Genomic DNA, 112,915 nt, shown 5'->3' on the forward strand with positions numbered 1-112,915 from the left:
CATCACCGGCGCAGCTGCACTGCCGGAAGGCGTCGAAATGGTGATGCCGGGTGACAACGTCAAGATGGTCGTCACCCTGATCAACCCGGTGGCGATGGACGAAGGCCTGCGCTTCGCCATCCGCGAAGGCGGCCGCACCGTGGGCGCCGGCGTGGTCTCGAAGATCATCGAGTAATCTGGTAGTATCTGCGCCCCGATGTTGCCTGGGTAGGGCATCGGGGCGTATCAAATGGGAAAGCAGGCACAGGATGTGCCTTGTGTTCCCCGGACCAGGAAGGGTCAATGCCATTCAGGCGGCGTCAACAGGCGACTGTTGACAGCTGCCTTGTGTGCCATTATGCTTCTACGTCTGGGCAGGCCGGGAAACTGGTCTGCCTACGTTTTTGAGGTCTATGGAGTGACCTTGTCGGCCTGCAGGAGTGTGGGCCGTCCGTATTCAGGAATTTCATGGGGCAAAGCAACCCAGAGGCTTTGTCTGTCGCTCTTTTAACGAAGGAACCTACCGCCATGGCGGACCAAAAGATCCGGATCCGGCTGAAAGCGTTCGATCATCGTCTGATCGACCGTTCGGCCAGCGAGATCGTTGAAACGGCAAAGCGGACCGGCGCGCAAGTGCGTGGCCCGATCCCGCTGCCGACCAAGATCGAGCGCTACACCGTTCTCGTCTCCCCGCACGTCGACAAGGACGCGCGTGACCAGTACGAGACCCGCACGCACAAGCGCGTGCTCGATATCGTTGACCCGAATGACAAGACCGTGGACGCGCTGATGAAGCTCGAACTGGCTGCCGGCGTCGACGTTCAGATCAAGCTGACCTGAGGACTACGACCATGACGAAGAAGTATTCGTTGGGCTTCGTGGGCCGCAAGGCCGGCATGAGCCGCGTGTTCACTGAAGATGGCCGCTCCATCCCGGTGACCCTGATCGAAGCAACCCCGAACCGCATCGCGCAGATCAAGACCGTCGAAACCGACGGCTACAGCGCCGTGCAGGTGACCGTCGGCGCGCGTCGCGCTGCCCTGGTCAACAAGCCGGAAGCCGGCCACTTCGCCAAGGCGAAGGTGGAGGCGGGTCGTGGCCTGTGGGAATTCCGCGTTGAAGACGCGCAGCTCGGCGATTTCGCCGTTGGCGGCGAAGTCAAGGCGGACATCTTCGAAGTCGGCCAGATCGTCGACGTCCAGGGTGTCACCAAGGGTAAGGGCTTCCAGGGCACCATCAAGCGCCACAACTTCCGTATGGGCGATGCAACCCACGGTAACTCGCTGTCGCATCGCGCGCCGGGTTCGCTGGGTCAGCGCCAGACCCCGGGTCGCGTTTTCCCGGGCAAGAAGATGTCGGGCCACATGGGCGCGGTGCAGCAGAGCACCCAGAACCTGGAAGTGGTCAAGGTCGACGTCGAGCGCGGTCTGATCGCCGTTCGCGGCGCCGTTCCGGGCGCGGCCGGTGGCGATGTGATCGTCCGTCCGGCGAGCAAGGCATAAGGAGAGATGACGATGGAACTCGTTATCACGGGTAGCAACAACAAGGTCTCGGTCTCCGAAGCCGTGTTCGGTCGCGATTTCAGCGAAGATCTGGTCCACCAGGTCGTCGTTGCTTACCGCAACGCCGGTCGCGCCGGCACCAAGGCACAGAAGACTCGCTCCGAAGTGGCTGGTACCACCAAGAAGTCGAAGAAGCAGAAGGGCGGCGGCGCGCGTCATGGCGCACTGACGGCTCCGATCTTCGTCGGCGGCGGTGTCACCTTCGCGGCCAAGCCGCGCAGCTTCGAGCAGAAGGTCAATCGTAAGCAGTACCGTGCCGCCATGTGCGCGATCCTGTCCGAGCTGAACCGTCAGGGCCGTCTGACCATCGTGGAGTCCTTCGACGTCGAAGTGACCAACACGAAGGGTCTGGTCGCCAAGCTGGCCGGCCTGGAAGTGGGCAAGCGCCCGCTGATCGTCACCGAAGAAGCGTCCGAGCACCTGTACCTGTCCGCCCGCAATCTGCCGTACGTGCAGGTGCGTGACGTCCAGGGCCTGGATCCGGTCTCGCTGGTGGGTGCCGACACGGTCGTCATCACCGCTGACGCGGTCAAGAAGGTCGAGGAGTGGCTGGCATGAACAGCAACGAAAAAATCTTCAGCGTGCTGCGTGCCCCGCGTGTCTCCGAAAAGACCGCGCGCCTGCAGGAACTCTCCAACCAGTATGTCTTCGAAGTTTCGAACGAAGCCACCAAGGCCGATGTAAAGGCCGCGGTTGAGCAGCTGTTCGACGTCAAGGTCGAAGCTGTCAACGTGGTCAACGTCAAGGGCAAGAACAAGTCCTTCCGTAACCGTGCTGGCCGCCGCGGCGATTGGCGCAAGGCGTACGTTCGCCTGGCCGATGGCCAGTCGATCGATGTAACGGCCAAGGCCTGAGGTACATCCCATGCCATTGATGAAATTCAAGCCCACTTCCCCCGGCCGCCGTTCGGCCGTGCGCGTGGTCACTCCCGACCTGCACAAGGGTGCTCCGCACGCTGCCCTGGTCGAGTCGCAGAGCCGCTCGGGTGGTCGTAACCACCATGGCCGCATCACCGTGCGTCACGTCGGTGGTGGTGCCAAGCAGCACTACCGCATCATCGACTTCAAGCGCAACAAGCTGGGCATCCCGGCGCGCGTGGAACGCATCGAATACGATCCGAACCGCACCGCCCACATCGCCCTGCTGTGCTACGTCGACGGTGAGCGCCGCTACATCATCGCCCCGAAGGGCCTGAAGGCCGGTGATCAGGTGATCGCTGGTTCGGATGCCCCGATCAAGGCTGGCAACACCCTGCCGCTGCGCAACATCCCGGTCGGTACCACCATCCACTGCATCGAACTGAAGCCCGGCAAGGGCGCTCAGATCGCCCGCGCCGCCGGTGCGGCCGTGCAGCTGGTGGCCCGCGAAGGCATCTACGCCACCCTGCGCCTGCGCTCGGGTGAAATGCGCAAGGTGCCGGTCGAGTGCTGCGCCACCATCGGCGAAGTCGGCAACGACGAGCACAGCCTGGAAAAGCTGGGCAAGGCCGGTGCCAAGCGTTGGCGCGGCGTCCGCCCGACCGTTCGTGGTGCTGCCATGAACCCGGTTGACCACCCGCACGGTGGTGGTGAGGCCAAGGCCGGCCAGGGTAACCCGCATCCGGTCACCCCGTGGGGTGTCCCGACCAAGGGTTACAAGACGCGCCATAACAAGCGCACTCAGCAGTTCATCGTCCGCGATCGTAGGGGCTAATCGACCATGGCACGTTCACTCAAGAAGGGCCCGTTCGTCGATCACCACCTCGTCAAGAAGGTGGAGGCCGCTGCGGGCAGCAAGAAGCCGATCAAGACCTGGTCGCGCCGTTCGATGATCCTGCCTGACATGGTAGGCATCACCATTGCCGTGCATAACGGCAAGAACCACATCCCGGTTCTCGTCAACGAGAACATGGTCGGCCACAAGCTCGGCGAATTTGCCATCACCCGGACCTTCAAGGGTCACGGTGGTGACAAGAAGTCGGGCAAGTAAGGAGAGATGACAATGGAAGCGAAAGCCATCCTGCGCACTGCGCGCATCTCCCCGCAGAAGGCTCGTCTGGTCGCTGACCAGGTGCGCGGTCTGCCGGCCGAACGTGCGGTCAACCTGCTGAAGTTCTCGGACAAGAAGGCTGCCCACCTGATCAAGAAGGTGGTGGAGTCGGCTATTGCCAATGCCGAGAACAACCAGGGCGCCGACGTCGACGAGCTGAAGGTTCAGACCATCATGGTTGATGAAGGTCCGACCCTGAAGCGTTTCATGGCGCGGGCGAAAGGCCGCGGTACCCGCATCCTCAAGCGCACCAGCCACATCACTGTGGTTGTGGGCGCCGCCAAGTAAGCGGATAAGGAAAAGACCATGGGTCATAAAGTTCATCCGATTGGTATCCGCCTCGGCATTTCCAAGGACTGGAACTCCAAGTGGTACGCCAACAAGGCCGAGTTCGCCGGTTACCTGGCAGCCGACCTGAAAGTGCGCGACATGCTGCGCAAGAAGCTGGCCCAGGCCGGCATCAGCAAGATCCTGATCGAGCGTCCGGCCAAGACCGCTCGCGTGACGATCCACACCGCCCGTCCGGGCGTGGTGATCGGCAAGCGCGGTGAGGACATCGAGAAGCTGCGCAAGGAAGTGAGCGAGATGATGGGCGTCCCGGCGCACATCAACGTCACCGAAGTGCGCAAGCCGGAACTGGACGCGCAGCTCGTTGCCGAGTCGATCGCCCAGCAGCTGGAGCGTCGCATCATGTTCCGCCGTGCAATGAAGCGCTCGGTCGGCAACGCGATGCGCCTGGGTGCCCTGGGCATCAAGGTCAACGTCGGTGGCCGCCTCAACGGTGCAGAAATCGCCCGTTCGGAGTGGTACCGCGAAGGCCGCGTGCCGCTGCACACCCTGCGTGCCGACATCGACTATGGCTTCGCTGAAGCCAAGACGACCTACGGCATCATCGGCATCAAGGTCTGGATCTACAAGGGCGAGGTCTTCGATTTCTCCCAGGTTGGCCAGGAAAAGCAGGACGACACCCCGTCGCGCAACGATCGTCACGATCGCGGCGACCGTGGTGACCGTCAGCGCCCGGCCCGTGAAGCGAGGTAACGACAATGTTGCAACCCAAGCGAACCAAGTACCGCAAGGTACACAAGGGCCGTAACGATGGCCTGAGCTGGAGCGCCAACGCTGTCAGCTTCGGCGAATACGGCCTGAAGGCAACCGCACACGGTCAGCTGACCGCGCGCCAGATCGAAGCGGCCCGCCGCTCGATCAGCCGCTACGTCAAGCGCGGCGGCAAGATGTGGATCCGCGTGTTCCCCGACAAGCCCATCACCAAGAAGCCCATCGAAGTCCGAATGGGTTCGGGTAAGGGTAACGTGGAATACTGGGTGGCCCAGATCCAGCCCGGCCGCATGATCTATGAAATCGAGGGTGTTTCCGAGGAAGTGGCTCGCGAGGCGTTCCGCCTGGCCGCCGCCAAGCTCTCGGTCACCACCACTTTCGTGACCCGTACGGTGCGCTGATGGATATCAAAACTCTCCGTGAAAAGTCGGCTGACGAACTCAAGGCCCACCTGATCGACCTGCGTAAGGAACAGTTCTCTGTCCGTATGCAGCAGGTCACCGGCCAGCTGCCGAAGACCCACGACATTCGCCGGGTCCGTCGCGAGATTGCTCGCGTCAAGACCCTGCTCGGCAGCACGAAGTAAGGATGGCCGCTATGAGCGACAATACTGAAAAGAAGACGCTGCGCACGGTCGAAGGCCGTGTCGTCAGCAACAAGATGGACAAGACGGTTACCGTCCTGGTTGAGCGTCAGGTCAAGCACGCGCTGTACGGCAAGTACATCAAGCGCTCGACCAAGCTGCACGCCCACGATGCCGACAACGCCTGCAAGGAAGGCGATGTCGTCCGCGTGACCGAGATTGCTCCGATGTCCAAGACCAAGAACTGGCGCGTGGTGGAAGTCATCACGCGTGCGGCTGAATAAGGAGTCTGAATCATGATCCAGATGCAGAGCTACCTTGACGTCGCGGACAATTCGGGTGCCAAGCAGGTGATGTGCTTCAAGGTGCTGGGTGGTTCCAAGCGCCGTTACGCCGGCATCGGCGACATCATCAAGGTCACCGTGAAGGATGCGATTCCGCGCGGCAAGGTCAAGAAGGGTGAAGTGTATGACGCCGTCGTGGTGCGTACCCGCAAGGGTGTGCGTCGCGCCGACGGTTCGCTGATCCGCTTCGACGGCAACGCGGCCGTCCTGCTGAACAACAAGCAGGAGCCGATCGGTACCCGTATCTTCGGGCCGGTGACCCGTGAACTTCGTTCGGAGAAGTTCATGAAGATCGTCTCGCTCGCTCCCGAAGTGCTGTGAGCGACAGGAGATAATCATGGCTAACCGTATCAAGAAGGGCGACCAGGTTGTCGTCAACGCTGGCAAGGACAAGGGCAAGCAGGGCGAAGTCGTCCGCGTCGACGGCGACCGTGTGGTCGTCGCCAACGTGAACATCGTCAAGCGCCACACCAAGCCGAACCCGCAGGCAGGTGTTGCCGGCGGCGTGGTCGAGCGCGAAGCTTCGATCCATATCTCCAACGTGAACGTGCTGAACCCGGCTTCGGGCAAGGGCGAACGCGTTGGCTTCAAGGTGCTGGAGGATGGACGCAAACTGCGTGTGTTCCGCTCCAGCGGTGAGGCGCTCGACGCCTGAGGAATGTGAAGATGACTTCCCGTCTCGAAAAGATCTACAAGGAAGAAGTGGTGCCGGCGCTGATGAAGCAGTTCGGCTACACCAATCCGATGGAAGTACCGAAGCTCGTCAAGGTCACCCTGAACATGGGTGTCGGCGAGGCTGCCACCAACAAGAAGATCCTGGAAAACGCCGTCGCGGACATGACCAAGATTTCCGGCCAGAAGCCGGTTGTCACCAAGTCGCGTATCTCGGTCGCGTCGTTCAAGATCCGTGATGGTTGGCCGATCGGCTGCAAGACCACGCTGCGTCGCCACAAGATGTACGAGTTCCTGGACCGCCTGATCAACATCTCGCTGCCGCGCGTGCGCGACTTCCGTGGTGTTTCCGGCCGTTCCTTCGACGGCCGCGGCAACTTCAACATGGGTGTGAAGGAACAGATCATCTTCCCGGAAATCGACTTCGACGCCGTCGATGCGATCCGCGGCATGGATATCGCCATCACCACCACTGCGAAGACCGATGCGGAAGCGAAGGCGCTGCTGGCAGCGTTCAAGTTCCCGTTCCGTAACTGATCTGTCGAGGAAACCGAAATGGCAAAGACCTCCATGGTCAACCGCGACATCAAGCGGGAAAAGCTGGCCAAGAAGTACGCTGAAAAGCGTGCGGCTCTGAAGAAGATCGTGTCCTCCGTGGACGCGACCTACGAAGAGAAGATCGAGGCCGCAACCAAGCTGGCCAAGCTGCCGCGCGATTCGTCGCCGAGCCGCCAGCGTAATCGTTGCGAGCTGTCGGGTCGTCCGCGTGGCGTCTACAGCAAGTTCGGCCTGGGCCGTAACAAGCTGCGTGAAGCCACCATGCGTGGCGACGTGCCGGGTCTGCGCAAGGCCAGCTGGTAACCCCAGCCGGCCCTGCGATCAGGAGCCCCTTCGGGGGTTCCTGAACCGGGCAGGGGAGGCATTCAGCTTTCCCGACGCAAAAAAACCGAGGAGCCCGGCGCAAGCCGGGCTCTTTTGGCGTATACTCCCGCGTCTTGCCCTGCGCAAACGGGGTCGTAGGAGTGGGCTTCCGGCCCGCTGCATCAAGGGACCTGGCCCGTTTCCAGGAGACAACAGATTTTCGCGAAAGCGGATATCGGTGCACTCAAAGGTACTCATATGAGCATGACTGATCCCATCGCCGACCTGCTGGTCCGCATCAAGAATGCGGCCGCGGTGGGCAAGCAGACGGTGAAAGCCCCGTCGTCCAAGATCAAGGTTGCGATCGCCCAGGTCCTGAAGGACGAGGGTTACATCACCGACCTGCGCGTGACCCAGCTGGAAAACAACAAGTCCGAGCTGGAAATCGTGCTGAAGTATTTCGAAGGCAAGCCGGTCATCGCGACCCTGAAGCGCTTCTCGCGTTCGGGCCTGCGCCAGTACCGCGGCAAGAGCGAGCTGCCGAAGGTCATGAACGGCCTGGGTATCTCCATCATTTCCACCTCCAAGGGCATCATGACTGATGCGCAGGCGCGCCAGCTGGGCGTCGGCGGCGAAGTCCTGTGCTTCGTGGCCTAAGGCGAAAGGAGTAGAACTATGTCCCGCGTAGCCAAGAAGCCGATTACCCTGGGTAAGGTTGAACTGAACGTCCAGTCGGACAGCGTCACCGCCAAGGGCCCGAAGGGCACCCTGTCGCTGGCCAAGCCGGCCGGTATTGCCATCAACGTCGACAACGGCGTTGCCACCCTGAGCACCGAAAGCGCCGACCTGGTCGCACTGACCGGTACCGTGCGTGCGATCCTGTCCAACATGGTCAAGGGCGTGTCCGAAGGCTTCGAGCGCAAGCTGGAGCTGGTGGGCGTGGGTTACCGCGCTGCCATGCAGGGCAAGGACCTGAACCTGTCGCTGGGCTTCTCGCACCCGGTCGTGTTCGTGGCGCCGGAAGGCATCACGCTGTCGACCCCGACCCAGACCGAGATCCTGGTCCAGGGCGCTGACAAGCAGGTCGTCGGTGAAGTTGCCGCCAAGATCCGTGCGTTCCGCAAGCCGGAACCGTACAAGGGCAAGGGCGTGAAGTACTCCGACGAAGTCATCATCCGTAAGGAAGCCAAGAAGGCATAAGCGCGAGTCCCTCGCAAGAGCCCGCACATCCCTGTGCGGACTTCTCAGGGAAAAGCTCTTCCTTCAGCTTTCAAGGAATAATCAAAATGAACAAGAACATCGCCCGCCTGCGTCGCGCCAAGTCGACCCGTGCCCACATCCGTGAGCTCGGCGTCGCCCGCCTGTCGGTGCTGCGCACCGGCCAGCACCTGTACGCCCAGGTCTTCACCGCCGACGGCTCCAAGGTGCTGGCTGCTGCCAACACCACCCAGGCCGACGTCATCGAAGGCCTGAAGAACGGCAAGAACGCCGATGCTGCTGCCAAGGTTGGCCGCATCGTTGCCGAGCGCGCCAAGGCCGCCGGCATCGAGAAGGTTGCCTTCGATCGTTCGGGCTACCGCTACCACGGCCGCATCAAGGCCCTGGCAGAAGCCGCCCGCGAAGCCGGCCTGCAGTTCTAAGGGACAAGGGCAGGGGGCCATTGGCCTCCTGCCCACCTGCTCGCCAGCCTGAGTGAGGCTGGACGGCGCCGCTCTTCTGCAGCGGCCCACCGGAACAACGCGTCACGCCACAACCATAAGCGGCTTCGAGCCGTACATACCCAAACAACCAAGGAATCAACATGGCAGAAGAGCGTCAGCAGCGGGGTCGCGATCGCGACCGTAACCGCGAAGAGAAGATCGACGACGGCATGATCGAAAAGCTGGTCGCGGTCAACCGCGTCAGCAAGACCGTCAAGGGTGGCCGCCAGTTCACCTTCACCGCCCTGACCGTCGTCGGCGACGGCGAAGGCAAGGTCGGTTTCGGCTATGGCAAGGCCCGCGAAGTGCCGGTTGCCATCCAGAAGTCGATGGAACAGGCCCGCAAGAACCTGGTCAGCGTTGACCTGAACAACGGCACCCTGTGGCACACCATCAAGGATGGTCACGGCGCAGCCCGCGTGTTCATGCAGCCGGCTTCGGAAGGTACCGGCGTGATCGCCGGCGGTGCCATGCGCGCCGTGCTGGAAGCCGTTGGCGTGAAGAACGTGCTGGCCAAGGCCACCGGTTCGCGCAACCCGATCAACCTGGTGCGTGCCACCGTGAAGGGCCTGGCTGCTGCACAGTCGCCGGCTCGCATCGCGGCCAAGCGCGGCAAGAAGGTGGAGGAACTCAACCATGGCTAATGAGTCCAACAAGACTGTCAAGGTCCGCCTGGTGCGTGGCCTGCGTGGCACCCAGTCGCGTCACCGCCTGTCGGTGCGTGCGCTGGGCCTGAACAAGCTCAACGATGTGCGTGAACTGAAGGACAGCCCGCAGGTGCGCGGCCTGATCAACAAGGTTCAGTACCTCGTCCAGGTTGAGGAGTAATCGACCATGACTCTGCGTCTCAATGAACTGAGCCCGGCACCGGGCGCCCGCACCGAGCGTACCCGCGTCGGTCGCGGTATCGGCTCGGGCCTGGGCAAGACTGCCGGCCGCGGCCACAAGGGTTCGTTCGCCCGCAAGGGTGGCGGCAAGATCAAGGCTGGCTTCGAAGGCGGCCAGACCCCCATGCAGCGTCGTCTGCCGAAGATCGGCTTCCGTTCGCCGATCGCCAAGGACACCGCTGAAGTGCTGCTGTACGCACTGGACAAGCTGCCGGCCGGTGAGATCGACTTCGCCGCCCTGCGTGCTGCCAAGCTGGTTCCGAGCACTGCCAAGAAGGCCAAGGTCGTCGTCAAGGGCGAAGTGACCAAGGCGTTCACCCTGAAGGGTATTGCTGCCACGGCGGGTGCCAAGGCCGCGATCGAAGCTGCCGGCGGCAGCGTAACGGAGTAAGAAAATCATGGCGCAAGCTGGCATCGGTAACCTCGCGGGCGGAATGGGCAAGTTCACTGAACTTCGCCAACGTTTGCTGTTCGTCGTCGGGGCTTTGATCGTCTATCGCATCGGCTGCTACGTGCCGGTGCCGGGCGTCAATCCCGATGCCATGCTTGCCATGATGCAACAGCAGGGCGGCGGCATCGTGGACATGTTCAACATGTTCTCGGGCGGCGCCCTGCACCGTTTCAGCATCTTCGCGCTGAACGTGATGCCGTACATCTCGGCATCGATCGTGATGCAGCTGGCCGTGCACATCTTCCCCGCCCTGAAGGCGATGCAGAAGGAAGGTGAGTCCGGCCGCCGCAAGATCACCCAGTATTCGCGCATCGGCGCCGTGCTGCTGGCAGTGGTGCAGGGCGGTTCGATCGCACTGGCCCTGCAGGGCCAGGTCTCGCCGTCGGGCGCTCCGGTCGTGTATGCGCCGGGCATGGGCTTCGTGCTCACCGCCGTGGTCGCGCTGACCGCCGGCACCATGTTCCTGATGTGGGTCGGTGAGCAGGTCACCGAGCGCGGCATCGGCAACGGCGTGTCGCTGATCATCTTCGCCGGTATCGTCGCTGGCCTGCCGGGTGCGATCATCCACACCTTCGACGCCTACCGCGACGGCAATATCCAGTTCATCCAGCTGCTGCTGATCGCCATTGTCGTGCTCGCGTTCACCTTCTTCGTGGTGTTCGTCGAGCGTGGCCAGCGCCGGATCACGGTCAACTACGCACGCCGCCAGGGCGGTCGCAACGCGTACATGAACCAGACCTCGTTCCTGCCGCTGAAGCTCAACATGGCCGGCGTCATTCCGGCAATCTTCGCCTCGAGCCTGCTGGCCTTCCCGGCCACCCTGGCCATGTGGTCCGGCCAGGCGGCCAACCAGAGCAGCTTCGGCCAGGTCCTGCAGAAGGTCGCCAATGCCCTGGGCCCGGGCGAGCCGCTGCACATGATCGTGTTCGCTGCGCTGATCACCGGTTTCGCGTTCTTCTATACCGCGCTGGTGTTCAACTCCCAGGAAACCGCTGACAACCTGAAGAAGTCGGGCGCGCTGATTCCGGGCATCCGTCCGGGCAAGGCCACCGCCGATTACATCGACGGTGTACTGACCCGCCTGACCGCAGCCGGCTCGGCCTATCTGGTGATCGTCTGCCTGCTGCCGGAACTGATGCGCACGCAGCTGAACGCCTCGTTCTACTTCGGCGGTACTTCGCTGCTGATCGTGGTGGTGGTGGTGATGGACTTCATTGCCCAGGTGCAGGCGCACCTGATGTCCCACCAGTACGAGAGCCTGCTGAAGAAGGCCAACCTGAAGGGCGGCAACCGCGGCGGTTTTGCCCGCGGCTGATTGGCCTGTTATACTTTCGTCTTCCTGACGTGATGGTCCCTCCGCTTCGCGGACTCCGGCCACACAAACGAAGGGCGGCCCCCGCAGCGGTTCCGGGTGGGGGTGTGATGAGGTGGTCCCGCGCTGGAGTAGCGCGGGCGGCCCCGGAGGATACCCCGGGTCCAACCCCATCCGGCGCCGGAGCCTGGGCACACTCCCCAGGCCGGGTTCATGAAACCAATGGTTTCACGGGCTTCCATGTAAACCGGAACCTTGTTAGTATCGCTAGTTCACTTTTTTGATCCATCCTGCCGGATTGGCGTGCCCGAGGCGCGCTGTCGGCCATCACTCAGCTGGAGAACCGCGTCATGGCGCGTATTGCAGGCGTCAACCTGCCAGCCCAGAAGCACGTCTGGGTCGGGTTGCAAAGCATTTACGGCATCGGCCGTACCCGTTCGAAGAAGGTCTGCGAAGTCGCAGGCGTTGCTTCGACCACCAAGATCCGCGATCTGTCGGAGCCGGAAATCGAGCGCCTGCGCGCCGAAGTCGGCAAGTACATCGTGGAAGGCGATCTGCGCCGTGAGATCGGCATCGCGATCAAGCGCCTGATGGACCTGGGCTGCTACCGCGGCCTGCGTCACCGTCGTGGCCTCCCGCTGCGTGGCCAGCGCACCCGTACCAACGCCCGCACCCGCAAGGGTCCGCGCAAGGCGATCAAGAAGTAAGGGACTGAGAAATGGCTAAGCCCGCTGCTAAGACCAAGAAGAAGATCAAGCGCGTCGTCACCGACGGCGTTGCCCACGTCCACGCTTCGTTCAACAACACCATCGTCACCATCACCGACCGCCAGGGCAATGCTCTGTCGTGGGCGACCTCCGGTGGCGCTGGCTTCCGCGGTTCGCGCAAGTCGACCCCGTTCGCTGCCCAGGTGGCTGCTGAAAAGGCCGGTCGTGCTGCGCTGGACTACGGCGTGAAGTCGCTGGAAGTCCGCATCAAGGGCCCGGGTCCGGGCCGTGAGTCGGCCGTGCGTTCGCTGAACAACGTCGGCTACAAGATCACCAACATCATCGACGTGACGCCTATCCCGCACAACGGGTGCCGTCCGCCGAAGAAGCGTCGCGTCTAAAGGGAGCGATAAGAAATGGCTCGTTATATCGGTCCTACCTGTAAGCTCGCCCGTCGCGAAGGCGCCGACCTGTCCCTGAAGAGCCCGGCGCGTGCGCTGGACTCCAAGTGCAAGCTGGAGCAGAAGCCCGGCCAGCACGGCGCCACTGCCCGCAAGGGCAAGCTGTCCGACTACGCCACCCAGCTGCGTGAAAAGCAGAAGGTCAAGCGTATCTACGGCCTGCTGGAGCGTCAGTTCCGCAACTACTACAAGAAGGCCTCGACCAAGAAGGGCAACACCGGCGAGAACCTGCTGCAGCTGCTGGAAACCCGCCTGGACAACGTCGTCTACCGCATGGGCTTCGCCGTGACCCGTCCGGCTGCTCGTCAGCTGGTGTCGCACCGCGGCGTCACCGTGAATGGCAAGTCGGTCAACCTGGCTTCGTACCAGGTCAAGGCTGGCGACGCCATCGCCCTGTCTGAAAAGGCTGCCAAGCAGCTGCGCGTCCAGGAAGCCCTGACCGTCGCCGCCCAGCATGACCTGAGCCCGTCGTGGGTTGAAGTGGATTCCGGCAAGTTCACCGGCATCTTCAAGGCCGTTCCGGATCGTTCGGATCTGCCTGCGGACATCAACGAAGCGCTGATCGTCGAGCTGTATTCGAAGTAATTCACATTGGAGAGCCCCCGGCGACGGCCGGGGGTTCACTAGGAGAACCCGCAACATGACGGTTACCGCCAACCAGGTTCTGCGTCCTCGCGGTCCGCAGATCGAACGCCTTACCGACACCCGTGCAAAGGTCGTTATCGAACCTTTGGAGCGGGGTTACGGGCATACGCTGGGCAACGCCCTGCGTCGCGTGCTGCTGTCGTCCATCCCGGGCTTCGCCATCACGGAAGTCGAAATCGACGGCGTGTTGCATGAGTACACCACGGTCGAAGGTCTGCAGGAGGACGTGCTCGAAGTCCTGCTGAACCTGAAGGACGTGGCCATCCGTATGCACTCCGGCGACAGCGCCACCCTGTCCCTGTCCAAGCAGGGCCCGGGCGTTGTCACCGCTGCCGACATCAAGGTCGACCACAATGTGGAGATCCTGAACGGCGACCATGTGATCTGCCACCTGACCAAGGACACGGCGATCAACATGCGTCTGAAGATCGAACGTGGTTTCGGCTACCAGCCGGCTGCCGCGCGTCGTCGTCCGGACGAAGAAACCCGTGCCATCGGCCGCCTGGTCCTGGATGCCTCGTTCTCGCCGGTCCGCCGCGTCGCCTATGCCGTGGAGGCGGCCCGCGTCGAACAGCGTACCGACCTGGACAAGCTGGTCATCGATATCGAGACCAACGGCACCATCGATGCCGAGGAAGCCGTGCGCACCGCCGCCGACATCCTCAGCGACCAGCTGTCGGTGTTCGGTGACTTCACCCACCGCGACCGCGGTGCGGCCAAGCCGGCCAACAACGGCGTGGATCCGGTGCTGCTGCGCCCGATCGACGATCTGGAGCTGACCGTGCGTTCGGCCAACTGCCTGAAGGCTGAAAGCATCTACTACATCGGCGATCTGATCCAGAAGACCGAAGTGGAGCTGCTGAAGACCCCGAACCTGGGCAAGAAGTCGCTCACCGAGATCAAGGAAGTGCTGGCTCAGCGCGGCCTGTCGCTCGGCATGAAGCTGGAGAACTGGCCGCCGGCCGGCGTCGCCAGCCACGGCATGCTGGGCTGATATCGGTAATGCCTGAAGGCTCCACCGTTCGCGGTGGAGCCTTCAACGCAACACAACACGCCACGACGAACCGCAGGTTCGCGGGCAGGCCGTCCAGGACGGAGGGCCAGGACCAACCGCAGTCCGCGCAGCAACGCCAGGATGGCGACAACGATCCGCACAGCCTCATCATTAACCAAGGAATATCACCATGCGTCACCAGAAGTCTGGCCGTAAGTTCAGCCGCACCAGCGCCCACCGCGAAGCGATGTTCAAGAACATGGCCGCCTCGCTGTTCAAGCACGAGCTGATCAAGACCACCCTGCCGAAGGCCAAGGAACTGCGCCGCGTTGCCGAGCCGCTGATCACCCTGGCCAAGGTCGACTCCGTCGCCAACCGCCGTCTGGCCTTCGCCCGCCTGCGCGACAACGAAGCGGTGGGCAACCTGTTCACCATCCTGGGCCCGCGCTACGCGAACCGTCCGGGCGGCTACCTGCGCCTGCTGAAGTGCGGTTTCCGCGCCGGCGACAACGCGCCGATGGCCTACGTCGAGCTGGTCGACCGTCCGGTCGTGGCCGAGGAAGTGGCCGAGTAATCGGACCGCTCCAACGCGACACAGCGAAAGCCCGGCCTCTGCCGGGCTTTTGCGTTCTGGTAGCGCCGGGCCATGCCCGGCGTTTCCGTATCCGCTACGCTCGCCGGGCATGGCCCGGCGCTACCTGCGGCACAATGCGACCCGCACCGTTCCGACAGGCGTCACCTGTGGCGGTTCGAATGGCGCGCGCTCTCGGTTACGCTTGGCGCCCTGATCCATTCGAGCGTTGACGATGAATCCACTGCGCTGGCCCTTCCGCGCCCAGTTCTTCCTGGGCTTCCTGATCTGCGCGGGCCTGCTCGGCTACGCGATCTTCCTGCAGCTGAAGATGGGCCTGGAGCCGTGTCCGCTGTGCATCTTCCAGCGGCTGGCCTTCGCCGCGCTGGGCCTGCTGTTCCTGATCGGTGCGCTGCACGGGCCGTCCAACCGCCCGGGACTCGCGACCTACGGCATTCTCGCCTTCATTGCCGCCGCTGTAGGCGTCGGCATTGCCGCGCGCCACGTCTACGTGCAGATGCTGCCGCCGGAGATGGGCGCGACCTGCGGCCCGCCGCTGAGCTTCCTGCGCGAGACCATGGGGCCGCTGGAAGTGTTCCGCACGGTGCTCACCGGTACCGGCAACTGCGGCAACATCGACTGGACCTTCCTGGGCCTGACCATGCCGATGTGGTCGGGCGTGTGGTTCGTGCTGCTGGCGCTGTGGGCGCTGGTGGCGTCGCTGCGCAGGGTCAAGCGCTGAACGCAGGGTAGTGCCGGCCGCTGGCCGGCACACCGTGGGAATACCGGCCAGCGGCCGGCGCTACCTCAGAAATCCTGCTGCAGGCTCAGGTAAGCACCTCGGCGCGGTCCCCACTGCGGGGCGAAGACGCCGACACCGCCACCGTCGCGCAGCTGGTAGCTGCGATCCAGTGCGTTGATCACGGCCAGTTGGACGTGCAACGGATGGCCGCTGTCGGCATTGAAGTCGTGCCCGGCGCTGAGGTTCACCTGCAGGTACGACGGCAGCTCGCCGCCGTTGGGTACGCCCTCGATGTCCGAACGCAGGCCGCTGCCGAACACGTAGTTGGCACCGATCCGGTTGTGTCCGGCAAAGGCGTAGCTGAAGCCACCCGATGAGGTCAGTTTCTGGTCGTGGTCGAGGTGGATCCAGTGGTCGGCCACATAGGCCAGCGCGTCCGGATCGAGGTTGTACTGGCTGGTGATCACCTGGGTGCCGATGGCCTTGTTGTACGCCGCGTTGAAGTAGGCGCTGAACGGGCCGTTGCTGTAGTCGGCACTGAACTCCAGCCCACGGATGTGGCCACGGCGATAGTTGAACGTCGAGTAGATGTAGGCGGCGCCGAACTGGCCTTCGTCCTGCAGGCGCGCAACGCGGCGATCGTAGGCGTCCAAGCCCAGGGTGAGGTGGTCGCCCACCTGCTGCGACACGCCGATGTCGTAGTAGTCGCTGCGTTCGGCCAGTGGCGTGTTGTTGCCGCCGCTGGGCTGCTGGTTGGTGGTGCCGTCGTATAGGGCGATATCGCTGCTGGCGATCAGCTCACTGGCCGGTGGCGTGAAGTAACGCGAATAGCCGGCATGCACGGTGGTGCTGTCGCTGGCATTCCAGACCACTCCCACGCGGGGGCTGAGCTGGCCCTCGGTGTGGCCAAAGGCCTTGTAGCGATCTCCGCGCAGGCCGTAGTTGACGGTCCAGTCGTCGCCGATCTTCCATTCATCCTGCACGTACAGCGCCAGCGTGCTGGCATGGAAGGCACTGCGGTCAGGTATCAGCAGCGGTGTGGTGCTGGACTGCTGGCCGGCGTCATCGACCGGAAACACCCAGCTGCTGTTGCTGGCCCGCGCATTCTCGTAGTTGCCGTACAGGCCATAGCGCAGCGTGTGGTCGTTGCCCAGTGGGGTGGAGAAATCGGCCTGCAGCGTGTTGGCGCGGTTGCTGCGTTGCACCTGCGAGGCGACGCCACTGAACACCAGGTCGCCGACGACATCCGGATGGAATGCCACATCGCTGTAGCGCTGCCCGGCCGAGAGCTGATATGCGGTGCTGCCCAACGTGCCCTGCAGCACCAGCATGCCGAAGCGGGTGGCCTCGCGCTGGGTTTCATCCAGCTGGCTGGAGTCGAAGGTGGTGGTATCGAGGTAACCGAACTGCGGCGTCTGCCCGGGGTTGACCGGGATCTGGAAGCGATTGTTGGCAAAGCCGGCGAACACGCTCAGGCGGGTGTTCTCGTTGACGAGGTAGGTAAGGTCAGCGAACGCTTTGCCCTGGTGGGTGTCGTCGTGCAGCGGCTTGCGCGAGCGGGTCGGGTTCTCCAGGCCAACCTCGTTCTGGTCGTAGTTGCCAGTCAGGAACCAGCTCCAGCGCCCCTGGTTGCCCCACCACGAGGCGTTGGGATTGATCTTGCCGAACGAGCCTGCGGTCAGCCCGGCGCTGCCGCCGTTGCCGAGCTCGGCGCCGCTGCGGGTGGTGATGTCGACCACTGCAGCGGTGCGCTCGCCGAACTGCGCCGGCAGCGCGCCATCCATCAGGCGGATGCTCTTGACGGTGCGTGCATCCAGCGTCTGGCCGAAGCCCGAGATCGATTCGGGCAGCAGCACGCCGTTGATGCGGTACTGCAGATTGGCGTGGTCGCCGCGCACGTGCACGCCGCCGTAGGAATCCTGGACCACGCCGGGCGCCTGCAGCAGCACCTGGCTGAGCGGCGCGGAGGCGCCCAGCGGCTGCTTCTGGATGTCCTCGGCGGTGATCTGGTACTGGCTGCTGCCGATGTCCGGCGACAGCGTGTTGCGGGCCTGGTCGAGCTGGGCGTGGACGGTGACCGCGTCGAGGTCCTTCACGGGAGCGGCGGCATCGGCGGCCACGGCGAGGGAAGGCAGGCTGGCCAGGGTCAGGGCGGAGGTGATGCCGGTAGCAAGCAGGGAGGGCTTCATGGCGGATAGGCTGTGGAAGGGGCCATTGGGGATTGAGTGTTACTTCGTAACAGTGCGTGGCGAATCATGCGCCTGACCGGCTGGCCGTGGGCATGCCGCTTTTGGCCAATCGCGATGCCCTTTCCCCGGCGTTCAGTCATGTGCAGACGCCGTTCGGCCCTTTGCGACAGCGGTCGGCTCTGCGACCATGAACGTCCCCCACCTCCGGAAGCCTGCAATGAGCCTGTCCGCCGTTTCGCCTGTCCCCGATCCCGTCGCAGCCGCCACCGGCGCTGCCTGGTCGCCGGAGAGCTGGCGTGGCAAGACCGCGCTGCAGATGCCGACCTACCCGGACCCGGTGGCGCTGGACGCTGCCCTGCACGAGCTGAAGCGGCTGCCGCCGCTGGTCACCTCGTGGGAGATCCTGGCCCTGAAGCAGCAGTTGGCGGAGGCCCAGGAGGGCAAGCGCTTCCTGCTGCAGGGCGGCGACTGCGCCGAGAACTTCAGCGACTGCGAATCGGGCACCATCTCCAACCGCCTGAAGGTGCTGCTGCAGATGAGCCTGGTGCTGGTGCATGGGCTGCGCCAGCCGGTGATCCGCGTGGGTCGTTTCGCCGGCCAGTACGCCAAGCCGCGTTCGGCCGATACCGAGACGCGCGACGGTGTGACCCTGCCGAGCTACCGCGGCGATGTCATCAATGCGCCGGCCTTCACTGAAGCAGCGCGCCTGCCGGACCCGAAGCGGATGCTGCAGGCGCACGCGCATTCGGCGATGACGATGAACTTCGTACGGGCGCTGATCGATGGTGGTTTCGCCGACCTGCACCACCCCGAGTACTGGAACCTGGAATGGGTGAGCCATTCGCCGCTGGCCGCCGAGTACCAGAAGATGGTGGCCTCGATCGGCGATGCCGTGCATTTCATGGAGACGTTGGCCGGGGCCCGCGTGCACAACCTCAACCGCATCGACTTCTACACCTCGCATGAAGCGCTGCTGTTGCCGTACGAGCAGGCACTGACCCGCCAGGTGCCCCGCCAGCAGGGCTGGTTGAACCTGAGCACGCATTACCCCTGGATCGGCATGCGCACGGCTGCGCTGGATGGCGCGCACGTGGAATACCTGCGTGGCGTGCGCAATCCGATTGCGATCAAGGTGGGCCCGTCGGTGACGCCGGACCAGCTGCTGCGCCTGATCGATGTGCTCAACCCGCATGACGAGCCGGGCCGCCTGAGCTTCATCCACCGCATGGGTGCCGCGCAGATCGCCGAGAAACTGCCGCCGCTGCTGGACGCGGTCAAGCGTGATGGTCGCCGCGTGCTGTGGGTGTGCGATGCGATGCATGGCAATACCGAAAGCACCGCCAACGGTTTCAAGACACGTCGCTTCGACAACGTGCGTGGCGAGGTGGAAATGTCGTTCGACCTGCATGCGGCCGCCGGTACGCGCCTGGGCGGTGTGCATCTGGAACTGACCGGCGAGGACGTGACCGAGTGCATCGGCGGCGCGCGCGAACTGACCGAGCGCGACCTGGAGCGCGCGTATCGTTCAACGGTGGACCCGCGGTTGAACTACGAGCAGTCGCTGGAGATCGCGATGGCGATCGTACGCAAGCAGGAGCAAGTGCGGTAAGGGTTTTTCGGCAGGGCTTGCAGCCCTGCACCTGCTACGAGCCAGAGCAACGTCAACGTCAACGTCAAAAGCGGGCTATCCGTGGGTTGGCGGGACGGTGTCGGAGTGCGGGGACGCCACAAGTACGTCCTTGAAGGCTTGGCAGCCGCATCCATGCCGCTGACACCCCGCACTCCGACACCGCCCCACCTTCGACAGGTTCAGGTCGCTATTGGTGGGTGCCGACCGTTGGTCGGCACATCTGTCAGATGTCGAATGAATCATCCACGCATGGCGTGGATCTACTGGTAACTGCGGCGATTGGCATGCGCGGCTGTTGGTAGGTGTCGACCGTTGGTCGACACGATTTTTCTTTCAGATAGCAGTATTCAAAATGGGCTCCGACCCCGTGCCGACCAACGGTCGGCACCCACCATCAGCAGCAGGTTCCGACAGATCGCAGAAAACTGTCGAAGGCGGGGTGGGTCCGGTTGCGGGAGTGTCCGCGGCATGGATGCCGCGGACAAGCCTCCATGGATGGGTTCACGGCGTCTCCGCGACCGGACCCATCCCGCCATCCCACAGGAAACCCGCTTCTGCTTCGGCTGTTGCTGTTGCTGTTGCTTCGGCTCGCAGCAGGTGCAGGGCTGCAAGCCCTGCCGATCAACACCCTCCTTACGAACGACTGACGTGACGCTCATGCGCCATGCGCGAGGCTGTCCGTTCACGCTTTCACGTGGAGGTGGCAAGAGTGCCTTGGGAGCACATGCAGGCCTATGCATGGCCATTGGGTTTGGCCGCCTTGGTGGGTGGCATCGGCGCGTGGCTGATCCTGTGGATCTATCACCGGCTGAAAGGGCGTGATCGACGGCGCGCACGCATCGGGCGCGTGCTCGGCCTGCCGATGGCCACCGCGTGGCCGTTGCTGCTGTTGATTCCTGCCCTGCAGGCCACGCCGCTGCAGGATCCGTTGCTGGGCCATCTGCAGCATGTGCTGCACATCGCGTTGACTGCCTGCTTCATCTGGTTGCTGGTACGTGCGGTGGCGGCGGGCGAGCGCGCAATCCTGCGCAGCCATCCCATTGATGTCTCCGACAATCTGGAAGCGCGCCGCATCCAGACCCAGACGCGCGTGCTCAGCCGGGTGCTGATGGGCGGCATCATCGTGCTGGGCGCATCGCTGGTGCTGCTGACGTTTCCGATGGTGCAGAAGATCGGTACCGCGCTGCTGGCCTCGGCCGGCCTGATCGGCCTGGTGGCCGGTATCGCGGCCAAGCCGGTGTTCGGCAATCTGATCGCCGGCCTGCAGATCGCGTTGACGCAGCCGATCCGCCTGGATGACGTGGTGATCGTGGAAGGCGAGTGGGGACGCATCGAGGAGATCGGAAGCAGTTACGTGGTGGTGCGTATCTGGGATGAGCGGCGGATGGTGGTGCCGTTGACCTGGTTCATCGAGAACCCGTTCCAGAACTGGACGCGGCGTAGTGCCGACCTGCTCGGCACAGCCTTCCTGTGGCTGGATTATCGTGCCCCGATTGCGGCGATCCGTGCTGAACTGGAGCGCATCTGCCGGGGCGAAGCGTTGTGGGATGGCCGAGTCTGCGTGACCCAGGTGACTGAAACCAGTGAGCGTGCAATCCAAGTCCGCCTGCTGGTCAGTGCGCGCAGCTCCGGCGACGCGTTCGACCTGCGTTGCCTGGTGCGCGAGCGCATGCTCGATTTCCTCGCGCGTGAGCATCCGCAGTCGCTGCCGCAGGTGCGTGCGCGGCTGCAGCATGCAGACGAGCTGGACATGCCGCGTGGTCCTCGTGCACGCACTGCAGATGTGCGTTCGCCGGGGGCTGAAGACGGTGAGGCGGCGATCGTGCCAGCGGAGCCCGACCAGCCGCTGTAGAGCCGAGCCATGCTCGGCTGCTTTCGATTTTCCGTTGAAGCCGAGCGTGGGCTCGGCTCTACAGAAACACGATCACGGCTCGCCAGCGTCGATCAGCGCGTCGGTATCGAAGTGCGGCGGGCGCCGTGCGCGCGTGCGCTGCTCGTAGGCGTAGGCCATCTCGATCAGCTTCGGCTCGCTCCAGGCGGTGCCCATGAACAGCAGGCCGACGGGAAGGCCGTTGATCTGGCCCATCGGCACAGTCAGGCTGGGATAGCCAGCCACAGCGGCAGCGCTGTAGCTCTCGCCGGGGAAATCGTCGCCTTCGCTGCGGATCGGCCACGCCACGCCGGTGGTGGGGGCCACCAGCGCATCAAGCTGGTGGGCGGCGAGGGCAGCGTCAATGCCTTCCGGGCCCGCCAACCGGCGTGCATCGCTGCGCGCGCGGATATAGGCCGGGTCGGCCAGGCCGGCAGTGGCGTCGGCCGCCACCAGCAGTTCCTGGCCGAACAGGCCCAGCTCCTGCTTGCTGTGCGCCTGGTTGAAGGCGATCAGTTCGGCCAGGCTGCGCAGCGGGGCGCGATGGGCGCTGAAGTAGCGCTCCAGCCCGGCCTTGAATTCGTACAGCAGCAGCGTGCGCTCGGCCTCGGCCCAAGCGCCCTGGTTGGGCAGCTCCACCGGCACCACCACGGCGCCGGCGCGACGCAGCTCGGTCGCCGCCTGTTCGATCAGTGGCGGCATGCCCCGGTACTTCAGCAAGGGTGTCTGCAGCAGTCCGATGCGCTTGCCGCGCAGGCCCTGGGGGTCCAGTCGCGCGGTGTAGTCGTAGACCGCGCGGCCGGGCATGGTCGCGGTGGCCGGGTCGGCATCATCGCGGCCGGCGATCGCGGTCAGCACGGCGGCAGCGTCGGCGACACTGCGCGCCATCGGACCGGCGGTGTCCTGGCTGAAGGAAATCGGGATGATGCCGTCGCGGCTGACCAGGCCTACGGTCGGCTTGAGGCCGACGATGCCATTGATCGCCGCCGGGCAGACGATGCTGCCGTCGGTTTCGGTACCGATTGCTGCGCTGGCGAGGTTGGCGGCCACGGCTACCGCGCTGCCGCTGCTGGAACCACAGGGCGAATGGCTCAGCCGATAGGGATTGCGGGTCTGGCCGCCGCGCGCGCTCCAGCCGGAGATCGAATCATTGCCGCGGAAATTGGCCCATTCGCTCAGATTGGTCTTGCCCAGCACGATGGCGCCGGCATCGCGCAGCCGGCGCACCAGGTAGGCATCGTCCGGACGGAAGCTCTGCAGGGCCAGAGAGCCGGCACTGGTGGCCATCGGCGCGGCGTTGATGTTGTCCTTCAACAGCAGCGGGATGCCGTGCAGCGGGCCGCGCAGGTGGCCGCTACGGCGCTCGCGGTCGCGCGCGGCGGCTTCCTTCAGGGCATCGGAGTTGAGCTCGATCACCGCGCGCAGGCGCGGCCCGGCGCGGTCCAGGGCGGCGATGCGCTGCAGGTAGGCCTGGGTCAGGGTGGTGCTGTCCAGTTCACCGGCGGTCATCCGCGCCTGCAGGTCGGCAATATCGGTTTCGGCGTACGGGAACGGCACGTTGCGGCTCGCAGGTTCGGCCGCATGCGCGCTGGGCGTGGCCGGGCTGCAGCCAGCCGAAAGCAGCGCCGGCAGCGCGGCGAGCAGGCAGGTCAGCAGAGGCGGCAAGGACGGGCGCATGGGGCGGCTTGGTCGGCTCCAATCCCCAGTGTAGCGAGTGCTCAGCGGTGGCGCTTGCGCAGGTCGCGGGCGAGTACGTAGACCACGATCAGGTTGATGGCCAGGATCGTCCACGACGGCCAGCCGGGATGGCGGATGATCGCGAAGATGTCGAAGGGCAGGTACAGGGCAGCGGTCAGGCAACCCAGCCAGGAGGCCCAGGCCTTGGCCCGCCACAGGCCCCAGGCTTCGACCAGGTGCAGCAGTCCGTAACCGATCATCCCCGCCGCGGCCAGGTGGACCGCGTCGGGGCTGATCATGTGCAGCAGCGAGGGCAGGGTGCCGTGGTCCGGATCCAGGCTGAAACGCCGGATCAGGGCCATGATGCCGTGCCGCAGCGGCTGCGGTCCGAGCACTTCCAGCCCGGTGGCAGCCAACAGTGCCAGCATCGCCTTGCTCGCTTCGAGCAGGGCGATGACGTGCAGGCCCGGATGCCGGTGTGGATCCGGGTTGTAGCCGCTCTGGCTCACGGGGTGCTGGCTCAGCCGCCGCGCGAAGCCTTCTTGCGGTCGCTCTCGGTCAGGAACTTCTTGCGCAGGCGGATCTCCTTCGGGGTGATCTCGACCAGCTCGTCGTCTTCGATGAAGTCCAGGGCCTGTTCCAGCGAGTACTTGATCGCCGGGGTCAGCTGGATCGCATCATCCTTGCCCGAAGCGCGCATGTTGGTCAGCGGCTTGGTCTTGATCGCGTTGACGGTCAGGTCGTTGTCCTTGGAGTGGATGCCGACCAGCTGGCCTTCATACACGTTGTCACCTTCGGCGGCGAAGAGCTTGCCGCGTTCCTGCAGTGGGCCCAGCGAGTAGGCCGGGGTGACGCCCGGCGCATTGGCGATCATCACGCCGTTGATGCGCTTGGCGATCGCGCCCTGTTCCTTCGGGCCGTAGTGGTCGAACACATGGAACAGCAGGCCCGAACCCTGGGTCAGGGTCTTGAACTCGTTCTGGAAACCAATCAGGCCACGGGCCGGGATCTGGTATTCCAGGCGCACGCGGCCCTTGCCGTCCGATTCCATGTTCTTCAACTGGCCCTTGCGGGTGCCCAGCTTTTCCATCACGCCGCCCTGGTGGACTTCTTCGATGTCCACCACCAGCTGCTCGATCGGCTCCATCAGCTGGCCGTCGATTTCCTTGATGATCACTTCCGGGCGCGACACGGCCAGCTCGTAGCCTTCGCGGCGCATGTTCTCGATCAGCACCGACAGGTGCAGTTCGCCACGGCCGGAGACCAGGAACTTGTCGGCGTCTTCCAGCTGCTCGACCTTCAGGGCCACGTTGTGGACCTTTTCACGGTCCAGGCGGTCCTTGATCTGGCGGCTGGTCAGGAACTTGCCACCGGACAGGTCCTTGTTGCCGGCGAACGGCGAGTTGTTCACCTGGAAGGTCATCGAGATGGTCGGCTCGTCGACGGTCAGCGCCGGCAGGGCTTCCGGGAAGTCCGGTGCGCAGATGGTGTCGGAGATGGTCAGCTCCTGGATGCCGGAGATGGCCACGATGTCGCCGGCCTCGGCCGAATCCTGCTCGATGCGCTCCAGGCCCATGAAGCCCAGCACCTGCAGCACCTTGCCGTTGCGCTTCTTGCCTTCACGGTCGATGACCGCGACCTGCATGTTCTTCTTCAGGGTGCCGCGCTGGATGCGGCCGATGCCGATCACGCCCACGAAGTTGTTGTAGTCCAGCTGGCTGATGCGCATCTGGAACGGGCCTTCCGGGTCCACTTCCGGCTTCGGCGCGTGCTTCATGATCGCTTCGTACAGCGGGGTCATGTCGCCGTCGCGCACGGTGTCTTCCAGGCCGGCGTAGCCGTTCAGGCCCGAGGCGTAGACGATCGGGAAGTCCAGCTGCTCGTTGGTGGCACCGAGCTTGTCGAACAGGTCGAAGACCTGGTCGATCACCCACTCCGGACGGGCGCCCGGACGGTCGACCTTGTTGACCACGACGATCGGCTTGAAGCCCATCGCGAAGGCCTTCTGGGTCACGAAGCGGGTCTGCGGCATCGGGCCGTCCATCGCATCGACCAGGATCAGCACGGTGTCGACCATCGACAGCACGCGCTCGACCTCACCGCCGAAGTCGGCGTGGCCGGGGGTGTCGACGATGTTGATCCGGTTCTTGATGCCGGTCTTCTTGTCTTCCCAGGTGATGGCGGTGTTCTTGGCCAGGATGGTGATGCCGCGTTCCTTTTCCTGGTCGTTGCTGTCCATCACGCGCTCGGCGAGGACGGTACGCTCGGACAGGGTGCCGGACTGCTTCAGCAGCTGGTCGACCAGGGTGGTCTTGCCATGGTCGACGTGGGCGACGATGGCGATGTTGCGAAGATTTTCGATGGACATACGAAAGGGGGCCAGTCGGCGCCGGATTTGGAAAAAGAAGTCCAACATTATACGTCGAACTTGACGATTCGCGAAAAGGTGGATTTCACGCCCGTCACGGGGCCCATTCAGTTGGGCCGCCACACGGCCGAGGCCGCCAGACCGTCGCGCGGGCTGCCCCGCCGGCGGCTGAAGCCCGGGTCTGCGCCCATGGTCGAAGCCGCCGCCGCCGCAAGGCAGGTGTAAACTAGGTGGCTAGACGCGTTCCCCTCTGCATCAAGGATCTTCATGTCCCTCATCGCCACTTTCGACACCACCCAGGGCCCGATCAAGGTCGAGCTGTTCGCCGACAAGGCGCCGCTGACCGTGGCCAACTTCGTGAACCTGGTCAAGCACGGCTTCTATGACGGCCTGATCTTCCATCGCGTGATCGCCGACTTCATGATCCAGGGCGGCTGCCCGCAGGGCCGTGGCACCGGCGGCCCGGGCTACAAGTTCGAAGACGAAAAGAATGGCGTGAAGCACGAGGTCGGCTCGCTGTCGATGGCCAACGCCGGCCCGAACACCAACGGCAGCCAGTTCTTCATCACCCACATCAAGACCGATTGGCTGGACGGCCGCCACACCGTCTTCGGCAAGGTCCTGGAAGGCCAGGCCATCGTCGATTCGGTCAAGCAGGGCGACGTGATCCATTCGATCACCCTGGAAGGCGACGTCGACGCCGTGCTGGCCGCCCAGGCCGACCGCGTCGCCGAGTGGAACAAGCACCTCGCCGCCTGATCCCCCTTCGAAACGGCCACCCACGGGTGGCCGTTTCCCTGTTCCCCGCCGCCCGCCAGGCCTGCGTGGCTCCGCCCGCGGCGTCCCATCAAACGCTTGCAAGCAAGAGGAAACCCCCATGAAAGCACCCGTTCGTGTTGCCGTGACCGGCGCCGCCGGCCAGATCGGTTATGCCCTGCTGTTCCGCATCGCCTCCGGCGAAATGCTGGGCAAGGACCAGCCGGTCATCCTGCAGCTGCTGGAACTGCCGGTCGACAAGGCCCAGGCCGCCCTGAAGGGCGTGATGATGGAGCTGGAAGACTGCGCCTTCCCGCTGCTGGCCGGCATGGTCGGCACCGATGACGCCGAAGTCGCGTTCAAGGACGCCGACATCGCCCTGCTGGTCGGCGCGCGTCCGCGCGGCCCGGGCATGGAGCGCAAGGACCTGCTGCTGGAAAACGCCAAGATCTTCACCGCCCAGGGCGCGGCGCTGAACAAGGTCGCCAGCCGTGACGTGAAGGTGCTGGTGGTCGGCAACCCGGCCAACACCAACGCCTACATCGCCATGAAGTCGGCCCCGGACCTGAAGCCGGAAAACTTCACCGCCATGCTGCGCCTGGACCACAACCGCGCGCTGAGCCAGCTGTCGGCCAAGCTCGGCAAGCCGGTCGGTGGCATGGAGAAGCTGGTGGTGTGGGGCAACCACAGCCCGACCATGTACCCGGACTACCGTTTCGCCACCGCCGATGGTGCGTCGATCGCCGATGCGATCAACGACCAGGAGTGGAACGCCAACACCTTCATCCCGACCGTCGGCAAGCGCGGCGCGGCGATCATCGAAGCCCGCGGCTCGTCCTCGGCTGCTTCGGCCGCCAACGCCGCCATCGACCACGTGCGTGACTGGGTGCTGGGCAGCAACGGCAAGTGGGTCACCATGGGCGTGCCGTCCGACGGTTCCTACGGCATTCCGGAAGGCGTGATCTTCGGCTTTGCCGTGACCACCGAGAACGGCAAGTACACCCTGGTCAAGGATCTGCCGATCGACGACTTCAGCCAGAAGTACATCGACAAGACCCTGGCCGAGCTGGAAGAAGAGCGCGCCGGCGTCGCCCACCTGCTGGGCTGATGCAGGCGGTACCGGCCACGGCCGGTACCTCCACCGCGATGGTGGGTACCGACCGTTGGTCGGTACGCAGAAAACGGGGAGGCTTCGGCTTCCCCGTTTTTGTTTGGAATTCCTGGAACCGCATGATCCACCTGCATTACATCGATGACGCGCTGCTGGTGGCCGAGAAGTCGGCCGGCCTGCTGTCCGTGCCCGGCCGCAGCGCCGAGAACCAGGACTGCGTGGTCGCGCGCCTGCAGGCGGTGTATCCGGATGCGTTGACGGTGCATCGGCTGGATCAGGTGACCTCCGGCCTGCTGCTGCATGCGCGAGGCAAGGAGATGCAGGCCGCATTGTCGATGCAGTTCGAGCAGCGCCAGGTTGGCAAGCGGTATGAAGCGGTGGTGCAGGGGCTGCTCGAACGCGACACCGGCGAAGTGGACCTGCCGCTGATCGTGGATTGGCCGAATCGACCGAAGCAGAGGGTCGATCAGGAACGCGGCAAGCCGGCGCTGACACGCTGGCGCGTAATGGCGCGTGATGTTGAAGCGCAGCGCACCCGCGTGGAACTGGAACCGGTCACCGGCCGCAGCCATCAACTGCGCCTGCACATGGCCAGTCTCGGGTATCCCATTGTCGGTGACGTGCTGTATGGCGCCGCCCCGGCGCAGCGCGTGCACCTGCATGCGTGCAGCCTGCAGTTCACCCACCCGGTGACGGGCGAGGTGCTCGCGTTCGAGTCTGCGGCTCCGTTCTAGGGGTTCGGCAGGGCTTGCAGCCCTGCACCTGCTACGAGTCAGAGCAACGTCAACGTCAACATCAAAGGCGGGTTATCCGTGGGTTGGCGGGACGGTGTCGGAGTGCGGGGGCGCCGCAAGTACTTCCCTGTAGGCTTGGCAGCCGCATCCATGCGGCTGACACCCGGCACTCCGACACCGCCCCACCTTCGACAGGTTCACTCGGCTGTTGGTAACTGCGACATTGTTCCGCACGGCTGTTGGTAGGTGTCGACCTTGGTCGACACGATTTTTCTTTCAGATATCGAATGAGTCATCCACGCATGGCGTGGATCTACCGTGTCGACCAAGGTCGACACCCACCAGAGCAATACGCCGTTCCGACAGATGGCAGGAAACTGTCGAAGGCGGGGTGGGTCCGGTTGCGGGGGCGTGAGCGCCATGGATGGCGCGACCGAGCCTCCATGGGTGAGGGCGCTTCGCTTGCGAAGCATTGCTTCGCAAGCGCCCGAACGCCCAGCCGCCAGCGGCTGGGCCGGACTGGGGATTCACGGCGTCCCCCGCAACCGGAGCCACCCCGCCATCCCCCAGGAAACCAGCTTCTGCTGTTGCTGATGCTGTTGCCGGCCAGCGGCCGGCACTACCACGGGTGCAGGGCTGCAAGCCCTGCATAACAAACCCCACCCCCCTACCAAGGTAGGGCGGCCCGCGCGCCAGCGCCGGACTATCCTCGAACCCATGACTTCGTCTGGGAGGGCTGCGTCATGAACTACGAGGAAACCTACCGTCGCTCGATCGACGAGCCGGAGGCCTTCTGGGGCGAGGAAGCCAAGCGCATCCATTGGCACAAACCGCCGCAGCAGGTGCTCGACTACAGCAATCCGCCGTTCCGGCGCTGGTTCGTCGGCGGCGAAACCAATCTCTGCTACAACGCCGTCGACCGTCACCTGGCCGAGCGCGCCGACCAGCTCGCACTGGTCGCCATCTCCACCGAAACCAACAGCACCCGCGAAATCACCTATCGCCAGCTGTATCGCGAAGTGAACGACTTCGCCGCCGTGCTCAAGCACCTCGGCGTCGGCCATGGTGACCGCGTGGTGATCTACATGCCGAACATGGCCGAAGCCGTGTTCGCGATGCTGGCCTGTGCGCGCATCGGTGCGGTGCACTCGGTGGTGTTTGGTGGCTTCGCCGCGCACAACCTGGCGCTGCGCATCGACGATGCGAAGCCGAAGCTGCTCATCGCCGCCGATGCCGGCATGCGCGGTGGCAAGCTGATTCCGTACAAGCCGATGGTTGACGCGGCCTGCGCCGAAGCGGCTTCGCCGCCACCGCATGTGCTGATCGTGTCGCGCGGGCTGGATGCCGCCGAACCACGCGTGCCGGGCCGTGATGTGGAGTACGCCACGCTGCGTGCACAGATCGGGGAAGCGGATGTGCCGGTGCAGTGGCTGGAGGCGAGTGAGCCGAGCTACCTGCTGTACACCTCCGGCACCACCGGCAAGCCGAAGGGCGTGCAGCGCGATGTGGGTGGCTATGCGGTGGCAATGGCCCAGTCGATGGAGACCGTGTTCGACTGCAAGCCGGGCCAGGTGATGTTCTCCACCTCCGATGTCGGCTGGGCGGTGGGCCATTCCTACAACGTGTACGGCCCGCTGATCGGTGGCTGCACCTCGCTGCTGTACGAAGGGCTGCCGACGAATCCGGATCCGGGCATCTGGTGGGCGCTGTGCGAGCAGTACAACGTGCGCACCATGTTCTCGTCGCCCACCGCCATCCGCGTGCTGAAGAAGCACGATGCGGACTTCATCCATCGCCACGACCTGCGCGCCCTGAAGTACCTGTTCCTGGCCGGCGAGCCGCTGGACGAACCGACCGCGCACTGGATCAGCGAAGCGCTGGGCAAGCCGATCATCGACAACTACTGGCAGACCGAGACCGGCTGGCCGGCTCTGACCCTGCTGCCGGGCCTGGAGATGAAGCCGGTGCGCTTCGGTTCGCCGGGCTTCCCCAATCTTGGCTACCGGATGAAGGTGATCGACGAGAACACCGGCGAGGAAGTCGCACCGGGGCAGAAGGGGGTGCTGGTGGTGTCGCCGCCGTTGCCGCCTGGCTGCATGAGCACGGTGTGGAACGACGACAACCGTTTCCTGCAGAGCTACTTCAGCCATTTCAAGGAACTGCTGTACAGCTCGCTGGACTGGGCGATCCGCGACGACGATGGCTACACCTTCATCCTCGGCCGTACCGATGATGTGATCAACGTAGCCGGGCACCGGCTGGGCACGCGCGAGATCGAAGAGGCCATTTCGAGCCACCCGCGCGTGGCCGAGGCAGCGGTGATCGGCGTCAAGGACGAACTGAAGGGGCAGGTGCCGCTGGTGTTCGTCACCCTCAAGCAGGGCCTGGATGGCGAGGATCCGGCGCCGGTGGTGGCCGAGATGATGGCCACGGTGACCACCTCGCTCGGCGCGGTGGCGCGTCCGGCGCACGTGCACGTGGTCAACGCGCTGCCCAAGACCCGTTCGGGCAAGCTGCTGCGGCGCTCGTTGCAGGCGTTGGCCGAGCAGCGCGACCCGGGCGATCTGTCGACGCTGGACGACCCCGGCGCGCTGGAGGAGATCCGCCGCGCGCTGGGCCGCTGACCTGCTTCTGTAGAGCCGAGCCGATGCTCGGCTCCGCATGCCTTGCCAAAGCAGCCGAGCATGGGCTCGGCTCTACAGGGGAGGCCGTTGCTGCACCGCAGCTTCCTCCCTGCAACCGGTGCGCTAAGCTCGGTTGCAGGGGGGCGTGCCCGCGAGGGCCCGCCGGAGTGGCGCATTGAGGGAGGGGGAGGCAATGGCACTGCTGCACGCCAAGACGGCTGCTGGCCGTCAGGAAATCGAAGACCGTAGCCGGCGCCTGCCGGCGGCACTGCGCTCGATCCTGCTGATGGTCGATGGCCATCGTGACGACACCGAACTGCGCGGCTTGTATGAAGGCCTGCGTGCGCCGCCCGATGCACTGGAGCAGCTGGCCGCGCTGGGCCTGATCGAAGTGATCGGCGGAAGTGCAGAGGCCGTGCCGGCGCGTGGCATCAGCACTGGTCGCGAACAGGACCCGGCGCTGTACCAGCAGCTGTACGACGCGATGAGCGATGCGGTGCGGCGCCATCTGGGCCTGAAGGGCTACTTCATGCAGTTGAAGATCGAACGCTGCACCGATGCGCTGGCGCTGGAACGCCTGTGCCCGGAACTGCTGGCAGCGGTGGGCAAGGCGCGCAGCCCGGCGCTGGCACAGCGCTGGTGGCAGGAAACTCAGGCCGCCGTGGTCAAGGGTGGTGGTGAGGTCGTGCAGGCCTGAGCCACCGCGTAAAGTGATCGGTTCACTTCCCCACAAGGACTCCCGCGTGCAGGACGACCACGACGACACCGATACCCCCGGCTGGGACGCCATCAATGCGGCGCTGGCGCCGCTGTATGCCGGGCAGGAGCCACGTCACTTCGGCACCGCGCTTCCGTACACGCTCGGTGGCCAGGATCCGCTCGATGGCATCAGCGTGTACTGGGCGCATGCGCCGGTACCCCACTGGCACTACGTGACTTACGGCTTCTCCGAGCTGTATGCCAAGGAGAGCAGTGATGCCGCCACCAGCGGCTATGGTTTCGAGCTGACGTTCCGTCTCGCCGCCGAAGCCGCTGAGAACGCCGACAGCACGCCGCCGGTGTGGCCGATGAACCTGCTGCAGAACCTGGCGCGTTATGTGTTCGCCAGCGGCAACGTGTTCGAGGATGGCCACCATCTGAATGCCAACGGCCCGATCGCGCTGGAGACCGACACGCGGCTGTGCCATCTGGCGTTCATTGCCGACCCGCAGTTGCCGGCACGCGACACCGCCAATGGCCACCTGCAGTTCCTGCAGCTGGTCGGGCTGACCGATGAGGAGATGGAAGCGGTCAAGCGCTGGTCCACGCGCGGCGTGCTGCAGGTACTGCAGCCGGCAATGCCACTGTGGATCAGCGACCTGCACCGCGGCAACCTGCTGGAGGACCAGGCGCTTGCCGCGCAGGTGCGGGAAGGCAGCGAGCGCGAGGGCTCCAGCACCGGCATGCTGTTCATCGAGACGTTGGACTGGCGGCAGGAGGCGGGCGTCACCACGCTGGTGCTCGGCGCCGGCCAGGTGGCCAGCGTGTGCGAGCTGCTGCCCTTGCGCCTGCGCCACGGCAGATCGCTGGAACTGGTCAGCCGCGAGCGGCAGTGGGAGTTCGTCGCGAACGGGGGCGGTGAAGCGGCGGACGTATCCGCCGACAGCGCGCGCTGGTCACTGGACGAGGCGGGCCTGCAGGCCCTGGCAGGGGTGCGCGCCGAGCGCGGGGTTTACCCGCTGGCGGGGGCGCTGCGCATCGAAGTGATGCCGACCTACCTGCGCGATGCCAACGGTGAAGTGATCCGCCAGATCGGTTGACCACGCCCTGGCGTATCGGCCCCCGCCTGCGCAGGGCAGAGGGGTCAGGCCCGTCCGCCACGCGAACGGCTCTGACCCCGGGTCATGATCAGGCCAGCCCTTCGGCCTTCAGTGCGGCCTGCACGCCGGCATCGGCGTCCATGCGCGCCTTGTAGGCGGCCAGGTTGTCCAGGCCCGACAGGTCGACCTTGGTACCGGCGGCCCAGCGCAGGGTGATGTAGAAGTACGGGTCGGCGAAGCTGCGGAAGCCGGCCAGCCACGGCTTGTCGGCCAGCTGCCTGTCAGCGGTCTCGAACAGGCCACGCAGGCGCTTGTGCGCGGCGGCGCGGATCGCATCGAACTGGCTCTCGTCGGCGATGAACTTGCCCGGCGCGAACAGCGGCGAGAAGGCCGGATGCACGTCGGAATTGACGAAGGCCAGCCAGCGGGTGGCTTCGGCGCGCTGGCGCGGGCTGCCGTCACCGCCGAGGCCGGCCTGCGGGAAGCGATCGGCGATATAGCCCATGATCGCGGCGTTCTGCAGCAGCACGAAGTCGCCGTCGACCAGCGCGGGCACCGCACCGGCCGGATTGATCTTGAGGAATTCCGGACCCTTCAGGGTGTCCTTGTTCAGCAGTTCAACCTCGAACGGCTGGCCGGTCCACTGCAGGGCGATGTGGTCGGCGGTGGAACAGGCACCGGGCTTGCTGTACAGCTTCATGGGAACTCCAGGTGATGCGGGCGGGAAACGCCCACTATCCCAGAGCCTGCCGGCAGGCGGCAACGCTGCCGCCGGCACGGATCGTTACGACTGCCGCGGCTTGAGGTTCTGCACCTTATAGAAGGTGTGATCGCCGATGGTGGCCACCTGATAGGCATTGCGCCAGTTCGGGCTGGCGATGGACAGCGCGGCGAAGTGGCTGGCACCGGGCACGATCTCGCGGCGCTCGCCGGCCGGCAGCGCCCAGTTGCGCTCGGCGTCGAAAGCGACGTTCATCGCCTCGCTCCACGCCGCGTCATTGCCCAGCTGGGTGCCGGGGGAGACGATGGTCGGTGCGAACTGCTTGCGCGCGGTGACGACCTGGCACATCGAGTCGCCCCACAGGCCGCTGTCAAGGCGACGCAGGGCGACCTCGGCGACGGCCTGCTGGCCGCGCAGGGTCTGGTCGCGGGCTTCCAGGTAAACGGTGGTGCTCAGACACAGTGAATCAGCGGCCGGCTGCGGCAACAACTGCGACAGCCAGAGAATCCAGGCCAGTTTCATATAACTCCTTGCTCCGTATGGGCCGCACCTTCCGGTTCCGGCCGCGGGGGCGACAGGAGGCGGGGTACGACTTGGCGTCATGGGGAGGCGGCCATCGGGGCCGCCCCGTGGGCAGCCCCAAAAAGAATCGATCAGTACTGATCGGTGGGGCCACGCCAGCTCACCGGAAACTGGCTGGTGAGCGGAAAGATGGCGCAAGGTAGGGGGGAATAGCCGAACGCATCGTGAACCGCCCGGCTTGACATTCAGGTTCGACGGAGGTGACGGAAATCACATTCCGTCCCCCATTCAGGCGCTCATCAGAGCGTGGCGGCCACCCGGCTGCCCTGGTCGATTGCCCGCTTCGCGTCCAGTTCGGCGGCCACGTCGGCACCGCCGATCAGCTGCGCGTTGATGCCGGCGGCCTGCAGTTCGGCCTGCAATGCGCGGTTCGGTTCCTGCCCGGCGCAGATCACCACATGGTCTACCGGCAGCAACTGTTCGCTGCCTTCCACGCGGATGCGCAGGCCTTGATCGTCCACGCCCAGGTACTCGACGCCACCGAGCATGCGCACGCCCTTGGCCTTCAGTGTGGCGCGGTGGATCCAACCGGTGGTCTTGCCCAGTCGCGCGCCGGGCTTGCCGGCGCTGCGCTGCAGCAGCCACAGGCGCCGCGGTGACGGCTCGACCTCGGGCCGGCCCAGCGAGCCGCGTGCCTCGAAGCTGGCGTCCACGCCCCATTCGGCCATCCAGCGCTGCGGGTCCAGCGACGGCGACTCGCCAGCGTGGCTGAGGAATTCGCCGACGTCGAAGCCGATGCCGCCGGCGCCGATGATCGCGGCAGTGGCGCCCACTTCGACGCGGCCCAGCAGTACGTCCAGATAACTGACCACCTTGGCGTGGTCGGCGCCGGGGAAGCTGACCTTGCGCGGGGTGATGCCGGTGGCCAGCACCACCTCGTCGAAGCCGGCCAGGCTGGACGCGTCGGCGCGGGTGTTCAGGCGCAGCTGCACGCCGGTTTCGGCCAGCTTGTGGCGGAAATAGCGCAGGGTTTCGTGGAACTCTTCCTTGCCGGGGATGCGCTTGGCCACGTTGAACTGGCCGCCGATCTCATCGTGGGCATCGAACAGGGTGACCTGGTGGCCACGCTGGGCCGCGACAGTGGCACAGGCCAGGCCGGCCGGGCCGGCACCGACCACGGCAACCTTCTTCGGCGCGGGGGTGGGGCGATAGACCAGTTCGGTCTCGTGCGCGGCGCGCGGATTGACCAGGCAGCTGGCCAGCTTGTTCTCGAACACGTGGTCCAGGCAGGCCTGGTTGCAGGCGATGCAGGTATTGATCGCTTCCGCGCGGCCTGCACGGGCCTTGTTGGGCCATTGCGGGTCGGCCAGCAGCGGACGTGCCAGCGACACCATGTCGGCGCCGCCGCCGGCGAGGATGCGTTCGGCGACGTCGGGCATGTTGATGCGGTTGGTCGCCACCAGCGGCAGCGTCACATGCGGTTTCAGTTTGGCGGTGACACCGGCGAAGGCCGCACGCGGCACCGAGGTGGCGATGGTCGGAATGCGCGCCTCGTGCCAACCGATGCCGGAATTGATGATCGTCGCGCCAGCCGCCTCGATGGCCTGCGCCTGCTGCACGATCTCGTCCCAGTTGCTGCCGTCGTCCACCAGGTCGACCAGCGACAGGCGGTAGATGATGATGAAGTCCGGGCCGCAGGCCTCGCGGATGCGGCGCACGATCTCCACTGCAAAGCGCATGCGTTGGTTGGCGTCGCCACCCCAGCGGTCGGAGCGCTTGTTGGTGCGCGGGGCAATGAACTCGTTGATGAGGTAGCCCTCCGAGCCCATCACCTCCACCCCGTCGTAGCCGGCCTCGCGGGCCAGCTTCGCGCTGCGCGCGTAGTCGGCGATATGCCGCTCGACGCCACTGGCCGACAGCGCGCGCGGGGTGAACGGGTTGATCGGCGCCTTCAGCTTCGACGGTGCCACCGACAGCGGGTGATAGGCATAGCGGCCGGCGTGCAGCAGCTGCAGGCAGATCTTCGCGCCGTGCTGGTGCGCGGCGGCGGTGAGCTGCCGGTGCGGGCGTACCTCCCAGGGCCAGGACAACTTGCCGCCAAAGGGCTTCAGCCAGCCCACCACGTTCGGTGCGAAGCCGCCGGTGACGATCAGGCCAACGCCGCCCTCGGCGCGTTCGGCGAAGTAGGCCGCCAACCTTGGGAAGTCGCGGGCGCGATCTTCCAGTCCGGTGTGCATCGAGCCCATCAGGACGCGGTTGCGCAGCTGGGTGAAGCCCAGATCCAGCGGGGCGAACAGATGGGGATAGGCGCTTTCGTTGGCTGGCGACATGGTCGATACGCTTGCGTACGGAAGCGCGAAGCGTGCCGCGAAATGGCGGCCGGGGCAAGGGCCGCTGGATCGCGCCTGCAGCGCTGCCCACGAACTCGGGGGGCGGTAGTGCCGGCCGCTGGCCGGCATTCGGGTCAACTCAGGGCGATTGTGGTTGTCGGCCTGCGGTCGGCACGACCGGGCGGCGGCCGATCCCGAACCAGCCCAGGGTGACGCCGCACAGCGGGCCGATCAGCAGGGCGAAGGCGAGGGTGCCGAGGCCGACGTTGCCGCCCAGCCACCAGCCCAGCAGCAGCACGCTGCCTTCGATGAGGCTGCGCACCTTCCAGATCGCCCAGCCGGTGCGGGCATGCAGGCCGGTCATGAGGCCATCGCGTGGACCCGGGCCGAGGCGGGCGCCGATGTACAGGCCGGTGGCCAATGCCACCAGCAGCATGCCCGCGCAGAACATCGTCAGTTGCCAGCCAAGGCCGACGGCCGGCGGCAGCAGCCACAGCCCGAACTGCGCGGAGGGACCGATCAGCATCACGTTGAGCACGGTGCCGACGCCCGGCTTCTGCCGCAGCGGCCACCACAGCAGCAGCACCAGTGCGCCAATCACATTGGTGGCCAGGCCAAACGAGAGCGGGGTCTGTGCGGCGATGCCCTGTGACAGCACATCCCACGGCGCCACGCCGATGGCGGCACGGATCATCAGCGAAGCACCAAAGCCGTACAGGAACAGGCCGGTGATCAGTTGCAGCAGGCGCAGGGGCAGGGCGGTGGGCACGGTGGGCTCGGGGGAGAGGAATCTGTTTCCACCGTAATCCCGATTCAGTCACTTCAATAGATACAGATGCCGACCAATCCGCCGCTACAGGCGGAATCTGTAGAGCCGAGCCCATGCTCGGCTGCTTTGCCTGGCACCACCAGCCGAGCATGGGCTCGGCTCTACATGACGCTTCAGTCGTCCCAGCCCACCAGTGCCAGCTTGCCCACCGTGCGTCCGCTGGCCAGGCGCTGATGCGCAATGTCCAGATTTGCCGCATTGATCGTGCCCAGTGACTCACTGAGCGTGCCGCGCAGCTGGCCAGCATCGATCATGCTGGCGGCGCGGCTGAGGATGCGGTGCTGTTCGATGCGGTCGGCGGTGGCAAAGCGCGAGCGCGCGAACATGAATTCCCAGTGGATGCCGATGCACTTGGCCTTGTAGGGATCGCCGATGCGCAGCGGGCCACGTGGCTCGACAATCAGCCCGACATGTCCCTGCGGCGCCAGCAGCTGGCCCAGCTCATCCCAGTACTGGTCGGTGTCGGCCAGGTTGAGTGCGACCTGCACCGCGTCGATGCCGAGCGCATGCAGCTGGGCCTGGAGCGGCTGCCGGTGATCAATCACGTGCCGGGCACCCATCTGCCGGCACCAGTCGGCCGAGGCTTCGCGCGACGCAGTGGCGATCACCTCGAAACCCGCATGGCGGGCCAGCTGGATCGCCATCGAGCCGACGCCGCCCGCACCGCCGATCACCAGCAGGTTCTGGCCGGCGTGGCGGCAATCATCCAGCCGCAGGGGCATGCGCTCGAACAGCAGTTCCCAGGCAGTGAGCGTGGTCAGCGGCAGTGCCGCGGCCTCGGCGAAATCCAGCGTGGTGGGTTTGCGCGCGACCAGACGTTCGTCCACCCATTGGTACTGCGCGTTGCACCCCGGGCGGGTGACATCACCGGCGTAATAGACCTCATCACCGGACGCGAACAGGCTGGCCTCGTCGCCGATCGCCTCCACTACGCCGGCCGCGTCCCAGCCAAGGATGCGAGGTGCCTGGAGCGTGGCTGGATCCGTGCTGGCACGCTGCTTGCCGTCGACCGGGTTGACCGAAATCGCCTCGACCCGCACCAGCAGGTCGCGCCCCCGTGGAGGCAGCGGCGGAGGAAGGCGGATATCGCACAGCGCGGGGGCGGACTCACGACTCAGGGCGACGGCTTTCATCACGGCTCCGGCTGGGTTCGTGGTTTCCATCATAAGGTTCCTCACCTTTTCGCAGAGACGCTGAACTGCTCATCGCAGCGCGCTGCGCAATGTGTCGTTTCCAACGCCTAAACCCCGTCAAACCCTTGCAGCGTGAGGGTCTTGCGGATTTTCATCATCCTGTATAGGGTTTCAACGTCGGACCGATGGACGGTCGGGCGCAACACTTCACATGTTACGGGACTGTTAACATGGCCTTCACCCGCCTGAGCATAATGTTCGCGGCGGTGGCGTGCTGAATCGGCTGTCGTACATCGACGCACTTGTGCTGGCCCATGCCTCTACCGGTTTCATACCCCCGAAATAGGAGCTGTACTCAATGAACAAGAAGATCCTTACTGCCGCGCTGCTGGGCGGCCTGGCTTTCGCCCAGGCAGCTTCGGCGCAGGAGTTCGATGACCGCTGGTACCTGACCGGTTCGGCCGGCTTCAACTTCCAGGACAGCGACCGTCTGACCAATGATGCTCCGTTCGTGACCCTGGGCCTGGGCAAGTTCATCAGCCCGAACTGGTCGCTGGACGGTGAGCTGAACTATCAGAACCCGAACTTCGATTCGAACAAGGACCTGAACTGGTCGCAGTACGGCGTCTCGCTGGACCTGCGTCGCCACTTCATCAAGGAAGGCCGCGGCTGGAACCCGTACATCGTCGGTGGCCTGGGCTACCAGAAGTCGGAAGAAGAGTACCCGGCGCTGAATGCCAACGGTCCGCGCCAGCGTAAGGACGGCAACGTTGCCGCCAAGCTGGGCGTCGGCCTGCAGACCACCTTCGAAAAGCGCGTTGCTGTCCGCGCCGAAGTGGCTTACCGCGCTGACTTCGACGACCAGAGCGTTGCCGCTCCGAACGAAGACTGGTTCGGTGACGTGCTGGCTTCGGTCGGCGTCGTGATCCCGCTGGGCCCGGCTCCGGTCGCGGCTGCTCCGGCTCCGGCTCCGGTTGCCCCGAGCTGCGCCGATCTGGACGACGACGGTGACGGCGTCAACAACTGCGACGACAAGTGCCCGAACTCGCAGCCGGGTCAGACCATCGGTCCGGACGGTTGCCCGGTGCCGGTCTCCATCGACCTGAAGGGCGTCAACTTCGACTTCGACAAGTCGAACCTGCGTCCGGACGCCGTGGCGATCCTGAGCGAAGCCACCGAGATCCTGAAGCGTTACCCGGATCTGCGCGTTGAAGTTGCCGGTCACACCGACTCGAAGGGTACCGACGCTTACAACCAGAAGCTGTCGGAGCGTCGCGCCACCGCCGTGTACAACTACCTGACCAAGAACGGCGTTGACGCCGGTCGCCTGGTCGGCCCGATCGGCTACGGCGAGAGCCGTCCGATTGCTCCGAACACCAACCCGGATGGTTCGGACAACCCGGAAGGTCGCGCCAAGAACCGTCGTACCGAGCTGAACGTCCAGAACTAAGTTCTGACGCTCTGCCAGTAGGACACAGCAGGACCCGGCTTCGGCCGGGTCTTGTTGTTTCTGCGGCACTCAATCCAGGCATCTGGTGGTCTGCAAGTAACCGTTCGTCGGGTTTTTATCCTTAAAACCAATGAGTTGCCGTATTCATTGAAAGTGGCGCTTGAAAGCTGTCGCGGCATTGCTAAACTCGCCGCGTCCCTTCCTTTCCTGGATGCCCCTCATGCTGCGCTCTGCATCGGCCGCCTTCCTGGCGCTGGCCCTGGTTCCCGCCGCCCACGCTGCGGTCGATTGCTCGGTCAACACCAGCGCCTCGCCGCTGCCGTTGCCGGCCACGACCATCGCGCCGGTTGCCGACGAGCTGTACATCCGTGGCAACCAGCTGGGCATGCCGGCCGGTGTGCTGAGCAGCAACTACGATCCGTCGCAGTCGCTGGACCAGGTGCTGCAGCGCCTGCGCATCGACGGCTGCCAGAACATCGCCAAGGCCATCCCTAGCGCACCGGCGGTGAAGCCGAACGATCCGGCGGCCTACAAGCCGCAGACCGAATTCGACAACACGCCCTGGCGCTTCGACATGAGCCAGAACGGCAAGCGCATGACCGCCGAAGAGTTCGACGCCTGGATGAAGGCGCGCGGTGTGCGCGTGGTCAAGGCGCGTCCGGCCCCGGCCGCCACGCCGGCGGCGGCTGAAGCACCGGCTGAGACCAAGCCGGTCGACAAGAAATAAGCACCGCGGGGAGCAGAGGCTTGCGCACGCGCCGCCCACCTGCTGCCCCCGCTGCCCGCTCCCACGCACCGCGTGGGCGTGCGACTTCCGCTGCCGCTTCCGCCGGTGTCCGCCATGGCCTGGCGCGTGTACTGTCCAAGGCCGGCGTGTGCTCGCGCAGCGAGGCCGCGCGCTGGATTGCCGAAGGCCGCGTACGCGTGTCCGGCCGGATCGTGCGCGACCCGGAATTTCCGATTGGCCAGCCGGTGCCGCCGATCGAGGTCGATGGCCAGCCCATGGGCGCGCCACAGCGCCTGTACCTGATGCTCAACAAACCGCGCGGGGTAGTGACCACCGCGCAGGACGAGCGCGGCCGCGACACCGTCTACCGCTGTTTCGATGGCGCGGGGCTGCCGTGGATCGCGCCGGTCGGGCGCCTGGACAAGGCCAGTGAAGGGCTGTTGCTGTTCAGCAACGATCCGCAGTGGGCGGCGCGCCTGACCGACCCGCAGACCGGGCCGGACAAGACCTACCACGTGCAGGTTGATGGCCTGCCCGATGACGCCACGCTGGCGGCACTGCGGGCCGGCGTGGAGGACGAAGGCGAGTTCCTCGCCGCCCGTGCCGTGCGCGTACTGCGCAGTGGCGACAAGACCGCATGGCTGGAGGTGGTCCTCGACGAGGGCCGCAATCGCCATATCCGCCGCCTGTTGGCGGCCTTCGACCTGCAGGTGCTGCGCCTGGTCCGGGTCGCGATCGGCGGGCTGCAGCTCGGCGATCTCGGCAAGGGCCAGTGGCGGGTCCTGCAGGTCAGCGACCAGCAGCGGCTGGGGGCCGCTGCACCGGGCTGATCATCGCCCGTGGCCGGCGTTTGCCGGCCGCCGTTCCAGGCGTAGGGGGCGCCTGGCTGTCGAATATCCCGAACGGAGCCTGCCATGTACCACCTGACCCTCAATCAAACCCTGCGCTGCGCAGGCCTGCTTCTGCCGATGGTGCTGCTGAGCGCCTGTGGTGGCCACAAGAAGGTGGCCAAGGCGGAAACGCCGGCCGAGACCCCGGTGGTGGAAGTGAAGACCCCGGAGCTGGATGGTCGCGGCAGTTACCGCTTCCTGATGAGCAACGGCGACAAGAAGATGACCGCCGATGAGTTCGATGCCTGGATGAAGGCCAACGGTATCCGCGTAGCCAAGGGCAATGGCCAGGATGCCGCCGCCAAGCCGGTGGTGGTGGCCAGCAAGGACGAGCCGAAGGGCAAGAAGAAAAAGAAGTGACGCGCGTCGCGCGTCATTTCGGTAGCGCCGGGCCGTGCCCGGCGAGCGCATGGCGCGGCTTTCGGGAAATCGCCGGGCATGGCCCGGCGCTACCCCAGGGGATCCGACCCCGGTGCGGTCAGCCCTTGACCACGCCCAGTTCGACGCCGATGCGCGTGAATGCATCGATCGCGCGGTCCAGATGCTCGCGGCTGTGCGCGGCGCTGATCTGGGTGCGGATGCGCGCCTGGCCCTTGGGTACCACCGGGAAGAAGAAACCGATCGCGTAGATGCCTTCTTCGAGCAGGCGCTCGGCGAACTTCTGTGCCAGCGGCGCGTCGTACAGCATCACCGGGCTGATCGGATGTACGCCCGGCTTCACGTCGAAACCGGCCGCGGTCATTTTTTCGCGGAAGTAGGCGGTGTTCTCGGCCAGCGTGCTGCGCAGGTCGTCGGCGGCGGCCAGCATTTCGAATGCCTTGATGCCTGCGGCCACCACGTGCGGCGGCAGCGAGTTGGAGAACAGGTACGGGCGCGAGCGCTGGCGCAGCAGTTCGATCACTTCGGCGCTGGCGCAGGTGAAGCCGCCAAGTGCGCCACCCATGGCCTTGCCCAGGGTGCCGGTGATGATGTCGATCTTCTCCAGCACGCCCTTGACCTCGGCCGAACCGCGGCCGGTGGCGCCAAGGAAACCGGTGGCGTGGCATTCGTCGATGTGCACCAGCGCGTTGTACTTCTTCGCCAGCGCAGTGATCTCGTCCAGCGGCGCGATGAAGCCGTCCATCGAGAACACGCCGTCGGTGGTGATCAGCTTGGTCTTGCAGCCGGCGGCATCGGCGGCCTGCAGCTGGGCTTCCAGGTCGGCCATGTCGCAGTTGGCGTAGCGGAAACGCTTGGCCTTGCACAGGCGCACGCCGTCGATGATCGACGCATGGTTCAGTGCGTCGGAAATGATCGCGTCATTCTCGCCAAGCAGTGGCTCGAACAGGCCGCCATTGGCATCGAAGCAGGCCGCGTACAGGATGGTGTCCTGCTTGCCGAAGAAATCGGCGATCTGCTTCTCCAGCTGCTTGTGCAGGTCCTGGGTGCCGCAGATGAAGCGCACCGACGCCATGCCGAAGCCGTGGCTGTCCAGCGCGTCCTTGGCGGCCTGGATCAGGTCCGGGTGGTCGGCCAGGCCCAGATAGTTGTTGGCACAGAAATTCAGCACCGTGCGGCCGTCGTCGAGGGTGATCTCGGCCGACTGCGGGCTGGTGATGATCCGCTCGGACTTGAACAGGCCCTGGGCGCGGATGGCGTCCAGTTCCTCGGCGTAGTGGCGGGTCAGGGCGGAGGAGGGGTCGGTCATGGCGTGGGCACGGTTCTGAGCGGGGAAACCGCTGATTCTACCGGGCATCGCCGCTTGCCAACCGGCGCAGTTGCGGCGTCACCACAGCGGTCACATGTTGCATCGCAATAGCAAACGGGTTAAAAATTCGTGAACCGGCGCTGTCCCGCTCCGGCCGCCCCGCCTTCCGCGCCACGCCACCGCCCCCACCGGAGACGCTCATGAAGCACGCCCGTGCCTGCCTCGCCATTGCCGCTGCCCTGTCCATGGCCGCCCCGTTCACCGCCAGTGCCCAGGAAGACGAATCGCCGTACAGCTGGGACGTCACCGCCGTTTCCGATTACCTGTTCCGTGGTGTCTCACAGACCGACGAAAAGCCGACCCTGCAGGCGGGGTTCACCTACACCTCGCCGGTCGGCCTGTATGCCGGTGTCTGGGGTTCGGGCGTCGACTTCGGTCCGGGCGACCCGAGCACCGAGGTCGACTACCAGATCGGCTATGGCGTTGACGTCACGCCCCGCGTCAATTTCGACGCCCTGCTGAACCGCTACACCTACCTCGGTGCCAGCGAGCTGAACTACAACGAGCTGATCACCACCACCACGCTGGATGAGACCTACAAGCTGACGGTGGCCTACACCAACGATGTCTGGAACAGCAGCACCGATGGCTGGTACTTCGGCCTGGGCGGCAGCTGGGGCCTGCCGAAAGACTTCACCCTGAATGCCAACGTCGGCCGCAGCACCTTCGAGGACGGCATCGCCAAGGACTATACCGACTGGAACGTCGGCGTCGAACGCCAGTTCGGCCTGTTCAACGTCGGCCTCGGCTACTACGGCACCGACGGCAACGGCCGCGACAACTCCGGCAAGCTGGCCCACAGCCGGGTGATGCTGAGCGTGGCCGTCGGCAAGTAACGCCGCAGGCGTTACGGTAGGTGCCAAGCTTGCCTGGCACGCATTGGAAAAAGGCGCCCATCGGGCGCCTTTTTCATTCCGGTGACGCCGGGCATGGCCCGGCGCTACCGTGGGGCGGATCAGTTCCAGCTCAATACCACTTTGCCGGCCTTGCCTTCTTCCATCAGGTCGAAGCCCTTCTGGAAATCGTCAATCGGCAGCTGGTGGGTCATCACCTTGCCGAGCGGGAAGCCGGACAGCACCAGCTGGGTCATCTTGTACCAGGTCTCGTACATCTTGCGGCCGTAGATGCCCTGCACGGTCAGGCCCTTGAAGATGATCTTGTCCCAGTCGCAGCCGGCGCCCTTGGGCATGATGCCGAGCATGGCGATCTTGCCGCCGTGGTACATGCAGTCGAGCATGTCATTGAAAGCGCGCGGGTTGCCGCTCATTTCCAGGCCCACGTCGAAGCCTTCCATGTGCAGTTCCTTCATCACGTCCTTCAGCGACTGGTTGGCCACGTTGACCACGCGGGTAGCGCCCATGTCGGCGGCCAGCTTCAGGCGGAAGTCGTTGACGTCGGTCACCACTACGTTACGCGCGCCGATGTGCTTGCAGATGCCGGCGGCGATGATGCCGATCGGGCCGGCACCGGTGATCAGCACGTCCTCCCCGATCACATCGAATTCCAGCGCACAGTGCGCGGCGTTGCCGTAAGGATCGAAGAACGCGGCCAGCTCCGACGGAATCTGGTCCGGGATCGGCCACAGGTTGCTGGCCGGCATCACCATGTATTCGGCGAACGCGCCGTTGACGTTGACGCCGATGCCGACGGTGTTCGGACACAGGTGCGGGCGGCCGCCCCGGCAGTTGCGGCAATGACCGCAGACGATGTGGCCTTCGGCCGAGACGCGCTGGCCGATCTCATAGCCGGTCACTGCCGAGCCCAGCGCGGCGACGCGGCCGACGAATTCGTGGCCGATGGTCAGGCCCGGCTTGATGGTGCGCTGGCTCCACTCGTCCCACAGGTAGATGTGCAGGTCGGTACCGCAGATCGCGGTCTTCTCCAGCTTGATCAGGACCTCGTTCGGGCCGGGGGTCGGCACCGGAACTTCTTCCAGCCAGATGCCCTTGGCTGCTTCGCGCTTGACCAGGGCCTTCATCGTTTGCTGCGCCATCGGGGTGGAACTCATCAGGGGGAAAGCGCGGATTATAGGGTGCCGGACGGAATTCCCATGTTGCGCTGCGGGTGCTTTGGCGGAACGAAAGGCATGCGCCGACGGGCGTTTCGAACGTGCTGCAAACAGCAGCGCCGCTTCGCTCGCCGGGCATGGCTCGGCGCTACCGTCCGAGGCCAGGGGACTGTGGGGAGGCGAGAGGCCAGGCCGATGCAGGACCGTGAGCGCCATGGATGGCGCGACCGAGCCCCCATGGGTGAGGGCGCTTTGCTCGCGAAGCACTGCTTCGCAAGCGCCAGAACGCACAGCCGCCAGCGGCTGGGCCGGGCCGCGGAGCGGGGTTTACGGCGTGTCCTGCATCGGCCTGGCCTCTCGCCTCTGACCGATCGCAATGGAAACGCTGAACGGTGGAGGCACCTGATTGCATGACTTCCGGGGTTCGGGCCGGGGCAGGGCGGCGGGCTACAATCGAGGGTTCCACTACCAGGGGCCGCTCCATGCGCTCGAACCTGCTTGCATTTTCCATCGTCGCCAGCCTCGGGCTGGCCCAGGTCGCCCATGCCGCTGAAGGCATGTGGGTGCCGCAGCAGCTGCCGGAAATCGCCGGCCCGCTGCAGAAGGCCGGCCTGAAGCTGTCCCCGCAGCAGCTGTCCAACCTGACCGGCGACCCGATGGGCGCGGTCGTCGCCCTCGGCGGCTGCACCGCCAGCTTCGTCTCGCCGCAGGGTCTGGTGGTCACCAACCACCATTGCGCGTATGGCGCCATCCAGCTGAATTCGACCGCGCAGAAGAACCTGATCAAGGACGGCTTCAACGCGCCGACCCTGAAGGACGAACTGAGCGCCGGCCCGAACGCCCGCGTGTTCGTGCTCGACCAGATCACCGACGTCACCGCCCAGGCCAAGGCCGCCATCGCCGCCGCCGGCAATGACCCGTTGGCCCGCAGCCGCGCGCTGGACGCCTTCGACAAGGCCCAGGTTGCCGCCTGTGAGGCCGATGCCGGTTTCCGCTGCCGCCTGTACAGCTTCTCCGGCGGCAACACCTACCGCCTGTTCCGCAACATGGAAATCAAGGATGTGCGCCTGGTCTACGCGCCCCCGGGCAGCGTCGGCAAGTTCGGCGGCGACGTCGACAACTGGATGTGGCCACGCCACACCGGCGATTTCTCGTTCTACCGCGCCTACGTCGGCAAGGACGGCAAGCCGGCCGCCTTCGCCGCCGACAACGTGCCGTACCAGCCCAAGCACTTCCTGAAGTTCGCCGACCAGCCGCTGGGCGCCGACGACTTCGTGATGGTGGCCGGCTACCCGGGCCGCACCAACCGCTACGCGCTGGCCGGTGAGTTCAACGAAACCGCCAGCTTCACCTACCCGACCATCGCCAAGCACTACAACGCGGTGCTGAAGCTGATCGCCGACGCCGGCAAGGCCGACGCCGACGTCAAGGTGAAGTACGCCGCCACCGCCGCCAGCATGAACAACGTGGCCAAGAACTACCTGGGCCAGCTGGAAGGCTTCAAGCGCATCGACGCCGCTGGCCAGAAGCAGGCTGAAGAAGCCGCCGTGCTGGCGTGGCTGAAGAAGCAGGGCGCTGCCGGCAAGCCGGCCCTGGCCGCACACGCGCAGCTGCTCAAGCATCTGGATACCAGCAAGGCCACCCGCGAACGCGACCTGTTCGTCGGCCAGTTCAACAACACCTCGGCCGTTGGCGCGGCGATCGCCCTGTACCGCCTGTCGATCGAGCGCAGCAAGCCGGATGCCGAACGCGAAGCCGGTTACCAGGAACGCGACCTGACCACCATCGAAGGTGGCCTGAAGCAGATGGATCGTCGCTACGTGGCGAAGATGGACCAGCAGCTGCAGGCCTACTGGCTGGAGCAGTACGTGGCCCTGCCGGCCGCGCAGCGCGACAATGACGTGCTGAACAAGTGGCTGGCCGGCAGCGATGCCGCTGCGGTGAAGTCGGTGGTGGCCAAGCTGTCGGGCACCGAGCTGGGCAGCCTGGATGCACGCCTGAAGTGGTTCAAGGCCGACCGTGCCGCGTTTGAAGCCAGCAGCGATCCGGCCATCCAGTACGCCGTGGCTGTCATGCCGGCACTGCTGAAGCAGGAAGAGCAGAAGAAGATCCGCGAAGGCGAATCGCTGACCGCGCGCCCGCTGTACCTGCAGGCCGTGGCCGACTACAAGAAGAGCCAGGGTGAGTTTGTCTACCCGGACGCCAACCTGTCGCTGCGCATCACCTTCGGCAACGTCATGGGCTATGGCAAGGACGGCGTGACGTACACCCCGTTCACCACCCTGGAAGGCGTGGCGGCGAAGGAGACCGGTGAAGATCCGTTCGATTCGCCGAAGGCGCTGCTCGACGCGGTCAAGGCCAAGCGCTATGGCGGCCTGGAAGACAAGCGCCTTGGTTCGGTACCGGTGAACTTCCTGTCCAACCTGGACATCACCGGCGGCAACTCGGGTTCGCCGGTGCTGGACGCCAACGGCAAGCTGGTCGGCCTGGCATTCGATGGCAACTGGGAATCGGTCAGCTCCAACTGGGTGTTCGATCCGGTGATGACCCGCATGATCGCCGTCGACAGCCGCTACATGCAGTGGATCATGCAGGAAGTGGCGCCGGCGCCGCAGCTGTTGAAGGAACTGAACCTGGCGAAGTAAACCGGTTGCGGTAGTGCCGGCCGCTGGCCGGCAACGCCTGCAGACACTGCCGGGCGGTGCATCCACGCTACTGCAATACTGAAACCCCGCGACGTCTGTCGCGGGGTTTTTTGTCAGCAGCCCTAAGCGGTTTCCCAGGGAACCGGGCGCCCCATTCCCGACACATCGCTGCCCGCTCCGAGCACCCGGCAGTGATTCCAGTAGTCATCTTCCGAGCCCTCAAGGCCGTCGAGATGCAGGCGGACGGATGGGATAGGCCAGCAGTGTTCCATTGCAGCCAGCGCGATCAGCTGTTCGCAAACGTCTTCGTCCGGTGCATCCAATCCGGACAACAAGCGCTCGAACGCTTCATAGAACTCTTCCTCGGGATCGTTCAGGGCGGCAATTTCGTCCATTTCGATTGAAATGAACTCATACGGTGCGTCTTCAATCACCCGCTCGAGCATGTTCACGTACGGAGCAAGATCACCGATACCCTTGAATGCCTGGACGACGCCTGTGCGGCGGCGCCGAAGGGTTTCGAGCACTTTCTGTTTGGGTGCCGAAGGTGCCTGTCCGATCACAACTTCGCCATCGACTTCGAAATCAGCCCGCTGGAAATCCTCGGGTGTAAAAAGCGCCGGCCACAGCAGCGGTATGCAGTAGACATCGTTTGCCAGTGTCTGCACGTCGGAATCGTAGTCGACGGCGAAGCTGGGATAGATGCCCGGCAGGGGGCTGCAGCACAGATAGGAGCGATTGGACATTGATCGGCCCGCAAAGGCTCCAAGCGTGGACGTCGGGTGCCAGCAATGCCATCAGATTAGTTGCATATTGCAAAGTGAACGTGGCTGTCCGCTTCGACGTCGTTGGTTGCACTGCATCCCTAGCTGCCCGGCCCGGTGCGCCGAACAGGTATCATCCCTGTTCCGCGTGCTTCACAGGATGTGAACGAAACGCGGAAACCTCCTCCCCCCAGGACCCCTTGCACGCATGCGCATCCTGCTTGCCCGCCACGGCGAAACGCCGTGGAACGCCGAAGGCCGCTACCAGGGCCAGATCGACATCCCGCTTTCGCCGATCGGCGAAGCCCAGGCCCAGGCCCTGGGTGCCCGCCTGGCCTCGGTGGACATCACCCGTGCCGTCGCCTCGCCGCTGTCGCGCGCGCAGCGGACCGCGCAGCTGGCGCTTGGCGCCGCCCGCGCCGACATGCTGCTGACCGAGCCGGAGCTGCAGGAAATCGCCCACGGTGAATGGGAAGGGTTGCTGGCCAGCGAGATCCACGAGAAGGATCCGTCGCGCCTGCAGGCCTGGCGCGAGGAGCCGGATACGGTGTTGATGCCCGGCGGCGAATCGCTGCGCCTGGTGCTGGAGCGCAGCTGGCGTGGCCTGGCCCGCGCCACCGAAGGCCTCGGCGAGCACGACACCCTGCTGGTGGTTGCGCACGATGCGGTCAACCGCGTGATCCTGTGCAAGGTGCTGGGCCTGCCGCTTTCCCGGCTGTGGACCTTCCGCCAGGCACCGACCACGCTCAACCTGCTCGAAGGCGCCGACCTGGACAGCCTGGAAGTGGTGCGCCTGAACGACTGCGCCCACCACACGCCGTTCTTCGGCGAAGCCAAGCACCGCGCCCTCTGATTCCCGAACCACCTGCTTCTGCTGGAACCCCTGCCGTGACGAACACCCCGACCACCCTGGCCGACTGGCTGGACTACATTGAACGCCAGCACCCGGCGACCATCGACATGGGCCTGGAGCGCGTGCGCGCCGTGGCCACCGCGATGGGCCTGGGGGCGCCGGGCAAGCGCACCATCGTGGTTGGTGGCACCAACGGCAAGGGCTCGACCGTCGCCTTCATCGAAGCCATTGCACGTGCCGCCGGCTGGAAGGTCGGCGCGTACACCTCGCCGCACCTGCTGCGCTACAACGAGCGCGTGCGCATCGACGGCCAGGACGTGGACGATGCGGCGCTGGTTGCTGCGTTCAACGCCGTCGAGGCCGCACGCGGCGAGACCACGCTGACCTATTTCGAGTACGGCACGCTGGCCGCGCTGCAGCTGTTCGCCGACGCCGGGCTGGACCTGGCGGTTCTGGAAGTGGGTCTGGGCGGTCGCCTGGATGCGGTCAACATCGTCGACGCCGATGTGGCCGTGATCACCACTGTGGACATCGACCATGCCGAATGGCTGGGCGAAGACCGCGAAGCAATCGGCACCGAGAAGGCCGGCATCATCCGTGGCTGGAAGCCGGTGATCCTGGGTGAGACCGACCCGCCGTCGAGCGTGCTCGCACGGGCCTACCTGGTGGGTGCCAACGCGATCCGCGGCGGCAGCGACTATTTCTACGAGCCGATCGATGCCCAGCGCTGGCGCTGGCGGGACGTTGGCCTGCGCATGGAACTGCCAACCCCGGCGCTGGCCGGGCCGATCCAGCTGGCCAATGCGGGTGCCGCCATCGCTGCGCTGCGCGCGCTGGACAAGCCGGTGCCGCGCGCGGCGTGGGCCGCTGGTATCGCGGCGGCGCGTATCCCGGGTCGGCTGCAGGCGTTCGAGCGAGATGGCGTGCAGATCCGCGTCGACGTCGGGCACAACCCGCAGGCGGCGGGCCAGCTGGCCCGCGCGCTGAAGGCCGAAGCGTCGGCCGGGCGCACCTTGGCGGTGTATGCCGCATTGCAGGACAAGGACGCGGTGGGTGTGGTGCAGGCATTGCAGGGCGTGGTTGGCGAGTGGACCCTTGCCGGCCTGGACGGTCCGCGCGGCCAGAGTGCCGCCCGGTTGCAGGCGCGCCTGGCCGAGACCGATGCTGGCAGCGCGCAGCTGGCCGCTTCGGTCGAGCAGGCGCTGGCGCAGGTACTGGATCGGGCCGAGCGCGGTGACCGCGTACTGGTGTTTGGCTCCTTCCATACCGCCGCCGCCGCGTTGCAGTGGCTGCAGCGCAACGCCTGAGCCACGTTCAGCCAATCCCGACGCCGTCCGGTCCGGCACCCGTATAATCGACCGCAACCTCCGGACAGTTGCCGCCTCACGTGGATACGCCTCTGAAACAGCGTCTGATTGGTGCCATCGTGCTGGTCGCACTGGCCGTGATTTTCCTGCCGATGCTGGTCAAGGGACCTGCACCGGACAGCGGTGTGGCCTCGGTGCCGATCGCCGCGCCGGACGCGCCGGCCGATGGCCAGTTCGAAACCCGTGAACTACCGCTGGTGGCTCCGGCCGGTGGTGCCACCGGCCTGCAGACCGGGCAGGCCAAGCCGCTGCAGGACGCCGCCACGCCGGCCACTCCGCCGACCGTGGACACCTCGCCGACGGTCGCCGCCGGCAACTATGCGGTTACTTTCGGTGCCTACGGCAGCAAGGCCGACGCCGACGCGGTGATCGCCTACCTGCAGCGCTCGCAGCTGCCGGGCTTCGCCGAAACGGCGACCATCAACGGCCGCCAGGCATGGCGCGTGCGCGTGGGGCCGTATGCCGACCGTGCACAGGCCGAGGCCGCCCGCCTGCAGGCGGTGAAGATCCGTGCCGATGTGAAGGCCGAAGTGATCACCCTGGATGCCGCAGCGGACAGCAGCGCCCCGGTGGCAGCCACCCCGACACCGGCTACGCCGAGCGCCAGTACCCCATCCGCCGCCACCGCGCCGTCGGCCAGCAGCAACCCGGTGCGCAGTGAAAGTCTGCCGCCGAGTACGCCGACTGCAACGACCACTCCGGCGGCCAAGCCCGAGCCGCCGAAGCCGGCGCCGAAGCCCGAAACCCCGAAGCCCGAGCCGAAGCCGGAGGCCACCGCCAGCAAGCCGGCAACGGCCCCGGCCACGCCGGCAGCACCGGCCGCCAGCGGCGTCGGCTTTGCCGTGCAGCTGGGCGCGTTCGGCCAGGCCAACGATGCCAACGCCCTGCGCGACAAGGTCCGCGCCGCCGGCTTCAGTGCTTTTGTCGAGCAGGTGCGCACCGAAAAGGGCACCCTGCATCGCGTCCGCGTCGGGCCGGTGGCCAACCGTGGCGATGCCGAGCAGCTGAAGGCGCAGGTCGCCGCCAAGGTCGGCGTCGCCGGCATGGTCCGGCCGCACCCATGACCCACGCGCAGCCGCGTTGCCAGCGCCGCCGAAGGAGCGGGGCGCCATGATCGACGTGGTGCTGCTGATCGTGATCGCCGCCTCCACCCTGCTGGGGATGCTGCGCGGCTTCGTCGGCATCGTCATTGGCACCCTGTCGTGGCTGCTGGCCGCGTGGGCGGCCTTCGCCTTCGGCAATGATGCCGCCCATTGGTGGGCTGCCCCGGCGGCCCCCGGTGGCGAACACTTCGTCGGCGGCTATCTGGGCGTCGGCATCGGCGTGATGATCGTGGTCGCGGTGATCGGCATGGTCATCAAGGCCCTGGTCCACCGCAGCATGCTGACCAGCCTGGACCGCCTGCTGGGCGGGGTGCTGGGGGCCGTGCGGGGCGGCCTGATCGCCGCGATCCTGCTGCTGCTGGGCAGTTTCACCCCGTTGACTGCCGAGCCCTCCTGGCAGCGCTCGGCGGTGCGCCCACTGCTGAATCCCACCGTTGCCTGGATGAACAGCAAGCTGCCGCACTGGGAGGTTCCCGGGGCCGATCTGCTGCCCAAGGCCTTGCCGACCGACGCGCTGTCCCCATCTGCATTGATGGAGTTGGGCAAGAACGCAGGCGCCGGGTTGGGAAAGCCGGGCGCGGCAGGCGATAATGGCATCCTCAACCAGGTAGTGGCAGGCAGCGGATGGCTGCGGCCTGCGAAAGCGGAACAGGGCGATTCCTACGATCCGGCGGAAGTGCGCCCGGATGCTCCTGCACTGCCGGACAGTATCGAGCCGGGCGATCCGGCCAACGTCGACCGCGTGCGCGGCGACCACCGCGGCCAGGTACGGCCACCTTCCTTGTAACTGGGCACAGCCCAGCGGAGACCTCGCATCATGTGTGGCATCGTCGGAATCGTCGGCAACCAGAACGTCGCCGGGCAGTTGTATGACGGCTTGACCGTCCTCCAGCACCGTGGCCAGGATGCGGCGGGCATCGCCACCGCCAGCGGCAGCCGCCTGCGCGTGCAGAAGGCCACCGGCCTGGTCCGTGATGTGTTCGATGCCCGCACCATGTCCACCCTGGAAGGCAGCGTGGGCATTGCCCACGTGCGCTACCCGACCGCCGGTTCGGAAGGCATGGACGAGGCGCAGCCGTTCTACGTCAATTCGCCGTACGGCATCGCGCTGGCCCACAACGGCAACCTGATCAACACCGAGGTGCTGCGCCAGCAGGTGTTCGAACAGGACCGCCGCAACGTCAACACCGATTCGGACAGCGAAGTGCTGCTGAACGTGTTCGCCTACGAACTGGAACAGCAGCGCCAGCTCAGCCCGGAAGCGGCCATCCGCGCGGTGGCCGGCGTGCACCGCCGCTGCAAGGGTGGCTATGCAGTGGTCAGCGTGGTGCTGGGCCTGGGCCTGGTCGCCTTCCGCGACCCGCATGGAATCCGCCCGCTGGTGCTTGGCAAGCGCAGCCATGCCGAGGGTGACGAGTACATCGTGGCGTCCGAGTCGGCCGCGCTGGATGTGCTGGGCTTCCAGCGCGTGCGCGACGTGCAGCCGGGCGAGGCACTGGTCATCACCGCGCGCGGCGAGCTGTTCTCGGAGATCTGCGCCGAGCCGGCCGAGCACACCCCGTGCATCTTCGAATACGTGTACTTCGCGCGCCCGGACTCGATGATCGACAATGTCTCGGTGCACAAGGCGCGCATGCGCATGGGCATCAAGCTGGGCGAGAAGATCCTGCGCCTGCGCCCGGATCATGACATCGACACCATCATCCCGATCCCGGATACCTCGCGCGACGCTGCGCTTGAGATCTCCAACGTGCTCGGCGTGAAGTACCGCGAAGGCTTCATCAAGAACCGCTACATCGGCCGTACCTTCATCATGCCGGGGCAGGGCGAACGCGTGAAGTCGGTGCGTCGCAAGCTCAACCCGATCCACCTTGAGTTCCGCAACCGCGTGGTGCTGCTGGTGGACGATTCGATCGTGCGTGGCACCACCAGCCAGCAGATCGTGCAGATGGCCCGTGACGCGGGCGCGCGCAAGGTCTACTTGGCCAGCGCCGCGCCGCCGGTGCGCTACCCGAACATCTACGGCATCGACATGCCGGCCGCCGAAGAGCTGGTCGCGCACAACCGCAGCGTGGAAGAGATCGAAGCGCACCTGGGCTGCGACTGGCTGATCTACCAGGATCTGGAAGACATGGAAGCGGCGGTAAGCGAGGGTAATCCGGCGCTGCGCAACTTCGATTCGTCCTGCTTCAACGGCCACTACCCGACCGGTATCGAGCCGGGCTACTTCGAGCGCATCCAGCAGCTGCGTTCGGACGACGCCAAGCACAAGCGCCGCGCCTGAGGTCCAGGCGTGGTTGACGTGCCCGACGTTGGTGGTGACCTGCTGCGTGCGGCGCAGCAGTGCCTGGCCGAAGCCGACCCGCTGCGCAAGGTCGCGCTGACTCAGGCGTACGCCGCCGCGTTCCGTGCCGGTCGCCTGAGAGTGGCCGCCGATGCGCCGCTGCCGGAACCGATCCGCATGCCCGGCCGGCCGGCGCAACTGGTGCTGGTGCATCCGCGCGAGGTACCGCGGCGCGGACTGGGCGGCGTGGAAGGGCGGGCCGCCTTCATCCACGCCATCGCCCATATCGAACTCAACGCGATCGACCTGGCCTGGGATGCGGTGTACCGCTTCCGCGGCCTGCCGCCGGCGTTCCATGCCGACTGGGTCAGCTGTGCCGACGACGAATCGCGGCATTTCATGCTGCTGCGCGAGCGCCTGCAGGTGCATGACCACGACTACGCCGACTTCCCCGCGCACAACGGCCTGTGGGAAATGTGCGAAAAGACCGCGCACGATGGCCTGGCACGCATGGCGCTGGTGCCGCGCGTGCTGGAAGCGCGCGGCCTGGACGTCACCCCGGGCATGATCGGGAAACTGCGCAATGTCCGTGATGGCGAAACCGCCGATGTGCTGGAGGTGATCCTGCGTGAGGAAGTGGCGCATGTTGCCGCCGGTTCGCGCTGGTACCGCTGGTACTGCGACCGCGCCGGTGTCGAGCCGCGCGCACGTTTCAAGGAACTGCTTGTGGAGTATGCCGGCGGCTACCTGCACGGGCCGTTCAACATGGAAGCGCGCCTGCTGGCCGGGTTCGATGCGGATGAGCTGGCCAACCTTGTCGAGCAGGCCGGCTGAGAACAGGGGAGGTCCCCTTTTCTTATGCGTTCGGCAACACCACGCGCTTGCCATCCACGGTTGGCCGGTTGATATAGAACAAGCCAGGGCCTGGCCGGTACGGCAGTTCGCTGACGCCGGCATCGGCGGCGTAGGTCAGTGCGGTGTCGCCCAGCGCATCGAAGTTCCAGTGCGCCGACTGCATCAGGTAACGCCGACGCAGCAGCGCCTCCTGTGTCGCCGTCAGTGGCTGTCCGGCCACCAGGCGCCGTGCGATAGGCCGCAGGGCGGACGGCAGTTCCCAGCCGGGAACCTCGGCGGCATTTGCAGTCCATTGCACGCCGGCATCGATGGCCTGCTGCTGCATCACCTGCAGTGCGATCAGCTGGTAACGCCAGTCGATGGGCCGGCGCAGTACCACAGCGGCGGTCACATACAGCACCGGTGACAACAGCACGCTGCGGCTGCCGGCGCGTCGCTGCTGCTGCCACTGGTGCCAGACATCCACCCAGATTTCCTTCTCGTCCACGCCCAGCTGCTGTCGCCAGCGTTCGGCATCGGCCTGTGTTTCAGCATAGGCCGTGGTGGCCTGCAGCATCGCCAGTGGAGGAATCTGGTAGTCGGCAACCGCGGGGCGGCGCAGCAACTGCCGGCGCGGGCGACTGAGCAGCTTGGGCCCTTCGTCGAGCTGGTTGTAGCCGCCACCGATGTTGGCGTGCACGCCGGGCAGGGCAATCTCGGTGAACGGCGGCGCCACGCTGGTCAGTGCATAGTGCTGGCGATGTTCATCACGCGCGGTGAGCTGCACGACGTGGCGTGCGATGCCACTGCGCAGCGCCAGTTGCGGCTGTTCCTCGGCGCGGCCGCCATTGACCGCGACAACGGTGTCGAACAGCCCGATGAAGCGCAGCACCGGCGTGGACGGGGAGAAGTTCGCAGTGCAGGACAGGCCGGCGGCCTGTAGCAGCTGGCGCCAGCGCACGCTGTCCCAGCCCTGAAGTTGGTTGGCGATGTCACGTGCGGCAGCAGCGCCGCGTGAATAACCGAACAGGTCCAGCTGCACGCCATGCAGCGGTTGCTGCCAGCGTGCGGATAGTCCCGACAGTGCGGCCGGAAGCAGCACCTGCAGCGCGCGCTGCACTTTCGCGCGCACACCACTGGCGCCGATGCCGAACGCCAGTCCGATCAGGTCGTCGTCGGCATCGTCGCGGGTGCCCACGCCTTCCACGTAGATCGACAGCGAAGGTGTGGCCATCGCATCGCGGCGGCTGTCCGGATACAGCTGCTGCAGGCGTGCGATGTTGGTCAGGCCGTTGTCGTAGCTGCTGGTCAGCCGGCTCTGGTAGGTCGAATCGTCATCCGCACGCAGCTGCGCCGGACGTGGCTGCGGAACCCGGGGGCGACCGCGTGCCAGGTTGTGTGCGTTGTTGCGGGTGCCATCGAAGAACAGGCCTATCCGCAGCAAGCCGACATCTTCGTCCGTGTCCTGCGATGGAGCCATGTGCATGTCCCGTCGTGGCTACGTCACGGTAGCGCGAAAGCGGTGTATTGGCGAAGTGTAGTGACGCTTTTGACCTTAATTAACGTAGATGCGGTGGATCACAGTTCCTGATTTTCATCTCCGTCTTCTATTGAATTCACACGGCCCACGCAGGCCATATGGCCAAACCCGGCAAACCCGGGCGTGCTGCATCAACGCTGTTCACATCATTCAAGGAGCGACGCAATGTTGTCCAGATCGATTGGCAAAGCGGCAGGTGGCCTGGTGTTGGGTTTGTCGGTGGCAGCGGCCGCGCAGGCGGCACCGTTGTTCGAGCCAGTGACGGTCATCAGCCGTGCATCGGCAAACAGTGAGCCCGCGCTGGGCAAGCTGCTGGCCACCCCGTCCACCGCGACGGTACAGGAAGTGCGTGTCGATGCAGCTGCCACCGCGCAGCCGCAGCTCGAGTTCGAACTGCTCGGCCGGCGCGTGCAGGCGGTGCGCAGCAAGGTGGAGGCGCTGCCCGATGGCGGCAGCATCTGGTACGGCCAGTTCCGCTCCCCTTCGGACAAGCTGACCGCTGCCACGTCCAATGGCCAGGACGATCCGGGCAATTCGCTGATCCTGGTGCGCTCGGGCGACACCATCACTGGGTCGATCCGCAAGGACGGCAAGCTCTATCGCCTGCGCCCGCTGGGCAACCGCCACGTGCTGGTGGAAGTGGACGAATCGCGGATGCCGGCCGACCATCCGGCCGACTACAACCAGCTGCCGAAAATCCCGATGGGCGCCAACGATCGCATCGGTACCGCACAGGCGTCGTCCGGCACCCCGGCCACCATCCGCGTGCTGGTGGTGGCGACCAATGCGGCCGTGGCGGCCTATGGCGGCAACATGCAGTCGCTGGTGCAGCTGGCCGTGGCCGAGTCCAACCAGGGGTATGTCAACAGCAACGTGGGCATCACCATGCAGCTGGCCCGCTACGAGACCACCAACTACACCGAATCGGGCAGCTTCGATACTGATCTGGCCCGCTTCCGTGGCACCAGCGACGGCTACATGGACAGCATCCACACCAGCCGGAACACCTACACGGCGGACGTGGGCGTGCTGCTGATCAACAACAGTGCGTACTGTGGCCTGGCCTCGGGCATAGGCTCGACGGCTTCCACCGCCTTCGCGGCGGTGTACTGGGATTGCGCGACAGGCTATTACTCGTTCGCGCACGAGATCGGCCACCTGCAGAGTGCACGGCATGATATCGCCACCGACCCGAGCACCTCGCCGTACGCCTATGGCCATGGTTATCGCTATGAGCCGTCCAGCGGCACCGGCTGGCGCACGATCATGGCCTACAACTGCACCCGCAGCTGCCCGCGCCTGAACTACTGGTCCAACCCGAACATCAGCTACAACGGCATCCCGATGGGCAACGCCAGTACCGCCGACAACCAGCGCGTGCTGGTCAATACCAAGGCCACCATCGCGGGCTTCCGCTGAGGCCAGGCGCCGGCCAGGGGCGGTGTCTGCCCGGGTGCGTGCACCTGCCCGGGTAGATGCCAACCCTGGTTGGCACCCTGCGATCCATCATTCGCGCGCGAGCGTATCCAGCGACCAGCCGCCGGCATCCACGCGCAGCACCGATCCCTGTTCGTACCAGTCGCCCAGTACGATGCGGGTGCAGGTGCGTCCACCGGCCTGCAGCGTGTGCACCGCCGGGCGATGGGTGTGGCCATGGATCATCGTATCCACGCCGTGGCGCACGAAGGTGGCATCGACTTCGGCCGGGGCCACGTCGGTGACGGTCTCGAACTGTGCGCGGTCACCCTGCTTCATTTCCGCCTGGCGTGCCTGGCTGGCATCACGCGCCTTCTGCGCGAAGGCGATGCGCGCGGCCAGCGGCTGCGACAGGAACTGCGCCTGGAATGCCGGGTCGCGCGTCTGCGCGCGGAACTGCTGGTAGGGAATGTCGTCGGTGCACAACAGGTCGCCGTGCTGCAGCAGCACCGGGCGGCCGTACAGTTCGATCACGCAGGGGTCGGGCAGGATGCGCAGGCCGGCGCGGCGGGCATAGTCCTCGCCGAGCAGGAAATCGCGGTTGCCGCGGATGAAGTACACCGGCACGCCGCTGTCGAAGAGTGCCTTCAGTGCGTCGGCCACCGCATCGGCGGCGGGTGAGGGCGTGTCGTCGCCGATCCAGGCCTCGAACAGGTCGCCCAGGATGTACAGCGCATCGGCGCCGGGCGCCTGGTCGCGCAGGAAGCGCAGGAACAGGTCGGTGATCTCCGGACGGCTGGGGTCCAGATGCAGGTCGGAAATGAACAGCGTGGTCATGCCTGCATTCTAGGCCAGCAACGATGACGGTAGCGCCGGGCCACGCGCGGCCGGTGCAGCGGCCATCACACCGGCAGCGGCAACCAGGCCAGGCTGGCCGAGGCCAACAGGATGGCGATGCCGGTGGCGGCCAGTACATCGGACGGGTAGTGCAGGCCCAGCACCACCCGCGACAGCGCGACGCCGAAGGTGAAGGGAACCAGCAGCGGTGCCAGCCACGGGTAGTAGGCCAGCGCGACGATGGTGAACGACACCGCGTGCAGGGTGTGCCCGGAAGGGAAGCTGAACTCGTCCAGCGGCGCCACCCAGGCGCGGATGCGCAGATCGGCCGCATACGGGCGAGGGCGTCGGGTCCAGCGCTTGAGGCCCTTGTAGAGCAGTAGTGCGGCCAGCCCGGTGGCGGCCATGTGCACCGATGCACGCAGTCCGTCGAAGCCGTCCAGCAGCACCAGTGCGCCCATCAGCACGTACCAGAACACGCCATCGCCGAGCCGGCTGATGACCGAGAACAGCCGGCGCACACGGCGACGCCGGCAGTAGTGGTTGGCCCGGCGGCACAGCCGTGCTTCGCGGCCGGCCAGCAGCTCAAGCGGCGTAGTGCGCATGGCCGCTCCTCCGCGACTGGGCCAGCTCGGCCAGCAGCGCATCGAATTCGGCAACCACCTGTTGTGGATGCAGGCGCTTCATCGCACGCGCGGCGCTGCTGCCCAACTCGCGGCGCCGTGCATCATCGGCGGCCAGCTGCACGGCTGCCTCGATGAACTGCTCATCGTTTTCCACGGCCGCGCCGTTCTCGCCGTCACGCAGGTATTCGCGAGCCGCGCCATAGTCGAAAGCGACGGTGGCCAGGCCGCTGGCCATGCTTTCCAGGGTCACGTTGCCAAAGGTCTCGCTGCGGCTGGGGAACAGGAACAGATCGCCGCTGGCGAAATGCCGGGCCAGCGCATCGCCGCGCTGGATGCCGCAGAAGATGAAATCCGGGTTTTCATGTGCCAGTTTTTCGCGGGCTGGGCCATCGCCCACCCATACGAAGCGGGCTTTGGGCCGGATCTGCTGCAGGCGTCGGAAGGCTCTCACCGCCAGGCCAAGGTTCTTTTCCGCGGCGATGCGGCCGACGTAGATCGCGACCAGGCCATTGCCGTCCACGCCCCATTCCTCGCGCAGCGCCGGGTCGCGCCGGCCGGGATCGAACTGCTGGCTGTCGACCGCGCGCGCCAGCAGGCGCACGCGGTCGAAGCCCTGTTCAACAAGGAACTGCTGCAGTTCGCGGGTGGGCACCAGGGTTGCATCGGCCTGATTGTGGAACCGGCGCATCCAGCGCATCGCCGCGGCCTGCAGCCAAGCCACGCCGTAGTCGGGCAGGTACTCGTCGAAGCGGGTGTGGAAACCACTGGCGACCGGAATGCCAAGGCGGCGTGCGGTGCGCAGCGCCGACCAGCCCAGCGGGCCCTCGGTGGCAATGTAGACCGCATCGGGACGCTGCTGCTGCCAGTGGCGGTTGAGCCGGATCGGCGCAGGCAGGCCGAAGCGCAGGCCGGGGTAGCGCGGCAGTGCGGCGCCCGGAACCAGCAGCGCACCTGGCGCCGAGTCCGGTGCTTCGCTGGCCTGGCGTGGCCGGATCAGGTCGATTTCATGGCCGGAATTGCGCAGTCCCTGCTCCAGGCCCTGCACGGTGAGGGCAACGCCGTTCACTTCCGGCGGGTAGGTCTCGGTGACGATGGCATAGCGCATGGCGGGCCTCCGGGTTTCCGGCATGCTCGGGCCTGGCGATGTAGCGGATATGACCGCTTTGCGACCACGGGATGACGGCCGTCCGGTTGCCGTGGAGCCACGGCCCCGAAGGGCCGTGGCGGTGCTGCAGCAAGCGCGGTGGATCAGAAGCGCTGCTGGTATTTCATGTAGATGAAACGACCAATGTCGAAGCCACCGTAGTAGGAGAAATTGGCGCTCGGCTGGCTGTACATGACCGGACCCTGGCGGCCGAACACATTGTTGGCACCGATCGAGACGGTCGCATCCCATGGCAGGTTGTAGCGTGCCTGCACGTCGTGGAAGGTGACCGATCCGCGACGGTTATAGTCACGGCTGCCGCTGAACCATGGTGCGCGCTGGTCGGGGTGCGAACACTCGTTCGGATACTCATCAACGCCCAGGCAGCGCTCCTTGACCGCAGAGAAGTAGCGCAGGCCCCAGGTCAGGCCGAGGTTGCCGCGTTCCCAGCCCAGCGATGCGTTGGAGCGCACGCGGAAGCCGATGCCACCGTCGGTGGCGATGCCATTGCTGGGAATCGGCGGTACATCCGCCTCGTTGGTGGTCCGTTGCTCCGCAGCGACCACATAGGTGGTCTTCCAGTCGGCGCTCAACGTGCCCCAGGAGGTTTCGATCTTGTGGCCGATCTCCAGGTCATAGCCTTCGGCCTGGCGGAAACCGCTGTTGCGGCTGCCATAGCTGAGCGTGTTGACGATGCCCAGCTCCGGGTCGCGGGTAAAGCTGCCGCAGCGCTCGGCGATGCCCAGTTCGTAGCAGTCGCGGAGGATGTCGTTGGGGTGGTCGGCGACAATGGTGTTGTCGATGCGGATCTTCCACCAGTCCAGCGCGATGTTCAGCCCTTCGGCAAACGTCGGGCTCCACACCAGGCCCAGGGTGCGGCTGGTAGAGGTTTCCGGCTTCAGGTCGGGATTGGAACCGTTGGTGAAGGGCAGCGGTGTCTGCCCGCTGCTGGCGGTGATCGGCTCATTGCCCTGGCCGAGCTGGCGGTAGCTGTCTGCATTGGCGATGTCGGCGGCGCAGCGTGCACGCACCTCCGGGCTGCTGGCGGCCGCGCCATACACCGTATCGCAGGGGTCACGGAAGCCGGTGGTGAAGGTCTGCGAACCCCCACCGTACAGATTCGCGATGGTCGGTGCACGGAAGCCCTGCGCACAGGTGCCACGGACCAGCAGCTGGTCGATCGGCTTCCACGACACGCCGAACTTGCTGTTGAGGGTTCCGCCGAAGGTGGTGTAGTCCGAGTAGCGCGTTGCCGCGTCGAGGGTCAGCTGGCGTGCACCGGGGAGGTCGTGCAGCAACGGCACGCTCAGCTCCAGGTAGGCCTCGTCGACGCGGTAACCCCCTCCAGTGGGGCCCGCCGCCAGGTTGGTGGTGGCACCGGTCTGGGCCAGCGCGTCGGGAATGAAGCGCCCCTCCTCGCGGCGGCTCTCCACGCCCAGGGCGAAGCCCAGTTCCCCCGCAGGCAGCGTGGCAAGGCCTCCACTGAGGCTGGCGAAAAGGTTGCGGGTGGTGTTTCTGCCACGGGTGATTTCCTCGGGGAACAGCCAGTCCTGCAGTTCGCTGTTGCCGGTCAGGCCGTAAGGGTCATCCTGGCCATACGGCACCAGCGGATTCCAGGGCTTGCAGCCGGCAATCGGTGCCTCCGGTGTACCGCATTCCACCTTGCCGGTGGCCGGGTTGTAGAACGAAGGGCCGGTGGAATCGGCGACGCGCTGCTTGTGCAGGTTGCCGGTGGCACGCTGCTCCAGTTCGCTGCGGTTGTACTGGTAGCCGGCTTCCCAATCGAACTCGCGACCGACGAACTGGAAGCTGCCTTCAAACGCGGCCACACCCTGCCAAGTGGTCAGTTCGCTGATGCTGACCCGCGGAATCTCCCAGGTGCGGCGGTTCCAGTGCACGTCGCTTGGGTGTTCATAGCCGTGGTGGCTGCCGAACGGGTTGAACCAGCTGTCGGCGGACATCGGCGTGATGCCGGCCGCAGCGGACTGGAACGGATAGCCGGCGACCTGGCGCGTGGTGGTACGCCGGTTGTAGGCCAGCTGCGTACTGAAGCGGACCTGGTCGTTCATATCCATGCGTGCGTCGACAAAGAGCGAATCGCGCTTGATCGGTGTCTGCACGTGCATCTGCTCGTTGCTGTTGCTGACATCACCGGTGAACGGTGTGTTGTCACTGAGGTGGAAACTGTCCGGCCCGCCCGGCTGGCTGCCGCGGTCGAGGGAATAGCTGCAGCCACGGCTGCTGCTGCAGCCCGGGCCCTTGAAGCCGACGATGCGCCCCCACTGGCCGACCGTGGTCCAGCCATCGTCCGGATGACGATCGGTGTAGCTGTAGGCGCTGAAGCCGCGGTCCTTGGCCCATACGCCCTTCTCTTCGACATGCTCGGCGGCGACGCTGATCGAGGCGCGGTCGTTCGACCAGCCGGCAACCACGTCGTACTGGGTGCGCGCACCGTCACCTTCGCTGAACTGCCCGTGGTAGACATTGGCCGCCACGCCCTGGACGTTGCGCCGGGTGATGATGTTGACCACGCCGGCCATCGCGTCGGAACCGTAAATGGCCGACGCGCCGTCCTTGAGCACTTCCATGCGCTCCACCGCAGCGGCCGGAATGCTGGAAATGTCCTGGTAACCCGAAGTGGTCATGCCCAGGCGCTTGCCGTTGACCAGCACCAGCGTGCGCTGCGCCCCCAGCCCGCGCATGTCCACGTAGCTGCCGCCTGCGCTCTCGCCGGCGCTGAGCGGGCTGGCGCGGCTGAGCGCGGGGCTGCCGGTCGCGGTCAGGTTCTGCAGGATGTCTGCGACGGAATTGAAGCCCTGCCGCTCGATGTCGGCGCGGCTGATGGTCAGCACCGGCTGTGCGGTTTCCAGGTCGACCTGGCGGATGCGCGAACCGGTGATCTCGACACGGTCCAGCGTGGTGGCTTCCGGCGCGTGCTGGGCAAATGCGGGGGCGGCCAGCGCGGTGGTGGCCGTCACCGCCAGGGCACGACGGATCGCCAACCCGAGCTCGGGAATACGGATGGTCATGGGTCTCTCTCTCAGTCTTCGAAGTCTTCGGAGCACAGCCAAGCGGGGCTGCGTCAATCCCACCGCGGTGGTGGATGTTCGAACCTAGTGAAGATGGGCGCGGAGACGTATGGGCAAGCGACGAAAGTCGTGCAGACAGGTGTGACGCTTCTGCACAAAGCGGAAGCAGATCAATCGATTGCTCCGGCCTGCGGCGTTACGGCGGAGGCGAGGCAGCGGACCGGGTCCCTGATGGAACGCAGCACGGGCAATGTGGAAAGCGACAGTCTGCGCAGAATCAGAAAGAACCACGGCCCCGAAGGGCCGTGGTCGACAAGCGTCAGCAACGCGGGTGGATCAGAAGCGCTGCTGGTACTTCATGTACATGAAACGACCGATGTCGTAGCCACCGTAGTAGGAGAACGACGAGTTCGGCTTGCTGTACATCACCGGCGCTTCCTTGCCGAACACATTGTTGGCGCCCACCGACACGGTTGCCTCCCACGGCAGGTTGTAGCGGAACTGCACGTCGTGGAAGGTCACCGCGCCCCGCTCGTTGTAGGCGGTCGGCGACTTCAGCCACGGGGCCAGGAAGGTCGGATCGGAGCATTCGTCGGCATACCGCGAGGCGTTGAGGCAGCGCTCCTTCACACCGGAGTAGTAGCGTGCGGTCCAGCTGACGCCGAAGTCACCTACATCCCAGCCCAGCACCAGGTTCGAGCGCACGCGGAACGCAAGGCTGGTAGCGGTGCCGATGGTGTTGGCAACGCCGTTGATCGGCGTGATCGCATCGCGGACATCATTGGTGGAGCGGTAGACGTTCTTGCTCACATAGGTACTGGTCCAGCCTGCGCTCAGCTTGCCGTAGCCGGTGTCGACGCGATAGCTGACATCCAGGTCGTAGCCCTCGGTCTCGGCGAAACCGGCATTGCGGTTGCCGAACTTCAGGCCGGTGACGATGCCGTTGGACGGATCGCGGGTGAAGCGGCTGCAGCGCGATTCGATGCCCTGCTCATAGCAATCCTTCAGGATCTGGTTGGGGCTGTCACCGACGATGGTGTTGTCGATGCGGATCTTCCACCAGTCCAGCGCCACATTGAAGTTGCTGAGGAAGGTCGGGCTCCACACCAGGCCCAGCGTTTTACTGGTCGAGGTCTCCGGAACCAGCAGCGGGTTGGAGCCGGACACGAACGGCGTCGGGGTGGCATCCTGCGCCGTGGTTACCGGCGTGTTGCCCTGCTTCAGCTGGCGGAAGTTGGCTGCATCGGCGATGTCACGTGCGCACCGTGCGCGGACTTCGGCACTGCCTTTGGCCGAGCCGAACACGGTGTCGCACGGGTCGCTGAACTGCGCGAAGGTTTCCGAACCACCACCGTACAGGTCGTTGATGGTCGGGGCGCGGAAGCCTTCTGCCCACGTACCACGGACCAGCAGCTGGTCGATCGGCTTCCACTTGAAGCCGAACTTGCTGTTGAGCGTGTTGCCGAAGGTGTTGTACTTGGAGTAGCGGGTAGCGGCATTGAAGCTCAGCTCGCGTGCGCCGGGCAGGTCGGCCAGCACCGGCACGTTGAGTTCCAGGTAGGCTTCCTTCACGTTGTAGCTGCCACCGGTCGGGCCAGCGGCCAGGTTGGTGGTGGCACCGGTCTGGGCCAGAGCGTCGGGGGTGTAGCGGCCATCTTCCTTGCGGCTTTCCACACCGAAGGCGAAGCCCAGGTCGCCGGCCGGCAGGGTCAGGATGCTGCCGGACAGATTGGCGAACGCGTTCTTGGTGGTGGTCCGGCCGGTGGTGTGCTCCGCCGGGAACAGCCAGGCCATCAGCTCTTCATTGCCGGTCAGTCCGTTCGGATCGTTTCTGCCGTAGGGCACCAGCGGGTTCCACGGCGTGCAGCCGCTGATCACCGCGCCCGGACGGCCACACATCACCTTGCCGGTGGCCGGATCCAGGAACGACGGGCCCACGGCGTCACGCACGCGCTTCTTGTGCAGGTTGCCGGTGGCGGTGGCGGTCAGCTCGTTGCGGTTGTACTGGTAGCCCACGTCCCAGTCGAAGTAGCGCTGGCCGATCTCGAAGCTGCCATCCAGCGACACTACCGCACGGTAGGTCTTCAGTTCGCTGGTGCTCACGCGCGGGATTTCCCAGGTGCGGCGGTTCCAGGCCACGTCGGTTGGCCTGGCATAGCCGTGCTGGGTGCCGAACGGGTTGAAGTAGCTGTCCTTGGACATCAGGCCGGTGGCGGTCGGGTCACCGGAGATGGACACCGAGCTGGACTGCAGCGGGTAGCCTGCAATCTGGCGCTCGGCCGAACGCTTGTTGTAGCCGAATTCGGTGCGCAGGTTGACCTGGTCGGTGATCTTGAAGCGACCGTCGAAGTACACCGAATCACGCTTGAGCGGATACATGACGTGCATCTGTTCGTTGGCGTTGCTGACGTCGCCGGTGAACGGGGTTGCGTCGGTCAGGTGGTAGTTGGCCGGGTTGGTCGGGTCAGCGCCGCGGTTGAGTGAGTAGCCACACCCCTGGGTGGCGTTGGTGCAGCCCGGGCCGCCCTTCAGGCCGGTAACCTGGCCCCACTGGCTCAGCGTGGTCCAGTTGGAGGCGTCGTTCGGGTGGCGGTCGCTCACGCCGTACTTGCTGAACCAGCGGTCCTTTGCCCAGACGCTCTTTTCTTCGGAGTGCTCCAGTGCCAGGGTCAGCGACACGCGATCGTTGCTCCAGCCGCCGACCACATCGAAGCGGTCACGGGCACCGTCGCCTTCGCTGTACTGGCCGTGGTAGACATTGGCGGTCACGCCGCTGACGTTGGAGCGGGTGATGATGTTGATCACGCCCGCCATCGCGTCGGAACCGTAGATGGCCGAGGCGCCGTCCTTCAGCACTTCAATGCGCTCCACCGCAGACACCGGCAGCGAGGACACGTCCTGGTAGCCGGAGGTGCTGATGCCCAGACGCTTGCCATTGACCAGCACCAGGGTGCGCTGCGCGCCCAGGTTGCGCATGTCGATATAGGTGCCGCCGGTGTTCTCGCCAGCGCTCAGCGCGTTGGCACGGCTGATCGCCGGGCTGCCCATCGCGGTGACGTTCTGCAGGATGTCGGCCACCGAGCTGAAGCCCTGGCGCTCGATGTCCAGCCGGCTCAGTGCCAGGACCGGCTGAGCGGTCTCCACGTCCACCTGGCGGATGCGCGAGCCAGTGATCTCGATGCGATCCAGGGTGGTCGGCGCGGCAGTGCTGCCACTCTGGGCGAACGCAGGCAGCGCGGCCAGCGTCGCAGTGGTTGCCAGGGCGTAGCGGATGGCCTGCCCCAGGGGGGTGGTGCGTGAAGTCATGACGAGCTCTCTCTCTCTCAGGTCGTGCAGGGACGCCAAAAGGGGCGTCGAAGAAATCGGTCGCCGATAAGCGGACCGATGACCCGATAGTAGTCTCGTTGGTTAAGTTTCTGTAAAGAGGGTATGTCGGTTTGTACCAGCTTTCTTCATCAGATTTCACGAAAGCTCAACAAAAGCAGTCGCTTAGCGGTCACGCTGAATGCGCTTGCTCGACATGATCTGCTGCATCGCAGCAGATCTATGCGGGGCACGTGCGCGAACTGTAACGGTGTGTGACCTACTCCCCTCGTGGGGGCGCGGCGCTCAGGCCACGAACGGCCGGAACTGGATGCCCAGCCCGGCGATGCCATCGGTCTCGCCGATCAGGTCCGCGCGCAGCAGCGGCCGGGCATCGATGAAGGCCTGCGGCACGATCAGCGACAGGCGGTTGTCGTCGGCGGTCAGTTCCAGTGCCGGCAGCGGATCGTCCTCATGGGCACGGTTGAGCAGCACCGCCAGGCGCAGCAGGGCGGCCAGCCGGCGTGCGGTCAGCAGCAGGCGCTCGGGCAGGGCGTCGAAGGCGGTCTTGGTCACGCTGCGGCGGTGGCTGCGCACCAGCGCGGCCAGCATCTGCTGCTCCTGGCGCGAGAAGCCGGCGATATCCGAGTGCTCCAGCACATAGCTGCCGTGCACGTGGTAGCCGCTGTGCGCGATCATCAGGCCCAGCTCGTGCAGGCGCGCGGCCCAGCCGAGCATGCGCGCATCGTCGGCATCGAGCCTCCAGCGATCCTGCACCTGTTCCAGCAGCGACAGCGCGGTCTCCTGCACCCGCTCGGCCTGCACGGTATCGATGCCGTAGCGCTGGCTGAGTGCGGCCACCGATTCATCACGCAGGTCGTTCTCGCCGGCGCGGCCGACGATGTCATACAGGATGCCTTCGCGCATCGCGGCCTTGCTCACCAGCAGCTTCTGCAGGCCCAGCGCCTGGAACGCGGCTTCCAGTACCAGGATCCCGCCGGCGATGATCGGGCGGCGGTCGCTGGACAACCCGGGCAGCTGGATGTCGTCGATCTTCTTCGCCTTCAGCAGTTCATCGCGCAGCTGCGGCAGGGCCTCGGCGGTGATCGCGCCCTTGCTCAGCTTCATCGTCGCGCAGATCTCGCTGATCGCCTTGTGCGTGCCTGAAGAACCCAGGGCTTCCTGCCAGCCCAGCGCGCGGTACTTGCTGGCGAAGGGCTGGAACTCACGGCCGATCTCGGCCAGCGCATCCTTCCAGCGCTTCTTGCTCAGCTTGCCGCCAGGGAAGAAACGCCGTGTGCTGGCGATGCAGCCGGCCTGCAGGCTTTCGCGCTCCAGGGTCTGCATGCCCATGCCGATGATGAATTCCGTGGAGCCGCCGCCGATATCGATCACCAGCCGGCGCTGGCCGGGCTTGGGTGGTTGCGCATGGGCCACGCCCAGGTAGATCAGGCGCGCTTCTTCGCGACCGCTGACCACTTCGATGGCATGCCCGAGCGCGGTTTCGGCGGGAACCAGGAACGACTGCGGCGAGCGCAGCTGGCGCACGGTGTTGGTGGCCAGCGCACGCACCCGGTGCGGCGGCACATTGCGGATGCGCTGGCCGAAGCGGGCCAGGCATTCCAGTGCACGTTGGCGTGCAGCGGAAGATAGACCACCCTTGCCATCCAGGCCATCGGCCATGCGCACCGTCTCGCGCAGGCGGTCGATCACCCGCAGCTGACCGAGCGTGTAGCGCGCGATGACCATGTGGAAACTGTTGGAGCCAAGGTCGATGGCGGCCAGCAGGTCGCCATCCTGCAATGCGGGCGGAGTCGTGGTGGTATGCGGCATGGACGAATGTTAGCCGAAGGGGCGGTGTGCTCGTCACCGCGCGGCCTTCACATTTTGGAAGGAGGCGTGCAGCACGATGGCAAGGGGTCAGATCCCGCTGTGGGTGGGTGCCGACCGTTCGTCGGCACTGATCGAATCCCGACCAGCGGTCGGGATCCACCGGGGCAAGACTACAGCCCCTGCATCAATGCCATCTGCGCGGAATGCGGCGCTTCGTCGTGCGCCGGCGCGCGCTTGTGGTAGATGCCGTCGGCATCCAGTTCCCAGGCGTTGAGATTGTCGTCCAGGTAGTTCTGCAGCACTTCGCGATAGACCCGCTTGGCCAGCTCCGGGTCGAGGATCGGGAAGCAGGTCTCGACCCGGCGCAGCAGGTTGCGCTCCAGCCAGTCGGCGCTGGCGCAGTACATTTCCGGAGCGCCGTCGTTGCCGAACCAGTAGACGCGGCTGTGTTCCAGGAAGCGGCCGACGATCGAGCGCACGCGGATGTTGTCCGAGATGCCCGGCACACCCGGGCGCAGGGTGCAGGCGCCGCGGATGATCAGGTCGATCTGCACGCCGGCCTGCGAGGCCGCGTACAGGGCGCGCACCACCTGCGGTTCGTTCAACGCGTTCATCTTGGCGATGATCCGCGCCGGGCGGCCGGCGGCGGCGATGCGCGTCTCGCGCTCGATGCGGCCGAGGATGCCGGTATGCAGAGTGAAGGGCGACTGCAGCAGGCGCTTGAGCTTCATCTTCGAGGCGAGGCCGGACAGCTGCTGGAACAGCAGGTGCACGTCGTTGCCGATGTCCGGGTCAGCCGTGATCAGGCTGATGTCGGTGTACGCGCGGGCGGTACCGCTGTGGTAGTTGCCGGTGCCCAGGTGTACATAGCGGCGCAGTTTGCGGCCTTCGCGGCGCACGATCAGCAGCATCTTGGCGTGGGTCTTGTAGCCGACCACGCCGTACACCACCTGCACGCCGGCCTCCTGCAGGCGATCGGCCAGGCCCAGGTTGGCTTCCTCGTCGAAGCGCGCGCGCAGTTCAACCACCACGGTCACGTCCTTGCCGTTGCGCGCGGCCTGGATCAGTGCATCGACGATCAGCGAATCCTTGCCGGTGCGGTACAGGGTCTGCTTGATCGCCAGCACGTTCGGATCGATCGCCGCCTGCCGGATCAGGTCCAGCACCGCGGTGAAGGCATCGAACGGATGGTGCAGCAGCAGGTCCTGGCGTGTCACTGTCTCGAAGATGCCGTCGCTGTCGCGCAGGGTGCGCGGGGTCATCGGCGGGTACTTCAGGTCCGGCTGCGCGATCAGGTCGTACAGCTGGATGATGCGGTTGAGGTTGACCGGGCCATCAATGCGGTAGACCGCGTTCTCGGTCAGGCCGAAATTCTGCAGCAGGGTGCGCACGATCTCACGCGGCATGTCGTGGGCGATCTCCAGGCGCACCGCCGGCCGGTAGCCGCGGTCCACCAGCTCGTCGCGCAGCGCCAGCGCCAGGTTTTCCACTTCCTCCTCATCCACCACCAGCTCGGAGTTGCGGGTAACGCGGAACTGGTAGGCGCCCTGGACTTCCATGCCCGGGAACAGCTCATCGACGAAGGTGGACAGCACCGACGACAGGAACACGAAATTCTGTGATCCGCCCAGCTTTTCCGGCAGCTGGATGATGCGCGGCAGTGAGCGCGGCGCACGCACGATGGCCAGGTGGCCGGCGCGGCCGAACGCGTCGGTGCCTTTGAGCACCACCACGATATTCAGCGACTTGTTGAGGATCTTCGGGAACGGATGCACCGGGTCCAGGCCCAGCGGCGACAGCACCGGCATGATCTCGTTGCGGAAATAGGCGCGCAGCCAGCGCCTCTGTCGATCGGTCCAGGAATGGCGGCCGAGCACGCCGATGCCGGCGTCCATCAGCGCCGGGCGCAGCGTCTCGTTCCAGCAGCGGTACTGCTGGTCCACCAGTTCGGCGGCGCGGTCATGAATGGCGCTGAGGATGGCCTGCGGGCTCATCCCGTCCGGTGCCGGCGGCAGGCCGAACTCCTGCGCGTGGCGCACGGCGGCGGCGCGGATCTCGAAGAACTCGTCGAGGTTGGTGCAGGAGATGCACATGAAGCGCAGGCGCTCCAGCAGCGGCACCTGCGGGTCCATCGCCTGGGCCAGCACGCGGAAGTTGAAATCCAGCTGCGACAGCTCACGGTTGATGTACAGCGCCGGGTCGCGCAACGGATCGTTGTCCGGGCTCACGGGGAGGGGGAGGGATCCGAGGCTGCTCATGGCGTCATTCTTCGATGGAGGTCAGGGGGGCGGACTCGCGCGGGCGCACGTGGTCGGCATCGAAATGGCAGGAGAACACCGAGCCCTTGCCGACTTCGCTTTCGATCTCCAGCCTTGCGTGGTGCAGGCCGAGGATGTGCTTGACGATCGACAGGCCCAGTCCGGTACCGCCACTCTCGCGTGAGCGGCTGCTGGAAACCCGGTAGAAGCGTTCGGTCAAGCGCGGCAGGTGCGTGGCGGGAATGCCGTAGCCGGAATCGCGCACGGCCAGCACGGCGCCGTCGCCCTCGCGGCGGAACTCCACCGCGATGCGGCCACCGGCCGGGGTGTAGCGCACCGCGTTGGTGACCAGGTTGGAGAAGGCGCTGTGCAGCTCCTTGGTCGAGCCCTGCAGGTCGACGCCGGCCAGATCGTCGATGCTGATCTGGTGGCGGCCCTGGCTGTGCGCTTCGGCCTCGCGGCGCAGGGTTGCCAGCATCGGCTGCATGGCCACGGTCTCTTCCTCGCTATGTTCCTGCGATTCCAGGCGCGACAGCGTCAGCAGGTCTTCCACCAGCTGGGCCATGCGCTGGCTCTGCTTGCGCATTTCCTCCAGCATCGGTCCGGTTCCCGGGAAATCCTCCGGGTCCATCATGTCCAGGTAGCCGTGGACCACGGTGAGCGGCGTGCGCAGTTCGTGTGAAACATTGGCCACGAAGTCGCGGCGCACCTGTTCCAGGCGAAGCAGCTTGCTGACGTCACGCGCGATCAGCAGCCAGTAATCCGACGAATAGGGAATCAGGCGCAGGTTCAGGCGGATCGCCGGGTCGACCGGCGAGGGCACGTCCAGGATCGGCTCGGCGTTGCGGCCACCGGCCAGCCAGTGCGCCAGCGGCATTGGCTGCAGGCGTTCGACCAGGGCCTCGCCAAGGTCGCCGGGATGGTGCAGGCCGAGCAGGGCGGTAGCCGCTTCGTTGAACCACTGCACGCGCTGGCTGTTGCGGTCCAGCACCACCACCGCATCGGGAAGCGCGGCGGCAGCGGCGCGGTAGCTGCGCAGCATGTCCAGCAGGCGGCGCTTGCGTACGCGCATTTCCACCTGGTTGCGGTACAGCAGGCGGTCCAGCTCGTTCCAGACGCCGCTGCCTTCCTCGGCGGTGTCCCAGCGCTGGCGCGCGGTCAGCCGCCGCAGCACGCTGCGCAGCCGCCAGTAGTGCCAGGCCAGGGTGGCCAGCGCGCCCAGTGCGATGCACAGCCACAGATGCCCCGAGAGCCACCCCACCAGTCCGGCGAACAGCAGCACCGCGGCAACGGTGGCCAGGGTCTTCAACCAGGCAGAGCGGATGTGGCGGGGCATTGCGATCTCGTCGTTGAGGTGCGGCGGTTCACTGGGGTGAACCGAGGGTTATAGCAGAGTTGCCGGCGCCGGCACCCGCAGGTGCTTGGCGCCGGCACGACGAGACTCAGGTGGCAGTGGAGAAACGGTAGCCGGCGCCGCGCACGGTCTGCACCATGTTCTCGGCGTTGAACGGTTCCAGCGTCTTGCGCAGGCGGCGGATGTGCACGTCGATGGTGCGCTCCTCCACGTACACGCTGCCGCCCCACACATGGTCCAGCAGCTGGGCGCGGGTATAGACGCGCTCCGGGTGGGTCATGAAGAAGTGCAGCAGGCGGTATTCGGTCGGGCCGATCGGCACCGGCTGGTCATTGGCGAATACGCGATGCGCCGCGCCATCGATGCGGATCGGGCCGACCGCCACGCTGCCGTCCTCGTCGTCCTCGCGGGCGCGGCGCATCACCGCGCGGATGCGGGCCAGCAGTTCGCGCGCCGAGAACGGCTTGACCACATAGTCGTCGACGCCGGCTTCAAGGCCGCCAACGCGGTCGTTCTCTTCACCGCGCGCGGTCAGCATGATGATCGGCACTTCGCGGGTCAGCGTTTCCTTGCGCCAGCGACGGGCCAGGTCCAGGCCACTCGTACCGGGCAGCATCCAGTCCAGCAGGATCAGGTCGGGGACGCGGTCGGCGATCGCAGTCTGGGCCTCCCGGGCATCGCCGGCGTGGACCGGTTCGTAATCGCCCTTGCGAAGGGCGAAGGCGACCATTTCACGGATCGCGGGCTCGTCATCGACGATCAGGATGCGTTTCTGCACGAGGACACCGTAGGGCTCGGTTACTGGAGTGGTGCCAGTAGACTACGGTTTGATGACATGTTTGTGACTACCCGGCCTGGAACCGGCTGGGACTGCCATCGGCCGGTCATGCAGCGCTCAGCGCCGGTCCAGGTCCGGATCCTGCACACCCTGGCGGCGCAGCTCCAGCACGGTCGGGGTGATCGATTCGATGCGCGCGTCAACCCGCGCACGGCCGATGTAATCCAGTGCCGGGTTGCGCTTGAGCGCCTGCAACTGCAGCAGCGCCTGCTCCGGCCGTCCGCTGAGGAAGGCCGCCTCGGCATAGGCCTCGCTGGCACGCACGCTGTCGCCGGCCAGCTCGCTGGCGCGGGCATATCGCTGCTGGAAGACCGGATCGTTACCGCTTTGCGACAGCAGGGGCCGCAGCATGGCCTGCGCGCGCTGGCCGGCCTCGCGGGTACCCTGTTCGTTCAGGATCTCGGCATAGGTCAGTGCCACCGGGCGGCTGTTGGGGTGCTGGCGCAGCAACTGCTCGAAGCGGCTGTTGGCCTGGGCGGCCTGGCCGGCCCGTGACTCCGCTTCGCCCAGCGCCAGCGCCAGCCACAGGTTGTCCGGCCGGCCCTGCAGCAGGCCGGCCAGGGTCTGCCGGGCCTGGGTGGCGCCGGCGCGACCGCCGCGCATCACAGCCAGCGCCTGGCCATAGCGCTGGGCATCGTTGAGGCCGTCCTTCTGGCGCTTGGCCAGGTCGGCATACTCGCGTTCCAGCTCGGGCGCGGAGTCCGCGCTGAGCACGCGCAGGCGCTCGCGCGCCCAGTCGAAGTCGCCACTGGCGCCGCGGCTGAGCTGGCCCATCGGGATGCGCAGCACGTTGCTGGGCAGCAGCGGGTTGTTTCCGCGCAGCAGGGGCTCGGCCAGGCTGGGGTCGGCCGGGTCCACGCGCTCCCTGCGCTCGCCGCTGGGGGTGGTGGTGGTCAGCAGCACCGTGTCCTTCTTCATCTGCTCGGCGCGGGCCTTGGCCTCGCTGATGCGGGTGATGTTGACCGGGTGGGTGCGCAGGAACTCGGGCACGCTGTAGCCGCCTTCGTTGCCGCGCATCGCCGATGCCATCCGTTCGAAGAAGCCGGCCATGGCATCCACGTCGTAGCCGCTGCGCGACAGCGTGCGGATGCCGAGGCGGTCGGCCTCGGACTCGTTGGAACGGGTGTAGTTGATCTGCCGCTGCTGCATCAGGCCCATGCCGGAACTGATCGCGGCCATGGTCGCGTTGCCGGAGGACGTGCTGTTGCTGGCCTGCGCGGCCACCACCGCCGCCAGCATGCCCAGCAGGATCGGGATCTGGTCGCGCTGGGCGCGCTCTACCCCGCGCAGCACGTGCTGCTGGGTAACGTGGGCGATTTCGTGGGACAGCACCGCCGCCACCTCGTCCTCGCGCTCGGCGGTCAGCACCAGGCCGGCATTGACCCCGATGTAGCCGCCGAGGGTGGCGAAGGCGTTGATCTGCCGGTCCTTCATCACGAAGAAGGTATAGGGCTGCCGTGGCTGGTCACTGTTGGAGCCGAGCCGGGTACCCATGGTCTGCAGCCAGTCGTTCACCAGCGGGTCGTCCAGCAGGTAGCCATAGTTGCGCAGCTCGCGCAGCATCATCGCGCCGTACTCGGCCTGGCGGGCCGGGGTCAGCAGCTCACCGGCCGAGGAGCCGATGTCGGGCAGCTTCTCCTGGGCCTGGGCCTGGGCCAGCGGCACGGCCAGGGCCAGGGTGACGGCGGTAGTCAGCAGCAGGGCTCGCAAGCAGGGGGTCCTCGGGCGGGGCGCGCCAAGCGTGGCAGGGCAGGGGGCAACCATTCGTTAATCCACAGTGTTGCGGCCGTGGCGTGGAAATTCCAGCGCACCGGTACCATATGTAGACCGTCGATCCATCGTGGAGTTTCCCGTGACAGCCCAGACCGCCGGCGGTGCCCCCGCCATCACCATCTATTCCACCGCCGTCTGCCCGTACTGCGTGGCCGCCAAGAACTTCCTGAAGAGCAAGGGCCAGCAGTGGACCGAGGTCCGCATCGACCTGGACCCGGCCGAGCGGGAGAAGATGGTGGCCAAGACCCGCCGTACCAGCGTGCCGCAGATCTTCGTCGGCGACGTCCATGTCGGCGGCTACGACGACATGATGGCCCTGCACCGTGAAGGCAAGCTCGAGCCGCTGCTGGCCGGGCAGGGTCAGGCATGAGCGCGGCCGACGACGGCAGCAAGGACCGCATCGCCGAGTTCACCGACTTCCGCAAGCGCATGAACGAACGCATCCTGGGCGAACCGAACCAGGTGGTGCGGCGCTTCTTCGCGCTGGACACGCAGACCTACCAGGCCGGCGCGCTGGACGTGAAGACCAAGGAACTGCTGGGCCTGGTGGCTTCGATGGTGCTGCGCTGCGACGACTGCATCAGCTACCACGTGGCCCAGTGCAAGGACGCCGGGGTGACCCGCGAAGAGTTCTTCGAGACCTTCTCGGTCGGCCTGGTGGTCGGCGGTTCCATCGTGATCCCGCACCTGCGCCGCGCGGTCGACTTCCTCGACCAGCTCGAAGGCGGCGCCGCCGCGCCAGCCGCGCACGAGCACTGAGGGGCGTGCTGGCCGCGGGCCGGCATCGCCTGAATCCGGCATGGCCGGGGTTGCCGGCCAGCGGCCGGCACTACCGGACCTGCAAGGGGGCCTTCCCCGCAATCCAACAGTCCAGGAGCCCCCTTGTTGTTCAAGGGGGCGCGCCGACAGGCGCAGGGTTAAGGCGGGATGCGCGGGCAATTCTGCCTGAGCCGGGGACTGGGACCATGGTCTATTTGGGACCTCGGCCCCGGCTCAGGCATAATTGCCGGTGAAACTTCCTTTGCGCCGGCGTTTCCGGGCACGTCCGGACGGCGTTTTTCCCCCTGTTCGGAACATCGATCAATGACGCAGAAAATTACGGTCATCCGCGGCGACGGCATTGGCCCGGAAATCATGGACGCCACCCTGTTCGTGCTCGACCAGCTCAAGACTGGCCTGGAGTACGAAGACGCTGACGCCGGCCTGGTGGCCCTGGAAAAGCACGGCGACCTGATGCCGGCGGTGACCCTGGAATCGATCGCGCGCAACAAGGTCGCGCTGAAGAGCCCGCTGACCACCCCGGTCGGTGGTGGCTTCACCTCGATCAACGTCAGCCTGCGCCGCCATTTCGATCTGTACGCCAACGTGCGTCCGGCCCACACCTTCCCGAACACCAAGTCGCGTTTCGACAACGTCGACCTGATCACCGTTCGTGAGAACACCGAAGGTGCCTACCTGGCCGAAGGCCAAGAAGTGTCTGCCGACGGCGAGACCGCGTTCTCCGGCACCCGCATCACCCGCAAGGGCTCCGAGCGCATCGTGCGCTACGCCTTCGAGCTGGCCAAGAGCACCGGCCGCAAGAAGGTCACCGCCGTGCACAAGGCCAACATCATCAAGTCGACCTCGGGCCTGTTCCTGAACGTCGCCCGTGAAGTGGCCGCGCAGTACCCGGACATCGAATTCCAGGAAATGATCGTCGACAACTGCTGCATGCAGCTGGTGATGCGTCCGGAACAGTTCGACGTGATCGTCACCACCAACCTGTTCGGCGACATCATCTCCGACCTGTGCGCCGGCCTCGTCGGCGGCCTGGGCCTGGCCCCGGGTGCCAACATCGGCAAGGATGCGGCGATCTTCGAAGCCGTGCACGGCACCGCGCCGGACATCGCCGGCCAGGGCAAGGCCAATCCGTGTGCGCTGCTGCTGGCAGCCGCGCAGATGCTGGACCACGTCGGCCAGCCGGAAAATGCCGAGCGCCTGCGCAAGGCCATCGTGGCGACCATGGAAGCCAAGGACTCGCTGACCGGCGACCTGGGCGGCACCGGCACCACCATGAGCTTCGCCAAGGCCATCGCCAGCCGCCTGTAAGCGGCCGGTCGGCCTCGGTTGGATCCCAGCGGGGCGCCTTCGGGCGCCCCGTTGCGTTTTCCGGTAGATCCACGCCATGCGTGGATGACGGAATGATCGGTTGTGCGGTTTTCGCACAGGTCATGTGCCCCCGCACGGCTGGTTCGTGCGCCAATCGCTCCGCATCCTGTGCCCCACACCCACCGCACAGGAACCCTCCCATGAACCTCACCGCCTTCGGCCTGGCCAGCCTGATCGGCATGGCCGTCACCACTCCGGTCGTCGCCGCCGAGCCGGCCCATCCCACCATCCGCCATATGGCGGGCGCGCCGGTCGCGGCCTCGCTGGATGCGGCGAAGACTGCGGTGTTGGTGATCGACTTCCAGAACGAGTACTTCGACGCCAGCGCCGCGCCGGGCTTCGCCGGTGGCCGCATGGTCATTCCCGATGGCGTGGCCGCACTGCGCCAGGCCAAGCGGGTGGTCGCGTTCGCCGATGCCCACGGCATCCGCGTGATCCACGTGCAGCATGTGTTGCCGGCCGGCGCACCGCTGTTCGCGCTGGGTAGCGTCAATGCCGACTTCCATCGCGACCTGCAGCCGCGCAAGGGCGAGACCGTGGTGCAGAAGGACAACGTCAGCGTGTTCGCTGGCAGCTCGGCCGCGGTGCTCGACACGGTGCTGAAGCATGCCGGTATCGACACCCTTATCGTCACCGGCCTGCAGACCCATGCCTGCGTCGCCGGTGCTGCGCGCGACGCAGCGGCCGCACCACGTGGCTACCGGGTGATCGTCTCGTCCGACGCCAGCGCCAGCCGCGACCTGGACCTGGCCGGTGGCCAGCGCATCGGCCATCGCGCGCTGCATGACGCCTCGCTGGCGCAGATCGAAGACGCGTTCGGGGATGTCATGAGTACCGACGCGATCCTGGCGTTGCCGGTGCGCAAGGCTGGCGACGGCGCTTGATAAGCTGGCGGGGCCCGCATGCCGTGGGCACCGCAACGTGGAGCCACTAGCCGATGGATCACTTCGCCGCCCTGCGTGCGCTGCGCGCCATCGTTGACGCGGGCAGTTTCACCGCGGCCGCTGAACGCCTGGGAACCACCCACTCGGCGATGTCACGGCAGTTGCGCCAGCTGGAAGAACATCTGCAGGTTCGCTTGCTCGATCGCAACAGCCGCCGGCTGTCATTGACCGAGGCCGGGCGCGACTACTATCGCGAGGCGGCAACGCTGCTGGACCGCCTGCAGGAGGCGGACGATCGTGCCCGCGCCGGGCAGGCGCAACCCCGTGGCAGGGTGCGGATCAGCGTGCCGCAGGTGGTGGCCAGCCAGGAGCTGCCGCATTGGTTGCCGTCCTTCCTGCAGCGCTACCCGCAGGTCGCGCTGGATCTGTCGGCCGATGATCAGCTCGTCGATGTCGTCGGTGGTGGCTTCGACCTGGCGCTGCGTATTGCAGCCTCGCTACCGGACAGCCAGCTGGTCGCGCGCGAGCTGGCCAGCTGCCCGCGCATCCTGGTCGCCGCACCGGCCTACCTGGCGCGTCATGGCCTGCCGCGTCAGCCGTCGGACCTTGCGCAGCACGCGCTGCTGGGGTTCAGTCCTGCAGCGGCGATGTCGCCCTGGCAGCTGCAGGGGCCGCGCGGCGCCAGCGCGAGCATCGAGGCCGGGCAACGCCTGCGGGTGGATGCAACGCCGGCGCTGTATGCCGCCGCGCTGGCGGGCATGGGCATCAGCCTGTTCACCGCACTGACCGTGCAGGAAGACCTGCGCGCCGGTCGTTTGATCCGTGTGCTGCCCGCCTGGCACGCCGGGCAGCGGCGCTACTTCGCGCTGTATCCGCATGCGCGGGCGCTGGCGCCGAAAGTGCGCGCGCTGGTCGAGCACCTTGCGGCGCACTACGCTGCACAGGTGGGCGCGACTGGCTAGCCGGGAAATGCAGCGATGCGTAACAAAGAGAAAAGGGCGCCCAGAAGGCGCCCTTTGTCGTTTATGGCTCTATCCGGTTCAGCGCTGCTGGATCTTCGACAGCAGGCGCAGGAACTCCACATATAGCCAGACCAGGGTCACCATCAGGCCGAATGCGCCATACCACTCCATGTACTTCGGCGCGCGCTGGGCGACACCGGTCTCGATGAAGTCGAAGTCCAGCACCAGATTCAGCGCGGCCACGACCACCACGAACAGGCTGAAGGCGATGCCCAGCCAGCCGGAGTCATGGATCACCGGCACGTTGATGTTGAAGAAGCCCAGCACGAACGAGGCCAGGTAGAGCAGGGCGATGCCGCCAGTGGCCGCGATCACGCCCAGCTTGAAGTTCTCGGTGGCCTTGATCAGGCCGCTGCGGTACGCGAACAGCAGCGCGAACAGGGTGCCGAAGGTCAGCAGCACGGCCTGGTATACGATGCCGGGGAACTTGGCGTTGAACACGGCCGAGATGGCGCCGAGGAACAGGCCTTCCACCAGCGCGTACATCGGCGCGGTGACCGGCGACCATTCCTTCTTGAAGACGGTGATCAGCGCCAGCACGAGGCCGCCGATGGCGCCGCCCATGGCATACAGCTTGGCTCCGGCCATGACCTGGCCGTAGTCATCGATGGTCTGGTTCCAGGCGAAAGCGGCCGTCAGCACGGTCAACAGCAACAGGAAGCCGGTCTTGTTGACGGTGCCGTTGAGGGTCATTGCCTGGTCGGGGCTGGTCACCACCGAGCCGCTGGCGAGGTCGAGGAAGGTCGACTCGGAAAGAGCCGGATTGCCGCTGCGCATGCGTGTTCTCCGTGCGAATGAAAGGTCGGGACGGCCGTCCGGCCGATGTCTGCGAGCATAGCCGATGACCACGCATGGCGCCGTGGCGGTTTCATGGCTGGTCTCGCCTGCGTTGACAGCTCACGATGTGCTTGGCCACAATGAACGACTCCCCGGGCCTGGCCCGAGGGGATTGCAAGACCGGGGTATAGCGCAGTCTGGTAGCGCGCCTGCTTTGGGAGCAGGATGTCGGGGGTTCGAATCCCTCTACCCCGACCAATCCCACGTCACGTCGGATTGGACACCGTTCCGGTTCGGGCGCCCGTAGCTCAACTGGATAGAGCACCGGCCTTCTAAGCCGGCGGTTACAGGTTCGATTCCTGTCGGGCGCGCCATCGGCGAGTAACGGGATCGCATCGGCCGATGTGAAGAAGTGCTTGCAAAAGCGTAAAGACTCCACCAGAATATCGGACTCGCTTCGGCGGACCGGAACTTCGGTGACAGTCTCCAGGCAAAGGTTTCAAGTTCCGTCGCCAGCCGCATCGGCAGGAACAAGCGTTTCAGTGGTGGCTGTAGCTCAGTTGGTTAGAGTACCGGATTGTGATTCCGGTGGTCGGGGGTTCGAATCCCCTCAGCCACCCCACTGTTTCAACCGTGCCGGCGCAGCCGAAACGGTATTGCAATAAGAAGAATGCACGCTACAATGTGCGTCTGAGTTTCACGGGCCGTTAGCTCAGTTGGTAGAGCAGTTGACTCTTAATCAATAGGTCCAAGGTTCGAATCCTTGACGGCCCACCAAGACAGAAGCCACCTGGTACGCCAGGTGGCTTTTTTCTTATAAGTGTGACTCCTTCATTTGGATGGATCACGCGTTGCAGGCCCCGCTCGGCGCGGATCTGCAACGGCAGCGGGATCGCAGTGCTGGTTTCAACGGCGTTGAAAAAAGTGCTTGCACCCACCGAGCGGATCGGGTCATAATTCGCGCCCCGATTTCGGGCTGTTAGCTCAGTTGGTAGAGCAGTTGACTCTTAATCAATAGGTCCAAGGTTCGAATCCTTGACAGCCCACCAGACGAAAGCCACTTGGTTCGCCAAGTGGCTTTTTTCTTGTCTGCGCGCCGGGTTGAGCGTGCGGATGCCTGCACGCCCGGCCGCACGTCATCCATGAATGGCGTGGATCTACTGAAGCGATGCTGAAATCAGGGGCATACGCGTCATCAGTGTTTTCAATGCTGTGCGCTGCTTCTCACCGCGTCGCGTCCTGTATCGCACCCAATGGATCTTCCGCGCCAGTGGCGCATGCACGAAGGAAGATGTTGATGGCTGATATCAATCGATTGCACCGCACGCTGTGGGTTCCCTTCGCGTTGCTGGCACTGGCGGCCTGTACGCCGGCCAACGATCCCGCGCAGACCGTCGAACGCGATGCTGGCACCGAGAGCGCTCCGGCGCGCCCGGTGGGTGAGGCAATGCAGATGCAGCCGGCTCAGCCCGCGGAAGGGGAGGCCCTGCCCGACGCGGTGGACGTGCAGCGCAATGCGGATGGTTCGGTGGACGTGCGCAAGGCCACGCCGGAGTCGGCGGCACTGCGGCGCACCGAAGACGGGGGCGTGGAGATCCGCAAGGTGGATCCTGCGGCCGAGTCTGGGTCCGATACGGCGCCGGCCAAGGCCAGGCCGCAGCAGTGAACCCTGCCACCCCGGATCAGCTTGCGCTCCCCGGGGTGGTCCAACGCGCGCGCCGCGCGATCGCCATGTTCAGTTTTGTGCAGGCCTTCCGATTCCTGCCATCGCCTGCGACAATGAACGCCTGAGCCGGCCACGCGAAAGTGGCGGAATTGGTAGACGCCCTGGATTTAGGTTCCAGTGCCGCAAGGCGTGGGGGTTCGAGTCCCCCCTTTCGCACCAGTGCCGGCCTGTCCCCGCCCTGATCGGGCCATCTGCGCCCCTTGACCGGCACGCGCTGGCAGTGCAGGCCGAATTGGGCGAAACTAAAGGGCTGCGGCAAGCAGGCGCGTCCCAGACGTCGCGTCCTTACAACCGTTTCATCCCAATCATCGAGCCGGGGGCGTGGGCCACCGGTGGCAGGAGTCAACATGCAAGCTTCGATCGAATCCACCGGCAACCTGGAACGCCGCCTGAGCTTCTCGCTGCCGGAAGAGCGTCTGCAGAGCCACATCGCCGGCCGCTTGGGCGAAATCGCCCGTACCACCCGCATCAAGGGGTTCCGTCCGGGCAAGGTGCCGGCCAAGGTGATCGAGCAGCGCTTCGGCGCGCAGGTCCGTGGCGAGGCGCTGGACGGCCTGCTGCGCGAAACCTTCGACGCGGCCGTGCGCGAGCACGACCTGCGCGTCGTCGGCAGCCCGCGCATCGACAAGGGCGACGAGGGTGAATTCTCCTTCGTGGCCACCGTGGAAGTGGTGCCGGACTTCGGCGACATCGACGTCAGCAAGCTGACCGTCGTGCGTCACACCGCCGAGATCACCGAAGCCGACATCGACCAGATGATCGAGAACCTGCAGAACCAGCGTCGTACCTGGGCCCCGGTCAGCCGTGGTGCACAGGAAGGCGACCTGGTCGCGGTGGAAACCTGGTCGCAGGCCGGCGAAGAGCGCCTGCCGGCCGAGGGCACCGAGAAGGGCTCGATCGTTCTCGGCCAGGGCATGATGTTCGACACCATCGAAAAGGGCCTGGTCGGCCTGGCCAAGGGCGAAGAGAAGACCCTGGACGTCGAGTTCCCGGCTGATTGGCGCGTGCCGGTGCTGGCCGGCAAGACCGTGCAGGTCACCGTCAAGGTTGCCGAAGTGTCCGAGCCGGTCGTGCCGGCGGTCGACGAAGCCTTCATCAAGAGCTTCGGCGTGAAGGGTGGCGACGTCGCGCAGTTCCGCAGCGACATCCGCGCCAACCTGGAGCGTGAGCTGAAGGGCGCGCTGATGAACCGCCTGCGCCGTGAAGTCGGCGAGCAGCTGATCGCGGCCTACTCGTCGGTCGAAATGCCGCCGCGCCTGGTCGAGAACGAAGCCCGCGCCATGCTGGCCCAGCAGGTCGAGCAGCTGCGCCGCAACGGCCAGAACGTCGGCGAGATCCCGGCCGATGCCCACGAAGGCTTCAAGGACGCTGCCGCCAAGCGCGTGCTGGTCGGCCTGCTGGTCGGTGAAGTGGCCCGCATCAACGACCTGCGCCTGGAAGCCAAGCGCCTGAACGAAACGATGCGTCTGATCGCTTCGACCTACGAAGAGCCGGAGCAGGTCATTGAGATGTACCGCAACGACCCCCAGCTGATGTCTGGCCTGCAGAACCGTGTGATGGAAGAGCAGGTGATCGACTGGATCGCCGAGCGTGCCCAGCACACCGAAGAGAAGCTCTCGTTCCAGGACGCGATCCGCCAGTAAGCCGGCGGATCACCGGATGCCCCGCGCCTTTGCCGGCGCGGGGTTGTTGCCCCCCAAGATAGGTACCTCACGTAATGGACAACCGAACCAAAGCCCTGAACCTGGTTCCGATGGTGGTCGAGCAGACCAGCCGCGGCGAGCGTGCCTACGACATCTATTCGCGCCTGTTGAAGGAGCGTCTGATCTTCCTCGTGGGCCCGATCGACGATCACATGGCCAACGTGGTGGTGGCGCAGTTGCTGTTCCTGGAATCGGAAAACCCGGAAAAGGACATCAACATCTACATCAACTCGCCGGGTGGCGTGGTCACCGCCGGCATGGCGATCTACGACACCATGCAGTACATCAAGCCGAATGTGAGCACCACCTGCATCGGCCAGGCCGCCTCCATGGGCGCCCTGCTGCTGGCCGCGGGCGAAGCCGGCAAGCGCTACGCGCTGCCGAACTCGCGCGTGATGATCCACCAGCCGCTGGGTGGCTACCAGGGGCAGGCCACCGACATCGACATCCATGCGCGAGAGATCCTGACCCTGCGTTCGCGCCTGAACGAGATCCTGGCCAAGCACACCGGCCAGTCGCTGGAGACGATCGCCCGCGACACCGAGCGCGACAACTTCAAGAGCGCCTTCGAGGCGCAGGCCTACGGTCTGGTCGACCAGGTCCTGGAGCGTCGTCCGGATGAGTCGATCCAGGCCGGTTGACCGGCCTTCACGGGGCCATGGAGGCCCCGTTCCTGCAGGGTCGGGCGGGACTGGTGTCCCCTCGGCCCTGTGCTATTCTCGAATCGAACCCCCGTTCAGCGGGTGGGGTAACTGGGTAAGCGAAGCATGAGCGAAGACCGCCAAGGTCGTTCCACGGACACCGGCAAGATCCTCTACTGCTCTTTCTGCGGCAAGAGCCAGCATGAAGTGCGCAAGCTGATTGCGGGTCCGAGCGTATTCATCTGCGATGAGTGCGTGGAGCTGTGCAACGACATCATCCGTGAGGAGCTTGAGGAGAAGGCGCAGTCGGCACGCAGTTCGCTGCCCAAGCCGCGCGAGATCCTCGAGGTCCTCGACCAGTACGTGATCGGCCAGAACCGCGCCAAGCGCACCCTGGCCGTGGCCGTCTACAACCACTACAAGCGCATCGAGAGCCGGCAGAAGAACGACGACGTCGAACTGGCGAAGTCGAACATCCTGCTGGTCGGCCCGACCGGTTCGGGCAAGACGCTGCTGGCCGAAACCCTGGCCCGCCTGCTCAACGTGCCGTTCACCATGGCCGACGCCACCACGCTGACCGAAGCCGGTTACGTGGGCGAGGATGTGGAGAACATCATCCAGAAGCTGCTGCAGAAGTGCGACTACGATGTCGAGAAGGCGCAGCAGGGCATCGTCTACATCGATGAAATCGACAAGATCTCGCGCAAGAGCGAGAACCCGTCGATCACCCGCGATGTATCCGGCGAAGGCGTGCAGCAGGCCCTGCTGAAGCTGATCGAAGGCACCGTGGCCAGCGTCCCGCCGCAGGGCGGCCGCAAGCATCCGCAGCAGGAATTCCTGCAGGTGGACACCAAGAACATCCTGTTCATCTGCGGCGGCGCGTTCGCCGGGCTGGACAAGGTCATCCAGGCCCGTTCCACCGACATCGGCAGCATCGGCTTCGGTGCCAAGGTGAAGAGCAGCGAGCGCAAGCAGGAAGTGGGCAAGGTGCTGGCTGAGGTCGAGCCGGAAGACCTGATCAAGTTCGGCCTGATTCCCGAGTTCGTCGGCCGCCTGCCGGTGGTCGCGACCCTCGAGGAGCTGGATGAGCCGGCCCTGATCAAGATCCTCACCGAGCCGAAGAACGCCATCACCAAGCAGTTCAAGAAGCTGTTCGAGATGGAAAACGTGGAGCTGGAGTTCCGTCCGGACGCACTGTCGGCCATCGCCAAGAAGGCGCTCAAGCGCAAGACCGGCGCCCGCGGCCTGCGCACGATCGTCGAATCGGTCCTGCTGGACACCATGTATGACCTGCCGTCGCAGGAGAACGTCAGCAAGGTGGTCGTGGACGAATCGGTGATCGAGCACAAGTCCGAGCCGTACCTGATCTACCAGACCCCGGCGGCCCCTGAACAGAAGGCCGCAGGCGCCGAGTGATCCTTCCAGGTTGTTGATTGGAAAGGATTTTCAAGGAATGCCTTGCATCTGAAAGCCGATGGCCCCATAACGGGGCCATCGGCTTTTTTTGTCTCCGGAAGATGCCCTCCCGGAGGCGGTTTTCCCCCTTCCCTGGAGCCCCCATGGCCCGTTCCCCAAGTGAAACCCTCGACCTGCCGGTCCTGCCGCTGCGCGACGTAGTGGTGTTCCCGCACATGGTCATCCCGCTGTTCGTCGGCCGTGACAAGTCCATGCACGCGCTCGAACAGGCAATGGAGGCAGACAAGCGCATCCTGCTGCTGGCGCAGAAGTCGGCCGAGACCGACGACCCGCATGCGGCCGACCTCTACCAGGTCGGCACGCTGGCGCAGGTGCTGCAGCTGCTGAAGCTGCCCGACGGCACCATCAAGGTGCTGGTCGAAGGCCTGTCGCGCGTGCAGGTCACCCACGTCGACGAGCGCAACGGCTCGCTGCACGGCCAGGCGGTGGAGATCGAGGCCACTGACGAGCGCGAAGCGCGCGAGGTCGAGGCCATCGCCCGCTCGCTGATGTCGCTGTTCGAGCAGTACGTGAAGACCAACCGCAAGCTGCCGCCGGAGCTGCTGCAGACGCTGTCGGGCATCGATGAGCCGGCGCGCCTGGCCGACACCATCGCTGCGCACATCAGCGTGCGCCTGGCCGACAAGCAGCGCCTGCTGGAAACGCTGGCCGTCGGTGACCGCCTGGAGATGCTGGTCGGCCTGGTCGACGGCGAGATCGACGTGCAGCAGATGGAGAAGCGCATCCGCGGCCGCGTGAAGTCGCAGATGGAGAAGAGCCAGCGCGAGTACTACCTCAACGAACAGATGAAGGCCATCCAGAAGGAACTGGGTGACCTGGACGACGCGCCGGGCGAGCTGGAAGAACTGGCCCGCAAGATTGCTGAGGCCGGCATGCCGAAGGCGGTTGAAGTCAAGGCGCGCAATGAACTGAACAAGCTCAAGCAGATGTCGCCGATGTCGGCTGAAGCCGCCGTCGTGCGCAACTACCTGGAGTGGCTGCTGGGCGTGCCGTGGAAGAAGCGCAGCAAGGTGCGCAAGGACCTGAAGGTGGCGCAGGACACCCTCGATGCCGATCACTACGGCCTGGAGAAGGTCAAGGAGCGCATCCTTGAATACCTGGCGGTGCAGTCGCGCGTGAAGCAGATGAAGGGCCCCATCCTGTGCCTGGTCGGGCCGCCGGGCGTGGGCAAGACCTCGCTGGGCCAGTCCATCGCCAAGGCCACCAACCGCAAGTTCGTGCGCATGTCGCTGGGCGGCGTGCGTGACGAGGCCGAGATCCGTGGCCACCGCCGTACCTACGTCGGTTCGATGCCGGGCCGCATCGTGCAGAACCTCAACAAGGTTGGCAGCAAGAACCCGCTGTTCGTGCTGGACGAGATCGACAAGATGTCGATGGACTTCCGTGGCGATCCGTCGTCGGCGCTGCTGGAGGTGCTCGACCCGGAGCAGAACAACGCGTTCAACGATCACTACCTGGAAGTGGACCTGGACCTGTCCGAAGTGATGTTCGTGGCCACCTCGAACTCGCTCAACATTCCCGGCCCGCTGCTGGACCGCATGGAAGTGATCCGCATCCCCGGCTACACCGAGGACGAGAAGCTCAACATCGCCACCCGTTACCTGGTGCCCAAGCAGGTCAAGGCCAACGGCCTGCAGCCGGAAGAACTGGAGATCGGCAGTGACGCCATCCAGGACATCGTGCGCTACTACACGCGCGAATCGGGCGTGCGCAACCTGGAACGCGAGATCGCCAAGATCTGCCGCAAGGTGGTGAAGGAGATCGCGCTGGCCGGCCCGCAGCCGGTGAAGGCGAAGAAGGGCGCGAAGAAGCCCAAGGCGCTGGTCAATGTGTCCAGCAAGAACCTGGACAAGTACCTGGGCGTGCGTCGCTTCGACTTCGGCCGTGCCGAGGAAGAGAACGAGATCGGCCTGGTCACCGGCCTGGCCTGGACCGAGGTCGGTGGCGACCTGCTGCAGATCGAATCGACGCTGGTGCCGGGCAAGGGCCAGCTGATCCTGACCGGCCAGCTCGGCAACGTAATGAAGGAATCGGCGTCGGCCGCGCTGTCGGTGGTGCGTTCGCGCGCCGTGGGCTTCGGCATCGACAGCGACTTCCTGCAGAAGCACGACGTGCACCTGCACGTGCCCGATGGCGCTACGCCGAAGGACGGCCCGAGTGCCGGCGCGGCGATGGTCACCTCGCTGGTATCGATGCTGACCAAGGTGCCGGTGCGTGCCGACGTGGCGATGACCGGTGAGATCACCCTGCGTGGCCGTGTCACCGCCATCGGCGGCTTGAAGGAAAAGCTGCTGGCCGCATTGCGGGGCGGCATCCGCACGGTCATCATTCCGGAAGAGAACCGCAAGGACCTTGCAGACATTCCGGCAAACGTTACCCGCGATCTGCAGATCGTGCCGGTGAAGTACATCGAGGAAGTGCTGGACCTGGCGTTGGAGCGCCCGTTGGCACCGAAGAAGGCACGCAAGAGTGCGCAGCGTGTCACGGTGCGCAGCAAGGCCAAACCGAGTGGAAGTGCGCGCGTCAAGCATTGACGCGCACCGTCCAATGGCCCGAAACCCGCGTCGTTGCTGGCTTTCCAGCTTGCGTGGGGGTAGGGCCACTGGTATAAAAGCAGCACTCGCGAATGAGTGATCGCTGTCAGCGATGACTGAATCGGCGAACCGTTTCCACATGGCGGCCGCATGCAGAAGGCGTGCGGTTGCTTCCCTGTCGAATAAGCGGAACCCACCGCCAAAGGAGTTGTAGAGAATGAACAAGACCGAATTGATCGATGCCGTTGCTGAAGCTGCGGACCTGACCAAGGCCGAGTCCAGCCGCGCTGTCGATGCCGTCGTTGCTGCCATCACCAAGGCGCTGAAGGACGGCGATGCGGTCACCCTGGTTGGCTTCGGTACCTTCCAGGTCCGCGACCGTGCTGCCCGCACCGGCCGCAACCCGAAGACCGGCGACACCATCAAGATCGCTGCTTCGAAGAATCCGTCGTTCAAGGCTGGCAAGGCTCTGAAGGATGCTGTAAACTAAGCGGCTCGCTGGGGTGCTTAGCTCAGCGGTAGAGCGTCTCCTTTACACGGAGAGGGTCGGGGGTTCGAAACCCTCAGCACCCACCACAGCACCGCGGTAACGTTTGAGTGTGGAGCGGTAGTTCAGCTGGTTAGAATGCTGGCCTGTCACGCCGGAGGTCGCGGGTTCGAGTCCCGTCCGCTCCGCCATTCAACGAGGCCTCCGGCCAAAAGCTGGAGGCTTTGTTTTCTCCCAGGTCCAGGCCGATGGGAAAACAAAAAAGCAACAATGCGGAGCGGTAGTTCAGCTGGTTAGAATGCTGGCCTGTCACGCCGGAGGTCGCGGGTTCGAGTCCCGTCCGCTCCGCCACTACATCAAGGCCCCCGGCCTAAAGCTGGGGGCCTTGTCTTCTCCCCGGAAGGTTCGGGAAGAAGGCGAATAGGTTCTTGCAAGAACGGAGCGGTAGTTCAGCTGGTTAGAATGCTGGCCTGTCACGCCGGAGGTCGCGGGTTCGAGTCCCGTCCGCTCCGCCATTGCAGAGTCTTAAATCCCTGTGAAAAAACTTTGAAAAAAGTGTTCATCGGGCTGGGTTTCCAGGGAGTCTTCGGATATACTGGGCGCCTGCAAAGTTTCAGCGCGGAGCGGTAGTTCAGCTGGTTAGAATGCTGGCCTGTCACGCCGGAGGTCGCGGGTTCGAGTCCCGTCCGCTCCGCCAACTCTAAAAGCCCTCGGCGCAAGCCGGGGGCTTTTTCTTTAGCCCGTCGCAAAGTGATGCGCAGGCCGCGCCGCCGCTGCTTTTGGTCCCTGCGGCGAAGCGGGTTACACTGCCGGGCTCGCCAATCAGGCCTTGTGATTCCTCACCATGCTGCAGAAACTCCGCGACAAGACCTCAGGCTGGATCGTCACCGTGATCCTGGGGCTGCTGATGATTCCGTTCCTGTTCGTGATCGACAACAGCTACCTCGGTGGCGTTGGCGCTCAGAACGTGGCCAAGGTTTCCGCCCCGCCGACCTGGTGGCGTTCGGCACCGTCGTGGTGGCCGGTGCGCATGCTGTGGCAGCACCATGAGATCAGCGCGCAGGATTTCCGCACCCGTTTCGAGCAGGAGCGCATGCGTGAGCGCCAGCAGCAGGGCGAGAACTTCGACCCGCGCGCTTTCGAGAGCACCGAAAACAAGCTGGCCGTGCTCGACCAGCTGATCGATGAGCAGGTCGTGCGCCTGGTCGGTGAACAAGCCGGCGTTGTCATTGGCGATGGTGCGGTGCGCGAGTACATCGCCACCATCCCGGCCTTCCTCGATTCGAACGGCAAGTTCAACGAAAACAACTATCGCCTGGCCCTGGCCGGTGGCAATCCGCCGCGTACCCCGACCCAGTTCCAGGAACTGGTGCGCGAGAGCCTGCAGCAGTCGGTGATCCCGTCGGGCCTGCAGAATTCGGGCTTTGTCACCCAGGCCGAAACCGAGCGCCTGCTGAAGCTGCTGGGTGAAACCCGCGACGTCGAACTGGCCGCGTTGCCGGAAGTACCGGCTGACACCGCGCCGGTGACTGACGCGCAGATCAAGCAGTGGTACGACAGCCACGGCAAGGATTTCCGCCAGGCCGAGAGCGTCTCGCTGGAATACGTCGAGATCAACGGTGCGAACCTGCCGGCACCGACTCCGGCCGATGAAGCGACCCTGCGCAAGCGCTATGAAGAAGAAAAGGCGAAGTTCACCTCGCCGGAGCAGCGCCAGGCCTCGCACATCCTGATTACCGGTGACGGCGCCGAAGCCAAGGCGAACAAGATCGCTGCCGAAGCCAAGGCGGCCGGTGCCGACTTCGCTGCGCTGGCCAAGGCCAATTCGGAAGATCCGGGCTCCAAGGACCAGGGCGGTGACCTGGGCTGGGTCGAGCGCGGTGCGATGGTCAAGCCGTTCGAAGACGCACTGTTCGCTGCCAAGGCCGGTGACGTGATCGGCCCGGTCAAGACCGACTTCGGCTACCACATCATCAAGGTCGCCGCGGTGCGTGGCGGCGAAGGCAAGTCGTTCGAGGAAGTACGTGACACGCTGGCCGCCGAGCAGCTGAAGGCCGACGGCGAACGCGGCTTCAACGAGCTGGCCGGTCGTCTGGTGGATGCCATCAACAAGAGCCCGAGCGATCTGGCCGCTGCGGCCAAGGAAGTCAACCTGCCGCTGCAGACCCTGGGGCCGATCACCCGCGCAACCGCCAGTGGCATCGCCGCTGACCCGGCCGTGCTGCGTGCCGCCTTCTCTGAAGTGCTGGTGCAGGACGGCACTGCCAGCGACCCGATTGCGCTCGGCGGCGCGACCAACCACAGTGTGGTCATCCGTGTGGTCGCCCATACCCCGGAACAGGCCCTGCCGCTGGACAAGGCCCGCGAGCAGGTGATCGCCGCGATCCGCACTGACCGCCAGCGCCAGGCCAGCGACAAGGCCGCCGACGCCGTGCTGGCCAAGCTGAAGGCGGGCGCCACCCTGCAGTCGCTGGCCGCAAGCGAGAAGCTGCAGCTGAGCCCGATGCCGGGCCTGCCGCGCAGCCAGCCGGTGCCGACCCCGGAAATCAACCGCGCCATCTTCAGCGCGCCTGTGCCGGCCGAAGGCAAGCCGAGCTACGGCAAGGTCGACGTCAACGGTCACGCGCTGCTGTTTGCAGTGAACAAGGTCAACCCGGGCGACATCAAGGAAGTGACCGCCGAGCAGCAGAAGCAGCTCAAGGAGCAGCTGAGCCAGATCGATGGCATGGCCGCAGCCAAGGCCTACGTGGATGCGATGCGCAAGAAGTTCATGATCCAGACCACCGAAGCGAACCTGTAAGCCTCGCGGCGAGCAGATCGAAGAAGGCCCGGCATTGCCGGGCCTTTTTTATTGGGAGCGATGCTGGAAATTGAACTGTAGAGCCGAGCCCATGCTCGGCCTGTCATGAACCCCGGCAGGGCGCGAACATGAAAAAGCCGAGCATGGGCTCGGCTCTACAGGAAGCAGGGCAGGGCGCGGCCGGAACCGCGCCTGCTTCAATCCTCGACGCGCAGTACCGCGCCCGGCTTCAGCACGCTGCTGCCACTCAGGCCGTTCAGTGACAGCAGCGCCTTCACCGGCATGCCATAGCGACGGGCGATGGTCCAGGCCGACTCGCCATCGCGCACGGTGTGGCGGCGGCTGCGCGGGCGATCGGCAATCGCGGCGACGGTCTTGGCCGCCTGCGGCGTCGGTGTGGTCGTGGCAGCCGGTGCGGTGCTGGCCACCAGCGTGGTCGCGGTTTCCGTCACCGTCGCATTGGCGGCCGAGACCGGGGCCAGCACCCGGGTGGTTCCCGAGGCACGGTTGCCCGCGGCCAGGGCCGGGTTGAGGCGGGCGATCCTGGCAGGGTCCAGGGCGCGTTGTGCGGCCCACTGCTGGATGCTGGTGCCGGCCGGCAGGGTGTGGTCCTTCAGCACCGGCACGGTGCGGTCCAGCGAGGCCATCACGCCGGGCTGGTCTTCCACGTCCTCCAGCACGCAGGCCAGGGCATGCAGCTTCTCGACATAGGCATGGGTGACCGGTGACAGGCCGGGCAGCGCCGATGGCTTGGCGTTCTGCGCGTTCATGCCGGCCTTGCGCATGGACTGCAGGACCCGGTACTCGCCGGCGTTGTAGGCCATGGTGGCCAGGCGCCAGTCGCCGCCGAACATGCCGTGCAGGGTCTTCAGGTAACGTACCGCGGCCTGGGTGGAATCGACCGCCGACAGGCGGCCGTCGTAGCCGTTGGACATGGGCACCCGATGGTTGCGCGCGGTGGTGGCGATGAACTGCCACAGGCCCGTCGGACCGCTGCCATTGCGGGCATTGGGCCGATAGCCACTTTCCACGAACGGAATCAGTGCGAATTCGGTGGGCAGGTTGGCCTTGCGCAGTTCTTCGACCACGTAGCCGAACAGCACCAGCGCATCGTCATCCTGGTTGGCCAGGCGTGAGGGAGCATGGGCGAACTGCTTCTGCCAGCGCGGGCTGGTGGCCTCGGCATCGCAGCTGGGCTCGGCCAGGCCGTCGCGGAAGCTTGTGAAGATCTCCTGGCCGTTGCGTACCGAAGCGGCCGGCAGCGCCGATGGATCCAGCGGCAGCGCAGCGGCAGCGGTCAGGTTCTGGCTGATGCCTGCGCCCAGCGACTGTGCGCCCGCGGTTCCTGCCAGCCCCAGCGCAAGGCCCAGGGCCAGCGGCAGACTTCGGCGCATCATGCGCGGAAGCCGTCTTTCCAGTGCCGGAGACCGGCCATCACGTCGACGTCGTCCACGACGTCACGGCCCAGATGCGCCGCCACCGACGCACGGATCGTCGCCGCGTGCACACGCAGGAAGGGATTGCAGTCGAATTCGCTGGCCAGGGTTACCGGCAGGGTGGAACGGTCATCGCGGCGCATGGCCAAAGCCTCCTCTTGGCGCTGCCACAGGGCAGCGTTGGCGGGGTCGACATGCCGCGCGAAGACGGCATTTGACACGGTGTACTCATGAGCGCAACAAAGCAGCAGTTGCGCGGGCAGGGCACCCAGCTTGCGCATCGACGCCAGCAGCTGGGACGGCGTACCTTCGAACAGGCGTCCACAGCCCAGGCTGAACAACGAATCTCCGCTGAAAAGATGTTCAGCAGTGTGAAACGCGATGTGGCTGCGGGTATGCCCGGGCACGGATAGTACGTGGAACGTCCGGCCCAGTGCCTGAACGCGTTCACCTTCACCGACGCGGTGGGTCGCAATGGGAATGCGCTCCTCGACCGGCGCGATCACCCGGACGCCGGGAAAACGCGCCTGCAGCGCGGGCACGCCACCGATGTGGTCATCGTGATGATGGGTGAGCAGGATCGTGTCCACGCGCAGGCCCTGATCGGCCACCGCAAGCACCGGCGCGGCATCGCCGGGATCGATGACCACGGCGGCGCCATCGTCGTCGATCAACGTCCAGATGTAGTTGTCCGCAAATGCGGGCAGGGCAGTCAGTCGCATAGAATTGGACCATGCCCGCGCTGCAGAGCACCCGTCAAGCGAGCCAGACCCCGTGGTTCGACAGTGAACCGGCGGAATCCCTGCGCGTGCTGGAGCGGCAATTACTGCTGCCGCAGCTGTCAGTGCTGCCGGCACAACCCTGGTTGTGGATCGCGCCAAGCGCGTGCTGGCTTGATGATGCGCAGCTCGGCGGGCGTGGCCTGCGCCTGTTCCGGCAAGGGCAGGGCTATGCCGGCGATACCCGCTGCGCACTGCCGCTGCCGCTGGCCAACGAGAGTGTCAACGCGATCGTGCTGCAGCATGTGACCACCGGCGATGCCGACCAGCTGCTGGATGAGTGCGAGCGCGTGCTGATGCCGGGCGGCCACCTGTGGCTGAGCAGCCTCAACCCGTTCAGCCCCTACCGTACACATTGGCGCCAGCACGGACTGGTGGTGCGCACGCCGCAGCGGATTCGCCTGCTGCTCGGCCGCCACGGGCTGGAGTGCGACGATATGCGTTACATCGGCCCCCTCTGGCGCGGTGCCGGCAGCCGTCGCCCGGGCGGGTGGGCGCCACTGCGCGCGGCCTGCCTGTTCCATGCTGAAAAGCGCACGCTGGCCCTGCCCGGGCCGACACCGCTGCCGGTGCGCTGGCACGGCACCGTAGCCACCTGATTCTGGAGTTGTATTGAAAACCATCGAAATCCACACCGACGGTTCCTGCCTTGGCAATCCCGGCCCCGGCGGCTGGGCTGCACTGCTGCGCTACAAGGGCCATGAGCGTGAACTGAGCGGCGGCGAAGCGCACACCACCAACAACCGGATGGAGCTGATGGCCGCCATTTCCGGGTTGGAGACGCTGACCGAGCCGTGCAACATCGTGCTCTACACCGATTCGCAGTACGTGCGGCAGGGGCTGACCCAGTGGATGCCGGGCTGGATCCGCAAGAACTGGAAGACCGCCGGCGGTGAGCCGGTGAAGAACCGCGAGCTGTGGGAGCGCCTGCATGCGGCCACGCTGCGGCACCAGATCGACTGGCGCTGGGTGAAGGGCCACTCCGGCGATCCGGACAATGAGCGGGTGGATACCCTGGCCCGCAACGCGGCCATCCAGATCCGCGACGCCAGCCCGGTAAACTGAGCCCATGCGTCAGATCATCCTCGATACCGAAACCACCGGCCTGGAGTGGAAGAAGGGCAACCGCATCGTCGAAATCGGCTGCGTGGAGCTGTTCAAGCGCCGCCCGACCGGCAACAACTACCACCAGTACATCAAGCCGGACTGCGAGTTCGAACAGGGCGCGCAGGAAGTCACCGGCCTGACCCTGGAGTTTCTGGCTGACAAGCCGGACTTCGCGCAGATCGCCGATGAATTCCTTGCCTTCATCGATGGCGCCGAGCTGATCATCCACAACGCGGCGTTCGACCTGGGCTTCCTCGACAACGAACTGTCGTTGCTGGGCCCGCAGTACGGGAAGATCACCGATCGCTGCACGGTGATCGATACCCTGGTGATGGCGCGCGAGCGCTTCCCGGGCCAGCGCAATTCGCTGGATGCGCTGTGCAAGCGGCTGGGCGTGGACAATTCGCACCGTGCGCTGCATGGCGGCCTGCTCGATGCGCAGATCCTGGGTGACGTCTACATCGCGCTGACCTCGGGGCAGGAAGAGATCGGATTCGGCCTGGGGGATGACGATGGCGGTGGCGCCGGTGCGGCGCTGCAGGCCTTCGATACCAGCAAGCTGCTGCCGCGCCCGCGCGTAGTGGCCACGCCGTCGGAGCTGGAAGCGCATGCCGCGCGGCTGGAGCGGTTGCGCAAGAAGGCCGGCCACGCGCTGTGGGATGGCCCGAAGGTGGAAGAACCCGTCAGCGCGTAATACATCGAGGTAGTGCCGGCCGCTGGCCGGCATCTACGTGATACGGGGTTTCCCGGTGAGCCGGCCAGCGGCCGGCATTACCGCATCCACGCGTGGCGTGGATCTACCGGTCAATGGCAGCGCACCAGGATCACGCTGATGTTGTCGCGGCCACCGCCGTCGAGTGCGGCTGCGACCAGCGTGTCCACGCATTCCTGCGCGCTGGCATCTTCGTAGGCGAGGGTGCGGGCGATACTGCGGTCGTCCACCTCCTCGGTCAGGCCGTCACTGCACAGCAGCAGCTTCATTCCCGGGCGCAGTTCACCGCTGGTGGTGGCCACGTTCAGGTGTGCCGGATCGGTCACGCCCAGCGCCTGGGTAACCACGTTGCGATGCGGATGCGCACGCGCCTGCTCGGCGGTCAGGTTTCCCTGCGCGACCAGTTCCTGCACCACGCTGTGGTCCTGGCTGAGCTGTGCCAGCTGTCCATCGCGCCACAGGTAGGCGCGGCTGTCGCCGACCCAGGCCACTTCATAGCGGTTGCCCTGCACGCGCGCGGCGACCACGGTGGTGCCCATCGGCAGGCTGTCATTGCGACGGCGTGAGGTGCGGATGATCTCTTCGTCGGCGGTGCGGATGGCCTGGGCCAATGGCGCGCCACGGCGTATCTCGCGCACGATGGTTTCGCGTGCCAGCGCGCTGGCCACTTCACCGCAGGCGTGCCCGCCCATGCCATCGGCCACCAGCCACAGGGCCAGCTCGCTGTCACCGTAGTAGGTGTCCTCGTTGAGCTCGCGGCGCATGCCGGGGTGGGTGAGGTGTCCGAATTCGATCATGGGGGCTGGGGCAGGGTGTTGCTGGGGAGACAGGCATCATCGGGTGGCCGCACGCATCCGGCAAGGCATGCGCCCAGGAAATTTCCACTTCATGGGCCGGAATGACTTGTCGTCGGCCTCACTTCCTCGTATGATGCGCGTCCCCGGTCCGCCGGGGACCATCCGGAGAGGTGGCAGAGTGGTTGAATGTACCTGACTCGAAATCAGGCAGGCGTTTATAGCGCCTCGGGGGTTCGAATCCCCCCCTCTCCGCCAGATAAAGAAAAAGGGCTGCCGAAAGGCAGCCCTTTTTCTTTATCTGGCGCGGGACGCGACGCGCTCTGCGCGTCGCCCCACACGTTGCTGCGCAACGTATGGGCCCCTCCCTTTGCCGGCCTCTCCCCGCCCCTGTCGGGGCAGCCCCTCAACAGAGGGGCTTGTTCCTCCAGATGGATCACGGGAGATCCGCGCGGTGCGTGGATGCGCGGCGGGCATCCCGCCGTAGTGACCCTGTACTGATCTGGCGCGGGACGCGACGCGCTCTGCGCGTCGCCCCACACGTTGCTGCGCAACGCGTGGGCCCCTCCCTTTGCCGGCCTCTCCCCGCCCCTGTCGGGGCAGCCCCTCAACAGAGGGGCTTGTTCCTCCAGATGGATCACGGGAGATCCGCGCGGTGCCTGGAAGCTGTTCCTGCTGGCAGGCTCATCCACGCATGGCGTGGATCTACCCGGGATATCCGTGCGGACGCTGCGGGTTAACATGTACGCATCACCTGCTGGAGCTTTTCCCGATGACCGCTGAAATCCTCGTCCCCGTTTCCTTCGGCGAGCTGCTGGACAAGATCTCGATCCTGCAGATCAAGTCCGAGCGCATCAGCGACGAGGGCAAGCTGGCCAATGTGCGCAAGGAGCTGTCGGCGCTGGAGCAGACCTGGATGGCACACCCGGCCGCGGTGAAGGACATCGCCAAGCTGCGTGCCGAGCTGAAGGCGGTCAACGAGCAGCTGTGGGACATCGAGGACGACATCCGCCTGAAGGAGAAGGTGCAGGCGTTCGACCAGGGCTTCATCGACCTGGCGCGCAGTGTCTACCTGCGCAACGACGAGCGCGCGCGCATCAAGAAGGCGATCAACCTGGCGCTGGGCTCGGCGTACGTGGAAGAGAAGTCCTACCAGGATTACGCGCAGCGCACGTAAACCCGGGCAGGCTGCCGATCACCCCAGGTGGTCGGCGACGTAGCGTTCGAACGCAGCGATACCGTCTTCCACGGTGATCAGTTCCATCACATCGTCGAATTCGATCTTGGTGCCCCACTTCAGGTCCGCCGCCTGCTTGGCCAGGTACTTGCGCGCGGCATCATCGTAGCGGTCCACGCAGTAGCGGCGGTCCGAGTACGGGCCACTGCGGTCCGGATTGCTGGCTGCATGCAGGCCCAGCACTTTGGCGCCCATCGCGTTGGCGATGTGCATCGGGCCCGAGTCCGGGGTCATCACCAGATTGGCGCGGGCCAGCAGGGCAGGCAGCTGCTTCAACGTGTCCTTGCCGACCAGGTCCAGTGCCGGCGTCTGCAGCTGCGCCTGGATCGCATCGGCCATGTGGCGCTCCAGTTCGCTGCGGCCACCGCACAGCACCACCCGCCAACCGCGCTGTGCGGCGTGGTTGGCCACCGCTGCATAGCGGTCCGCATACCAGTTGCGCCGCACGTGGCTGGAGCAGGGCGAGATCATCAGCACCGGGCGGCCATCTTCCTGCCACTGAGCGGCGGCCCACTCGAAGGCGGAGGGCGGCACGGCCAGATCCCAGCTGACTTCGGTCTGGCGCAGGCCCAGCGGTTCGCAGAAGCTGCCGATGGCATCCAGTACATGGATGCCGGGGCGGTCAGGAATGCGCTCGTTGATGAAGAGCCCGTGCAGGTCCTTGGAGCGGCTGCGGTCGTAGCCGATGCGGCGCTCGGCCGGAATGAAGGCTGACAGCAGGTTGGCGCGGAATGCGACCTGCATCTGCAGAAGCGCCTCGAAGCGCCCCGGTGGCAGTTGCCTGCGCAGTTCCTTGACCCCAGCCATGCCGCTCTTCTTGTCGTAGGCATGGAAGGTGACACCGGGCAGGCCGTCAAGCAGCTTGTGGCCAACCTTGTCGATGATCCAGTGGATCGGCGTGTCCGGGCGCGCAGCCTGCAGGGTGCGCACCAGGGGCACCACGTGGGTGACGTCGCCGAGTGCGGACAGGCGCAGGAGGCACAAGGAGGAGGACGCTGATGCCATGTGTTGTTAGACTCAATGAAATGGTCGCATTCGACGCCAATGAAGCGCTGACGCCATGCCGCGAGGGTCGCGGCATCGGGGCCATTCTGTTCGACCGCGAGCGGCTGCGGCAAGCCGACATCGGCCTGTTCTCGCCCCAGCACTGGGGCAGCAGGGCCCGGCCGGTGGGCGAGGGCGGCCGCGGCAGCGCCTGGTTCGTCGATGCGCCGTTCGGTGCCAGCGTGCTGCGGCACTACCTGCGGGGCGGCCTGGCCGCGAAGCTCAGCCACGACCAGTACCTGTGGCGCGGTTCGGAGCGGACCCGCAGCTTCGCCGAATTCCGGCTGATGCGCGCGCTGCGCGAGAAGAAGCTGCCGGTGCCACGGCCGATCGCCGCGTTCTACATGCGCGAGGGCCTGCGCTACCGGGCCGCGATCCTGATGGAGCGGATCGAGGGCGTGCGCTCGCTGGCCGACCGCGCCCTGGTCGCCGGCCGGGGCGCGCCCTGGGAGGAGACGGGGCGGCTGATCGCCCGCTTCCATCGTGCCGGCCTGGACCATGCCGACCTCAATGCGCACAACATCCTGTTCGATGGCAACGGCCATGGCTGGCTGATCGACTTCGACCGTGGCGTGATCCGCATCCCGGCCACTGCCTGGCGCGAACGCAATCTCAAGCGCCTGCTGCGCTCGCTGATCAAGTTGCGCGGCGAGCGCAGCGTGGAAGATGTGCAGAAGGACTACGCGCGGCTGCGCCGTGCCTATGACATGGCCTGGAACCGGGGCACCTGATGGATTGGTCGTTGCGTTTCCTCGGCGTCGGCAATGCGTCGGCGGTCGAGCTGGGGTCGCCGATGTCGGTGATCGAGCGGGATGGGCGTCCGTGGCTGACCATTGATTGTGGTGGTGAAGGGCTGACCGCGTTCAAGGCGCACTACGGCCACATGCCGCAGGCGTTGTTCGTGACCCATGTGCACCTTGACCACGTGGCCGGCTTCGAACGGCTGTTCGTGGACACCTTCTTCAATGCGCAGCGGCGCGGCAAGGTGCGCCTGTATGTGCCGGCCACGGTGGTGCCGCTGCTGCACCAGCGCATCGGTGACTATCCGAACGTGCTGGCCGAGGGCGGCGCGAACTTCTGGGATGCCTTCCAGCTGATCGTGGTGGGCGATGCGTTCTGGCACGAGGGAGTGCGCCTGGAGGTGTTCCCAGTGCGTCACCACTGGCCGGAGACGGCCTATGGCCTGCGCCTGCAGGGCGCGCTGACCTGGAGCGGCGATACCCGGCCGATTCCGGAGATGCTGGCCCGCTTCGCCAATGACAACGAGCTGATCGCCCACGACTGCGGCCTGCACGGCAATCCGTCGCACACCGGCGTGGACGATCTGGAGCGTGAGTACAGCGCCGAGCTGCGGGCGCGGATGATGCTCTACCACTATGCCAGCGTGGCCGATGGCCAGGCGCTGGCAACGCGGGGGCACCGTGTTGCGCAGCCGGGGCAGTGCGTGCCCCTGGCCAGCCCGACCGCGCCGCACGTACTGGCGCAGGATCCGGCGTGATCGACGTGGGCCAGCCTGCGGACGCAGCGTTGGCCGCCGAACTGGAGGCGCTGGAACGCGCGCTGCATGCGCCGCAGGTGCGGGGTGACCGCCAGGCCCTTTCGGCCCTGCTGGACGAGGATTTCAGCGAGATCGGCAGTTCCGGACAATGCTACGGTCGTGATGCCGCGTTGCTGGAGATCCCGTTGGAACGCGCGCAGGTGCTGATTGAATCGGAACAGTACGCCGTGTGGTTGCTGGCCCGGGACCTGGCCCAGGTGCGCTACCGCAGCCGCCATCACGTCGATGGCCAGGCGCAACGCTGGGTGCTGCGCAGTTCGCTGTGGCGTCGGCATGCGCAGGGGTGGCGCGTGGTGTTCCATCAGGGAACGCCGCAGGCCCGGTAGCGGTGGGCCATCCCCGGCGAGGGGCGCCAATCAAGATTGGCGGCTACCAGGGCCGTGGGGCGCCCGAAAAGGCGATGGCCCCGCCGGCTGACCTCGGCGCCCGCGTCGATCGATACCGTTGCTGCCTTCCGGCCCTGGCGGGATTTTCGACCTAGCGTCGCGAGGGGCCGACGGGGCCACCATAGAGACGTTGGCCGCCCGAGGGGCGGCCGGTGTTCACCGATCAGGGGAAGCAGCGCGCGACGCGCCGGAGACCACAGCCGGACTGCACATCGGCTGACCGATGGCAGACGGCAACTATAGCGCAGGCAGGTACATCGACGCCAGCTTCGTGCACTGAATCGGCTGTAACCCGCGTCTGCTGGCAAGGGCCCGGCGCGACCGGCGTTGCTAGAATGCCGGCCAGGAGGAACGGCCTCCCCCACATCGGGAACCACTGACCAGGACGGCCTGGCCCTACCAAGAGGAGGGCTGTCATGGCCTGGATCTATCTGTTGTTCGCCGGCCTGCTGGAAATCGTCTGGGCCGTGTCCATGAAGCAGTCCGAAGGCTTCACCAGGCTCACCCCCACCGTGGTCACGATCATCGGCATGATCGCCAGCTTCTGGCTGCTTGCAGTAGCCATGCGCAGCCTGCCGCTGGGCACTGCCTACACAATCTGGACCGGCATCGGCGCGGTCGGTGCATTCGTGGTCGGCATCGTGTTCCTGGGCGAGCAGGTCAGCCCGATGCGGATCGGTGCAGCGGTGCTGATCGTTTCCGGCCTGGTGCTGATGAAACTCTCGAGCAGCTGAATGATTTACTTAAGGCGGGGAAAGGAATCTCCGCTTTCGGAAGGTATATGCATTTTCGGCAAGACCATTTTGTCCGCCCGTTTTATTTGACGTACGTCATGAAAATAACGAGCGTGATTCACATGCCGCTGGCACCGACGGTCGCACAGTGCCGCCATTCGTCGGGCGAAACCGGGGAGTTTTCGCCTTGAGGGACACGCTGTCGTACCTGTCACCGGGTGCGACCGCGTGAAGATGTGAAGATTCTCAGGAGTTAATGCCCTCGAACCTTGTTCCCGCATCGGGAGCCGGGGTGGGCCGCATTGTCTCCAAAAAACCTGCCAGCTGTGCCATCCGGTCTTTTCATGGAGATTTACCGATGAACCGCATTTACCGTCTGGTTTTCAATCGTGCCCTTGGGGTAATGCAGGTTGCTTCGGAGATCGCCCGCAATCCCGGCGGAAGCGCGGTCAGCGCAGGGCGGGTGCCGCGATTGCGGGCGCACCAGCTGGCGGCGGCTTTGGCCGCCACACTGGCCAGCGGACCGGCATTCGCAGCGTGCACGGGCACCACAACCGTAAACTGCGACAGCACCACCAACATCAACAACTACTCCAACGCGACCAACGGCCTCACGCTGAACATCGACGCGGGTGCATTGCTGCGTACGCCGCCGATCGTAGGTGGCGGCAACGCAGCAACGCTGACCGGCGACAACGTGACGGTCAACAACAATGGCACGATCGATCCGAGCTCGATCATCCTCGCCTCGCCCGGCCTGGTCATCGGCAATGCTTCTGCCAACAACAGCGCGATCGTCGTCAACAACAATGCCAGCGGACAGATCAAGGGTGTCGTCAACATCGCAACGCTGCTGGGCTTCGGTGGACAGGCGCTGGTGGCACAGAATGTCAACGGCACCACCACCATCAACAACGCCGGCCTGATCAGCACGTCGTTGATCGGCGCAGGCAGCGTTTCCGACGCGACTACCGTGGTGACGTACGGTGGTGCGGCAGCCAATGTGACCAACACCGGCACCATCGACGGGCGTGTCGGTCTGGGCGCTTCTGGCGGTAATACGTTCCTCAATGCGGGGGCGGTCAGTGGCAGCGTTCACCTGGGTGATTCAACCGGCGGCAACACCTTCACCGCAGTGTCGGGTTCCAGCGTTGTGAGCGGCGGCGGCAGCGCTCTTGCAGGCGTGATTACCGGTGTCACCGGGGTGAAGGTTGCGGCTGCGGGATCGGTCGACGCCGGCACCGGCAGTGGTGCGGCCAACAACACGCTGGTGTTGCAGAACGTCGTCAGCGGTCCGGGGGCCGGCACCGGCGGAGCGGTGACCACGCTGGGCTGGAACCAGTACCGCAATTTCCAGAAGCTCACCGTCAACAGCGGCACCTGGAACCTGCAGGGTGCGTGGGCGGGTGCAGGTGCGACCACGCTCAATGATGGCTTGGTCAATTTCAACAATGCCGGTTCCTTCGGCACAGGGCTGTTCACCGCCAACGGCGGTGCCATCGCATCCTCCACGGCCGGTCTGAATCTGGCCAACGCTTTCAGCCTCGGCGGCAATCTATCCCTGGCCGGGACCAATGCGTTCGGCTTGAATGGCGTGCTTTCAGGTGCTGGCGGACTGACGGTCAACAACACCGGCATCGTTACTCTCGGCGGCGCAAACCTGTTCTCCGGTGGCGTCAACCTCAATGCCGGCGGCCTGCTGCTGGGCAATGCCGGTGCACTCGGCAGCGGCAATCTGACCGTCGGTGGCAGCGCCTCGCTGGACACGACGGCGGGCTTCAACCTGGGCAACAACCTGGTGGTCAATGGCGGGGGCTCGCTGAACCTGCTGGGCAGCAATGCGCTGACATTGAGTGGCTCGATTTCCGGTGCCGGCAACGTGACCAAGAACGGTGCGGGCACGCTGACCCTGAACGGTGCCAATTCGCTGAGCGGCAGCTTCAACCTGGCCGGGGGCGCGTTGGCCTTGGGCGCGGGCGGTAGCCTGTCGCCCACCGGCGCGATCACGCTGGGCGTCGGCACCAGCCTGGATCTTTCGGCGGCCGCCAACCAGACCATTGGTTCGCTGGCGGGCCTCGGCGGTTCGGTCAACCTAGGCAGCCACACGCTCACCCTCGCGGGGCTGGGCGATACCAGCTACAGCGGCACGTTCGCCGCAGGCACGGGTGGCCTGGTCAAGCTGGGCACCGGCGTGCAGACCTTGTCGGGCGTGAACAACCTCAGTGGCGGCGTGGCACTCAACGGCGGCGGCCTGCTGCTGGGCAATGCTGCTGCGCTGGGCAGCGGTGCGCTCAGTGTCGGCGGCGACGTGACGCTCGATGGAACCACGGGGGCGCTTGCACTGGGCAACGCGGTCAACCTCGGTTCGGGTGCCAGCCTCAATCTGCTCGGCAACCAGGCGTTGACGTTCAACGGCGTGATCGGTGGCACCGGCAGCCTGGTCAAGAGTGGTGCGACCACGCTGACGCTCAACGGTGCAAATACCTTTGGTGGTGGGCTGGCGCTCAATGCCGGTGGCTTGGTCCTGGGCAATGCCGGCGCGCTCGGAACCGGCGCGCTGAATGTCGGCGGTCCGACAACGCTCGATGCCAGCGCGGCGCTGAGCGTGGGCAACGGCATCAACCTCGGCGCAGGTGGCCTGCTGAATGTACTGGGCAGCAATGCATTGACGCTGGGCGGCGCCATCGGTGGCACCGGCAGCCTGGTCAAGAACGGTGCGGCCACGCTTACGCTGGGTGGCGCAAATACCTTCATCGGCGGCCTGGCGATCAATGCCGGCAAGGTTGCGGTGGGCAGCGGCGGAAGCCTGGCCGCCGGCGGTGCGGTCAGCCTGACCGGCGTTGGCGCGGACCTGGACATCTCGCTCGGCGGCAACCAGACCATCGGCGCGCTGTCCGGTATTGCCGGCAGCACGGTGACGCTGGGCAGCAGCACGCTCACCTTCGGTGATGCCACCAACCAGACCTTCGCCGGCGTGATCGGCGGCACCGGTGGGCTGATCAAGCAGGGTACCGGCGTGCAGACGCTGACCGGTGCCAATACCTTCAGCGGTGGGGTGAATCTTGCGGCCGGTGGGCTGGTGCTGGGCAACGCCGGTGCGCTGGGAAGCGGCGCGCTGACGGTCAGTGGCAACGGGTCGCTGGATGCCACGGCAGCGTTGAACCTGGGCAGTGCGATCAACCTCGGCGCGGCCCTGACCCTGCCGGGTAGCCAGAACCTGGCCCTGGTCGGCAACATCACGGGCACCGGCAGCCTGGTCAAGAACGGCGCCTCGACACTGACCTTGAACGGAACCAACACCTTCAGCGGTGGACTGAACGCAAACGCGGGCAGCCTGCTGCTGGGCAACAGCGGCGCGCTCGGTACGGGGACACTGGGCATCGGTGGCAACGTCTCGCTCGACGGCAGTGCGCCGCTGAACCTGAGCAACAACGTGGCACTGGGTGCAGGCGCCGCGTTGTCGCTGCCGGGTTCGCAGGCGATCACGCTGGGTGGGGTGGTGTCCGGTGCGGGCAGGCTGGTGAAGAACGGTGCCACCACCTTGACCCTCAATGGCGCCAACAGCTTCGGTGGGGGGCTGACCGTCAACGGCGGCGGCCTGCTGCTGGGCAATGCCGGCGCGCTGGGCACCGGTGCATTGTCGGTGGGGACCGATACCACGCTGGACAGTTCGGTGGCCCTGAATCTCGCCAACGACGTCAACCTCGGTGCAGGCGCGGTGCTGGATCTGCTGGGCAGCCAGGACGTGTCGCTGGGCGGTGTCATCAGCGGCACTGGCGGCCTGGTCAAGAACGGTGCGGCGACACTGGCGTTGAACGGAGCCAACACCTTCAGCGGGGGTGTTGGCCTCAACGCGGGCCTGCTGCAGCTGGGCAATGCGCAGGCATTGGGTACCGGCCAGCTGGACGTGGTCGGCAACGCTTCGCTGGATGCAGCATCGGCGCTCACCGTGACCAACAACATAGGCCTCGCCGCCGGCGCCAACCTCACGGTGCTGGGCAGCAATGACCTGACGCTCGCCGGCCCGGTATTCGGTGTTGGCGGGCTGATCAAGGACGGTACGGCGCGGCTGACGTTGTCTGGCGCCAATACCTACAACGGTGGCACGACCATCAACGCAGGCACGCTGGCGCTGGGAGCGGGCGGCAGTCTTGCCGCAACCGGTGCAGTGGATCTTGCGGGCGCCGGTGCGGCACTGGACATCTCCGCAGCGGGTGCAGCGCAGACCATCGGCGCGCTGAACGGCGTGGCAGGCAGCCAGCTGCTGCTTGGCGCGCAGTCACTCACCTTCGGCGGTGCCGCCGATGGCAGTTTTGCCGGCGTGATCGACGGTACCGGTGGCCTGATCAAGACCGGTACGGGCGTGCAGACGCTGTCCGGCGCCAACACGTTCAGCGGTGGCCTTGCGCTCAACGCGGGCGGCCTGATTCTCGGCGACGCCAGTGCGCTCGGCACGGGTCCGCTGGGCATCGGTGGCACCACCACGCTGGACAGTACCGTGGCGCTGAACCTGGCCAACGCGGTGAACTTTGGTGCCGGTACGCAACTGACGCTGGGCGGCACCAATGATGTCACCCTCGGCGGCGTGGTGGCTGGCAACGGCAGCCTGGTCAAGAACGGTACGGGTCTGCTGACGCTCAACAACACCAACACGTTCGATGGCGGCCTGACCTTGAACGGCGGCAGCCTGGTGGTGGGCGCCAACGGGGCGCTGGGTTCCGGCACGCTGGCGGTGAACAACAGTGCTTCGCTGGATGCCGGCACCGCGGTGACGCTGGGCAACGCGGTGAACCTTGGCTCGGGCGTGGCGCTGACCGTAGCGGGCAGCAATGCGCTGACCCTGGGCGGCATCGTGTCCGGCAATGGCAGCCTGATCAAGAACGGCACCGCCACGCTGACACTGGACGGCGCCAACACTTACAGCGGTGGCACCACCATCAACGCCGGCACGCTGGCGCTGGGCGTGGGGGGCAGTCTGGCTGCCGCTGGCGACCTCACGCTCGGTAATGCCGGCGCGGGCTTCGATATCTCCGGCGCGACCGGCAACCAGACCATCGGTGCGCTCAACGGCGTGCTCGGAACCACACTGGCGCTGGGGGGCAATTCGCTGACATTCGGCACCGCGACCAACGGGGCCTTCGATGGCGTGATCAGTGGTGGTGGCGGGCTGGTGAAGGTCGGCGCCGGGGTGCAGACCCTGTCCGGTGCCAATACCTTCGGCGGCGGCGTCTCGCTCGATGCCGGCGGCCTGGTGCTCGGCAATGATGCCGCGCTGGGTACCGGCGTGCTCACCGTCGGTGGGGCGACCACGCTGGATACCACCGCGCTGGCGACGCTGGCCAACAACGTGGTGCTCAACGCCGGGCTGACGGTGCTGGGCACCAGCGCGCTTACCCTCAACGGTGTGCTCTCCGGTGCCGGCAGCCTGACCAAGAACGGCACTGCGATGCTGACCTTGAACGGCGCCAACACCTACACCGGCGGTACCAACGTCAACGCCGGCACGCTGGCACTCGGCGCCGGGGCCAGCCTGGCCGCAAGCGGCACCGTCAATCTCGCCACCGGCGCCACGCTGGACCTGTCGGCCGGCAACGGCACGCAGGTGTTCGGCACGCTGGTTGGCAACGGCACGGTCAACCTGGGCGCCAACAACATCGAAGTGGGCAGCGCCGCCAACGGCACCTTCAGCGGTTCGATCGCCGGCACCGGTAGCCTGACCAAGGTCGGTAGCGGTATCGAGACACTGACCGGCACCAATACCTACACCGGCGGCACCACCATCAACGGCGGCACGCTGGCGATCGGTCTCGGCGGCAGTCTGTCCTCGTCCGGAGCGGTGAACGTCGCCGCCGCCGGCGCGGGCTTCGACATTTCGGGTTCCGGTGCCAACCAGACGATTGGTTCACTGTCTGGCGTGACCGGCTCCCTGGTCAGCCTCGGCGCCAACTCGCTGATCCTCGGCGGCGCCGACAGCAGCACCTTCGACGGTTCGATTTCCGGCACCGGTGCGCTGGTCAAGAACGGCGTGGGTATCCTCACCCTGGGCGGCGCCAACCTGTTCAGTGGTGGTCTGGCCTTGAACGGTGGCGGCCTGGTGGTCGGCAACAACAGCGCGCTGGGTACGGGGGCGCTGGACGTGGGGGCCGACGCGACGCTGGACAGCAGCCTGGCAGTCACCCTCGGCAACGCCATCAACCTCTCTGCCGGCAACAACCTCACCCTGCTCGGCAGCAATGGGCTGACCCTGGACGGCATCATCAGCGGTGCCGGTGGTCTGGTGAAGGACGGCGCAGCCACGGTGACCCTGACCGGTGCCAACACCTATTCCGGCGGCACCACCATCAACAACGGCACGCTGGCCATCGGTGCCGGAGGCAGCCTGGCGTCCACCGGCGCGGTGAATCTGGCCGGTGCCGGCACGCTGGACATCTCCGGCGGTGGCAGCCAGAGCATTGGTTCGCTGGCCGGCGTGGCCGGCAGCACAGTGGCGCTGGGCGGCAACGCGCTGACCCTCGGCGGCGTCGCCGACAGCACCTACAACGGCGTGATCAGCGGCAGTGGCGGCCTGATCAAGAACGGCGCCGGCGTGCAGACGCTGAATGGTGCCAATGCCTTCAGCGGTGGCGTCACGCTCAACGCCGGTGGCCTGGTGGTCGGCAACAATTCCGCGCTTGGCACGGGTACGGTGACCGTGGGTGGCAATGCCTCGCTCGATTCCAACAGCGCGATCACGCTGGGCAACAACTTCGTTCTCAATGCCGGCCTGACCGTGCTGGGCAGCAACGATCTGACACTCAACGGCAATCTCAGCGGCACCGGGTTCCTCACCAAGGAGGGCCTGGCCACACTGACCTTGAACGGCACCAACACCTATTCCGGTGGCACCAACATCAACGCCGGTACGCTGGCGCTGGGCGCGGGCGCGAGCCTGCTTGCCAGTGGCACCGTCAACCTGGCCACCGGCGCGACCTTCGATCTGTCGGCCGGTGCGGGTACGCAGGTGTTCGGCACGCTGATCGGCAACGGTACGGTGAATCTGGGCGCGAACACGCTGACCATCGGTGATGCCAGCAACGGCACGTTCGGTGGTTCGATTGCCGGCACCGGCGGCCTGATCAAGGAAGGCACCGGCACCGAAACCCTGACCGGTACCAACACCTTCACCGGCGGCACCACCATCAGTGCCGGCACGCTGGCGATCGGTGCCGGCGGCAGCTTGGCGGCGACCGGTGCGGTCACCCTCGCCAATGCGGGTACCGCGTTCGATATCTCCGCAGGCGGCAACCAGAGCATCGGCTCGCTGGCGGGCGTGGCGGGTTCGAGTGTGGCGCTGGGTGGCAACACGCTGACTCTCGGCGGCGTCGGCAACACCACGTTCGACGGCACCATCGGCGGCACGGGAGCGCTGATCAAGGACGGCGCTGGCGTGCAGACGCTGGGCGGTGCGAACACCTTCAGCGGCGGCGTCACCCTCAATGCCGGCGGGCTGGTGGTCGGCAACAATGCCGCGCTCGGTACGGGTGCGTTGAACGTGGCCGGGAACGGTTCGCTGGATGCCAACGCGGCGGTGACCCTGGCCAACAACGTTGCACTCGGCGCCGGTGCCACGCTTGATGTGCTGGGCAACAACGACCTGACGCTGGCCGGTGCGGTCTCCGGTGCAGGCGGCCTGACCAAGGACGGTGCGGCCACGCTGACCCTGGCCGGCGCCAGCAGCTACACCGGCACCACCACCATCAACAGCGGCACGCTGGCGGTGGGCGCGGGCGGCAGCCTGTCCGACGCCAGCACGGTGAACCTGGCCGGCACCGGTACGCTGGACATCAGTGCCGGTGGCAACCAGAGCATCGGTGGCCTGGCTGGTGTTACCGGCAGTACGGTGGCGCTGGGCGGTGCAACGCTGACCACCGGCGGCAACAACGCCAGCACCACGTTCGCCGGCGTGATCGGCGGCACCGGTGGCCTGGTGCAGAGTGGTACCGGCACGCTGACCCTGAGCGGTGACAACACCTACACCGGTGGCACCACCATCAACGGTGGCAGCACGCTGCAGATCGGCAACGGTGGCAGCACCGGCTCGGTGCTGGGCGACATCACCAACGACGGCAGCCTGGTCTACAACCTCGGCACCACGGCAACCGTGGGCGGTGTGGTCAGCGGCAGTGGCAGCCTGACCCAGGCCGGCAGCGGTACGCTGGTGCTGACCGGCAACAACACCTACACAGGCGGTACCACCATCAATGCCGGTGGCACATTGCAGGTGGGCAACGGCGGTGCAACCGGCGCGATCGTGGGTGACATCACCAACAACGGTGCGCTGGTATCCAACGTGGCCGGCAACACCACGCTGGGCGGCACCATCAGCGGCGCCGGTGGCCTGACCCAGGCCGGCAGCGGCACGCTGACCCTGACCGGCAACAACACCTATACCGGCGGCACCACCATCAATGCCGGTGGCACGCTGCAGGTGGGCAATGGCGGTGCGACCGGCGCGATCACCGGCAACGTTGCCAACAACGGCAGCCTGGTGTTCAACGTCGGTGGCAACACCACAGTCGATGGCGCGATCAGTGGCAGTGGCACGCTGATCCAGGCCGGCGCTGGCGTGTTGACCCTGGTTGGCAACAACACCTACACCGGCGGCACCACCATCAATGCCGGTGGCACGCTGCAGGTCGGCAACGGCGGGGCAACCGGCTCCATCGCTGGCGACATCACCAACGATGGCGCGTTGATCTCCAACGTGGGCGGCAACACCGCGCTGGGCGGCACCATCAGCGGCAGCGGCGGCCTGACCCAGGCCGGCAGCGGGACGTTGCTGCTGACCGGTACCAACACCTATACCGGCGGTACCACCATCAACGCCGGCGGTACGCTGCAGCTGGGCAACGGCGGTGCGACGGGCTCGATCGTCGGCGACGTCACCAACAATGGCACGCTGCTCTCCAATGTGGCGGGCAATACCACGCTGAATGGCACCATCAGTGGCAGTGGCGGCCTGACCCAGGCCGGCAGCGGCACGCTGACCCTGAACGGCAACAACACCTATACCGGCCAGACCACCATCAATGCCGGTGGCACCCTGCAGGTCGGCAATGGCGGGGCGACCGGTGCCATCGGCGGCAGCGTCGTCAACAACGGCAGCCTGGTGTTCAACGTGGGTGGCAACACCACCGTCGGCGGTGCCATCAGCGGCAGCGGCGGCCTGACCCAGGCCGGCACCGGCACCGTGGTCCTGACCGGTAACAACACCTATACCGGCGGCACCACCATCAACACCGGCGGCACGCTGCAGGTCGGCAACGGTGGCGCGAGCGGTGCGATCACCGGCAACGTTGCCAACAACGGCAGCCTGGTGTTCAACGTCGGCGGCAACACCACGGTGGGCGGCACCATCAGCGGCAACGGTGGCCTGACCCAGGCCGGCACCGGAACGGTCACCCTGACCGGCAACAACACCTACACCGGCGGCACCACCATCAATGCCGGCGGCACCGTGCAGGTCGGCAATGGCGGCGCCAGCGGCTCGATCACCGGCAATATCACCAACAATGGTGGCCTGGTCATCAACACCGGCGGCACCACCACGCTGGGCGGCACCATCAGCGGTGGTGGCAGCATCGTGCAGGCAGGCCCGGGCGGCCTGAACCTGGGCGGCAACAGCGGCGGCTTCAGCGGCACCGGCCAGGTCACCGGCGGTGGCCTGAATGTCACCGGCAATATCGGTGGCCAGTGGACGATCGGCAGCGGCACCACGCTGTCCGGAACCGGCACCATCGGGGGGGCCGGCGGTGGCGTGACGGTGTCCAGCGGCGGCGTGCTCTCGCCGGGCAATGGTCCAGGCAACAGCGGCGGTGCGGGCAATGGCGCCGGCACCATTACGGTGGGCGGCAATCTGACCCTGTCGCCGGGCAGCACGCTGGGCATCGACCTGGGTGCCACCGGCAGCGACACGGTGCAGGTGGGCGGTAGTGCAAACGTGGGTGGCAGCACGGTGCGGGTGAACACCATTTCGCCGAGCACCAGCTACCAGCAGGGCCAGCAGTACACGGTGGTCAATGCAGGTGGTGGCGTGAGCGGGCAGTTCGCTTCGGCAACCTCGCCGTCGGCCTTCCTGACGATCACGCCGGTCTATACCGCCAACACCGCCAACCTGCAGATAGACGTGGCGCAGACCGCAGCATTCACCACCGCAGCGACGACGCGCAACCAGTACAACACTGCCGCAGCGCTGGACAGCCTGCCGCAGAGCGGCCCGGCGCTGGGCCTGTACAACACCCTGCTGATGTATGACGCGGGCACTGCGCGCGCGGCGTTCGACCAGCTTTCGGGTGAAGTGCATGCGGCCAGCCGCGCGGTGCTGCTGTACGACAACTACCTGGAGGAGGGTATCCGCCAGCGCCTGGGCAGTGAGCTGCCGACCGTGCGTGGTGAGCGAGCCTCGGCCTGGCTGGCCGGGAGTGGCAAGGTGTTCCGCCAGGACGGTGACGGCAACGGCGATGACATCCGCTCCAACCGCAATGCGCTGATGGCGGGCGTGGACTGGCAGCTGGGCGAGCACGTGGTGCTGGGTGCGGCCGCAGGCAACGAGCGGCTGGATACGCGCCTGTACGATCGCAGTTCGCGGGCCCGCCTGCGTGGCCACACGTTCGGCCTGTATGCACAGGGCCAGTGGAACAACGGTTTCGCGGTCGGTGGCAGCGTATCGCGCGGCGACTACCGCACGCGCACCACGCGTGAGGTGCCGCTGCTGGGCCAGACCCTGTACAGCCGCCAGGACTCGGATGTGACCATCGCGCAGGTGGAGGGCAGCTGGACCTGGTCCCATGGCAGGACCCAGCTGCAGCCGTACGTGCAGTTCACCAAGCACTGGGTCGACAGCGATCGCGCAGTGGAGCAGGGCGGCACTGCTGCGCTGGCGCTGGAAGGCGGCAAGGACACGCTCAATGTCAGCACCGTGGGCGTGCGTGGGCGCTGGGACGTGGGCAGCGGCGAGCGCTTCCCGGCACAGCTGACGGTCGGCCTCGGCTGGCAGCACGCCTCGGGTGACACCGATGTGGCCAGCCGCAATCGCTTCGCGGTGGGCGGCAATGCCTTCGATGTCTACAGTGCGGTGATGGCGCGCAATGCGCTGGTCAGCCAGCTGGGCGTGGCGGTCGGCCTCGGCCGCAACAGCCAGCTGTCGATGTTCGTGCAGGGCCAGCATGGCGATGGCCGCCGCGACGTGGGTGGGCAGATCAACCTGCGCGTGGGCTTCTGAGGGAAGTGCGGCGATGTTGGATCCAGGCTTGCGTGGATCCGGGGCGGGGCGGAGGGCTAGACCCCCCGCTCCATCTCCACGGCGTCGATCCCGGCGCCGTGGCCATTGGACGCGATCCGCGTCACCTGGAAGCCCAGCCCGGCATAGAAGCCCTGGGTGTGCTGGCTGGTACTGAGCGTGATGCGCTTGATCGACGGATCCGCTTCGGCCTGGCGCAGGCGTGCCAGCGCCAGTTCGCGGCCCAGTCCCTGCCGGTGCAGCGCGCGCTGCACCATGCCCCAGCAGAAGCCGGCACTGCCGTCGCCGCGTCGCGACAGGCCGCCACAGGCCACGATTCTGCCATCGCGCTCGATCACCTGGAATGCACAGTCCATGGCCTGCTCGCGCAGGAAGCGTTCAAAGTCGCTGCGCTCTTCGGGCGCGAAATAGGTGGGCACGTTGCTGTCGAACATCGACAGGCAGGCGCTGGCGTCGGCGGGGCGGTAGAGGCGGAGGTTCATGGGAAATGCCATGGAGTTGCCCGACTGCATTTCAACCGTCCAGACGTTGGGAGGGGGCGAAGCGTTCCAGGGTACATGGAGCGATGCCGATCCTTTTCCAGGTGACTTTTCCCACTCGAATGACCGTGCTCGGGACGCAGGCGCCTGTACCAGGCGGGTGCGTCGTTCGCGGGCAATGGCGAGGCGCATGCGGCCGCGATGACGTGCAGCGGGGCGCGGCGGCTTCCGGGCTATGCTTTCGACACATGGGACTGACCGCGCGGCAGGATCCGCCGGCCCCATTCGTCTTCCTGCCTGCAACGGAGCTGCCCAGTGACGCCCGACCCTTCTCTTTCCCGGACTGCCCAGCTCATGCGTGGTCTGCTGTTTGGCGCGGTGGGCCTGTTGAGCCTTGCCGTGGCCGCCCTCGAGGTGACGCATCGTCTTGAGTTCCTGGAGGTCGCGCAGGCCGTTGATGGCCAGGTCGAGCGCCTGAACGCCGGCGGATCGCATCCGCAGGTCGCGTTCACCACCGCGACCGGCCAACGCATCTCGTACCCGCAGGGCGGCATGATTTTCGGCTATGAGCCTAGGCAGCCGGTACGCGTGCTGTACGACCCGGCGCGACTGCGGCTGGAGCCGGTCCTGGATACGTTCGGTGCGTTGTGGGGAATGACGGTCGTGTGGGTGCTGCTGGGGCTGGCGTTCGTCGGCGCC

101 protein-coding genes, 12 tRNA genes and 1 other RNA gene (1 of these 114 cut by a window edge) are annotated in these 112,915 nt (G+C 65.9%); 84 read left to right on the top strand and 30 right to left on the bottom strand.

What is annotated here, in order from left to right:
• The 29 genes from AC5P8C_RS17505 to AC5P8C_RS17645 all read left to right on the top strand — a co-directional run.
• Positions 1-175: EF-Tu C-terminal domain-related protein (locus AC5P8C_RS17505; protein ID WP_495219242.1), on the top strand; the 175-nt coding region annotated here is incomplete at its 5' end.
• 332 nt (positions 176-507) lie between these two features.
• Positions 508-819, top strand: coding sequence for a 30S ribosomal protein S10 (gene rpsJ, locus AC5P8C_RS17510; protein WP_005408208.1), 312 nt, complete (start codon positions 508-510; stop codon positions 817-819).
• An 11-nt stretch (positions 820-830) separates the two neighbouring features.
• Positions 831-1,481, top strand: coding sequence for a 50S ribosomal protein L3 (rplC, locus tag AC5P8C_RS17515; RefSeq protein ID WP_004145336.1), 651 nt, complete (start codon positions 831-833; stop codon positions 1,479-1,481).
• A 12-nt stretch (positions 1,482-1,493) separates the two neighbouring features.
• On the top strand, positions 1,494-2,099 hold the full coding sequence (rplD, locus tag AC5P8C_RS17520; RefSeq protein ID WP_019659578.1) for a 50S ribosomal protein L4: 606 nt from the start codon (positions 1,494-1,496) through the stop codon (positions 2,097-2,099).
• Positions 2,096-2,395 carry a 50S ribosomal protein L23 gene (rplW, locus tag AC5P8C_RS17525; RefSeq protein WP_004145338.1) on the top strand — a complete coding sequence of 100 codons (300 nt, stop codon included), beginning with the start codon at positions 2,096-2,098 and terminating at the stop codon, positions 2,393-2,395. Before rplD ends, rplW begins: the two co-directional genes overlap by 4 nt.
• A gap of 10 nt (positions 2,396-2,405) precedes the next feature.
• Positions 2,406-3,233, top strand: coding sequence for a 50S ribosomal protein L2 (gene rplB, locus AC5P8C_RS17530; protein ID WP_004145339.1), 828 nt, complete (start codon positions 2,406-2,408; stop codon positions 3,231-3,233).
• Between the two features lie 6 nt (positions 3,234-3,239).
• Positions 3,240-3,509 carry a 30S ribosomal protein S19 gene (rpsS, locus tag AC5P8C_RS17535; RefSeq protein WP_005415413.1) on the top strand — a complete coding sequence of 90 codons (270 nt, stop codon included), beginning with the start codon at positions 3,240-3,242 and terminating at the stop codon, positions 3,507-3,509.
• 12 nt (positions 3,510-3,521) lie between these two features.
• Positions 3,522-3,857, top strand: coding sequence for a 50S ribosomal protein L22 (gene rplV / locus AC5P8C_RS17540; protein WP_004145348.1), 336 nt, complete (start codon positions 3,522-3,524; stop codon positions 3,855-3,857).
• Between the two features lie 18 nt (positions 3,858-3,875).
• Positions 3,876-4,610 (top strand): 30S ribosomal protein S3, encoded by a 735-nt coding sequence (gene rpsC, locus AC5P8C_RS17545; RefSeq protein WP_005415414.1) that lies wholly within the window; start codon positions 3,876-3,878, stop codon positions 4,608-4,610.
• Between the two features lie 5 nt (positions 4,611-4,615).
• Positions 4,616-5,029, top strand: coding sequence for a 50S ribosomal protein L16 (gene rplP, locus AC5P8C_RS17550; RefSeq protein WP_004154486.1), 414 nt, complete (start codon positions 4,616-4,618; stop codon positions 5,027-5,029).
• A complete protein-coding gene (gene rpmC, locus AC5P8C_RS17555) occupies positions 5,029-5,214 on the top strand; it encodes a 50S ribosomal protein L29 (protein ID WP_004154487.1) in 186 nt (61 codons plus the stop codon). The genes rplP and rpmC overlap by 1 nt, the downstream gene beginning before the upstream one ends.
• An 11-nt stretch (positions 5,215-5,225) precedes the next feature.
• The gene (gene rpsQ / locus AC5P8C_RS17560) at positions 5,226-5,495 is read left to right on the top strand and encodes a 30S ribosomal protein S17 (RefSeq protein ID WP_004154489.1); all 270 of its coding nucleotides are present in this window, start codon (positions 5,226-5,228) and stop codon (positions 5,493-5,495) included.
• 12 nt (positions 5,496-5,507) lie between these two features.
• Entirely contained in the window at positions 5,508-5,876 is a 369-nt protein-coding gene (gene rplN / locus AC5P8C_RS17565) for a 50S ribosomal protein L14 (RefSeq protein ID WP_010483978.1), read from the top strand.
• A gap of 16 nt (positions 5,877-5,892) precedes the next feature.
• The gene (rplX, locus tag AC5P8C_RS17570) at positions 5,893-6,210 is read left to right on the top strand and encodes a 50S ribosomal protein L24 (RefSeq protein WP_004154490.1); all 318 of its coding nucleotides are present in this window, start codon (positions 5,893-5,895) and stop codon (positions 6,208-6,210) included.
• A gap of 11 nt (positions 6,211-6,221) precedes the next feature.
• Positions 6,222-6,764: a 50S ribosomal protein L5 gene (rplE, locus tag AC5P8C_RS17575; RefSeq protein WP_005415416.1), complete on the top strand. Its 543-nt coding sequence runs from the start codon at positions 6,222-6,224 to the stop codon at positions 6,762-6,764.
• Between the two features lie 18 nt (positions 6,765-6,782).
• Positions 6,783-7,088, top strand: coding sequence for a 30S ribosomal protein S14 (rpsN, locus tag AC5P8C_RS17580; protein WP_019659577.1), 306 nt, complete (start codon positions 6,783-6,785; stop codon positions 7,086-7,088).
• A gap of 258 nt (positions 7,089-7,346) precedes the next feature.
• Complete coding sequence (gene rpsH, locus AC5P8C_RS17585) at positions 7,347-7,745, top strand: 30S ribosomal protein S8 (RefSeq protein WP_005408210.1); 399 nt, start codon at positions 7,347-7,349, stop codon at positions 7,743-7,745.
• 18 nt (positions 7,746-7,763) lie between these two features.
• Positions 7,764-8,288, top strand: a complete 525-nt coding sequence (rplF, locus tag AC5P8C_RS17590) for a 50S ribosomal protein L6 (protein ID WP_019659576.1) — start codon at positions 7,764-7,766, stop codon at positions 8,286-8,288.
• Between the two features lie 80 nt (positions 8,289-8,368).
• Complete coding sequence (gene rplR, locus AC5P8C_RS17595) at positions 8,369-8,728, top strand: 50S ribosomal protein L18 (protein ID WP_026346969.1); 360 nt, start codon at positions 8,369-8,371, stop codon at positions 8,726-8,728.
• A 161-nt stretch (positions 8,729-8,889) separates the two neighbouring features.
• Positions 8,890-9,432 (top strand): 30S ribosomal protein S5, encoded by a 543-nt coding sequence (gene rpsE, locus AC5P8C_RS17600; protein WP_004154496.1) that lies wholly within the window; start codon positions 8,890-8,892, stop codon positions 9,430-9,432.
• Positions 9,425-9,616 carry a 50S ribosomal protein L30 gene (gene rpmD, locus AC5P8C_RS17605; RefSeq protein ID WP_005408214.1) on the top strand — a complete coding sequence of 64 codons (192 nt, stop codon included), beginning with the start codon at positions 9,425-9,427 and terminating at the stop codon, positions 9,614-9,616. Before rpsE ends, rpmD begins: the two co-directional genes overlap by 8 nt.
• 6 nt (positions 9,617-9,622) lie before the next feature.
• Positions 9,623-10,066: a 50S ribosomal protein L15 gene (gene rplO, locus AC5P8C_RS17610; RefSeq protein ID WP_004154498.1), complete on the top strand. Its 444-nt coding sequence runs from the start codon at positions 9,623-9,625 to the stop codon at positions 10,064-10,066.
• 7 nt (positions 10,067-10,073) lie between these two features.
• Entirely contained in the window at positions 10,074-11,441 is a 1,368-nt protein-coding gene (secY, locus tag AC5P8C_RS17615; RefSeq protein WP_005408215.1) for a preprotein translocase subunit SecY, read from the top strand.
• Positions 11,442-11,788: 347 nt separating this feature from the next.
• On the top strand, positions 11,789-12,145 hold the full coding sequence (gene rpsM / locus AC5P8C_RS17620; protein ID WP_004154500.1) for a 30S ribosomal protein S13: 357 nt from the start codon (positions 11,789-11,791) through the stop codon (positions 12,143-12,145).
• 11 nt (positions 12,146-12,156) lie between these two features.
• Positions 12,157-12,546: a 30S ribosomal protein S11 gene (rpsK, locus tag AC5P8C_RS17625; RefSeq protein ID WP_004145443.1), complete on the top strand. Its 390-nt coding sequence runs from the start codon at positions 12,157-12,159 to the stop codon at positions 12,544-12,546.
• A gap of 15 nt (positions 12,547-12,561) precedes the next feature.
• On the top strand, positions 12,562-13,191 hold the full coding sequence (rpsD, locus tag AC5P8C_RS17630; RefSeq protein ID WP_004145446.1) for a 30S ribosomal protein S4: 630 nt from the start codon (positions 12,562-12,564) through the stop codon (positions 13,189-13,191).
• A 55-nt stretch (positions 13,192-13,246) separates the two neighbouring features.
• Positions 13,247-14,245: a DNA-directed RNA polymerase subunit alpha gene (locus AC5P8C_RS17635; protein WP_005408216.1), complete on the top strand. Its 999-nt coding sequence runs from the start codon at positions 13,247-13,249 to the stop codon at positions 14,243-14,245.
• A 190-nt stretch (positions 14,246-14,435) separates the two neighbouring features.
• Positions 14,436-14,819: a 50S ribosomal protein L17 gene (gene rplQ / locus AC5P8C_RS17640; RefSeq protein WP_005408217.1), complete on the top strand. Its 384-nt coding sequence runs from the start codon at positions 14,436-14,438 to the stop codon at positions 14,817-14,819.
• A 232-nt stretch (positions 14,820-15,051) separates the two neighbouring features.
• Positions 15,052-15,558, top strand: coding sequence for a disulfide bond formation protein B (locus tag AC5P8C_RS17645; protein ID WP_495219173.1), 507 nt, complete (start codon positions 15,052-15,054; stop codon positions 15,556-15,558).
• A 65-nt stretch (positions 15,559-15,623) separates the two neighbouring features.
• Here AC5P8C_RS17645 and AC5P8C_RS17650 read toward each other — a convergent pair whose 3' ends face one another.
• Positions 15,624-17,747 carry a TonB-dependent receptor gene (locus AC5P8C_RS17650; protein WP_495219175.1) on the bottom strand — a complete coding sequence of 708 codons (2,124 nt, stop codon included), beginning with the start codon at positions 17,745-17,747 and terminating at the stop codon, positions 15,624-15,626.
• 217 nt (positions 17,748-17,964) lie between these two features.
• On the opposite strand from AC5P8C_RS17650, the gene AC5P8C_RS17655 reads away from it, so the two are divergent.
• Positions 17,965-19,356 carry a class II 3-deoxy-7-phosphoheptulonate synthase gene (locus AC5P8C_RS17655; protein ID WP_019659572.1) on the top strand — a complete coding sequence of 464 codons (1,392 nt, stop codon included), beginning with the start codon at positions 17,965-17,967 and terminating at the stop codon, positions 19,354-19,356.
• Between the two features lie 685 nt (positions 19,357-20,041).
• Entirely contained in the window at positions 20,042-21,229 is a 1,188-nt protein-coding gene (locus tag AC5P8C_RS17660; RefSeq protein ID WP_195670299.1) for a mechanosensitive ion channel family protein, read from the top strand.
• Positions 21,230-21,301: 72 nt separating this feature from the next.
• On the opposite strand, the gene AC5P8C_RS17665 is transcribed toward AC5P8C_RS17660, so the two are convergent.
• Genes AC5P8C_RS17665 through typA form a run of 3 tightly spaced genes read right to left on the bottom strand, consistent with a single transcriptional unit; the run spans position 21,302 to position 25,292 of the window.
• Positions 21,302-22,924, bottom strand: coding sequence for an amidase (locus AC5P8C_RS17665; protein WP_019659570.1), 1,623 nt, complete (start codon positions 22,922-22,924; stop codon positions 21,302-21,304).
• 41 nt (positions 22,925-22,965) lie between these two features.
• A complete protein-coding gene (locus AC5P8C_RS17670; RefSeq protein ID WP_019659569.1) occupies positions 22,966-23,433 on the bottom strand; it encodes a DUF2127 domain-containing protein in 468 nt (155 codons plus the stop codon).
• Positions 23,434-23,444: 11 nt separating this feature from the next.
• The gene (typA, locus tag AC5P8C_RS17675; protein ID WP_026346967.1) at positions 23,445-25,292 is read right to left on the bottom strand and encodes a translational GTPase TypA; all 1,848 of its coding nucleotides are present in this window, start codon (positions 25,290-25,292) and stop codon (positions 23,445-23,447) included.
• A 267-nt stretch (positions 25,293-25,559) separates the two neighbouring features.
• Between typA and AC5P8C_RS17680 the strand changes: the two genes are divergently transcribed.
• The 6 genes from AC5P8C_RS17680 to AC5P8C_RS17705 all read left to right on the top strand — a co-directional run bounded on the left by AC5P8C_RS17680 (position 25,560) and on the right by AC5P8C_RS17705 (position 32,316).
• On the top strand, positions 25,560-26,051 hold the full coding sequence (locus AC5P8C_RS17680; protein WP_005408225.1) for a peptidylprolyl isomerase: 492 nt from the start codon (positions 25,560-25,562) through the stop codon (positions 26,049-26,051).
• 118 nt (positions 26,052-26,169) lie between these two features.
• Positions 26,170-27,156, top strand: coding sequence for a malate dehydrogenase (locus tag AC5P8C_RS17685; protein WP_005415428.1), 987 nt, complete (start codon positions 26,170-26,172; stop codon positions 27,154-27,156).
• A 122-nt stretch (positions 27,157-27,278) separates the two neighbouring features.
• Positions 27,279-27,893, top strand: coding sequence for an RluA family pseudouridine synthase (locus AC5P8C_RS17690; protein WP_019659567.1), 615 nt, complete (start codon positions 27,279-27,281; stop codon positions 27,891-27,893).
• A gap of 743 nt (positions 27,894-28,636) precedes the next feature.
• Positions 28,637-30,517 (top strand): propionate--CoA ligase, encoded by a 1,881-nt coding sequence (gene prpE, locus AC5P8C_RS17695; protein WP_019659566.1) that lies wholly within the window; start codon positions 28,637-28,639, stop codon positions 30,515-30,517.
• A 193-nt stretch (positions 30,518-30,710) separates the two neighbouring features.
• On the top strand, positions 30,711-31,214 hold the full coding sequence (locus tag AC5P8C_RS17700) for a hypothetical protein (protein WP_019659565.1): 504 nt from the start codon (positions 30,711-30,713) through the stop codon (positions 31,212-31,214).
• A gap of 46 nt (positions 31,215-31,260) precedes the next feature.
• Complete coding sequence (locus tag AC5P8C_RS17705; protein WP_019659564.1) at positions 31,261-32,316, top strand: suppressor of fused domain protein; 1,056 nt, start codon at positions 31,261-31,263, stop codon at positions 32,314-32,316.
• An 88-nt stretch (positions 32,317-32,404) separates the two neighbouring features.
• Here AC5P8C_RS17705 and AC5P8C_RS17710 read toward each other — a convergent pair whose 3' ends face one another.
• The 5 genes from AC5P8C_RS17710 to AC5P8C_RS17730 form a co-directional block, all read right to left on the bottom strand.
• Positions 32,405-33,016, bottom strand: coding sequence for a glutathione S-transferase N-terminal domain-containing protein (locus AC5P8C_RS17710; protein WP_019659563.1), 612 nt, complete (start codon positions 33,014-33,016; stop codon positions 32,405-32,407).
• Positions 33,017-33,100: 84 nt separating this feature from the next.
• The gene (locus AC5P8C_RS17715; RefSeq protein WP_004154513.1) at positions 33,101-33,559 is read right to left on the bottom strand and encodes a cell wall hydrolase; all 459 of its coding nucleotides are present in this window, start codon (positions 33,557-33,559) and stop codon (positions 33,101-33,103) included.
• A gap of 299 nt (positions 33,560-33,858) precedes the next feature.
• Positions 33,859-35,889 (bottom strand): NADPH-dependent 2,4-dienoyl-CoA reductase, encoded by a 2,031-nt coding sequence (locus AC5P8C_RS17720; RefSeq protein ID WP_019659562.1) that lies wholly within the window; start codon positions 35,887-35,889, stop codon positions 33,859-33,861.
• A 139-nt stretch (positions 35,890-36,028) separates the two neighbouring features.
• The gene (gene yczE, locus AC5P8C_RS17725) at positions 36,029-36,658 is read right to left on the bottom strand and encodes a membrane protein YczE (RefSeq protein ID WP_021202254.1); all 630 of its coding nucleotides are present in this window, start codon (positions 36,656-36,658) and stop codon (positions 36,029-36,031) included.
• Positions 36,659-36,831: 173 nt separating this feature from the next.
• The gene (locus AC5P8C_RS17730) at positions 36,832-37,851 is read right to left on the bottom strand and encodes a zinc-binding alcohol dehydrogenase family protein (RefSeq protein WP_019659560.1); all 1,020 of its coding nucleotides are present in this window, start codon (positions 37,849-37,851) and stop codon (positions 36,832-36,834) included.
• Between the two features lie 358 nt (positions 37,852-38,209).
• Here AC5P8C_RS17730 and AC5P8C_RS17735 point away from each other — a divergent pair, with 358 nt between their 5' ends.
• The 4 genes from AC5P8C_RS17735 to AC5P8C_RS17750 all read left to right on the top strand — a co-directional run bounded on the left by AC5P8C_RS17735 (position 38,210) and on the right by AC5P8C_RS17750 (position 41,278).
• Positions 38,210-39,301 (top strand): OmpA family protein, encoded by a 1,092-nt coding sequence (locus AC5P8C_RS17735; RefSeq protein ID WP_019659558.1) that lies wholly within the window; start codon positions 38,210-38,212, stop codon positions 39,299-39,301.
• Between the two features lie 220 nt (positions 39,302-39,521).
• Entirely contained in the window at positions 39,522-40,028 is a 507-nt protein-coding gene (locus AC5P8C_RS17740; RefSeq protein WP_014646073.1) for a hypothetical protein, read from the top strand.
• Between the two features lie 20 nt (positions 40,029-40,048).
• On the top strand, positions 40,049-40,858 hold the full coding sequence (locus tag AC5P8C_RS17745; protein ID WP_019659557.1) for a pseudouridine synthase: 810 nt from the start codon (positions 40,049-40,051) through the stop codon (positions 40,856-40,858).
• An 84-nt stretch (positions 40,859-40,942) separates the two neighbouring features.
• A complete protein-coding gene (locus tag AC5P8C_RS17750) occupies positions 40,943-41,278 on the top strand; it encodes a hypothetical protein (protein WP_019659556.1) in 336 nt (111 codons plus the stop codon).
• Positions 41,279-41,396: 118 nt separating this feature from the next.
• Here AC5P8C_RS17750 and kbl read toward each other — a convergent pair whose 3' ends face one another.
• Positions 41,397-42,605, bottom strand: coding sequence for a glycine C-acetyltransferase (gene kbl / locus AC5P8C_RS17755; protein ID WP_021202257.1), 1,209 nt, complete (start codon positions 42,603-42,605; stop codon positions 41,397-41,399).
• A gap of 200 nt (positions 42,606-42,805) precedes the next feature.
• Here kbl and AC5P8C_RS17760 point away from each other — a divergent pair, with 200 nt between their 5' ends.
• On the top strand, positions 42,806-43,501 hold the full coding sequence (locus AC5P8C_RS17760) for a TorF family putative porin (protein ID WP_019659554.1): 696 nt from the start codon (positions 42,806-42,808) through the stop codon (positions 43,499-43,501).
• 119 nt (positions 43,502-43,620) lie between these two features.
• Here the strand turns inward: AC5P8C_RS17760 and tdh are convergent, their stop codons facing one another.
• Positions 43,621-44,643: an L-threonine 3-dehydrogenase gene (gene tdh / locus AC5P8C_RS17765; protein ID WP_026346966.1), complete on the bottom strand. Its 1,023-nt coding sequence runs from the start codon at positions 44,641-44,643 to the stop codon at positions 43,621-43,623.
• Positions 44,644-45,155: 512 nt separating this feature from the next.
• Between tdh and AC5P8C_RS17770 the strand changes: the two genes are divergently transcribed.
• Positions 45,156-47,318, top strand: coding sequence for a S46 family peptidase (locus tag AC5P8C_RS17770; RefSeq protein ID WP_495219177.1), 2,163 nt, complete (start codon positions 45,156-45,158; stop codon positions 47,316-47,318).
• Positions 47,319-47,440: 122 nt separating this feature from the next.
• On the opposite strand, the gene AC5P8C_RS17775 is transcribed toward AC5P8C_RS17770, so the two are convergent.
• Positions 47,441-48,064 carry a hypothetical protein gene (locus tag AC5P8C_RS17775; RefSeq protein WP_049434025.1) on the bottom strand — a complete coding sequence of 208 codons (624 nt, stop codon included), beginning with the start codon at positions 48,062-48,064 and terminating at the stop codon, positions 47,441-47,443.
• Positions 48,065-48,290: 226 nt separating this feature from the next.
• On the opposite strand from AC5P8C_RS17775, the gene AC5P8C_RS17780 reads away from it, so the two are divergent.
• The 6 genes from AC5P8C_RS17780 (at position 48,291) to AC5P8C_RS17805 (ending at position 54,523) form a co-directional block, all read left to right on the top strand.
• Positions 48,291-48,935 carry a histidine phosphatase family protein gene (locus AC5P8C_RS17780; RefSeq protein WP_005408242.1) on the top strand — a complete coding sequence of 215 codons (645 nt, stop codon included), beginning with the start codon at positions 48,291-48,293 and terminating at the stop codon, positions 48,933-48,935.
• Positions 48,936-48,970: 35 nt separating this feature from the next.
• Positions 48,971-50,242 (top strand): bifunctional tetrahydrofolate synthase/dihydrofolate synthase, encoded by a 1,272-nt coding sequence (gene folC / locus AC5P8C_RS17785; RefSeq protein WP_019659551.1) that lies wholly within the window; start codon positions 48,971-48,973, stop codon positions 50,240-50,242.
• Between the two features lie 80 nt (positions 50,243-50,322).
• Positions 50,323-51,366: an SPOR domain-containing protein gene (locus AC5P8C_RS17790; protein ID WP_495219178.1), complete on the top strand. Its 1,044-nt coding sequence runs from the start codon at positions 50,323-50,325 to the stop codon at positions 51,364-51,366.
• A 46-nt stretch (positions 51,367-51,412) separates the two neighbouring features.
• Complete coding sequence (locus tag AC5P8C_RS17795) at positions 51,413-52,192, top strand: CvpA family protein (RefSeq protein ID WP_019659549.1); 780 nt, start codon at positions 51,413-51,415, stop codon at positions 52,190-52,192.
• 30 nt (positions 52,193-52,222) lie between these two features.
• On the top strand, positions 52,223-53,689 hold the full coding sequence (gene purF / locus AC5P8C_RS17800) for an amidophosphoribosyltransferase (protein WP_257471653.1): 1,467 nt from the start codon (positions 52,223-52,225) through the stop codon (positions 53,687-53,689).
• 9 nt (positions 53,690-53,698) lie between these two features.
• Entirely contained in the window at positions 53,699-54,523 is an 825-nt protein-coding gene (locus AC5P8C_RS17805; RefSeq protein WP_495219180.1) for a ferritin-like domain-containing protein, read from the top strand.
• A gap of 22 nt (positions 54,524-54,545) precedes the next feature.
• On the opposite strand, the gene AC5P8C_RS17810 is transcribed toward AC5P8C_RS17805, so the two are convergent.
• On the bottom strand, positions 54,546-56,003 hold the full coding sequence (locus AC5P8C_RS17810; RefSeq protein WP_495219181.1) for a phospholipase effector Tle1 domain-containing protein: 1,458 nt from the start codon (positions 56,001-56,003) through the stop codon (positions 54,546-54,548).
• 225 nt (positions 56,004-56,228) lie between these two features.
• On the opposite strand from AC5P8C_RS17810, the gene AC5P8C_RS17815 reads away from it, so the two are divergent.
• Entirely contained in the window at positions 56,229-57,482 is a 1,254-nt protein-coding gene (locus AC5P8C_RS17815; RefSeq protein WP_019659545.1) for a M12 family metallo-peptidase, read from the top strand.
• A gap of 87 nt (positions 57,483-57,569) precedes the next feature.
• On the opposite strand, the gene lpxH is transcribed toward AC5P8C_RS17815, so the two are convergent.
• The 10 genes from lpxH to AC5P8C_RS17865 form a co-directional block, all read right to left on the bottom strand.
• The gene (gene lpxH, locus AC5P8C_RS17820) at positions 57,570-58,316 is read right to left on the bottom strand and encodes a UDP-2,3-diacylglucosamine diphosphatase (protein ID WP_019659544.1); all 747 of its coding nucleotides are present in this window, start codon (positions 58,314-58,316) and stop codon (positions 57,570-57,572) included.
• 65 nt (positions 58,317-58,381) lie between these two features.
• On the bottom strand, positions 58,382-58,921 hold the full coding sequence (locus tag AC5P8C_RS17825) for a phosphatase PAP2 family protein (RefSeq protein WP_010483928.1): 540 nt from the start codon (positions 58,919-58,921) through the stop codon (positions 58,382-58,384).
• A complete protein-coding gene (locus AC5P8C_RS17830) occupies positions 58,902-60,047 on the bottom strand; it encodes a glycosyltransferase family 4 protein (RefSeq protein ID WP_019659542.1) in 1,146 nt (381 codons plus the stop codon). Before AC5P8C_RS17830 ends, AC5P8C_RS17825 begins: the two co-directional genes overlap by 20 nt.
• A 143-nt stretch (positions 60,048-60,190) precedes the next feature.
• Positions 60,191-63,115 (bottom strand): TonB-dependent receptor domain-containing protein, encoded by a 2,925-nt coding sequence (locus AC5P8C_RS17835; protein ID WP_495219184.1) that lies wholly within the window; start codon positions 63,113-63,115, stop codon positions 60,191-60,193.
• Between the two features lie 336 nt (positions 63,116-63,451).
• Positions 63,452-66,421 carry a TonB-dependent receptor domain-containing protein gene (locus AC5P8C_RS17840; RefSeq protein ID WP_495219185.1) on the bottom strand — a complete coding sequence of 990 codons (2,970 nt, stop codon included), beginning with the start codon at positions 66,419-66,421 and terminating at the stop codon, positions 63,452-63,454.
• A gap of 303 nt (positions 66,422-66,724) precedes the next feature.
• Positions 66,725-68,251, bottom strand: coding sequence for an exopolyphosphatase (gene ppx, locus AC5P8C_RS17845; protein WP_019659539.1), 1,527 nt, complete (start codon positions 68,249-68,251; stop codon positions 66,725-66,727).
• A gap of 170 nt (positions 68,252-68,421) precedes the next feature.
• Positions 68,422-70,509, bottom strand: a complete 2,088-nt coding sequence (gene ppk1, locus AC5P8C_RS17850) for a polyphosphate kinase 1 (protein ID WP_019659538.1) — start codon at positions 70,507-70,509, stop codon at positions 68,422-68,424.
• 4 nt (positions 70,510-70,513) lie between these two features.
• On the bottom strand, positions 70,514-71,845 hold the full coding sequence (gene phoR, locus AC5P8C_RS17855; RefSeq protein ID WP_019659537.1) for a phosphate regulon sensor histidine kinase PhoR: 1,332 nt from the start codon (positions 71,843-71,845) through the stop codon (positions 70,514-70,516).
• A 106-nt stretch (positions 71,846-71,951) separates the two neighbouring features.
• Positions 71,952-72,641 carry a phosphate regulon transcriptional regulator PhoB gene (phoB, locus tag AC5P8C_RS17860; protein ID WP_005408258.1) on the bottom strand — a complete coding sequence of 230 codons (690 nt, stop codon included), beginning with the start codon at positions 72,639-72,641 and terminating at the stop codon, positions 71,952-71,954.
• 117 nt (positions 72,642-72,758) lie between these two features.
• The gene (locus AC5P8C_RS17865) at positions 72,759-74,411 is read right to left on the bottom strand and encodes a M48 family metalloprotease (RefSeq protein ID WP_495219186.1); all 1,653 of its coding nucleotides are present in this window, start codon (positions 74,409-74,411) and stop codon (positions 72,759-72,761) included.
• Positions 74,412-74,553: 142 nt separating this feature from the next.
• Between AC5P8C_RS17865 and grxC the strand changes: the two genes are divergently transcribed.
• The 5 genes from grxC (at position 74,554) to AC5P8C_RS17890 (ending at position 78,468) form a co-directional block, all read left to right on the top strand.
• A complete protein-coding gene (gene grxC, locus AC5P8C_RS17870) occupies positions 74,554-74,844 on the top strand; it encodes a glutaredoxin 3 (RefSeq protein ID WP_019659535.1) in 291 nt (96 codons plus the stop codon).
• Entirely contained in the window at positions 74,841-75,233 is a 393-nt protein-coding gene (locus AC5P8C_RS17875) for a carboxymuconolactone decarboxylase family protein (protein WP_005408260.1), read from the top strand. The genes grxC and AC5P8C_RS17875 overlap by 4 nt, the downstream gene beginning before the upstream one ends.
• Positions 75,234-75,557: 324 nt before the next feature.
• A complete protein-coding gene (locus AC5P8C_RS17880; protein WP_019659534.1) occupies positions 75,558-76,562 on the top strand; it encodes an isocitrate dehydrogenase in 1,005 nt (334 codons plus the stop codon).
• A 200-nt stretch (positions 76,563-76,762) separates the two neighbouring features.
• Entirely contained in the window at positions 76,763-77,506 is a 744-nt protein-coding gene (locus AC5P8C_RS17885; protein WP_019659533.1) for a cysteine hydrolase family protein, read from the top strand.
• A gap of 53 nt (positions 77,507-77,559) precedes the next feature.
• The gene (locus AC5P8C_RS17890; RefSeq protein WP_019659532.1) at positions 77,560-78,468 is read left to right on the top strand and encodes a LysR family transcriptional regulator; all 909 of its coding nucleotides are present in this window, start codon (positions 77,560-77,562) and stop codon (positions 78,466-78,468) included.
• A 78-nt stretch (positions 78,469-78,546) separates the two neighbouring features.
• On the opposite strand, the gene AC5P8C_RS17895 is transcribed toward AC5P8C_RS17890, so the two are convergent.
• Positions 78,547-79,305, bottom strand: a complete 759-nt coding sequence (locus AC5P8C_RS17895) for a Bax inhibitor-1/YccA family protein (RefSeq protein ID WP_019659531.1) — start codon at positions 79,303-79,305, stop codon at positions 78,547-78,549.
• A 181-nt stretch (positions 79,306-79,486) separates the two neighbouring features.
• Here AC5P8C_RS17895 and AC5P8C_RS17900 point away from each other — a divergent pair.
• The 18 genes from AC5P8C_RS17900 to AC5P8C_RS17985 all read left to right on the top strand — a co-directional run bounded on the left by AC5P8C_RS17900 (position 79,487) and on the right by AC5P8C_RS17985 (position 90,672).
• Positions 79,487-79,563 (top strand) — tRNA-Pro (locus AC5P8C_RS17900).
• A gap of 39 nt (positions 79,564-79,602) precedes the next feature.
• Positions 79,603-79,679: transfer RNA gene (locus tag AC5P8C_RS17905), tRNA-Arg, on the top strand.
• A 171-nt stretch (positions 79,680-79,850) separates the two neighbouring features.
• Positions 79,851-79,927 (top strand) — tRNA-His (locus tag AC5P8C_RS17910).
• Between the two features lie 79 nt (positions 79,928-80,006).
• Positions 80,007-80,082: transfer RNA gene (locus AC5P8C_RS17915), tRNA-Lys, on the top strand.
• A gap of 196 nt (positions 80,083-80,278) precedes the next feature.
• Positions 80,279-80,354 (top strand) — tRNA-Lys (locus tag AC5P8C_RS17920).
• A 248-nt stretch (positions 80,355-80,602) separates the two neighbouring features.
• On the top strand, positions 80,603-80,971 hold the full coding sequence (locus AC5P8C_RS17925; protein ID WP_019659530.1) for a hypothetical protein: 369 nt from the start codon (positions 80,603-80,605) through the stop codon (positions 80,969-80,971).
• 134 nt (positions 80,972-81,105) lie between these two features.
• A tRNA-Leu gene (locus AC5P8C_RS17930) sits at positions 81,106-81,190 on the top strand.
• Between the two features lie 188 nt (positions 81,191-81,378).
• Positions 81,379-82,674: a trigger factor gene (gene tig / locus AC5P8C_RS17935; RefSeq protein ID WP_019659529.1), complete on the top strand. Its 1,296-nt coding sequence runs from the start codon at positions 81,379-81,381 to the stop codon at positions 82,672-82,674.
• 74 nt (positions 82,675-82,748) lie between these two features.
• The gene (gene clpP / locus AC5P8C_RS17940) at positions 82,749-83,375 is read left to right on the top strand and encodes an ATP-dependent Clp endopeptidase proteolytic subunit ClpP (RefSeq protein ID WP_019659528.1); all 627 of its coding nucleotides are present in this window, start codon (positions 82,749-82,751) and stop codon (positions 83,373-83,375) included.
• A 126-nt stretch (positions 83,376-83,501) separates the two neighbouring features.
• Complete coding sequence (gene clpX, locus AC5P8C_RS17945; protein WP_019659527.1) at positions 83,502-84,791, top strand: ATP-dependent Clp protease ATP-binding subunit ClpX; 1,290 nt, start codon at positions 83,502-83,504, stop codon at positions 84,789-84,791.
• Between the two features lie 143 nt (positions 84,792-84,934).
• Positions 84,935-87,385, top strand: a complete 2,451-nt coding sequence (gene lon, locus AC5P8C_RS17950) for an endopeptidase La (RefSeq protein ID WP_019659526.1) — start codon at positions 84,935-84,937, stop codon at positions 87,383-87,385.
• A 217-nt stretch (positions 87,386-87,602) separates the two neighbouring features.
• The gene (locus AC5P8C_RS17955) at positions 87,603-87,875 is read left to right on the top strand and encodes an HU family DNA-binding protein (protein ID WP_005408270.1); all 273 of its coding nucleotides are present in this window, start codon (positions 87,603-87,605) and stop codon (positions 87,873-87,875) included.
• An 11-nt stretch (positions 87,876-87,886) separates the two neighbouring features.
• Positions 87,887-87,961 (top strand) — tRNA-Val (locus AC5P8C_RS17960).
• 25 nt (positions 87,962-87,986) lie between these two features.
• A tRNA-Asp gene (locus AC5P8C_RS17965) sits at positions 87,987-88,063 on the top strand.
• A gap of 83 nt (positions 88,064-88,146) precedes the next feature.
• A tRNA-Asp gene (locus AC5P8C_RS17970) sits at positions 88,147-88,223 on the top strand.
• An 87-nt stretch (positions 88,224-88,310) separates the two neighbouring features.
• Positions 88,311-88,387 (top strand) — tRNA-Asp (locus AC5P8C_RS17975).
• 105 nt (positions 88,388-88,492) lie between these two features.
• Positions 88,493-88,569: transfer RNA gene (locus tag AC5P8C_RS17980), tRNA-Asp, on the top strand.
• Between the two features lie 147 nt (positions 88,570-88,716).
• Positions 88,717-90,672: a peptidyl-prolyl cis-trans isomerase gene (locus AC5P8C_RS17985; protein WP_495219187.1), complete on the top strand. Its 1,956-nt coding sequence runs from the start codon at positions 88,717-88,719 to the stop codon at positions 90,670-90,672.
• A 197-nt stretch (positions 90,673-90,869) separates the two neighbouring features.
• On the opposite strand, the gene AC5P8C_RS17990 is transcribed toward AC5P8C_RS17985, so the two are convergent.
• Positions 90,870-92,069, bottom strand: a complete 1,200-nt coding sequence (locus AC5P8C_RS17990) for a lytic transglycosylase domain-containing protein (RefSeq protein WP_019659524.1) — start codon at positions 92,067-92,069, stop codon at positions 90,870-90,872.
• Positions 92,066-92,830, bottom strand: a complete 765-nt coding sequence (gene gloB / locus AC5P8C_RS17995) for a hydroxyacylglutathione hydrolase (protein WP_019659523.1) — start codon at positions 92,828-92,830, stop codon at positions 92,066-92,068. Before gloB ends, AC5P8C_RS17990 begins: the two co-directional genes overlap by 4 nt.
• An 11-nt stretch (positions 92,831-92,841) precedes the next feature.
• Here gloB and AC5P8C_RS18000 point away from each other — a divergent pair, with 11 nt between their 5' ends.
• Genes AC5P8C_RS18000 through dnaQ form a run of 3 tightly spaced genes read left to right on the top strand, consistent with a single transcriptional unit; the run spans position 92,842 to position 94,688 of the window.
• A complete protein-coding gene (locus tag AC5P8C_RS18000) occupies positions 92,842-93,486 on the top strand; it encodes a class I SAM-dependent methyltransferase (protein WP_019659522.1) in 645 nt (214 codons plus the stop codon).
• A gap of 13 nt (positions 93,487-93,499) precedes the next feature.
• The gene (rnhA, locus tag AC5P8C_RS18005; protein WP_019659521.1) at positions 93,500-93,952 is read left to right on the top strand and encodes a ribonuclease HI; all 453 of its coding nucleotides are present in this window, start codon (positions 93,500-93,502) and stop codon (positions 93,950-93,952) included.
• A gap of 4 nt (positions 93,953-93,956) precedes the next feature.
• Entirely contained in the window at positions 93,957-94,688 is a 732-nt protein-coding gene (gene dnaQ, locus AC5P8C_RS18010; RefSeq protein ID WP_019659520.1) for a DNA polymerase III subunit epsilon, read from the top strand.
• Positions 94,689-94,798: 110 nt separating this feature from the next.
• Here the strand turns inward: dnaQ and AC5P8C_RS18015 are convergent, their stop codons facing one another.
• On the bottom strand, positions 94,799-95,503 hold the full coding sequence (locus AC5P8C_RS18015; RefSeq protein ID WP_495219189.1) for a PP2C family protein-serine/threonine phosphatase: 705 nt from the start codon (positions 95,501-95,503) through the stop codon (positions 94,799-94,801).
• Positions 95,504-95,667: 164 nt separating this feature from the next.
• On the opposite strand from AC5P8C_RS18015, the gene AC5P8C_RS18020 reads away from it, so the two are divergent.
• Both AC5P8C_RS18020 and AC5P8C_RS18025 read left to right on the top strand, forming a co-directional pair.
• Positions 95,668-95,758, top strand: a tRNA-Ser gene (locus AC5P8C_RS18020).
• Positions 95,759-96,272: 514 nt separating this feature from the next.
• Positions 96,273-96,677 (top strand): DUF6165 family protein, encoded by a 405-nt coding sequence (locus tag AC5P8C_RS18025; protein ID WP_019659518.1) that lies wholly within the window; start codon positions 96,273-96,275, stop codon positions 96,675-96,677.
• 18 nt (positions 96,678-96,695) lie between these two features.
• Here the strand turns inward: AC5P8C_RS18025 and AC5P8C_RS18030 are convergent, their stop codons facing one another.
• Positions 96,696-97,742 (bottom strand): glycosyltransferase family 9 protein, encoded by a 1,047-nt coding sequence (locus AC5P8C_RS18030; RefSeq protein ID WP_019659517.1) that lies wholly within the window; start codon positions 97,740-97,742, stop codon positions 96,696-96,698.
• A 20-nt stretch (positions 97,743-97,762) separates the two neighbouring features.
• On the opposite strand from AC5P8C_RS18030, the gene AC5P8C_RS18035 reads away from it, so the two are divergent.
• From AC5P8C_RS18035 to AC5P8C_RS18045, 3 genes are read left to right on the top strand one after another with little or no spacing between them, the layout of a single operon-like run.
• Positions 97,763-98,512 carry a 3-deoxy-D-manno-octulosonic acid kinase gene (locus AC5P8C_RS18035; protein ID WP_019659516.1) on the top strand — a complete coding sequence of 250 codons (750 nt, stop codon included), beginning with the start codon at positions 97,763-97,765 and terminating at the stop codon, positions 98,510-98,512.
• Complete coding sequence (locus AC5P8C_RS18040; RefSeq protein ID WP_019659515.1) at positions 98,512-99,279, top strand: MBL fold metallo-hydrolase; 768 nt, start codon at positions 98,512-98,514, stop codon at positions 99,277-99,279. The genes AC5P8C_RS18035 and AC5P8C_RS18040 overlap by 1 nt, the downstream gene beginning before the upstream one ends.
• Entirely contained in the window at positions 99,276-99,665 is a 390-nt protein-coding gene (locus tag AC5P8C_RS18045) for a nuclear transport factor 2 family protein (RefSeq protein ID WP_019659514.1), read from the top strand. Before AC5P8C_RS18040 ends, AC5P8C_RS18045 begins: the two co-directional genes overlap by 4 nt.
• A 77-nt stretch (positions 99,666-99,742) precedes the next feature.
• Here the strand turns inward: AC5P8C_RS18045 and ffs are convergent.
• An RNA gene (ffs, locus tag AC5P8C_RS18050) (signal recognition particle sRNA small type) lies at positions 99,743-99,839 on the bottom strand.
• A gap of 302 nt (positions 99,840-100,141) precedes the next feature.
• Here ffs and AC5P8C_RS18055 point away from each other — a divergent pair.
• Positions 100,142-100,459, top strand: a complete 318-nt coding sequence (locus tag AC5P8C_RS18055; RefSeq protein WP_005415486.1) for a DMT family transporter — start codon at positions 100,142-100,144, stop codon at positions 100,457-100,459.
• 358 nt (positions 100,460-100,817) lie between these two features.
• Positions 100,818-111,719, top strand: coding sequence for an autotransporter-associated beta strand repeat-containing protein (locus AC5P8C_RS18060; RefSeq protein ID WP_019659513.1), 10,902 nt, complete (start codon positions 100,818-100,820; stop codon positions 111,717-111,719).
• Between the two features lie 56 nt (positions 111,720-111,775).
• Here the strand turns inward: AC5P8C_RS18060 and AC5P8C_RS18065 are convergent, their stop codons facing one another.
• Positions 111,776-112,219 carry a GNAT family N-acetyltransferase gene (locus tag AC5P8C_RS18065; RefSeq protein ID WP_495219190.1) on the bottom strand — a complete coding sequence of 148 codons (444 nt, stop codon included), beginning with the start codon at positions 112,217-112,219 and terminating at the stop codon, positions 111,776-111,778.
• A gap of 351 nt (positions 112,220-112,570) precedes the next feature.
• Here AC5P8C_RS18065 and AC5P8C_RS18070 point away from each other — a divergent pair, with 351 nt between their 5' ends.
• A protein-coding gene (locus tag AC5P8C_RS18070; RefSeq protein ID WP_495219192.1) for a DUF3592 domain-containing protein crosses the window boundary here: on the top strand, positions 112,571-112,915 show its 5' portion. 30 nt of this gene lie beyond the right edge of the window; only the first 345 of its 375 coding nucleotides appear in the window; its start codon is at positions 112,571-112,573; its stop codon lies off the right edge, out of view.

The sequence above is a fragment of the Stenotrophomonas sp. YJH_SMC_46 genome, from assembly GCF_059370315.1.

Coding starts and splice junctions, on each gene's coding strand:
- dnaQ (WP_019659520.1), top strand. CDS start 93,957: ATGCGTCAGATCATCCTCGATACCGAAACCACCGGCCTGGAGTGGAAG.
- rpsH (WP_005408210.1), top strand. CDS start 7,347: ATGAGCATGACTGATCCCATCGCCGACCTGCTGGTCCGCATCAAGAAT.
- AC5P8C_RS17985 (WP_495219187.1), top strand. CDS start 88,717: ATGCTGCAGAAACTCCGCGACAAGACCTCAGGCTGGATCGTCACCGTG.
- AC5P8C_RS17770 (WP_495219177.1), top strand. CDS start 45,156: ATGCGCTCGAACCTGCTTGCATTTTCCATCGTCGCCAGCCTCGGGCTG.
- lon (WP_019659526.1), top strand. CDS start 84,935: ATGGCCCGTTCCCCAAGTGAAACCCTCGACCTGCCGGTCCTGCCGCTG.
- AC5P8C_RS17840 (WP_495219185.1), bottom strand. CDS start 66,421: ATGACTTCACGCACCACCCCCCTGGGGCAGGCCATCCGCTACGCCCTG.
- AC5P8C_RS17655 (WP_019659572.1), top strand. CDS start 17,965: ATGAGCCTGTCCGCCGTTTCGCCTGTCCCCGATCCCGTCGCAGCCGCC.
- rplN (WP_010483978.1), top strand. CDS start 5,508: ATGATCCAGATGCAGAGCTACCTTGACGTCGCGGACAATTCGGGTGCC.
- rplQ (WP_005408217.1), top strand. CDS start 14,436: ATGCGTCACCAGAAGTCTGGCCGTAAGTTCAGCCGCACCAGCGCCCAC.
- AC5P8C_RS17735 (WP_019659558.1), top strand. CDS start 38,210: ATGAACAAGAAGATCCTTACTGCCGCGCTGCTGGGCGGCCTGGCTTTC.
- AC5P8C_RS18060 (WP_019659513.1), top strand. CDS start 100,818: ATGAACCGCATTTACCGTCTGGTTTTCAATCGTGCCCTTGGGGTAATG.
- rpsS (WP_005415413.1), top strand. CDS start 3,240: ATGGCACGTTCACTCAAGAAGGGCCCGTTCGTCGATCACCACCTCGTC.
- AC5P8C_RS17715 (WP_004154513.1), bottom strand. CDS start 33,559: ATGAAACTGGCCTGGATTCTCTGGCTGTCGCAGTTGTTGCCGCAGCCG.
- typA (WP_026346967.1), bottom strand. CDS start 25,292: ATGTCCATCGAAAATCTTCGCAACATCGCCATCGTCGCCCACGTCGAC.
- AC5P8C_RS17760 (WP_019659554.1), top strand. CDS start 42,806: ATGAAGCACGCCCGTGCCTGCCTCGCCATTGCCGCTGCCCTGTCCATG.
- AC5P8C_RS17750 (WP_019659556.1), top strand. CDS start 40,943: ATGTACCACCTGACCCTCAATCAAACCCTGCGCTGCGCAGGCCTGCTT.
- AC5P8C_RS17895 (WP_019659531.1), bottom strand. CDS start 79,305: ATGCGCAGCGGCAATCCGGCTCTTTCCGAGTCGACCTTCCTCGACCTC.
- lpxH (WP_019659544.1), bottom strand. CDS start 58,316: ATGACCACGCTGTTCATTTCCGACCTGCATCTGGACCCCAGCCGTCCG.
- rpsM (WP_004154500.1), top strand. CDS start 11,789: ATGGCGCGTATTGCAGGCGTCAACCTGCCAGCCCAGAAGCACGTCTGG.
- rpsE (WP_004154496.1), top strand. CDS start 8,890: ATGGCAGAAGAGCGTCAGCAGCGGGGTCGCGATCGCGACCGTAACCGC.
- phoR (WP_019659537.1), bottom strand. CDS start 71,845: ATGCCCCGCCACATCCGCTCTGCCTGGTTGAAGACCCTGGCCACCGTT.
- AC5P8C_RS18035 (WP_019659516.1), top strand. CDS start 97,763: ATGGTCGCATTCGACGCCAATGAAGCGCTGACGCCATGCCGCGAGGGT.
- AC5P8C_RS17880 (WP_019659534.1), top strand. CDS start 75,558: ATGACGCAGAAAATTACGGTCATCCGCGGCGACGGCATTGGCCCGGAA.
- secY (WP_005408215.1), top strand. CDS start 10,074: ATGGCGCAAGCTGGCATCGGTAACCTCGCGGGCGGAATGGGCAAGTTC.
- rpsK (WP_004145443.1), top strand. CDS start 12,157: ATGGCTAAGCCCGCTGCTAAGACCAAGAAGAAGATCAAGCGCGTCGTC.
- AC5P8C_RS17835 (WP_495219184.1), bottom strand. CDS start 63,115: ATGACCATCCGTATTCCCGAGCTCGGGTTGGCGATCCGTCGTGCCCTG.
- purF (WP_257471653.1), top strand. CDS start 52,223: ATGTGTGGCATCGTCGGAATCGTCGGCAACCAGAACGTCGCCGGGCAG.
- AC5P8C_RS17685 (WP_005415428.1), top strand. CDS start 26,170: ATGAAAGCACCCGTTCGTGTTGCCGTGACCGGCGCCGCCGGCCAGATC.
- AC5P8C_RS17885 (WP_019659533.1), top strand. CDS start 76,763: ATGAACCTCACCGCCTTCGGCCTGGCCAGCCTGATCGGCATGGCCGTC.
- AC5P8C_RS17690 (WP_019659567.1), top strand. CDS start 27,279: ATGATCCACCTGCATTACATCGATGACGCGCTGCTGGTGGCCGAGAAG.
- rplB (WP_004145339.1), top strand. CDS start 2,406: ATGCCATTGATGAAATTCAAGCCCACTTCCCCCGGCCGCCGTTCGGCC.
- gloB (WP_019659523.1), bottom strand. CDS start 92,830: ATGCGACTGACTGCCCTGCCCGCATTTGCGGACAACTACATCTGGACG.
- clpX (WP_019659527.1), top strand. CDS start 83,502: ATGAGCGAAGACCGCCAAGGTCGTTCCACGGACACCGGCAAGATCCTC.
- AC5P8C_RS17795 (WP_019659549.1), top strand. CDS start 51,413: ATGATCGACGTGGTGCTGCTGATCGTGATCGCCGCCTCCACCCTGCTG.
- AC5P8C_RS17635 (WP_005408216.1), top strand. CDS start 13,247: ATGACGGTTACCGCCAACCAGGTTCTGCGTCCTCGCGGTCCGCAGATC.
- clpP (WP_019659528.1), top strand. CDS start 82,749: ATGGACAACCGAACCAAAGCCCTGAACCTGGTTCCGATGGTGGTCGAG.
- rplX (WP_004154490.1), top strand. CDS start 5,893: ATGGCTAACCGTATCAAGAAGGGCGACCAGGTTGTCGTCAACGCTGGC.
- kbl (WP_021202257.1), bottom strand. CDS start 42,605: ATGACCGACCCCTCCTCCGCCCTGACCCGCCACTACGCCGAGGAACTG.
- rpsC (WP_005415414.1), top strand. CDS start 3,876: ATGGGTCATAAAGTTCATCCGATTGGTATCCGCCTCGGCATTTCCAAG.
- rplW (WP_004145338.1), top strand. CDS start 2,096: ATGAACAGCAACGAAAAAATCTTCAGCGTGCTGCGTGCCCCGCGTGTC.
- AC5P8C_RS17680 (WP_005408225.1), top strand. CDS start 25,560: ATGTCCCTCATCGCCACTTTCGACACCACCCAGGGCCCGATCAAGGTC.
- AC5P8C_RS17810 (WP_495219181.1), bottom strand. CDS start 56,003: ATGGCTCCATCGCAGGACACGGACGAAGATGTCGGCTTGCTGCGGATA.
- AC5P8C_RS17700 (WP_019659565.1), top strand. CDS start 30,711: ATGGCACTGCTGCACGCCAAGACGGCTGCTGGCCGTCAGGAAATCGAA.
- AC5P8C_RS17660 (WP_195670299.1), top strand. CDS start 20,042: ATGCGCGAGGCTGTCCGTTCACGCTTTCACGTGGAGGTGGCAAGAGTG.
- ppx (WP_019659539.1), bottom strand. CDS start 68,251: ATGCCGCATACCACCACGACTCCGCCCGCATTGCAGGATGGCGACCTG.
- AC5P8C_RS17990 (WP_019659524.1), bottom strand. CDS start 92,069: ATGATGCGCCGAAGTCTGCCGCTGGCCCTGGGCCTTGCGCTGGGGCTG.
- AC5P8C_RS17645 (WP_495219173.1), top strand. CDS start 15,052: ATGAATCCACTGCGCTGGCCCTTCCGCGCCCAGTTCTTCCTGGGCTTC.
- AC5P8C_RS17825 (WP_010483928.1), bottom strand. CDS start 58,921: ATGCGCACTACGCCGCTTGAGCTGCTGGCCGGCCGCGAAGCACGGCTG.
- AC5P8C_RS17775 (WP_049434025.1), bottom strand. CDS start 48,064: ATGTCCAATCGCTCCTATCTGTGCTGCAGCCCCCTGCCGGGCATCTAT.
- rplD (WP_019659578.1), top strand. CDS start 1,494: ATGGAACTCGTTATCACGGGTAGCAACAACAAGGTCTCGGTCTCCGAA.
- AC5P8C_RS18040 (WP_019659515.1), top strand. CDS start 98,512: ATGGATTGGTCGTTGCGTTTCCTCGGCGTCGGCAATGCGTCGGCGGTC.
- rplV (WP_004145348.1), top strand. CDS start 3,522: ATGGAAGCGAAAGCCATCCTGCGCACTGCGCGCATCTCCCCGCAGAAG.
- AC5P8C_RS17925 (WP_019659530.1), top strand. CDS start 80,603: ATGGCTGATATCAATCGATTGCACCGCACGCTGTGGGTTCCCTTCGCG.
- AC5P8C_RS17665 (WP_019659570.1), bottom strand. CDS start 22,924: ATGCGCCCGTCCTTGCCGCCTCTGCTGACCTGCCTGCTCGCCGCGCTG.
- AC5P8C_RS18065 (WP_495219190.1), bottom strand. CDS start 112,219: ATGAACCTCCGCCTCTACCGCCCCGCCGACGCCAGCGCCTGCCTGTCG.
- rplF (WP_019659576.1), top strand. CDS start 7,764: ATGTCCCGCGTAGCCAAGAAGCCGATTACCCTGGGTAAGGTTGAACTG.
- AC5P8C_RS17740 (WP_014646073.1), top strand. CDS start 39,522: ATGCTGCGCTCTGCATCGGCCGCCTTCCTGGCGCTGGCCCTGGTTCCC.
- rpsQ (WP_004154489.1), top strand. CDS start 5,226: ATGAGCGACAATACTGAAAAGAAGACGCTGCGCACGGTCGAAGGCCGT.
- rplE (WP_005415416.1), top strand. CDS start 6,222: ATGACTTCCCGTCTCGAAAAGATCTACAAGGAAGAAGTGGTGCCGGCG.
- rplO (WP_004154498.1), top strand. CDS start 9,623: ATGACTCTGCGTCTCAATGAACTGAGCCCGGCACCGGGCGCCCGCACC.
- prpE (WP_019659566.1), top strand. CDS start 28,637: ATGAACTACGAGGAAACCTACCGTCGCTCGATCGACGAGCCGGAGGCC.
- AC5P8C_RS18025 (WP_019659518.1), top strand. CDS start 96,273: ATGACCGCTGAAATCCTCGTCCCCGTTTCCTTCGGCGAGCTGCTGGAC.
- AC5P8C_RS17730 (WP_019659560.1), bottom strand. CDS start 37,851: ATGAAAGCCGTCGCCCTGAGTCGTGAGTCCGCCCCCGCGCTGTGCGAT.
- AC5P8C_RS17890 (WP_019659532.1), top strand. CDS start 77,560: ATGGATCACTTCGCCGCCCTGCGTGCGCTGCGCGCCATCGTTGACGCG.
- AC5P8C_RS17830 (WP_019659542.1), bottom strand. CDS start 60,047: ATGCGCTATGCCATCGTCACCGAGACCTACCCGCCGGAAGTGAACGGC.
- rpsN (WP_019659577.1), top strand. CDS start 6,783: ATGGCAAAGACCTCCATGGTCAACCGCGACATCAAGCGGGAAAAGCTG.
- AC5P8C_RS17650 (WP_495219175.1), bottom strand. CDS start 17,747: ATGAAGCCCTCCCTGCTTGCTACCGGCATCACCTCCGCCCTGACCCTG.
- AC5P8C_RS18055 (WP_005415486.1), top strand. CDS start 100,142: ATGGCCTGGATCTATCTGTTGTTCGCCGGCCTGCTGGAAATCGTCTGG.
- tig (WP_019659529.1), top strand. CDS start 81,379: ATGCAAGCTTCGATCGAATCCACCGGCAACCTGGAACGCCGCCTGAGC.
- AC5P8C_RS17815 (WP_019659545.1), top strand. CDS start 56,229: ATGTTGTCCAGATCGATTGGCAAAGCGGCAGGTGGCCTGGTGTTGGGT.
- AC5P8C_RS17955 (WP_005408270.1), top strand. CDS start 87,603: ATGAACAAGACCGAATTGATCGATGCCGTTGCTGAAGCTGCGGACCTG.
- AC5P8C_RS18015 (WP_495219189.1), bottom strand. CDS start 95,503: ATGATCGAATTCGGACACCTCACCCACCCCGGCATGCGCCGCGAGCTC.
- AC5P8C_RS17780 (WP_005408242.1), top strand. CDS start 48,291: ATGCGCATCCTGCTTGCCCGCCACGGCGAAACGCCGTGGAACGCCGAA.
- rplP (WP_004154486.1), top strand. CDS start 4,616: ATGTTGCAACCCAAGCGAACCAAGTACCGCAAGGTACACAAGGGCCGT.
- rpsJ (WP_005408208.1), top strand. CDS start 508: ATGGCGGACCAAAAGATCCGGATCCGGCTGAAAGCGTTCGATCATCGT.
- rplC (WP_004145336.1), top strand. CDS start 831: ATGACGAAGAAGTATTCGTTGGGCTTCGTGGGCCGCAAGGCCGGCATG.
- rpsD (WP_004145446.1), top strand. CDS start 12,562: ATGGCTCGTTATATCGGTCCTACCTGTAAGCTCGCCCGTCGCGAAGGC.
- AC5P8C_RS18000 (WP_019659522.1), top strand. CDS start 92,842: ATGCCCGCGCTGCAGAGCACCCGTCAAGCGAGCCAGACCCCGTGGTTC.
- AC5P8C_RS17710 (WP_019659563.1), bottom strand. CDS start 33,016: ATGAAGCTGTACAGCAAGCCCGGTGCCTGTTCCACCGCCGACCACATC.
- tdh (WP_026346966.1), bottom strand. CDS start 44,643: ATGAAGGCCCTGGTCAAGCGCGAAGCAGCCAAGGGCATCTGGCTGGAA.
- rpmC (WP_004154487.1), top strand. CDS start 5,029: ATGGATATCAAAACTCTCCGTGAAAAGTCGGCTGACGAACTCAAGGCC.
- AC5P8C_RS17720 (WP_019659562.1), bottom strand. CDS start 35,889: ATGTCGCCAGCCAACGAAAGCGCCTATCCCCATCTGTTCGCCCCGCTG.
- AC5P8C_RS18030 (WP_019659517.1), bottom strand. CDS start 97,742: ATGGCATCAGCGTCCTCCTCCTTGTGCCTCCTGCGCCTGTCCGCACTC.
- rpmD (WP_005408214.1), top strand. CDS start 9,425: ATGGCTAATGAGTCCAACAAGACTGTCAAGGTCCGCCTGGTGCGTGGC.
- ppk1 (WP_019659538.1), bottom strand. CDS start 70,509: ATGAGCAGCCTCGGATCCCTCCCCCTCCCCGTGAGCCCGGACAACGAT.
- AC5P8C_RS17875 (WP_005408260.1), top strand. CDS start 74,841: ATGAGCGCGGCCGACGACGGCAGCAAGGACCGCATCGCCGAGTTCACC.